Source organism: Phormidesmis priestleyi ULC007 (assembly GCF_003003695.1).
Taxonomy (GTDB): Bacteria; Cyanobacteriota; Cyanobacteriia; order Leptolyngbyales; family Leptolyngbyaceae; genus Phormidesmis_A; species Phormidesmis_A priestleyi_A.
On the sequence record NZ_PVWG01000015.1, the window covers coordinates 1 to 105,212 of the forward strand.

The 105,212-nt window shown below is 48.0% G+C and carries 114 protein-coding genes and 2 tRNA genes; 58 read left to right on the forward strand and 58 right to left on the reverse strand.

Annotation, left to right across the window (positions count from 1 at the left end; all coding sequences use genetic code 11):
- The 4 genes from C7B65_RS14065 to ligA form a co-directional block, all read right to left on the reverse strand.
- A partial coding sequence (locus C7B65_RS14065; RefSeq protein WP_181314397.1) for an FG-GAP-like repeat-containing protein occupies positions 1 to 989 on the reverse strand: 989 nt, incomplete at its 3' end.
- 122 nt (positions 990 to 1,111) lie between these two features.
- Positions 1,112 to 2,008, reverse strand: a complete 897-nt coding sequence (gene truB / locus C7B65_RS14070) for a tRNA pseudouridine(55) synthase TruB (RefSeq protein ID WP_244913207.1) — start codon at positions 2,006 to 2,008, stop codon at positions 1,112 to 1,114.
- Positions 2,009 to 2,192: 184 nt separating this feature from the next.
- A complete protein-coding gene (locus tag C7B65_RS14075) occupies positions 2,193 to 3,872 on the reverse strand; it encodes an alpha/beta hydrolase (RefSeq protein ID WP_073069700.1) in 1,680 nt (559 codons plus the stop codon).
- A gap of 223 nt (positions 3,873 to 4,095) precedes the next feature.
- Positions 4,096 to 6,141, reverse strand: a complete 2,046-nt coding sequence (gene ligA, locus C7B65_RS14080) for an NAD-dependent DNA ligase LigA (protein ID WP_073069701.1) — start codon at positions 6,139 to 6,141, stop codon at positions 4,096 to 4,098.
- 174 nt (positions 6,142 to 6,315) lie between these two features.
- On the opposite strand from ligA, the gene C7B65_RS14085 reads away from it, so the two are divergent.
- Complete coding sequence (locus C7B65_RS14085) at positions 6,316 to 6,594, forward strand: hypothetical protein (protein WP_073069702.1); 279 nt, start codon at positions 6,316 to 6,318, stop codon at positions 6,592 to 6,594.
- Between the two features lie 49 nt (positions 6,595 to 6,643).
- On the opposite strand, the gene C7B65_RS14090 is transcribed toward C7B65_RS14085, so the two are convergent.
- From C7B65_RS14090 to C7B65_RS14105, 4 genes are all read right to left on the reverse strand, one after another.
- Positions 6,644 to 7,081 carry a DUF29 domain-containing protein gene (locus C7B65_RS14090; RefSeq protein ID WP_073069815.1) on the reverse strand — a complete coding sequence of 146 codons (438 nt, stop codon included), beginning with the start codon at positions 7,079 to 7,081 and terminating at the stop codon, positions 6,644 to 6,646.
- Positions 7,082 to 7,318: 237 nt separating this feature from the next.
- On the reverse strand, positions 7,319 to 7,693 hold the full coding sequence (locus tag C7B65_RS14095; protein WP_073069703.1) for a clan AA aspartic protease: 375 nt from the start codon (positions 7,691 to 7,693) through the stop codon (positions 7,319 to 7,321).
- Complete coding sequence (locus C7B65_RS14100; protein WP_073069704.1) at positions 7,690 to 7,962, reverse strand: hypothetical protein; 273 nt, start codon at positions 7,960 to 7,962, stop codon at positions 7,690 to 7,692. Before C7B65_RS14100 ends, C7B65_RS14095 begins: the two co-directional genes overlap by 4 nt.
- A 124-nt stretch (positions 7,963 to 8,086) precedes the next feature.
- On the reverse strand, positions 8,087 to 9,073 hold the full coding sequence (locus tag C7B65_RS14105) for a hypothetical protein (RefSeq protein ID WP_143161999.1): 987 nt from the start codon (positions 9,071 to 9,073) through the stop codon (positions 8,087 to 8,089).
- Positions 9,074 to 9,292: 219 nt separating this feature from the next.
- Here C7B65_RS14105 and lysS point away from each other — a divergent pair, with 219 nt between their 5' ends.
- Entirely contained in the window at positions 9,293 to 10,807 is a 1,515-nt protein-coding gene (lysS, locus tag C7B65_RS14110) for a lysine--tRNA ligase (RefSeq protein ID WP_073069706.1), read from the forward strand.
- 102 nt (positions 10,808 to 10,909) lie between these two features.
- On the opposite strand, the gene C7B65_RS29615 is transcribed toward lysS, so the two are convergent.
- Both C7B65_RS29615 and C7B65_RS14120 read right to left on the reverse strand, forming a co-directional pair.
- Positions 10,910 to 11,536 (reverse strand): hypothetical protein, encoded by a 627-nt coding sequence (locus C7B65_RS29615; protein WP_083582694.1) that lies wholly within the window; start codon positions 11,534 to 11,536, stop codon positions 10,910 to 10,912.
- A 203-nt stretch (positions 11,537 to 11,739) separates the two neighbouring features.
- Entirely contained in the window at positions 11,740 to 12,072 is a 333-nt protein-coding gene (locus C7B65_RS14120; protein ID WP_073069707.1) for an arsenosugar biosynthesis-associated peroxidase-like protein, read from the reverse strand.
- A 59-nt stretch (positions 12,073 to 12,131) separates the two neighbouring features.
- Between C7B65_RS14120 and C7B65_RS14125 the strand changes: the two genes are divergently transcribed.
- The 3 genes from C7B65_RS14125 to C7B65_RS14135 all read left to right on the forward strand — a co-directional run bounded on the left by C7B65_RS14125 (position 12,132) and on the right by C7B65_RS14135 (position 13,619).
- Positions 12,132 to 12,662, forward strand: coding sequence for a pentapeptide repeat-containing protein (locus tag C7B65_RS14125; RefSeq protein ID WP_073069708.1), 531 nt, complete (start codon positions 12,132 to 12,134; stop codon positions 12,660 to 12,662).
- A gap of 316 nt (positions 12,663 to 12,978) precedes the next feature.
- The gene (locus tag C7B65_RS14130; RefSeq protein WP_073069709.1) at positions 12,979 to 13,194 is read left to right on the forward strand and encodes a hypothetical protein; all 216 of its coding nucleotides are present in this window, start codon (positions 12,979 to 12,981) and stop codon (positions 13,192 to 13,194) included.
- Positions 13,191 to 13,619: a type II toxin-antitoxin system VapC family toxin gene (locus C7B65_RS14135; protein ID WP_073069710.1), complete on the forward strand. Its 429-nt coding sequence runs from the start codon at positions 13,191 to 13,193 to the stop codon at positions 13,617 to 13,619. Before C7B65_RS14130 ends, C7B65_RS14135 begins: the two co-directional genes overlap by 4 nt.
- Here the strand turns inward: C7B65_RS14135 and C7B65_RS28385 are convergent.
- Positions 13,593 to 13,778, reverse strand: a complete 186-nt coding sequence (locus tag C7B65_RS28385; protein WP_073069711.1) for a hypothetical protein — start codon at positions 13,776 to 13,778, stop codon at positions 13,593 to 13,595. The genes C7B65_RS14135 and C7B65_RS28385 overlap by 27 nt on opposite strands.
- The gene (gene mnmG / locus C7B65_RS14145; protein WP_073069712.1) at positions 13,775 to 15,682 is read right to left on the reverse strand and encodes a tRNA uridine-5-carboxymethylaminomethyl(34) synthesis enzyme MnmG; all 1,908 of its coding nucleotides are present in this window, start codon (positions 15,680 to 15,682) and stop codon (positions 13,775 to 13,777) included. The genes C7B65_RS28385 and mnmG overlap by 4 nt, the downstream gene beginning before the upstream one ends.
- Before the next feature lie 230 nt (positions 15,683 to 15,912).
- Between mnmG and C7B65_RS14150 the strand changes: the two genes are divergently transcribed.
- The 6 genes from C7B65_RS14150 to ddpX all read left to right on the forward strand — a co-directional run bounded on the left by C7B65_RS14150 (position 15,913) and on the right by ddpX (position 19,613).
- Positions 15,913 to 16,095: a hypothetical protein gene (locus C7B65_RS14150; RefSeq protein WP_073069713.1), complete on the forward strand. Its 183-nt coding sequence runs from the start codon at positions 15,913 to 15,915 to the stop codon at positions 16,093 to 16,095.
- A gap of 163 nt (positions 16,096 to 16,258) precedes the next feature.
- Positions 16,259 to 16,573 (forward strand): hypothetical protein, encoded by a 315-nt coding sequence (locus C7B65_RS14155; protein ID WP_073069714.1) that lies wholly within the window; start codon positions 16,259 to 16,261, stop codon positions 16,571 to 16,573.
- Between the two features lie 275 nt (positions 16,574 to 16,848).
- Positions 16,849 to 17,928 (forward strand): type II secretion system protein N, encoded by a 1,080-nt coding sequence (locus tag C7B65_RS14160; protein ID WP_073069715.1) that lies wholly within the window; start codon positions 16,849 to 16,851, stop codon positions 17,926 to 17,928.
- A gap of 64 nt (positions 17,929 to 17,992) precedes the next feature.
- The gene (locus C7B65_RS14165; protein ID WP_073069716.1) at positions 17,993 to 18,571 is read left to right on the forward strand and encodes a TIGR04376 family protein; all 579 of its coding nucleotides are present in this window, start codon (positions 17,993 to 17,995) and stop codon (positions 18,569 to 18,571) included.
- A gap of 188 nt (positions 18,572 to 18,759) precedes the next feature.
- Positions 18,760 to 18,927 carry a hypothetical protein gene (locus C7B65_RS27830; RefSeq protein ID WP_181314398.1) on the forward strand — a complete coding sequence of 56 codons (168 nt, stop codon included), beginning with the start codon at positions 18,760 to 18,762 and terminating at the stop codon, positions 18,925 to 18,927.
- 11 nt (positions 18,928 to 18,938) lie between these two features.
- Positions 18,939 to 19,613 (forward strand): D-alanyl-D-alanine dipeptidase, encoded by a 675-nt coding sequence (gene ddpX / locus C7B65_RS14170; RefSeq protein ID WP_073069717.1) that lies wholly within the window; start codon positions 18,939 to 18,941, stop codon positions 19,611 to 19,613.
- 139 nt (positions 19,614 to 19,752) lie between these two features.
- Here ddpX and C7B65_RS14175 read toward each other — a convergent pair whose 3' ends face one another.
- A complete protein-coding gene (locus tag C7B65_RS14175; RefSeq protein ID WP_073069718.1) occupies positions 19,753 to 21,210 on the reverse strand; it encodes an aminotransferase-like domain-containing protein in 1,458 nt (485 codons plus the stop codon).
- A gap of 245 nt (positions 21,211 to 21,455) precedes the next feature.
- On the opposite strand from C7B65_RS14175, the gene C7B65_RS14180 reads away from it, so the two are divergent.
- Genes C7B65_RS14180 through C7B65_RS14195 form a run of 5 tightly spaced genes read left to right on the forward strand, consistent with a single transcriptional unit; the run spans position 21,456 to position 23,507 of the window.
- Positions 21,456 to 21,641 carry a hypothetical protein gene (locus tag C7B65_RS14180; protein ID WP_143162002.1) on the forward strand — a complete coding sequence of 62 codons (186 nt, stop codon included), beginning with the start codon at positions 21,456 to 21,458 and terminating at the stop codon, positions 21,639 to 21,641.
- Positions 21,642 to 22,514 carry a DMT family transporter gene (locus C7B65_RS14185; protein ID WP_073069720.1) on the forward strand — a complete coding sequence of 291 codons (873 nt, stop codon included), beginning with the start codon at positions 21,642 to 21,644 and terminating at the stop codon, positions 22,512 to 22,514.
- 17 nt (positions 22,515 to 22,531) lie between these two features.
- Positions 22,532 to 23,035 carry a DinB family protein gene (locus C7B65_RS14190; RefSeq protein WP_073069721.1) on the forward strand — a complete coding sequence of 168 codons (504 nt, stop codon included), beginning with the start codon at positions 22,532 to 22,534 and terminating at the stop codon, positions 23,033 to 23,035.
- Positions 23,032 to 23,208: a YbaK/EbsC family protein gene (locus C7B65_RS28790; RefSeq protein ID WP_223257288.1), complete on the forward strand. Its 177-nt coding sequence runs from the start codon at positions 23,032 to 23,034 to the stop codon at positions 23,206 to 23,208. Before C7B65_RS14190 ends, C7B65_RS28790 begins: the two co-directional genes overlap by 4 nt.
- Complete coding sequence (locus C7B65_RS14195; protein ID WP_244913208.1) at positions 23,160 to 23,507, forward strand: YbaK/EbsC family protein; 348 nt, start codon at positions 23,160 to 23,162, stop codon at positions 23,505 to 23,507. Before C7B65_RS28790 ends, C7B65_RS14195 begins: the two co-directional genes overlap by 49 nt.
- Here the strand turns inward: C7B65_RS14195 and rdgB are convergent.
- Both rdgB and C7B65_RS14205 read right to left on the reverse strand, forming a co-directional pair.
- Positions 23,504 to 24,079: an RdgB/HAM1 family non-canonical purine NTP pyrophosphatase gene (rdgB, locus tag C7B65_RS14200; RefSeq protein ID WP_073069722.1), complete on the reverse strand. Its 576-nt coding sequence runs from the start codon at positions 24,077 to 24,079 to the stop codon at positions 23,504 to 23,506. The genes C7B65_RS14195 and rdgB overlap by 4 nt on opposite strands.
- Positions 24,072 to 24,764, reverse strand: coding sequence for a GDSL-type esterase/lipase family protein (locus C7B65_RS14205; RefSeq protein WP_317615797.1), 693 nt, complete (start codon positions 24,762 to 24,764; stop codon positions 24,072 to 24,074). The genes rdgB and C7B65_RS14205 overlap by 8 nt, the downstream gene beginning before the upstream one ends.
- A gap of 210 nt (positions 24,765 to 24,974) precedes the next feature.
- On the opposite strand from C7B65_RS14205, the gene C7B65_RS14210 reads away from it, so the two are divergent.
- On the forward strand, positions 24,975 to 25,220 hold the full coding sequence (locus C7B65_RS14210; RefSeq protein ID WP_073069724.1) for a DNA-directed RNA polymerase subunit omega: 246 nt from the start codon (positions 24,975 to 24,977) through the stop codon (positions 25,218 to 25,220).
- A gap of 417 nt (positions 25,221 to 25,637) precedes the next feature.
- Here the strand turns inward: C7B65_RS14210 and C7B65_RS14215 are convergent, their stop codons facing one another.
- The 13 genes from C7B65_RS14215 to C7B65_RS27435 form a co-directional block, all read right to left on the reverse strand.
- Positions 25,638 to 26,141, reverse strand: coding sequence for a PIN domain-containing protein (locus C7B65_RS14215; RefSeq protein WP_073069725.1), 504 nt, complete (start codon positions 26,139 to 26,141; stop codon positions 25,638 to 25,640).
- The gene (locus tag C7B65_RS14220) at positions 26,138 to 26,383 is read right to left on the reverse strand and encodes a UPF0175 family protein (RefSeq protein ID WP_073069726.1); all 246 of its coding nucleotides are present in this window, start codon (positions 26,381 to 26,383) and stop codon (positions 26,138 to 26,140) included. Before C7B65_RS14220 ends, C7B65_RS14215 begins: the two co-directional genes overlap by 4 nt.
- A gap of 249 nt (positions 26,384 to 26,632) precedes the next feature.
- The gene (locus C7B65_RS14225) at positions 26,633 to 26,830 is read right to left on the reverse strand and encodes a DUF2283 domain-containing protein (RefSeq protein WP_073069727.1); all 198 of its coding nucleotides are present in this window, start codon (positions 26,828 to 26,830) and stop codon (positions 26,633 to 26,635) included.
- A gap of 14 nt (positions 26,831 to 26,844) precedes the next feature.
- Positions 26,845 to 26,982, reverse strand: coding sequence for a hypothetical protein (locus tag C7B65_RS14230; protein WP_223257289.1), 138 nt, complete (start codon positions 26,980 to 26,982; stop codon positions 26,845 to 26,847).
- 223 nt (positions 26,983 to 27,205) lie between these two features.
- On the reverse strand, positions 27,206 to 27,622 hold the full coding sequence (locus C7B65_RS14240; RefSeq protein ID WP_073069729.1) for a type II toxin-antitoxin system VapC family toxin: 417 nt from the start codon (positions 27,620 to 27,622) through the stop codon (positions 27,206 to 27,208).
- Positions 27,622 to 27,867, reverse strand: a complete 246-nt coding sequence (locus C7B65_RS14245; RefSeq protein WP_073069730.1) for a hypothetical protein — start codon at positions 27,865 to 27,867, stop codon at positions 27,622 to 27,624. The genes C7B65_RS14240 and C7B65_RS14245 overlap by 1 nt, the downstream gene beginning before the upstream one ends.
- A gap of 30 nt (positions 27,868 to 27,897) precedes the next feature.
- A complete protein-coding gene (locus C7B65_RS14250) occupies positions 27,898 to 31,722 on the reverse strand; it encodes an Eco57I restriction-modification methylase domain-containing protein (RefSeq protein ID WP_073069731.1) in 3,825 nt (1,274 codons plus the stop codon).
- A gap of 11 nt (positions 31,723 to 31,733) precedes the next feature.
- The gene (locus C7B65_RS14255) at positions 31,734 to 32,387 is read right to left on the reverse strand and encodes a Uma2 family endonuclease (RefSeq protein ID WP_073069732.1); all 654 of its coding nucleotides are present in this window, start codon (positions 32,385 to 32,387) and stop codon (positions 31,734 to 31,736) included.
- Positions 32,388 to 32,404: 17 nt separating this feature from the next.
- On the reverse strand, positions 32,405 to 35,722 hold the full coding sequence (locus C7B65_RS14260; protein WP_073069733.1) for a helicase-related protein: 3,318 nt from the start codon (positions 35,720 to 35,722) through the stop codon (positions 32,405 to 32,407).
- Between the two features lie 188 nt (positions 35,723 to 35,910).
- Positions 35,911 to 35,984: transfer RNA gene (locus tag C7B65_RS14265), tRNA-Pro, on the reverse strand.
- 51 nt (positions 35,985 to 36,035) lie between these two features.
- Positions 36,036 to 36,401, reverse strand: a complete 366-nt coding sequence (locus tag C7B65_RS14270; RefSeq protein WP_073069734.1) for a DUF1818 family protein — start codon at positions 36,399 to 36,401, stop codon at positions 36,036 to 36,038.
- Positions 36,402 to 36,406: 5 nt separating this feature from the next.
- Complete coding sequence (locus C7B65_RS14275) at positions 36,407 to 36,985, reverse strand: hypothetical protein (RefSeq protein WP_073069735.1); 579 nt, start codon at positions 36,983 to 36,985, stop codon at positions 36,407 to 36,409.
- Positions 36,986 to 37,273: 288 nt separating this feature from the next.
- Positions 37,274 to 37,468 carry a hypothetical protein gene (locus C7B65_RS27435; RefSeq protein WP_143162003.1) on the reverse strand — a complete coding sequence of 65 codons (195 nt, stop codon included), beginning with the start codon at positions 37,466 to 37,468 and terminating at the stop codon, positions 37,274 to 37,276.
- A 21-nt stretch (positions 37,469 to 37,489) separates the two neighbouring features.
- Between C7B65_RS27435 and C7B65_RS14280 the strand changes: the two genes are divergently transcribed.
- The 3 genes from C7B65_RS14280 to C7B65_RS14290 all read left to right on the forward strand — a co-directional run bounded on the left by C7B65_RS14280 (position 37,490) and on the right by C7B65_RS14290 (position 40,098).
- Positions 37,490 to 38,158, forward strand: coding sequence for a serine/threonine protein kinase (locus tag C7B65_RS14280; RefSeq protein ID WP_083582698.1), 669 nt, complete (start codon positions 37,490 to 37,492; stop codon positions 38,156 to 38,158).
- A gap of 58 nt (positions 38,159 to 38,216) precedes the next feature.
- Positions 38,217 to 38,537 (forward strand): hypothetical protein, encoded by a 321-nt coding sequence (locus tag C7B65_RS14285; protein WP_073069736.1) that lies wholly within the window; start codon positions 38,217 to 38,219, stop codon positions 38,535 to 38,537.
- A gap of 178 nt (positions 38,538 to 38,715) precedes the next feature.
- On the forward strand, positions 38,716 to 40,098 hold the full coding sequence (locus tag C7B65_RS14290; protein ID WP_073069737.1) for a glycoside hydrolase family 76 protein: 1,383 nt from the start codon (positions 38,716 to 38,718) through the stop codon (positions 40,096 to 40,098).
- A gap of 210 nt (positions 40,099 to 40,308) precedes the next feature.
- On the opposite strand, the gene C7B65_RS14295 is transcribed toward C7B65_RS14290, so the two are convergent.
- The 5 genes from C7B65_RS14295 to C7B65_RS29285 form a co-directional block, all read right to left on the reverse strand.
- A complete protein-coding gene (locus C7B65_RS14295) occupies positions 40,309 to 41,292 on the reverse strand; it encodes a hypothetical protein (protein WP_106254041.1) in 984 nt (327 codons plus the stop codon).
- Between the two features lie 23 nt (positions 41,293 to 41,315).
- Positions 41,316 to 41,573 (reverse strand): DUF1816 domain-containing protein, encoded by a 258-nt coding sequence (locus C7B65_RS14300; RefSeq protein WP_073069738.1) that lies wholly within the window; start codon positions 41,571 to 41,573, stop codon positions 41,316 to 41,318.
- 330 nt (positions 41,574 to 41,903) lie between these two features.
- Positions 41,904 to 41,988, reverse strand: a tRNA-Ser gene (locus C7B65_RS14305).
- Positions 41,989 to 42,000: 12 nt separating this feature from the next.
- Positions 42,001 to 42,507, reverse strand: coding sequence for an SDR family NAD(P)-dependent oxidoreductase (locus C7B65_RS29280; protein WP_219898554.1), 507 nt, complete (start codon positions 42,505 to 42,507; stop codon positions 42,001 to 42,003).
- A gap of 8 nt (positions 42,508 to 42,515) precedes the next feature.
- Entirely contained in the window at positions 42,516 to 42,809 is a 294-nt protein-coding gene (locus tag C7B65_RS29285) for an SDR family NAD(P)-dependent oxidoreductase (RefSeq protein ID WP_073069740.1), read from the reverse strand.
- 310 nt (positions 42,810 to 43,119) lie between these two features.
- Between C7B65_RS29285 and C7B65_RS14315 the strand changes: the two genes are divergently transcribed.
- From C7B65_RS14315 to C7B65_RS14325, 3 genes are all read left to right on the forward strand, one after another.
- A complete protein-coding gene (locus C7B65_RS14315) occupies positions 43,120 to 43,470 on the forward strand; it encodes a CU044_2847 family protein (protein WP_073069741.1) in 351 nt (116 codons plus the stop codon).
- 19 nt (positions 43,471 to 43,489) lie between these two features.
- A complete protein-coding gene (locus C7B65_RS14320; RefSeq protein ID WP_073069742.1) occupies positions 43,490 to 46,612 on the forward strand; it encodes a S1 family peptidase in 3,123 nt (1,040 codons plus the stop codon).
- 115 nt (positions 46,613 to 46,727) lie between these two features.
- Complete coding sequence (locus C7B65_RS14325) at positions 46,728 to 46,916, forward strand: addiction module protein (RefSeq protein WP_073069743.1); 189 nt, start codon at positions 46,728 to 46,730, stop codon at positions 46,914 to 46,916.
- Positions 46,917 to 46,980: 64 nt separating this feature from the next.
- On the opposite strand, the gene C7B65_RS14330 is transcribed toward C7B65_RS14325, so the two are convergent.
- A complete protein-coding gene (locus C7B65_RS14330; protein ID WP_073069744.1) occupies positions 46,981 to 47,550 on the reverse strand; it encodes a DUF3172 domain-containing protein in 570 nt (189 codons plus the stop codon).
- A 166-nt stretch (positions 47,551 to 47,716) separates the two neighbouring features.
- On the opposite strand from C7B65_RS14330, the gene C7B65_RS14335 reads away from it, so the two are divergent.
- Together C7B65_RS14335 and C7B65_RS14340 are read left to right on the forward strand one after the other, a co-directional pair.
- Entirely contained in the window at positions 47,717 to 48,346 is a 630-nt protein-coding gene (locus C7B65_RS14335) for a vWA domain-containing protein (RefSeq protein ID WP_073069745.1), read from the forward strand.
- A gap of 71 nt (positions 48,347 to 48,417) precedes the next feature.
- Positions 48,418 to 49,047 (forward strand): precorrin-8X methylmutase, encoded by a 630-nt coding sequence (locus C7B65_RS14340; RefSeq protein ID WP_073069746.1) that lies wholly within the window; start codon positions 48,418 to 48,420, stop codon positions 49,045 to 49,047.
- A gap of 6 nt (positions 49,048 to 49,053) precedes the next feature.
- Here the strand turns inward: C7B65_RS14340 and C7B65_RS14345 are convergent, their stop codons facing one another.
- Together C7B65_RS14345 and dapB are read right to left on the reverse strand one after the other, a co-directional pair.
- Positions 49,054 to 49,872, reverse strand: a complete 819-nt coding sequence (locus C7B65_RS14345; RefSeq protein WP_073069747.1) for a zinc metalloprotease — start codon at positions 49,870 to 49,872, stop codon at positions 49,054 to 49,056.
- A gap of 372 nt (positions 49,873 to 50,244) precedes the next feature.
- Positions 50,245 to 51,066, reverse strand: a complete 822-nt coding sequence (gene dapB, locus C7B65_RS14350; protein WP_073069748.1) for a 4-hydroxy-tetrahydrodipicolinate reductase — start codon at positions 51,064 to 51,066, stop codon at positions 50,245 to 50,247.
- 182 nt (positions 51,067 to 51,248) lie between these two features.
- Here dapB and bchI point away from each other — a divergent pair, with 182 nt between their 5' ends.
- Positions 51,249 to 52,349, forward strand: a complete 1,101-nt coding sequence (bchI, locus tag C7B65_RS14355; RefSeq protein ID WP_073069749.1) for a magnesium chelatase ATPase subunit I — start codon at positions 51,249 to 51,251, stop codon at positions 52,347 to 52,349.
- A gap of 49 nt (positions 52,350 to 52,398) precedes the next feature.
- Here bchI and C7B65_RS14360 read toward each other — a convergent pair whose 3' ends face one another.
- Positions 52,399 to 53,340 (reverse strand): ParA family protein, encoded by a 942-nt coding sequence (locus tag C7B65_RS14360; protein ID WP_073069750.1) that lies wholly within the window; start codon positions 53,338 to 53,340, stop codon positions 52,399 to 52,401.
- 222 nt (positions 53,341 to 53,562) lie between these two features.
- On the opposite strand from C7B65_RS14360, the gene C7B65_RS14365 reads away from it, so the two are divergent.
- Positions 53,563 to 55,215 carry a B12-binding domain-containing radical SAM protein gene (locus tag C7B65_RS14365; RefSeq protein ID WP_073069751.1) on the forward strand — a complete coding sequence of 551 codons (1,653 nt, stop codon included), beginning with the start codon at positions 53,563 to 53,565 and terminating at the stop codon, positions 55,213 to 55,215.
- Here the strand turns inward: C7B65_RS14365 and C7B65_RS14370 are convergent.
- Positions 55,169 to 56,299: an SGNH/GDSL hydrolase family protein gene (locus C7B65_RS14370; RefSeq protein WP_219898547.1), complete on the reverse strand. Its 1,131-nt coding sequence runs from the start codon at positions 56,297 to 56,299 to the stop codon at positions 55,169 to 55,171. The two genes, C7B65_RS14365 and C7B65_RS14370, sit on opposite strands and share 47 nt — an antisense overlap.
- Before the next feature lie 275 nt (positions 56,300 to 56,574).
- Here C7B65_RS14370 and C7B65_RS14375 point away from each other — a divergent pair, with 275 nt between their 5' ends.
- The 3 genes from C7B65_RS14375 (at position 56,575) to C7B65_RS14385 (ending at position 59,506) form a co-directional block, all read left to right on the forward strand.
- The gene (locus C7B65_RS14375; RefSeq protein ID WP_223257290.1) at positions 56,575 to 57,288 is read left to right on the forward strand and encodes a diacylglycerol/polyprenol kinase family protein; all 714 of its coding nucleotides are present in this window, start codon (positions 56,575 to 56,577) and stop codon (positions 57,286 to 57,288) included.
- Positions 57,289 to 57,448: 160 nt separating this feature from the next.
- A complete protein-coding gene (locus tag C7B65_RS14380) occupies positions 57,449 to 58,069 on the forward strand; it encodes a DUF3038 domain-containing protein (RefSeq protein ID WP_073069754.1) in 621 nt (206 codons plus the stop codon).
- Positions 58,070 to 58,099: 30 nt separating this feature from the next.
- Entirely contained in the window at positions 58,100 to 59,506 is a 1,407-nt protein-coding gene (locus tag C7B65_RS14385) for a DUF4335 domain-containing protein (RefSeq protein ID WP_073069755.1), read from the forward strand.
- Between the two features lie 62 nt (positions 59,507 to 59,568).
- Here the strand turns inward: C7B65_RS14385 and C7B65_RS14390 are convergent, their stop codons facing one another.
- Positions 59,569 to 61,416, reverse strand: coding sequence for a serine/threonine protein kinase (locus tag C7B65_RS14390; RefSeq protein WP_181314399.1), 1,848 nt, complete (start codon positions 61,414 to 61,416; stop codon positions 59,569 to 59,571).
- Positions 61,417 to 62,077: 661 nt separating this feature from the next.
- Between C7B65_RS14390 and C7B65_RS14395 the strand changes: the two genes are divergently transcribed.
- Genes C7B65_RS14395 through C7B65_RS14405 form a run of 3 tightly spaced genes read left to right on the forward strand, consistent with a single transcriptional unit; the run spans position 62,078 to position 63,180 of the window.
- Entirely contained in the window at positions 62,078 to 62,287 is a 210-nt protein-coding gene (locus tag C7B65_RS14395; RefSeq protein ID WP_073069757.1) for a DUF2997 domain-containing protein, read from the forward strand.
- Positions 62,288 to 62,329: 42 nt separating this feature from the next.
- Positions 62,330 to 62,716 carry a DUF1257 domain-containing protein gene (locus C7B65_RS14400; protein WP_073069758.1) on the forward strand — a complete coding sequence of 129 codons (387 nt, stop codon included), beginning with the start codon at positions 62,330 to 62,332 and terminating at the stop codon, positions 62,714 to 62,716.
- Positions 62,716 to 63,180 (forward strand): ferredoxin, encoded by a 465-nt coding sequence (locus C7B65_RS14405; protein WP_073069759.1) that lies wholly within the window; start codon positions 62,716 to 62,718, stop codon positions 63,178 to 63,180. The genes C7B65_RS14400 and C7B65_RS14405 overlap by 1 nt, the downstream gene beginning before the upstream one ends.
- 61 nt (positions 63,181 to 63,241) lie before the next feature.
- Here the strand turns inward: C7B65_RS14405 and C7B65_RS14410 are convergent, their stop codons facing one another.
- The 4 genes from C7B65_RS14410 to C7B65_RS14425 form a co-directional block, all read right to left on the reverse strand.
- Positions 63,242 to 63,826: a hypothetical protein gene (locus C7B65_RS14410; RefSeq protein ID WP_073069760.1), complete on the reverse strand. Its 585-nt coding sequence runs from the start codon at positions 63,824 to 63,826 to the stop codon at positions 63,242 to 63,244.
- An 89-nt stretch (positions 63,827 to 63,915) separates the two neighbouring features.
- On the reverse strand, positions 63,916 to 65,145 hold the full coding sequence (locus tag C7B65_RS14415) for a type II secretion system F family protein (protein WP_073069761.1): 1,230 nt from the start codon (positions 65,143 to 65,145) through the stop codon (positions 63,916 to 63,918).
- Between the two features lie 87 nt (positions 65,146 to 65,232).
- On the reverse strand, positions 65,233 to 66,339 hold the full coding sequence (locus C7B65_RS14420; protein ID WP_073069762.1) for a type IV pilus twitching motility protein PilT: 1,107 nt from the start codon (positions 66,337 to 66,339) through the stop codon (positions 65,233 to 65,235).
- Between the two features lie 116 nt (positions 66,340 to 66,455).
- On the reverse strand, positions 66,456 to 68,453 hold the full coding sequence (locus C7B65_RS14425; protein WP_073069763.1) for a GspE/PulE family protein: 1,998 nt from the start codon (positions 68,451 to 68,453) through the stop codon (positions 66,456 to 66,458).
- 464 nt (positions 68,454 to 68,917) lie between these two features.
- On the opposite strand from C7B65_RS14425, the gene grpE reads away from it, so the two are divergent.
- From grpE to rsgA, 5 genes are all read left to right on the forward strand, one after another.
- On the forward strand, positions 68,918 to 69,643 hold the full coding sequence (gene grpE, locus C7B65_RS14430) for a nucleotide exchange factor GrpE (RefSeq protein ID WP_073069764.1): 726 nt from the start codon (positions 68,918 to 68,920) through the stop codon (positions 69,641 to 69,643).
- 257 nt (positions 69,644 to 69,900) lie between these two features.
- Positions 69,901 to 71,868, forward strand: coding sequence for a molecular chaperone DnaK (gene dnaK / locus C7B65_RS14435; protein ID WP_073069765.1), 1,968 nt, complete (start codon positions 69,901 to 69,903; stop codon positions 71,866 to 71,868).
- Positions 71,869 to 72,057: 189 nt separating this feature from the next.
- Entirely contained in the window at positions 72,058 to 73,194 is a 1,137-nt protein-coding gene (gene dnaJ, locus C7B65_RS14440) for a molecular chaperone DnaJ (protein WP_073069766.1), read from the forward strand.
- Positions 73,191 to 73,439, forward strand: a complete 249-nt coding sequence (locus C7B65_RS14445) for a sulfurtransferase TusA family protein (protein ID WP_073069767.1) — start codon at positions 73,191 to 73,193, stop codon at positions 73,437 to 73,439. Before dnaJ ends, C7B65_RS14445 begins: the two co-directional genes overlap by 4 nt.
- Before the next feature lie 19 nt (positions 73,440 to 73,458).
- A complete protein-coding gene (rsgA, locus tag C7B65_RS14450) occupies positions 73,459 to 74,583 on the forward strand; it encodes a small ribosomal subunit biogenesis GTPase RsgA (RefSeq protein WP_083582702.1) in 1,125 nt (374 codons plus the stop codon).
- Between the two features lie 5 nt (positions 74,584 to 74,588).
- On the opposite strand, the gene C7B65_RS14455 is transcribed toward rsgA, so the two are convergent.
- The 3 genes from C7B65_RS14455 to C7B65_RS14465 all read right to left on the reverse strand — a co-directional run bounded on the left by C7B65_RS14455 (position 74,589) and on the right by C7B65_RS14465 (position 77,640).
- On the reverse strand, positions 74,589 to 75,818 hold the full coding sequence (locus C7B65_RS14455) for a DUF445 domain-containing protein (protein WP_073069768.1): 1,230 nt from the start codon (positions 75,816 to 75,818) through the stop codon (positions 74,589 to 74,591).
- 65 nt (positions 75,819 to 75,883) lie between these two features.
- Positions 75,884 to 76,576, reverse strand: coding sequence for a bifunctional demethylmenaquinone methyltransferase/2-methoxy-6-polyprenyl-1,4-benzoquinol methylase UbiE (ubiE, locus tag C7B65_RS14460; protein ID WP_073069769.1), 693 nt, complete (start codon positions 76,574 to 76,576; stop codon positions 75,884 to 75,886).
- Positions 76,577 to 76,677: 101 nt separating this feature from the next.
- On the reverse strand, positions 76,678 to 77,640 hold the full coding sequence (locus C7B65_RS14465; RefSeq protein WP_073069770.1) for a response regulator: 963 nt from the start codon (positions 77,638 to 77,640) through the stop codon (positions 76,678 to 76,680).
- Positions 77,641 to 77,856: 216 nt separating this feature from the next.
- On the opposite strand from C7B65_RS14465, the gene C7B65_RS14470 reads away from it, so the two are divergent.
- Positions 77,857 to 78,681, forward strand: a complete 825-nt coding sequence (locus C7B65_RS14470; protein ID WP_073069771.1) for an NYN domain-containing protein — start codon at positions 77,857 to 77,859, stop codon at positions 78,679 to 78,681.
- An 84-nt stretch (positions 78,682 to 78,765) separates the two neighbouring features.
- On the opposite strand, the gene C7B65_RS14475 is transcribed toward C7B65_RS14470, so the two are convergent.
- From C7B65_RS14475 to C7B65_RS14485, 3 genes are all read right to left on the reverse strand, one after another.
- On the reverse strand, positions 78,766 to 79,125 hold the full coding sequence (locus C7B65_RS14475; protein WP_073069772.1) for a ribulose bisphosphate carboxylase small subunit: 360 nt from the start codon (positions 79,123 to 79,125) through the stop codon (positions 78,766 to 78,768).
- Positions 79,126 to 79,160: 35 nt separating this feature from the next.
- Positions 79,161 to 79,574 (reverse strand): RuBisCO chaperone RbcX, encoded by a 414-nt coding sequence (rcbX, locus tag C7B65_RS14480; RefSeq protein ID WP_073069773.1) that lies wholly within the window; start codon positions 79,572 to 79,574, stop codon positions 79,161 to 79,163.
- Positions 79,575 to 79,658: 84 nt separating this feature from the next.
- Positions 79,659 to 81,089, reverse strand: a complete 1,431-nt coding sequence (locus C7B65_RS14485; protein WP_073069774.1) for a form I ribulose bisphosphate carboxylase large subunit — start codon at positions 81,087 to 81,089, stop codon at positions 79,659 to 79,661.
- Between the two features lie 464 nt (positions 81,090 to 81,553).
- Here C7B65_RS14485 and C7B65_RS14490 point away from each other — a divergent pair, with 464 nt between their 5' ends.
- From C7B65_RS14490 to C7B65_RS14540, 11 genes are all read left to right on the forward strand, one after another.
- A complete protein-coding gene (locus tag C7B65_RS14490) occupies positions 81,554 to 82,810 on the forward strand; it encodes an AmpG family muropeptide MFS transporter (RefSeq protein ID WP_073069775.1) in 1,257 nt (418 codons plus the stop codon).
- Positions 82,811 to 82,916: 106 nt separating this feature from the next.
- Complete coding sequence (locus C7B65_RS14495; RefSeq protein ID WP_073069776.1) at positions 82,917 to 83,165, forward strand: hypothetical protein; 249 nt, start codon at positions 82,917 to 82,919, stop codon at positions 83,163 to 83,165.
- Positions 83,166 to 83,175: 10 nt separating this feature from the next.
- Positions 83,176 to 83,676 (forward strand): GNAT family N-acetyltransferase, encoded by a 501-nt coding sequence (locus C7B65_RS14500; RefSeq protein ID WP_073069777.1) that lies wholly within the window; start codon positions 83,176 to 83,178, stop codon positions 83,674 to 83,676.
- Between the two features lie 52 nt (positions 83,677 to 83,728).
- A complete protein-coding gene (locus C7B65_RS14505; RefSeq protein WP_073069778.1) occupies positions 83,729 to 84,490 on the forward strand; it encodes a HEAT repeat domain-containing protein in 762 nt (253 codons plus the stop codon).
- Positions 84,491 to 84,508: 18 nt separating this feature from the next.
- The gene (leuD, locus tag C7B65_RS14510) at positions 84,509 to 85,114 is read left to right on the forward strand and encodes a 3-isopropylmalate dehydratase small subunit (protein WP_073069779.1); all 606 of its coding nucleotides are present in this window, start codon (positions 84,509 to 84,511) and stop codon (positions 85,112 to 85,114) included.
- A 97-nt stretch (positions 85,115 to 85,211) separates the two neighbouring features.
- Positions 85,212 to 85,415 (forward strand): type II toxin-antitoxin system HicB family antitoxin, encoded by a 204-nt coding sequence (locus C7B65_RS14515; protein WP_219898549.1) that lies wholly within the window; start codon positions 85,212 to 85,214, stop codon positions 85,413 to 85,415.
- Between the two features lie 237 nt (positions 85,416 to 85,652).
- Positions 85,653 to 86,123, forward strand: coding sequence for a hypothetical protein (locus C7B65_RS14520; RefSeq protein WP_073069780.1), 471 nt, complete (start codon positions 85,653 to 85,655; stop codon positions 86,121 to 86,123).
- Positions 86,120 to 86,728 carry a PIN domain-containing protein gene (locus C7B65_RS14525; RefSeq protein ID WP_073069781.1) on the forward strand — a complete coding sequence of 203 codons (609 nt, stop codon included), beginning with the start codon at positions 86,120 to 86,122 and terminating at the stop codon, positions 86,726 to 86,728. The genes C7B65_RS14520 and C7B65_RS14525 overlap by 4 nt, the downstream gene beginning before the upstream one ends.
- A 244-nt stretch (positions 86,729 to 86,972) precedes the next feature.
- Positions 86,973 to 87,245 carry a hypothetical protein gene (locus C7B65_RS14530; protein ID WP_073069782.1) on the forward strand — a complete coding sequence of 91 codons (273 nt, stop codon included), beginning with the start codon at positions 86,973 to 86,975 and terminating at the stop codon, positions 87,243 to 87,245.
- 37 nt (positions 87,246 to 87,282) lie between these two features.
- On the forward strand, positions 87,283 to 87,585 hold the full coding sequence (locus C7B65_RS14535) for a ribbon-helix-helix domain-containing protein (protein WP_223257291.1): 303 nt from the start codon (positions 87,283 to 87,285) through the stop codon (positions 87,583 to 87,585).
- A complete protein-coding gene (locus C7B65_RS14540; protein WP_073069784.1) occupies positions 87,582 to 87,998 on the forward strand; it encodes a putative toxin-antitoxin system toxin component, PIN family in 417 nt (138 codons plus the stop codon). The genes C7B65_RS14535 and C7B65_RS14540 overlap by 4 nt, the downstream gene beginning before the upstream one ends.
- Before the next feature lie 81 nt (positions 87,999 to 88,079).
- Here the strand turns inward: C7B65_RS14540 and C7B65_RS14545 are convergent, their stop codons facing one another.
- The 4 genes from C7B65_RS14545 to pdxH form a co-directional block, all read right to left on the reverse strand.
- The gene (locus tag C7B65_RS14545) at positions 88,080 to 88,544 is read right to left on the reverse strand and encodes a CYTH domain-containing protein (protein WP_073069785.1); all 465 of its coding nucleotides are present in this window, start codon (positions 88,542 to 88,544) and stop codon (positions 88,080 to 88,082) included.
- A gap of 2 nt (positions 88,545 to 88,546) precedes the next feature.
- Positions 88,547 to 89,533: a carbohydrate kinase family protein gene (locus C7B65_RS14550; RefSeq protein WP_073069786.1), complete on the reverse strand. Its 987-nt coding sequence runs from the start codon at positions 89,531 to 89,533 to the stop codon at positions 88,547 to 88,549.
- 63 nt (positions 89,534 to 89,596) lie between these two features.
- Positions 89,597 to 89,977 carry a hypothetical protein gene (locus C7B65_RS14555; RefSeq protein ID WP_073069787.1) on the reverse strand — a complete coding sequence of 127 codons (381 nt, stop codon included), beginning with the start codon at positions 89,975 to 89,977 and terminating at the stop codon, positions 89,597 to 89,599.
- A gap of 311 nt (positions 89,978 to 90,288) precedes the next feature.
- A complete protein-coding gene (gene pdxH, locus C7B65_RS14560) occupies positions 90,289 to 90,930 on the reverse strand; it encodes a pyridoxamine 5'-phosphate oxidase (RefSeq protein ID WP_073069788.1) in 642 nt (213 codons plus the stop codon).
- 100 nt (positions 90,931 to 91,030) lie between these two features.
- Between pdxH and C7B65_RS14565 the strand changes: the two genes are divergently transcribed.
- The gene (locus C7B65_RS14565) at positions 91,031 to 92,062 is read left to right on the forward strand and encodes a glucokinase (protein ID WP_073069789.1); all 1,032 of its coding nucleotides are present in this window, start codon (positions 91,031 to 91,033) and stop codon (positions 92,060 to 92,062) included.
- 24 nt (positions 92,063 to 92,086) lie between these two features.
- Here C7B65_RS14565 and C7B65_RS14570 read toward each other — a convergent pair whose 3' ends face one another.
- Positions 92,087 to 93,406 carry an ABC transporter substrate-binding protein gene (locus C7B65_RS14570; RefSeq protein WP_073069790.1) on the reverse strand — a complete coding sequence of 440 codons (1,320 nt, stop codon included), beginning with the start codon at positions 93,404 to 93,406 and terminating at the stop codon, positions 92,087 to 92,089.
- Between the two features lie 147 nt (positions 93,407 to 93,553).
- Between C7B65_RS14570 and C7B65_RS14575 the strand changes: the two genes are divergently transcribed.
- From C7B65_RS14575 to C7B65_RS14590, 4 genes are all read left to right on the forward strand, one after another.
- Entirely contained in the window at positions 93,554 to 94,804 is a 1,251-nt protein-coding gene (locus C7B65_RS14575; RefSeq protein ID WP_073069791.1) for an ABC transporter substrate-binding protein, read from the forward strand.
- Positions 94,805 to 94,809: 5 nt separating this feature from the next.
- Complete coding sequence (locus tag C7B65_RS14580; protein WP_073069792.1) at positions 94,810 to 95,712, forward strand: carbohydrate ABC transporter permease; 903 nt, start codon at positions 94,810 to 94,812, stop codon at positions 95,710 to 95,712.
- A gap of 9 nt (positions 95,713 to 95,721) precedes the next feature.
- A complete protein-coding gene (locus C7B65_RS14585; protein WP_073069793.1) occupies positions 95,722 to 96,555 on the forward strand; it encodes a carbohydrate ABC transporter permease in 834 nt (277 codons plus the stop codon).
- Between the two features lie 216 nt (positions 96,556 to 96,771).
- Entirely contained in the window at positions 96,772 to 97,578 is an 807-nt protein-coding gene (locus C7B65_RS14590; RefSeq protein ID WP_073069794.1) for a YebC/PmpR family DNA-binding transcriptional regulator, read from the forward strand.
- 3 nt (positions 97,579 to 97,581) lie between these two features.
- Here C7B65_RS14590 and C7B65_RS14595 read toward each other — a convergent pair whose 3' ends face one another.
- Positions 97,582 to 98,157, reverse strand: coding sequence for a hypothetical protein (locus C7B65_RS14595; protein ID WP_073069795.1), 576 nt, complete (start codon positions 98,155 to 98,157; stop codon positions 97,582 to 97,584).
- 172 nt (positions 98,158 to 98,329) lie between these two features.
- Positions 98,330 to 99,265, reverse strand: a complete 936-nt coding sequence (locus C7B65_RS14600; RefSeq protein WP_073069796.1) for an alpha/beta fold hydrolase — start codon at positions 99,263 to 99,265, stop codon at positions 98,330 to 98,332.
- A 320-nt stretch (positions 99,266 to 99,585) separates the two neighbouring features.
- Here C7B65_RS14600 and infC point away from each other — a divergent pair, with 320 nt between their 5' ends.
- Positions 99,586 to 100,122 (forward strand): translation initiation factor IF-3, encoded by a 537-nt coding sequence (gene infC, locus C7B65_RS14605; RefSeq protein ID WP_073069797.1) that lies wholly within the window; start codon positions 99,586 to 99,588, stop codon positions 100,120 to 100,122.
- 112 nt (positions 100,123 to 100,234) lie between these two features.
- Here the strand turns inward: infC and C7B65_RS14610 are convergent, their stop codons facing one another.
- A complete protein-coding gene (locus C7B65_RS14610; protein WP_073069798.1) occupies positions 100,235 to 100,654 on the reverse strand; it encodes a hypothetical protein in 420 nt (139 codons plus the stop codon).
- A gap of 334 nt (positions 100,655 to 100,988) precedes the next feature.
- On the opposite strand from C7B65_RS14610, the gene C7B65_RS14615 reads away from it, so the two are divergent.
- Positions 100,989 to 104,033, forward strand: a complete 3,045-nt coding sequence (locus C7B65_RS14615) for an MFS transporter (protein WP_073069799.1) — start codon at positions 100,989 to 100,991, stop codon at positions 104,031 to 104,033.
- A gap of 95 nt (positions 104,034 to 104,128) precedes the next feature.
- Positions 104,129 to 104,629 (forward strand): cyclic nucleotide-binding domain-containing protein, encoded by a 501-nt coding sequence (locus C7B65_RS14620; RefSeq protein WP_073069800.1) that lies wholly within the window; start codon positions 104,129 to 104,131, stop codon positions 104,627 to 104,629.
- A 58-nt stretch (positions 104,630 to 104,687) separates the two neighbouring features.
- Here C7B65_RS14620 and C7B65_RS14625 read toward each other — a convergent pair whose 3' ends face one another.
- Complete coding sequence (locus tag C7B65_RS14625; protein WP_073069801.1) at positions 104,688 to 105,059, reverse strand: hypothetical protein; 372 nt, start codon at positions 105,057 to 105,059, stop codon at positions 104,688 to 104,690.
- Between the last annotated feature and the right edge of the window lie 153 nt (positions 105,060 to 105,212).

Consider the following 105,212-nt stretch of genomic DNA (forward strand, 5'->3'; position numbering starts at 1 on the left):
GTGACATAATTTCGCCAAATGACATCAGTCTGCCCATCCTGATTGAAGTCAGCAACTCCTTCTATATTCCAATCTGTGCCAGCAACTTTGGTAAGAAAAACCGCCGACTCAATGACGTTATTGTTTATCAGCCAAACTGCGTTTTCACCAGTGACATAATTTCGCCAAATGACATCAGTCTGCCCATCCTGATTGAAGTCAGCAACTCCTTCTATATTCCAATCTGTGCCAGCAACTTTGGTAAGAAAAACCGCCGACTCAATGACGTTATTGTTCATCAGCCAAACTGCGTTTTCACCAGTGACATAATTTCGCCAAATGACATCAGCCTGCCCATCGTGATTGAAGTCGGCAACTCCTTCTATATTCCAATCTGTACCAGGAACTTTGGTGAGAAAAACCGCCGACTCAATGGCGTTATTGTTCATCAGCCAAACTGCATTCTCGCCAGTGGCATAATTTCGCCAAATGACATCAGTCTGCCCATCGTGATTGAAGTCGGCAACTCCTTCTATATTCCAATCTGTGCCAGGAACTTTGGTGAGAAAAACCGCCGATTCAATGGCGCTATTGTTCATCAGCCAAACTGCATTCTCGCCAGTGGCATAATTTCGCCAAGTCAGCTCGGTTTTGAGATCAAAAACAGCAGACAGATTCAGACTATAGCGAGTGCTGTCTTGACTCGTAGAAACCCGGAGATAATAAGTTCCTGGATTGAGAACTGCACTGACCAGTTCACTGATCGCGCCCTGGTTGTTCGATATCGCCAGAATTTCGCTGCTGCTGACGGTGCCGTTGCGATCGCGATCTTGAATTAGCTCCAGGTTGGCATCTCCACTCAAGCGATCGAGCACTGTACTGAGACTGCCGTAACTTTTTAGCTGAAACCGATAATAGTCGGTTAAATTAGCGCTCACTGAGTCAGTTAACGTTTGCGCGCTAGAAGACAGGCTGATCTCTTTAGCCGTCTCTAAAGTATTATTTGACACAAGGTTTCCTCTGCAAGAATCTGAGTTTTCTTTAGAGTTCCTTGCAGAAGATTAAGATCTATGTACTTATAAAAACTTTACATATAAAAGCACTTGCGCCTACGAGATTTCACTTAGGCTGGTTAAGAGATCGGCTCAAAAACCATTTGAGGAATTAGGAGCCGCCCTTCCTCCGATTCGACTAGTTGAGCAATGCCCAAAAACCGATTGTCCTCATGACGAACTCGGACGATCGCAGCATTGATTACCTCATCTGTTACCACTTTTTGTCCCCATCGCCAACGCTTGGCAGGTTCTTCAGGCAGGGTGAAGATCGGCAAGTGAGCCAGAGCAATATCGGGATCGATCGGCGAGAAAGCCTGATCTTGCACTTGAGTAGCAAATTCGTCTAATGTCAAGCTGTCACTGAGCGTAAACCCACTGCTATCAGTGCGAATCAGTTTGGCTAACGTGCCTCCTACGTCTAACATCGCGCCCAAATCACGGGCGATCGAGCGAATATATGTCCCCGACCCGCAGGCGATCGCCAAGTCTAATTCTGGAAACTCGCCCGATCTCCAATCCAAAATTTCTAGCTGATAGATGTCTACAGACCGGGCAGGGACTTCAATTAATTCGCCCGATCGGGCCAGATCATACAGCCGCTTTCCCTGAACTTGAATCGCACTATAGTTGGGCGGCACCTGCTGAATCGTGCCTTGAAAGAGCGGCAATTTTGATTTCACCGCCTCTAAGGTCAGTCCTGATGCAGGCTGCTTCGCAAGCACCTCGCCCTCTAAATCATCAGTCGCAGTCGTCAACCCAAAGCAAATCGTTGCGTGATAGGCCTTATCTGAAGGCAAATATTGCAGCAGTCGAGTGGCCCGACCTAGCGCGATCGGCAACACGCCCGTCGCAGCCGGATCGAGCGTTCCGGCGTGACCTACCCGCTTTAGCTTTAAAATTCGCCGCACTTTCGCGACACAATCATGAGACGTAAACCCCAAAGGTTTGTTGAGGTTGAGAAACCCGTTAATCACAATTCACCTTTATTTAACGCTCGATAGAAGTGGTTCACTCCGATGATGAATTCGGGAGAGCTACCTAAATCCCCAAGATTGGGGGACTTTGAACCGGAAATTTTGGCTTGAAGTCCCCCCAATTGGGGGATTTAGGGGGCAGAAGCCGCTGAGAACGAAGCGAAAAAACTCGTCGAACTCACCTTTATTTAGTCAATTGGTCTACATTTAGCGATCGCACTAGACTCAACGGCAAAGGGTCTTGACTAATAAATTGGGCATAACTAGCCGACAAATAGGGTCGATAGTTGGGCTGATTGGCGATGTAGGTTTCAAAGAATGCCAGACTGAGGGCATTCATATAGCGACGGGCAACTTCTGGAGCAGGGCCCACCACTTCAGGCGGCAACGGGATCGAATCATTAGTCGTGGTTTCTTCTAACGTAGAGAAATGAGTGCCGCGATCGAGCAGCGCCAGATAACGATCGGGAGACTGCAACCAGGTAAAAGGCTGCACCTGCTCTGGCAGCGCTGGGGCAACCGTATCGGCATTGCCAGACACAATCATCGTGGGAATTGAAATTTGGTTGAACCCAGCTTGACCGATCACCGCACTATCGATCGGGTTAATGGCAAAAATCGCTTTCACGCGTGAATCTTGCAAGCCATAGTTGAGGGGCGGTAAGGCATTTGCTCGACATTGCAAAAGCACCGATAAGTTGAGGGTGTTGTCAAGCGCTTGAGTGCCACAGTCTTTTTGCAGTTGCTCAAAGTTGATCGGCGCACCTGCCAGCGCTAAAACAGTGTAGCCTCCAAATGATTGCCCTAAAACGCCAACCTGCTCTAGATTAAGACGACCATAGCGGGGGTCAGACTTGGCACGGCGCGTCAGGTCATCTAGCAGATATTTAATATCAAGCGGACGATCGACAAACTCACTCGGTGCGGCAGCTTCACCAACCGTTCCGGCAACCAAGGCTTGAAGCTGTGCGGCATTGCTGCCAGGATGTTCGGGCACTGCCACCGCAAACCCATGAGAGGCGAGATGCTCGGCTAAATAGCGAAACGTCGTGCGATCGGAACCTAAGCCGTGAGAAATGATCACTACCGGAATTTTAGGGGCTTGGCGCTCCGTTCTGATCTGCGGAAGATAGACATCGACCGGAAACACGCGATCTCTGCCCAATGCCGTCACAAAGCTGCGCGTTCGATCGACTAATCGGATCGTTTGTTTTTGCCAACTAAATGCGCCTCGACTTGCCAAATCGGGCAGCGGAGTCGTAGTGGCGATCGGCGAAGCGAGGGCTTCTAGTTGTGCTAGTTGGTTGATCGTGGCGGTGGCTTGGTTAGTGCGGCTGACTGCCTGTTCTAATTCTCCGGCAATTTGGAGGCTGCGCTGCAAGTCGATTCGCAGTCCGCGCGTCGGAAATTTGCGAAACACATTCAGAGGAGTCAGCCCTTCGGGATCGCTGGATGCTAAAATCAACGCCGCTCGAATTGCATAAAAGCCCGTGTCTCGCGATTCGGGCTGAATCACCTGACCCAAACGCCGCAGCAAAATTTCTCCTTGAGGCGTGTAGAGAAACTGAGAAACCGCGATCGGGGTTAAGTCTGCCCGCACTACTAATGCCTGCCGCAAATCTGCCAATCGTTTGGCATCTGCATATTGAGAATAGACGAACAGGTCGCTATCTAATTCACCTTTGCGGACAAAGGCTTCAAGGGCAGCCACCGAAATCGATCGTTCCAGCGCACCATAAGATACATAAAGTCGCTCGGCACTGACAGCAGGACGAGCCAGCAGGGCGACAGGAATCAGACTCCAACTCAAAAGTTTGAAGCTTTGCCGAATCCAATTAAGTCGGGGTTGAGAACGATCGTACATAAAAAACACTGCTCCAATCGAGGGCAAGTGCAGAAATTACTCTAGGTTCAGCATAATTGATTTTAGGCGTTGCAGGAGGGGATGAAATGGCTGTAGGGGTAGCGCCCCCGTGCCTATCCCTGACGGAGGGCAACCACGGGGGGATTGCCCCTACCCAATCATCCTATTCCGCAATGCCCAATTTTATTGGGACGCAATGGGACGATCGCTCACAACTTACCTCCTATGACTCGGCGGTTAACAATTGCAGGAGTTCTGCTTCTGAAAGTAATGAAATTTCTAACGATCTAGCTTTTTCTAATTTAGAACCTGCATCGTCTCCTACGACAACATAGTCGGTTTTTTTGCTCACCGAATCTGTGACTTTGCCGCCCGCTTTTTGAATCAACGCTTTCGCCTCGTCGCGCTTGAGGGTGGGCAGCGTTCCCGTGACTACAAAGGTTTTACCTGTAATAGCAGTTTGAGCTTTGGGCGCAGTTTCCTCGTCTCCGACTAGTTGCAGACCCGCCGATCGCAGCCGTTCAATTAAAATCTGATTAGCGTGATTTTGAAACCATTGATGCACCGATTGGGCAATTTCAGAGCCAATGCCATAAACCTGCGCGATCGTGGCTGAAGTCGCCTGTGCAAGCTGCTCAACGCTAGGAAATGATTGCGTTAACACCTGAGCATTCACACTGCCGACATGACGAATTCCTAACCCATAAAGGACTCGCGACCAGGGTTGTTTTTTCGATTCTTGAATGGCCTGAAGGATTTTCTCAGCCGATTTCTTTCCCATTCGCTCTAGCGTTAAAAGTTGCTCGATCGTCAACTCATACAAATCACCCACTGAATGTACTAATCCCTGATCCACGAGTTGCAATACGAGCTTTTCACCCACGCCGTTGATATCCATTGCATCTCGGCTGGCCCAGTGGGTCAATGCGCCCCGCAGAATAGCAGGACAGGACGTATTAATGCAGCGAGTCACAGCTTCGTCATCGGGTTTGACGAGCGCTTCGCCGCACTCTGGGCAGTGAGTCGGCATTGGGTAAGGCACGGCACCCGCAGGACGTAATTCTGGCAACACGCGCACGACTTCGGGAATGATTTCTCCAGCTTTGCGAACGATCGCCGTATCGCCAATCCGAATATCTAATTCGGCAATGCGATCGCGGTTGTGCAACGTGGCCCGCGAAACAGTCGTTCCCGCTAACTGGACGGGGCGGAGTTCTGCGACTGGCGTAATCGCTCCGGTGCGTCCCACATTGACGCTGATATTTTCAACGATCGTCGGCGCTTCTTCGGCAGGATATTTGAGCGCGATCGCCCAGCGTGGAAACTTTTGCGTAAAGCCCAATCGCTCTTGCAGATCAAACGAGTTGAGTTTGACGACCACGCCATCGGTGAGATAGCGAAGTTGGGTGCGGGCGATCGACCAGTGATCACAATAGGCGTGAACGTCCTGGATTGTCGGACAAAGCTGACGCTCTGGGTTCACCCGAAACCCCACTTTCTGCAAAAACTCCAGCGCTTCCCATTGAGATGAGAGACGGATTTTTTTTGACTCGTCGTTTTGAATGTGCAGCGTGTAAGCGTAGAAATCTAATTTGCGTTGGGCGACGATTCGCGCATCCAGTTGGCGAAGTGTCCCGGCGGCAGCGTTACGCGGATTGGCAAAGAGGGCTTCTCCGGCTTGTTCACGTTCTCGATTAATTTGCTCAAAGGAATCTAACGGCAGAAATGCCTCGCCGCGAACCTCGACGACAGCAGGTGGATTGTCGAGAGTGAGGCGCAGGGGAATCGATCGGATCGCCCGGACATTTTGAGTGATTTCTTCCCCAGTCACGCCATCGCCGCGCGTTGCCCCTCTGACCAGCAGTCCATTTTGGTAAGTCAGTGCCAGCGCCGAGCCGTCAATCTTGAGTTCACACACATATTTAGACCGAGTGATATCTGGCTCTACTTTTCGCCAGCGCTGTTCCCACGCCGTTAAATCATCGTTGCCAAAAGCATTCTCTAAACTATAGAGCGGAACGTTATGCTTAACTGAGGTAAACTGACTCGCGGGGCGCTCTCCGACTCGTTGAGTGGGGCTATCGGGCGAAATTAATTCCGGGTAACGAGTTTCTAAATCTTGCAGTTCATGATAGAAACGATCGTAGACGGCATCTGCGATCGTCGGCGCATCCAACACGTAATATTGATAGCTTGCTTTTTGCAGAATCTGAGTCAATTCCTGCACACGCTGTTTGATCTCTAGCGTTGCTTGCTCTACTGAGTCCATGCCGAATCTATCCACACAACTTAGTTTATTTGTACCACTAATTCACGCGACTTGCCGTTAGTGGAAGCGTTATTATAAACTTCGTTGTCTGCCTCAGTTCAGATTTTGCTGAGGGGTTACAAAACGAACACGATCGAGTATCCTAACTAGTAATTCCGTACTTTGGGGTAAACCATGCGGGTTTGGCTGGCTTGTTTTCTAGTTTTGTTTGGGCTATCAGAACTGTTTCAGTGGATGAAGCAGCTTTCGTTGCCGTTGCCTGTATTTATTTTGGGTGGGGCATTTTTGGCGATCGTGTCTAACTACGATCGTCGTGCCGGATTTCCCTTCAACATGATCAGTAGCCCAACTCGTGATTCTCAAGCGATGCCTCCCGCACCCGCTCAGACGGTCATTCCCCGATCGTCGTCACCTCAAAAGCCGATCTCATTTACGATCCGCAAGTCAGACTAAGGATCGTGAATTAAATAACTCCGACTGTTGCAGTTCATAAACATCGGGGTTAACCGCTCTCAGGCAACCAATCTTCCGCCAACACTAGCTCTAGAGAATAGGGACACGCATCTGGAAACATCGCAATTTCCAGACTGGTTTGTTTAGCAGCTTGGCGACGTGCCCGTTGATAACTCTCTTCAAGTTGCTCTGCGGGATAACTTTTTAGACTGGGACTATCTTCAAGAGCCAATTCAATCTGAGTCCGCGCATCCGTGATGGAATCTAACCAACTATCCGATCGGCGCTGAGATTGATATTGCCACTTGAGCAGATGCAGTAAAAGACGAGTTAGCTGACTAGCAATTCCTCGCCGTTCACTCTTACCCAAGTCTTCAACCTCTTCAATCAGATGCAGCACGTCAATTTCGTGCCAGCGGCGCTCCCGCAACAACTGAGTTGTTTGAGCAATCCACGAATTAAAATCTGCCAAGTATGTCTCACTCACGATTTGATGCCTACCACTAATCATTACGGAGCGCGGTTGCAACACATTCATCATAACGCTTGATACGCATGGCGCTTTTCACATATTAGAGATTGTGGGCAACATCCCAACTGCGCCCAACCAAAAAATAGGAGGGCTAACGTTCCGATTGAGCGGCTGCAAATGACATCGACACCTTACGTTGTTGACTGCACTCAATTTCTGATGCGATCGTAAATGAGAACAGAGCGATCGCATCTAAAACGTAACTTTGTTGAGTTCGACACGACCGCCCTCAAATACTTGCACCATTAGCTGATAGCCCTCCATCAGGGACATGCCGACAAGTGGTTCTGAATCAGCCTCATCGACCGGGATTTTCAGAAGATTCCCATCCCAGACTAAAACTGCTTCATAAACATTGAAAACGCATTCACTCCCATCGCCAAGAATGGCTCGTCCTCGCCTTTTCCATGTCAGATTTAACTGAGCGATTAAATCTGAAGACAGTGAAAGCCAACCATTAAAGCCTGTGTCCACGATCGCGTCTTGTGTGTAAACCTTTCCATCGGAGCCACAAACTGAAAGTGGAATCATCGGCTCAAAATCTGCGTTGACGATCCCGATGATCATACGGCTCTCTTCGTGCGTCCGCCAAATCGACGAACATGGCGGGAACCAATGCGGACAATCCAGATTTGAGCGTTAGGGTGACGGGCTTCGAGGCGATCGCAGGCAGCAATTTCACGCGCATCAACTTCAAAGTCTCCGGTTTCGAGGTCGATCGCCACAATTTTACCATGATTGCCTTCCTCAACTTGGGCGCGAACCTGAGATTCATATATCTCATCGCCACGTCGAGCAAATTCTTCTTTGCTGTAGCGGGGTTGTCGAACTGTCATCGGCTTGACCTCGTTTCAACGTTAATCCCCCACATCTTAACTTGGGAGACTAATTGTTTTCCTCAAGGACTATGTTAGGCAGAACAATTGCACCTTTTTAATCAAGTTTTTACTAATCTTACGGCTAAGGCAGCGGAATTCCCAATGAACGAATGGCAAGCTTGACAATTCCTTTAACAACATCACTGACTGCTGCATCACCCAAGGATTGACTCCACTTAACCAATTTGTCCTGCATTGTTCGATTGTTCTGAGCTTGAGTTGCTAAATCTTCTGCTACCCGCTTTTGAGCAACTTCAACTGTTACACCTCGATTTTGCAACTGCTCAATTAAATCTTCGATAGGTGCCGCTGCCAAGCTTAAATCCTGACTGAGATGAAGGTAATTGACCTCATCTTCGTAAATACTCGGAGCACTTTCATTCAGATATTCTCTGCCTCTAAAATCGTCTCTATCAGGTAGAGTGAGTATAGTAGGCTGACTTAATATTAGACTAAGTAAATTAGCAAGTTTTGATGTGACATAGGAAGGGATTAATTTATGATTTTTCGTTCCCGAATAGATCACGAACCTAATTAAGCTGTGATAGAAATCAACTGCTGCACGTTGGGCGGGCTTAGTAAACTCGTGATGTTTAAGAATATCCCCTAGCGCATAGTAGATTGCGTGAGACACGAGAAAAGCGTGGTCAGTATCAGCATCGTAAAGGTCATAGTCTTCTACTTTGACTTTGAGAGGATAACCGACTTCTTTTGCTATCCCGTAAATAGCTTTTGCCGCACCGTATACCTTTTCGCGTCCGTAATTTGTACTAATTACGGAACAAATAGACTGATTAAATTCAGGTTCACCATAATTTTCTAACTGACACAAAATCCTGCAATAATATCCGATTGCGCGAATACAATTATCCACCCCAACATCTACAAGAAATTCATCGGGTGCATGAACTTCAAACATTTCTTGTAAATGCCTAAAAAACGCTCCTGATCTGCTGGCTGGAATCGATTCGTAGAAAACTGATGAAAGCTTCCACACTCCGCCATACCACTCCATCATGCTGTACAAGGGCATTGAGGAGTACTTTTGTAATTCTTCGGCAGATAACATAGGTACAAAGAGAGAAAGGTCTAATGAGGATCTACACTAGCTAATTTGACTGTTCCTTAAACTTTAGCCCTAATCTTGCAGATTACTGACCTCGAAAATCCTTTCAAACACTAAAGGTTTACTCCACGTTCCCGCAGACTTCACCCTTATAATAGAAAGCTGCTATTAGCCTTCAGTTGCATCCTGCTTCTTGGCTGCGTATCCAGGAATTTTTAAGCCATGTCAGACGATCTTCGCGCTACTCGCCTCGAAAAAGTTGAGCAACTCAAGCAACTAGGCGTAAACCCCTACGCTTATCGGTGGCAGTCAACCCACCACGCTGCCGAATTGCAGGAAAAATATGCTGACTTAGCCAGCGGTGAAGAAGTCAAAATCGAAGTCGCGATCGCAGGCAGAATCATGGCGCGGCGCGTCTTCGGCAAACTGGCATTTTTCACGCTGCAAGACGAGACGGGCACGATTCAGCTTTATCTCGACAAAACGCGCATTCAAGAAAACATGGGTGAGGCAGACCCTCAAGCCTTTGACCATCTCAAGCAACTCACCGACGCGGGTGACATCATTGGCGCAAAAGGCACCGTCAAGCGCACCGAAAAAGGCGAACTCTCGGTCTACGTCAATGAATATGTGATGTTGACCAAATCGCTGCTGCCCCTGCCCGACAAATGGCACGGCTTAACCGATGTCGCAAAACGCTATCGTCAACGCTATGTTGATTTAATCGTCAACCCCGAAGTGCGGCAAACCTTTCGTCGTCGTGCCCTGATTACTGCGGGAATTCGTCGCTATTTGGATCAGCAAGGCTTTATCGAAATCGAAACGCCCGTTCTTTTGTCAGAAGCGGGAGGAGCCGATGCGCGTCCGTTTGTCACCTATCACAACACGATGGATATGGAGCTTTATCTCCGCATTGCCACCGAGTTGCACCTGAAGCGCTTAATCGTGGGTGGTTTTGAGAAAGTGTTTGAACTGGGGCGCATCTTTAGAAACGAAGGCGTTTCGACCCGACATAATCCAGAATTTACGTCGATCGAGGTCTATCAGGCATACGCTGACTATCACGATATGATGGCGCTGACCGAAGCGATCATTACCACCGTTGCTCAAGAAGTCTTGGAGACTTTAAAGATTACTTACCAAGGCGAAGACATCGATCTGACTCCTCCCTGGCGTAGGGTCACGATGCACGACGTTGTTCAAGAAAAAACCGGACTAGATTTCACGCAGTTCCAAACTTTAGACGAGGCAAAAGTCGCGGCAAAAACGGCTGGACTGCATGACATTGAGAAGTGTGGCTCGATCGAAAGACTTCTCAACGAAGCCTTTGAACAAAAGGTAGAAGACACCCTAATCCAACCGACGTTTGTTTTAGATTATCCCGTCGAGATTTCGCCACTCGCAAAACCGCATCGCTCAAAGCCTGGGCTGGTCGAGCGATTTGAGCTATTCATCGTCGGACGGGAAACTGCAAATAGTTTTTCGGAGTTAACCGATCCTTTAGATCAACGATCGCGACTAGAGGCACAAGCCGATCGTAAAGCCGCCGGAGATCTCGAAGCCCAAGGCGTTGACGAAGACTTTCTCACTGCGCTGGAATATGGAATGCCGCCAACTGGAGGGTTGGGAATCGGCATCGATCGACTAGTCATGGTGCTGACTGATGCCCCTAGCATTCGCGACGTGATCGCCTTCCCATTACTAAAACCTGAGAAATCTGATTCCGAGGAGTCTTAGAAAGATCTGTGCGGGAAGTCAATTTTTATCGAACATAGACTGATGATTGCCCTGTTGAAGAATGTTTAGATTCTTTATCAGGCAACAATGGTTCGGACAAAATTAGGCAGCAATCACGCCGTAAGAGCCTAGGGTTTGGTAGTTAGGGTGGGATTTAATCTCCGGTGGGGAGAGGTCTAACGTTGAGATCAAGGTGTCCAGCAAATGGTCATTGAGTGCCCGTCGCTTGACACTTGCCATCGAGAAGACAAAGGAGCTTCCAGCTTGGCAAGATTGAGAGCGGTGAAACTGGCATTGAAATGGAAATCCAGCTTTTTGACCGACCGCGCTTGGCAGGCACACAGTCCGGTGAATTGTTTCGCGTCTCGGAAGAGAAATTCGATTTGAAAGCGCAGTTTGTAGAACTGCATAATCTGAGTCGGGTCTTGTTCGACATCCGACATCAGTGCTGAACAGCAGGCAAGTGCGAACTCGGTGAAGGCGATGGTCTACCAGGTAGGTGACTCGAATCGCCCGTTTCAACGAGACGTGCCAGACTCGTTGGGTGTAGAGGTCAAACTGGGGTTGCACGGTTTCCACAAAGGTGAAGCGGGTGAGGTCTTGGAGGTCAACTTTGCTGTCGTACTGACGGGGGTGCCCCGCTGCTTCTGCACCCCGGTATGCTAAATATTGCACCGTTGAGGGGAGTTGAGGGCGTATCAGGGTGAGATGCCCCAGATCTTGATCCATCCGGTGCGCTTTGTTTCTAATCTGCACCCTATCTGATGGACAGAAAAGCTATCCATCAGATAGGGTGCAAAAACTGTCTGGACTATTGCAAAACCGAACCCTCATTCAATTGGGAATGAAGGCTGCTTAACTATCATAGCGATCGCGCTAAAATTGTCCGTGCTTTGATTGCTGCACTCAATTTTTGATGAGATCGCTCTACATTACATTGCCAGTTTATTGACGTGATCTAACATTTGCAACCCATGAATCAGAGACGAGCCGCCCCGAATTGCCGTTGCGACATGCACGGCTTCGGTCATTTGCTCTAGGTCTGAGCCTTGCTGCAAGGACTCTTTGCTATAAGCCTCAATGCAATAAGGACACTGAACGGTGTGAGCAACCGCCAGCGCAATCAACGCTTTTTCTCGCTTTGACAATGCTCCTTCTGCAAACACAGCTCCATAGTAAGCAAAGAACTTCTCCGCCAACTCAGGGTTGCCCTCGCCGATTTGACCAAAATGGGGCAAGTGTTCGGGCTTGTAATAGTTATCCATAGGGGTTCTCCTCCGATATGCTTAACTTGAGTGAGTTCTCACGCATTTGCAAACTAACTATGAAACGTTCTCTTCCGATCGCGTTCTTTCTGAGCTTAACGTTAGGGGCGGCTGTGATGGCTGCCAATCCAACTCAGGTGCAAAAATTGCTCAATTCTGGAGAATGCATTAACTGTGATTTATCAGAGGCGAGTCTCTATAGCTATGTTTTGGATGGCGTTAATTTGACGGGTGCCAATTTGAGTGCGGCAGCGCTGCAAGGTTCTAAACTCAACTCAGCAAATTTGAGCAATGTGAAGGGCGATCGCGTAAATTTAGCGCTTGTGCAATTAAAAGATGCCAACTTGCAGAACGCAAACTTAACTAAAGCCAATTTGTTTGGAGCCGATTTAAGAAACGCCGATCTTTCGGGTGCAAATTTACAAGAAGCGATCTTAGAAGGAGCCGATCTCAGAGGCGCAAATCTTAATCAAGCCAATCTTCAAAAGGCTAATTTTGTGAAAGCAAAAATGGCAGGCGCAACGCTAGAAGGTGCAAAACTTGGAGGAGCCAGAATGCCAGACGGCAGCGAGTATAAACAGCAGAAATAACGCTAATCAAATCACCAAATCGCATTCAAACTGAGAACAAACCCAGGTAAAATCTCTTAGCTGCAAAAGTTATCGCGTCCGGTGAGCGCGAATGTTATGCCACTCACATTCCAGTTGTGGCAGTAGAGGACAAAGGTGAAATTTGTCGCATGGTCTCAACAAGGGAGAATTCTAAATTTCCTACTCCTTCGGTTATTTCGTGTAGAGTCTCAGTAATTCAGCATAATACAGAAGTATTAGTGATGATGGAGAAGCGGTGACGATCGCAAACTAGTTCTGTTAAGCTTTTAAAGGGGATTAATTAGGGGGAACTCAAATGGCGACCAATACTTCTTTAGAGGAACGGCTGGCAGCAGTAGAAGCAGCGATTGCTGAGTTGCAGAAGCAAGTTGCGACTCCTCAGCCGAACAACTGGCTGCAACAAATTACAGGGTCTTTTAAGGATGAACCTGCTTTTGAAGGGGTGCTTGCTTATGGTCGAGCGATTCGTCAAGGCGATGAGTCTCTCCTCGAAGCGCAAGACGAGTCGTGAAATATTTGTTAGATACGGATCATCTGAGCATTCTTCAGCGGCAAGCAGGGCAGGACTACACCAACCTTTCGAGTCGCATGGCTCACTACCCACTATCAGATTTCGCTGTCTCAATTGTGACATTTCACGAGCAGATGCTTGGCAGCCATACTTATATCAATCGCGCTCGCAGTCTGGATGACCTGGTGAATGGGTATGAACTGATGACGCGACTTGTCCGCGATTTCAAGGTGTTGCCGCTTGTCTCATTTGATCCAGGTGCAGCTATGGCACTGAATCAATTACAGTTGCAACGAATTCAACTGGGAAAAATGGATGCTCGGATTGCAGCTATTGGGCTATCCCGTGAATTGGTTGTGTTAACTCGTAATCATCGAGATTTTGTTAAAGTGGCGGGGTTAATACTCGAAGATTGGACAGTTTGAAGCATCAACAGAGATAGTCGCGTTGATCGCGGCATAATGGGAACGCTCTCCTTGGGCATTGGGTTCAAATTTCACCTCTGGATTTGCTCGACAAAGCTGATAAAACTGCTCGTCGGTCATCTCGATCACAGGGTTGAAATTGATGGTGTAGGCTGTCATCTCAGCACTTCCGCAGCTTGGCGAGATTGGATTTCTAAATAAACGAGCAGGGCGTTAATGTCAGCAGGATTGACCCCGCCGATACGAGTTGCTTGTCCGATCGTCATTGGTTTGACTTTCGCTAACTTTTCTCTCGACTCTTTTGAGAGGGTGGCGATCGTAGCATAGTCTAAATCATCTGGCAGCTTGCGATGTTCTTGACGAGCGGTTTGATCAATCTGCTGCTGCTGACGTTGAATATAGCCAGAATATTTGATGTCAATTTCTGCGCCTTCTTTTTCAGCCCGATCGAGCGAAGTGTTTGCTAATCCATGCCGTTCTAAATCCACGTAGTGGAACCCAGAGCGACGTAAAAGTTCTGCTAATGTGATTGAACCTTTAATCGCTTGTTGTGTGTTTTCAGCAATTACTTTGCCAATCTCGTCGCGTTCTTTGATGCGTGTCTCGTGCAATCGCTCTTTTTCAGCCGTGATTTTTTCTTGCTTGGCGGTGTAGAGTTGCCAGCGCCGATCGTCGATCAGTCCAATTTCTCGACCCAGTGACGTGAGACGCTGGTCAGCATTGTCCGATCGCAGGAGTAAGCGATATTCCGATCGCGAGGTCAACACCCGATAAGGTTCGCGCAAATCTTTAGTACACAAATCATCGATCAGCGTGCCGATATAGCTCTGCTCACGCGGGAAGACAATCATCTCCTGATGGTGACAAAATCGAGCCGCATTTACGCCCGCGACTAATCCTTGAGCCGCCGCTTCTTCATAGCCTGTGGTGCCGTTGATCTGACCTGCACAAAACAGTCCATCTACTTTTTTAGTCATCAAAGTGGGATAGCACTGCGTCGCTGGCAGATAGTCATAATCGACCGCATAGGCAGGACGCAGCATCGCACAATTTTCTAAACCGGGGAGCGATCGCAGCATTTGCAATTGAATCGTTTCGGGCAACCCGGTCGAAAACCCTTGAATATAAAGCTCTGGAATGTCGCGTCCTTCTGGTTCGATAAAGATCTGATGGCTCTCTTTATCGGCAAAACGGACAATTTTGTCTTCGATGCTGGGGCAATAGCGCGGCCCTTTAGAATCAACCCAGCCTCCATACACCGGGGAGAGATGGAGATTTTCGCGAATGATCCGGTGAGTCTCTGCGGTGGTGCGCGTCAGATGACAAGGAATCTGTTCGCGCTCAATCCACACGTCTGGATCAAAACTGAACCAGCGAACATCGGTATCGCCAGGTTGTGGTTCTAAGTTTGAGAAGTTTACAGAGCGGCGATCGACTCTTGCAGGTGTTCCAGTTTTTAAGCGCCCCGTCTCAAATCCCAATCGATTTAGCGTCTCGGTCAATCCTACCGCCGCAAACTCTCCGGCTCGTCCTGCCGCCATTGACTTGTTGCCAACCCAAATCATCCCACCCAAAAACGTCCCGGTGGTCAGCACGACCGCTTTGCATTCAAACGCCACCCCAAAGTAGGTTTGCACTCCAACGATTTCGTCATTTGCACCTAAGACAAGATCCGTCGCCATGCCTTCGCGAATGGTCAAATTCTCTTGATTTTCGACCACGCCCTTCATTACCGCCGCGTATTCGCGCTTGTCGGTTTGCGCCCGCAGTGCCCACACCGCCGGGCCTCTTGACGCATTGAGAATGCGCTTTTGTAAGTAGGTACGATCGCTGACCTTGCCAATCTCGCCGCCCAGCGCATCGACTTCATGCACCAATTGTGACTTTGCCGGGCCGCCGACCGCCGGGTTACACGGCTGCCACGCGATTTTATCGAGGTTTAGCGTCAGCAGCAGCGTGCGACAGCCCAGTCGAGCGCTGGCCAGTGCCGCTTCACAGCCAGAATGTCCGGCTCCGACGACCACCACATCAAAGGCATCAATAAAATCTATAGGGGCGTTCATGGCGACGGGGTGCGGCAAGAGGTCAGGCTCTATTTTAACGGGTAGCGCTGGCATTCAACTTTTCAAGCAAACGAAACATTGCCCATCGTCTTAAACGATCGTCATACGACATAATGATTCTGTCTCCCCCATTGAGTTTGGAGCAAAAGCCAGTGCAGAACTTTCCACGGGACGCACTGGCTTCTACTTTTGATCGTCTTTGAACCAAAATAGCACTTGATTGAGTAAAAATGAACCAAGATGAACCACAAAAAACAAAGGAATCTTCTCGGCGTTTGAATGTCCCTTTGACGGAGGACGAGAGCGAAAAGCTTAAAAAACTGGCAAAAGTAGAAGAGCGATCGGAAGGCAAAACAGCCCAAAGGTTAATTCGAGATGGTTTGAAGAAAGCGGAAGAAGAAGGAAAAATTTGAAGCGATCGCGAACCGCAAACCTCCAAAAAGTAGAACTTCTTTACTAACCCTTCAGAAATAGATCCAATTCGGCAAACTCCTTGAGAGATTTTACGGAATTTGCCAGAGAATCGGGTAAATCGCGCTATGGTAAACAGCAAATCTGAGCTTCTCGAAGAGACGAATGAAGTATTTTTTCCTCTCCGATGGTTGGTTGATCGGTCGCATTTGGGAACTCGGTGGCTTGTGGAACGAAATCGCCTGGAGGCGTAAACCAGAAATCGAGCAAACGACACTCTGCATCTGGGAAAACGACGAAAAGCTCTGGCTCTATCGCGTCGAAGATGCCATTCTCATGGTTGAAGTCAAGCCAAGTTTAGAGATCGCCGCGACGATGACTAACCCTGCGATCGGACAAGTGGTTTTAAAGCGACTGATCACCGCCGACCAAGCGATCGTGATTCTCTGTAATAGTACAGATTTAAATTCAGATTCATGAGTGTGCCGTTTCCACCAGACTCAACTAAAATTCTTCATTGAATGTCATCACCGCTCACTTGAGTGAGTACAATTTCTAGGCGGATATTAAAATTCGTACAGGATTTAGCTCTAACTTTGCATTTGAGCTATCCTCGCTTAATGTCGTCGTTGGGGATCATCTATGTCAAACGCCGATAACACCTGTGATCAAAATCAGCCTAAACTTTCGCTAGTTATTCTAAAAGGTGCATTTGTAGTCAATCGTCTGTTTTGATCGACATCAGCAAGAAAGCTATGACTCAACCCGTCACAAACTCCAAACCTCTCCTCGATCCCATACAAAATGACTCCTGGAACTCGGAGGCTAACACTCTGCCTGAGCCATTTCTGGTCGAGTCTTATGCCGATCGCTTGATGGATGATCTGTTTGGTGATGTCGATCGCTTACTCGATGGGGCGGTTCCTCCCTCGGAGCCAGTGCGGGTTGAAGCGCCCGCTCCTAAACCTAAGCTCAATCTCGCTCCACCTCCCTTATCGTCTGGGCTGCTGGCTCATCCTCAATGGCAATCTCACCCTGAAAGCGCTCACCACAGTCTGCCAGACCTGGGTGAATTGGCTAACACCCAACCACCTGCCCCTCGTAGCAGTGGGTTCACCCGCTTTTTGATGATCACAGGATGCACATCTGCGGTGGCAGCTTTAGCCGTCTGGTTAGTGACCAGTGGCATGGCGAGTCGATTTGTGACAGCCTTGACTCAACCGCCTGAGACAGTCGCTCCAACCACGATCGCGCAAACTCCCCCCATAGACACCAACGCGCAGTTTTCTGACTATGTGCAGCGATCGCTCGAAGCCATCGATCGCAGAGCCACGACTGGAAAATCAGAAGGATTGCCCACGGCACCTTATAACAGTGGGTTGCCAACGGTTCCGGTTCCGGCTAATCAACCGCCGCTACGATCGTCGGTGACTCTGCCAAAAGCGTCTCCGCTCGTGATCACGGTGCCCCAAGCCCCGACCCCCATTGACCCTTCGCGCCGGGAGTTAAATCAGATCTTGGTTCGGCTTGCCAGTGTTTTAGAACGCCTCTCTCCGACTGCCAATCGCCCTGCTGCTTTGCAACCTCCAGCGACATCGATTCCTCAAGTCAGCCCTGCACCCATCGGGCCTCAACGTACCTTAGTCGGAGTGCTTGAGAGTTCTGATCCTTCGCGATCGGCGGCTTTATTTGAGATCAACGGAATTACTCAGCGCTATTATGTCGGCGAAAGTATTGGGTCAAGTGGCTGGAGCCTGGTAGAAGTTTCTAAACAATATGTCACCGTGCGGCGAAACGGAGAAGTTAGAACGATCTCCGCAGGTCAGAAACTCTAAAATAGCGATTAGGAGATAGCGCTGCGATCGCTATTCATCATTCACTATTGCAGGAGTTGCGGTCATGGGTCTGTTTGATGATTTCAGTCGGTTTCTCGAAGCTCGACTTGATGAGTTTCTGCGAAATAACCCTCATTTAGAGTTGCAGGCGCTCGAAGAAAAGCTGCGGGAACAGGAGCAAGAAACGCGGCGGCTGATGGCAGACCTGCGGCTAAACGAAAAGCAACTTCAAGACGAGATTTTGGCAACGGCTCAAGAAATTCAGCGCTGGCACATTCGGATTGAGAAAGCAAGAGCGGCTGGTAGACTTGACCTGGCCGAGCCTGCCCAAGCACATGAGGCGGGGTTGCTGCGAGAAGGAAACCAGAAATGGGGACAGATGGAGATGCTCAAACAGCGCCTCAAGCAAACTGAGGAGTTGCAGCAGCAGATTCAAACCCGTCGCCAAGAGGTGCAAACTAAGCTCACCGAAGCTCAAGCGGCTCGTGCGACTCAGACCGAAACCCGTTGGGCAGTTAACGGCTGGAATCAGGATCAAAACGCGAGCTATATCCACAGTTCGGCTGACCCGCTTGAGCAAGAGTTTAAGCGCTGGGAAGCACAAGAAGAGCTTGAGCAGATGAAGCGGCAAATGGGGAGATAGAGAGGCTAATTTAGCACAGTTCCCTATCTAACTTTAGATAGGGACGTTTTTGGACGTTTAAATGCTGCGAATCTAGATCAGAGTTAGCTACATTAAATAGAATTTCTTCGGGAACTCTACAGATAGAAATATCTTTCTCACGATCGCTTCTACCAAACCCAATAGAAGTCTGGAACTATAAAACTTCTATGACATCTGATTATTTATTCATACCGATTTCAAAAACAATTACGACGGCTGGAACGGTTGCGAGAGGGCACGGCATGCCGTGCCCCTACACACCCCGCGTTTATGTACGGGAATGGTGCCGTGCCCTGATGCGGATCTGTCGCGTGAATCAAATCGGAATCACTTAGATTTAATAGAAATGCACAGCACTCTCAGGATTAAAAACAAGAAGATTAGAAATTGGCTTAACTTTTTGCTGGCGATGCTGATGTCGATCGCGCTTGTCTATCAGACGCAGCCCTCTACGCTGGCGATCGCGCCTCCAGCAAAGTTAGTGGACATCCGATCGATTAGCCCAAACATTAAATTGGACATTCGATATGCTACTAAAAATAATTTCACAAAACAGCAGCTTTATCGGCAAGCTCGTTGTTTGCTAAAGCCAAAAGTTGCCGATGATTTATCAAAAGTGCAAGCAGATTTAGAAACGCGAGGGTTGAAGTTAAAGGTATATGACTGCTATCGCCCTTTATCGGTGCAAAAGCTGATGTGGAAGATTGTGAATGACGATCGCTATGTTGCAAACCCTGCCAACGGGTCGAGACACAATCGTGGATCTGCGGTAGATGTCACATTGGTAGACAAGTCTGGCAAAGAATTAGAAATGCCAACAGGATTTGATGATTTTAGCGATCGTGCTCATCGTGATTACAACAATGTCAGCAAGGCAGCAAAAGAAAATCGCCAGGCTCTAGAAGCAGCAATGATCAAACGCGGGTTTATCCCTTTGCAAGCTGAGTGGTGGCACTTTGATGCAAAAGATTGGAAACAGTCGCCCTTGATGGATATATCGTTTGAGGCGATTCCTGAGTAGATTCATAGACACCTCGAAGATCACTCATCAAGGATCTTGGATCAAATGACCTGACTATAGGGTGATCATCTAACGCAAATTTTTAACTATTAATTCGGCGATTCATACTTCGATTCAGCAACGCATTCAATAAGTTGGATTATTCGTTCAGCATTTTTCTGGCTAACTGGCGTTTTGTTAAATAGCCCAAGGTTTGCATCGCTCGATCGATTTCTGGTGTCCAAGGCAACCCGCAGTTAAGGCGCAGACAATTGGCGTAGTTGCCAGAAGGTGAAAACATCACGCCCGGAGCAACGCTGATTTGATGGTCTAATGCCTCTTCGTAGAGTGCCATTGCTTCAAATTCGTTGGATAACTCTAGCCATAGAACATATCCTCCACTGGGTCGTGTGACTTTGGTTTCGGCGGGGAAGTAGTCACAGACGGCTTGGGTCATGCGAATGATTTGAGACTGGTAAGCGCGGCGGAGTTGTCGCAGGTGACGATCGTAGCCTCCGTTTCCGAGAAAGGCGGCGACGGTGAGCTGAGACGCGATCGAGGTCATCCAATTCATGGCCATTTTAAGTTGCTCGATTTTGAGCTGATAGCGTCCGGGCACTGACCAACCGACGCGCAATCCGGGTGAGAGGGTTTTGCTGGCAGACGCACAGTAGAGAACGCGCCCTTCTGTATCGAAGGCTTTGACGGCTTTGGGGCGGGTGCCTTCAAAGTGCAAATCGCCGTAGATGTCGTCTTCGATCAGGGGAATGTCGTATTGGTTTAATAAGGTGACTAAATGCTGTTTATTGACATCACTCATACAGCTTCCTAATGGGTTGCTGAAGTTTGGGACTAGCGCACAGGCGGCGATTTGGCGATGCTCAAGGGCGGCTTCTAAGTGGTCAAGAGAAATGCCTTCTTGGGGATGAGTAGGCAATTCTAAGGCTTTGAGATGAAGAGATTCTAGTGCTTCGAGGATGCCATAGTAGCAGGGAGACTCGATCGCGACAGTATCGCCTGGTTTCGTGACGGCTCGTAGAGACAAATAGACCGCTTCTGTGGTGCCGTTGGTGATTACAATCTCGTTGGGATTGATGGAGCAACCTGCATCAATTAAGCGTTTAGCTACTTCGTGATGCAGCGATTCACATCCCTTGGCGATCGAGTAAGAGTGAACGGCTTCGGAGTGGGTGCGAATTATCTGACTCATTAGGCGATTGAGGGTCGCGATCGGCAACAGTTCTAAACCGGGGACGGCTGCGCCAAGTTTGACTTTATTGGGGTCGCGCATGGTGACTCCGACCCGATAAGCGAGGGAGACTTCAACGGGGAAGTTGTGTTTGGGCAAAGCGGATTGTTTTGGCTCGTCAGGAGTGAATAAATGGGATTGTTTGACGAAATATCCTGACTGGGGACGGGCCCCGATTAAACCTTGATCTTCTAATAATCGGTATGCCTCTAAAACGGTGGAGATGCTCACCGAAAATTGTTCGTGCAGTTTGCGAACGGAGGGCAGACGATCGCCGGGTTGCAGTGTTTTTTCGGTGATTAAAGTGCGAATCCGATCGGCAACGTGTTCATAAAGGTGTTGAGACGGAGCGAGTGATTGGAGGGTCATCGCGATTCCTCAATGGCTCAAATGCCTGTTTTTGGTTGCGAGAGATACAGTTTAGAGCGATCGCAACCATAACAGTTGCAGAAACTAAAACTGTAACCATAACAATTTAACTCAACTGCATCTGTTTTGCTCGTGAGAGATCCGGCAATATTACATGAAGACGATTAGTTCTGAATTAACGAGGTGTGAATCTCTTTTATCAACTGGAACAGAATCATATAATCAGCAATGAAGGAGAATTTCAAATGAATCTGAGGCATTTATGGAATGATTTATCGAACGTGTTGGTTAATCGTTTAGAACCGAGAATAATAGAGAAGCACGATCGCTGTGGTCAGTCTTATTATGAGGTTTATGATCCGACGAGTCAGAAGTTTAGTTCGTTGAATTCTGAAAAAGAAGTGCGGGCTTGGCTCGATCAAAGATATTAAATGAATAACGAAGTCAAGGCTTACATTTGGGGCGCTCTTGGAATCATCGGATTTGGCTTGACGTTGCCTGCTACAAAAGTGGCGATTCCTTTGTTTGGAGTCGTTGCTGTTGGTGTTGGTCGTGCTGTTATTTCCGGTGTTTTAGGGCTATTGTTGCTTTGGATTACGAAAAGCAAGATCCCTACTATTAAGCAAATCCAAAGACTGAGAGTTGTAGCATTGGGTGTTGTTTTCGGATTTCCACTTTTTAGCGCTTATGCAATGAATGATGTTCCGGCCTTTCATGGCGCGATCGTAATAGGTCTTCTACCATTATTCACAGCGTTGTTTGCTGTAATTTTGGCAAAAGAAAAGCCGTCCGTTAGATTTTGGATAGCTGCTGTTGTGGGAAGTGCCACGATCGTAATCTATTCTATCTACGTGGGTGGTGGAAGTCTTCACACTGCTGATGTCGCGTTGCTATTTGCTGTGATTAGCGCAGCATTGGGCTATGCAGAAGGAACGAAATTAGCCAAAGAACTCGGAAGCTGGCGAGTTATCTGCTATGCTTTGGTGCTGTCGTTGCCGATTTCAATTCCACTATTTTGTTTTTCAGTGCAGATAAACTCTCAATACAACGTAATTTCTGCGTGGGTTGGATTTGTCTACGTGAGTGTTGTTAGTATGCTTCTCGCTTTCTTTGCCTGGTATCGCGGATTAGAGCTAGGCGGGATTGCAAAAATTGGACAATTACAATTATTTCAACCTTTTATTACAATTTTTGCTTCTGCTGTTTTGTTTTCAGAGCAGCTTTCATCTGATATGTTTTTAGTGTTGGCAATCGTGTTAGCGTCCGTATATCTTGATAAAAGATCAAGAGTTCTAAAAACTTAACTTTTCTAAGAGGTGTGATGGATAATCTAAGCTATCGCAAAACGATGGCGGAGTATAACCATTGGATGAATCAAAAACTTTATAAGATCTGTGCTGAAATCCCGGATGTCAAACGCAGAGAGGATTTAGGCGCATTTTTTAAGTCGATTCACGGGACGTTAAATCATATTTTAGTAGGCGATCGGATCTGGCTAGGACGTTTCATGGAACAGCCCTTTCTCGCAAAGTTAGATCAGGAAATCTATACAGACTTTGATGAACTTCGTCGAGAACGAGAAGCCACCGATCTGCAAATAATCGGCTGGTCGGAGCAGCTAACGTCTGAGCGGTTAAACCAACCATTTAGCTTTACGAGTTCGTCTGACGGTAAGACACGAGTTCGTCCGACTTGGCTTTTAGTCACTCAACTGTTTAATCATCAAACTCATCATCGTGGTCAGATAGCAACGCTTTTGAGCCAGTTAGGGTACGATTTAGGGGTGACTGATTTGCCTTATCTGCCCAGTTTAGAGACGCAATGAAGACCAACGCTGTGCGCGTTTTAGATAATCTGGGTATTGCCTATGAGTTGCGTGACTATGACGTTAACCCGGATGATTTAGCGGCTGAAACGGTCGCGGCTAAAATGGACTGCCGCCAGAACAAGTGTTTAAAACGCTGGTGGTTCGAGGCGATCGTACAGGCATTTTGTTAGCGGTGATTCCGGGAAATAGTCAGCTAGATCTGAAAGCGCTTGCACAGGTGTCGGGCGATCGTAAAGTAGAAACGGTTCCTCTTAAAGAGGTTCAGTCATTAACGGGCTATATTCGCGGTGGGATGACGGCTCTGGCTTGCAAAAAAGATTACCCAGTTTTCGTCGATGAGTTAATCGAAGTTTTTGATGTGATTGCGATTTCTGCGGGTGTGCGAGGAACGCAAATTTTACTGGCTCCTGCGGATTATCTTCGAGCCGTCAAAGGAACTGTAGGTATGATCTCACAAGACAAATCTTAGAACTCAAGTGTTTTTAATTGTGGCAGCAGTTTTGCAAAAGCTCTGCCCCGATGACTAATCTTGTGCTTAATGTCTGGGGACATTTCGGCATAGGTCATCCCTTGCTCTGGGACATAAAAAATCGGATCGTAGCCAAACCCTCCTGAGCCGCTAGGAGCGGTAAGAATTTCACCCGGACAGATGCCTTGGGTTTGCAGGACGATCGTGCCATCAGGTCGAGCCAGGGCGATCGCACACACAAACTGAGCGCTGCGATTTGGGTTGTCGCCTAATTCGCGAAGTAAACGGGCAATGCGATCGTGATCGGTTGCACCATATCGAGCCGAAAATAACCCTGGTGCGCCATTAAGAGCTGTCACCTCTAAACCGGAGTCATCCGCGATCGACCAATGGCCCAATGCTTTGGCAACCTGTGACGCTTTTAGTTCAGCATTTTCAATAAAGGTTGTCCCGGTTTCCTCAATGTCTAACGCTTCTGGCTTGAGGGTCAACTCCCAAGCAGGATCGGTTAAATAGGCCTGCATTTCATGCAATTTGCCAGGATTTCCGGTGGCGACAATGAGTTTAGGCATGGGTGATGACTACTTCGGTTTCCCCGATCCACTGCTGGAGTGCTTCCCAGTTTAAAATGTCTTGCAGTAGAGTCTGATAGCCCGACACGTTGGGGTGCAGTCCGTCTTCGGTGAGTTGAGCTTGACACCAGTTAGTGCCTCGCGACATCCACAAATCAAAGAGGTCTAGATAAGGAATTTGGCGATCGTGACAGGCAAGACGCGTCGCTTCTTTATAGCGGTGCTGGTCGGCGTGATTGTAATAGAGACAGTCGAGAAAGGGCATTTTTGTTTCGTCTACGGGCACTGCACCGACAAACAAAACGGGACAGAGACGACTCGCCCGATCGAGCAAATCTGCGATGCCAATCTGAAAGCCCTCAAACTCTGTAAAGTTTTTGCCGTCTGGTCGGGCAAGTCTAGGAGAGTCGTTCGTTCCCACTGAGAGAATGATCAAATCGGGGACTCGGTTTCGCAACTCACCCCGATGCCGAAATTCATTTTCTAGCCGTTTGGCAACCTGCCGCACTCCATCTCCGCGCACTCCTAAGTTATAGAGGGCATGGTTGGGGCTGCCAGGGGTCATCCACTGCCGCCGCAGTCGCTCAACCCAGCCGCCCCCGATCGGGTCGCCAAAGCCATAAATTAAGCTGTCTCCAAGAGCGAGCAGTCTTAATGAAGGCTGATTTGCTTGAGATCCATTCAATTGAGGGGAGGGGGAGGCAATTATTTGCATAAATGCGTGCTATCGGGGGCAGGTCTACGCTATTAATAGATTAGACTTATTGGAAATCTACCATTGCAGGGAAAGATTTGAAAATCTTTACAACTCCCTAGATAGACTATATCGTCTGATTGGCATATAGAAGCTGTGTCGCTCTTGTTTTCTACGAACTATTCACCCAAGGCAGTCTCTATGGCAAAATCTGGCTCTCTTCACAAGCGTCCTACGTTTGACACGACTCAGTTAATGCGGCGATCGGATGAACTGATCGCGGCAGCTTCTAACCGTTATCGGATTACGGTGCAGGTGGCAAATCGCGCTAAACGGCGGCGTTTTGAGGATTTTGATAGTGGAGATGATCCGATGATGAAGCCTGTAATGCGGGCGATCGTTGAGATGTCTGATGAGCTAACTCAGCCAGAAATTATCGGCGAGTAGCTTGATTTGTTAATTTTGATGAGATGGGGTTGAGACGTTTGATCGTTTCTGCCCCATTTATTTTGTTAAATAAGCTGTCTCACAGTTCTTATATTGGACTCTTTATAAGTCTATCTGCTAGTCTCATTTAAGATTTGTGAATGTGTCTAGACCTGTCTCGCTGTTCTCAGATTGGACTTTTGGCGAGTCTAAAGAATAGTCTTACCTAAGATTTAAGGCATTGCTGAATTGCGGTATGAAATGCTAAATTCGCCCTCACCCTAGCCCTCTCCCAGAAGGAGAGGGAACAAGACTTCTGGCTCCCTTCTCCCTGGGGAGAAGGGTTGGGAAGGGCCTCGCCCCACTTCGTGAGGAGGGCAATTCATACATTCATTCAGCAACGCCAGATTTAAGATCTGCTGATTCTGGAAGAACCACTCAGGTTTGTGTGGTTTCTCCTGCCAGTTGCAACACTTCGCTGTATAACCGAGGGCTAATCCGAAAGTTTGCCCGTTGAATCAAAGCATCCATCATTGGGTGAACTTTTGGAATTAGAGCTTGGCTCTTGGCAGCGAGTAAAACGCCTAATATTCCGGTAATTCGCAAGCCTTGGCGTTTCGCTTCGAGTCGTCCGAGGCGTTCGTCAATGAGTAATTGGGTTGCCTGGAGTTCTAATGCTAAAACGATCGCATTGGCTTCTCCAGGATCGAGGTTACGATCGCGCTCTAGGGTTCCGACCTGCTGCTGATCTGTGACGGAACGAACTTCTAACCAGTTAACGGTTTGTACGATTTGGGTGGCGGGGTGATTAATCCCGTTGGCTAGCAGTTCTTGGTAAACTGCATCGGGAATGATGACGGTGCCGAAAAGTTGGGGGAGCAGGTGAATGTAGCCTACTACGATTAGATTGGCGATCGGGGATGTATCACTGACGATGATCACAGTAAGCCTAGCTCTTGCAAGCCCCTGACATCTTCGTGGAGGTCTTCGACATCGTAGTGGATGTAGAGGTCACGGCTGGCGAGGAGTGCCTGGAATTCGAGTTGGGTCATGCCAAGAATGCGGCTGGCTTTGCCGAGGGTGAGTTTCTCGCGCTGAAATAGCAGCAGCACCACTTCTTGCAGCAGTTCGGCTTCGGAAAGTCCAGAGGCTTTGACTAATTCATCGGAGAGAAGCAAGCTCATAATGGTTGTGCTGAGGGTTCTGATTTGAGTATAGCGATCGCAGACTCATCTAACCGCAAGTACAGCGCGTCATCGTCTTTGTGTACTACTAATTTCACTGGGTTCTCCTACCAGAAATTTACCCTCGGTCAAATAGAAATGGCGATCGCTTTGCCCGTTGTTTCTGGTTCTGGAATGGATTGACCGTCTTCTTTGAGCGTGTCAATGTAAAGCTCGATCGCCTCTTAATTTCATTTTTCTCACAGTTCACTAAGTTGTTTCCAACAAAATTCTTTGTAAAGAATCGGGGCTTCTTTGGCTGAGATATGACACTTCAATGCCAACGACTTTTCCATTTGCGTTGTAATCTAGAATGATGCCATCGCTGACTTCTTCAGACTCGACGATCGCAGTTTCATCCAAACGCAGGTACAGCGCGTCATCTTGTTTGTGTACCACTAATTTCATTCGACTCTTCAGATCTACTCCTTTTGGGTTGAGTCACTAGATCTCTCCATAGTAAACTGTCGCAATTCTTCAAGGGTAGGCTCACTCGATTGATATCGTTCCTGAGTGTAGTCGCCGTTGCCAATCTCTAGCTGCTGAAGAAAGCGCAGCATTCCCACGACTCCTAAAGAGTCAATCAGTGCTTTGTACCCAGTTTTTCTGATTTCAGCTTGCTTTATGACTTTGATCTCTCTCTTGTAATACGTTCATTAACCAAATAACTGGATTTTCAACGAGGATGCCAATTATTTCAGGATATTGCTTGGCTTTTTTAAGGAGTCGATCGTCAGTGATCAGAAAGATATCTGCTGATGCCGATCGAGCAAAATCAAAAAGCTACTTCAGCAGACGAATGAAGCCTGCCTGTTCAAAGTGATGATCGGTTGTGAGGGCTTCTGTCAGGTTGAGATGTTGCATGATGGCAAAACTTGAGCAGTCAACTAGACTCCATTCTTTATCCATCCGAGTTGATAGAAGTTGCCATGCTGCTTCATCAAGTTCAGGACTAATATGCAGGATTTCAACATGAGGTGAAGTTTTTAAGCTGTGGATAAATGAAACTGTTGTCTTTCGGGGAAGCCGCAGTGGGCTAGTTAACAAAGCAACCAGTTCAGCGATCACGTAGTTGGTTGTAATGAGCTTCTGATTTTGTTGGCGTGCGAGCCGATATAGTGTGGCAGTCAGACTATGAGAGGGCTGAGACACATCAACTAGGTTTCCCCAACCGGATGTATCGGCAAAAATATTAGGCATTAGCGGGCTTCGTTAGAGTCGATTAGGGCTTGTCCTAGATATTGGTCATGATGTTCACTCCAGTCTGGAATGCTGCTGTTGACTGCACCAATAAATTGTTCTAGGGGATCATCTACGAACTGTTGAATTGAAGCAGCTAACCACTGAATTGTGAACTCTTCAGGGGACTGACCGCGTTGTTGGGCGATTTTGACCAATGGTTGATAGAGTTCTTCGGGAATTTGTAGCGTTAATACTTGAGTCATGTTGCTCTCCTGATTTGGGTTGGTTGATTTTCATGGTTTGCCCTCGATCGTGCGAATGACAGGCAGGGTATCAAGGGCAATGAGGTTTTGACGAATGGGATGGTCTTGGGCGTAGAGGCGTTGAAAGATGGCGCGGAGGGCTTCGAGTTTGTCGCCTTTGATGTCGTTGAGAGTGGGTAAGTTTTCGGCTTGGAGCGGGTCGGCAAAGGTGAAGCCGTGGGCGTAGAGATCTTCGGGTAAGTAGAGTTCGTAGACTAGCCCGTTGATGATTTGCTCGAAGTATTCCAGCATCAGTTTGTCTTGAACTGGAATTACATGACTTTTGTTAACGAAATCACTATTCATTTGGTAGCAGTAAAGTATGTAATCAACAAATATCCCAATGAATTGAGGTGTATCTGAGTGGGCTATTGGCAATTTGGCTAAATGACCTCGTTTTACCTGTGCCAATGCCTCCCCTTTTTCTGGATTTATAACCTTTTGATAAAACCACTTCAATAATGCTGAGTTTATTAATCCAAGAATAAAACGAAGATCTGTACTGTTTTTTTGAGGAACGATAGTGTATAAATTATCTCGAACGATAAACTGACGATTATCAAGAGTTGCCACCAAAGAATCACCTGTTTGTCGAACAATAATCTTCTCTAGAGCATCATGGCTTGCAGAATATCTAGGTTCTGCAAGCCATTCGCCAAAGCTTATCCAATAGTTTTCATTCCAAAGAATTTGAAACTTTTGAATTAGACTTCCCCGTAAAAGGGGGCGAGAAGTTTTGTCTTTCTTGTGTTCAGACACGTAAGGTTTAGCATCTACAATCGCTCTAGTTTGTGGCGGTTTTCCTTTTCCAACTTGAAAAGGCTTCGTACCCTGTGTAATCTTACAAAACTGATCAAGTGTCTTGTGATGCTTTAACTTATCAGCGACAGCAGATACTTCCGAGTTTCCAAATATATTTATTGAATCTCCATTTTTTTGTTTCCATATTTTTTGTTCTATGTAGTATGCTTCTTGAAATATGAATTCATCAAAAATAACGATACCTATTCTATTCTCTTCAGATTGGCAATAGTTGGATATAATTAAAACCTCTGTATCAACAACAGCAGCAAAGACAGATGTCAAAAGATGCACTATTTGATTAATTTGTTTTTCTGAAAACAACCACTTCCTTATCTTCTTCGTCTTCAAGTTAGACAGCAATGTATTAGGAATAATTAAAGTAATACATCCGTAAGATTTTGCCAGAAAAGTAGCCTTCTCTAAAAATAGGCGGTAAGTATCAAGCGGATAATCTTGATACAAATAGTGCTTCTTAAAGTATTCTTTTTGCTTAACAGTTATTTCCGATCCATAAGGCGGGTTGCCAATCACCACATCAAACCCATCTTTTACGCCATACATCCACTCTGGGTCAAAGAAGGTTGCAGAAGCATTTTGGTCATAAGGATTCCATTGGGCAATCTGTCGCGCCGTTTGGTCAGACCAGCCTTCTGTTTTTAGCAATTCACTAATTTCAGCGCGGAGTTCTCGATCGCGCTCCCGATATTTCTGCTTGGTTCGCTGCGATCGTGCCTTAAAAATCTCATGCCGAACCCTTTTCAGTTCATTCTCTTTTGCTTCGACTTGTGGATCTCGCAAAAGTAACTGTTGAGGACGATCGATACTCATCAATGTATTTGCTGCAATAAACTTCGTCTCTAAGTTTGGCAACGGCAAAATGCCTCGATTGAGTTTAGACTCATCGACTCGTTGTTCTACAATCAGCGAGATAAAAAATCTGAGCTTGGCAATTTGCACCGCGATCGGTTGAATATCTACCCCATAAATGCAGTTCTCAATCAAAAACAGCTTGCGCGGATAGTCCATCTCGTTGTCGCCAAAATCTGCCTCAATCTGCTGCAACCGCTCCTGAAGCTGCCCCACTGCTGCATCCCGCGCCGCTTCATAAGAAATCTGCTGCGCCTGTCGAATATCTTCTAACAGAGGCAAAATTTCCCGTTCCTTCTGCTGATGCTTCCACTGCTCATTGTTGGGGTCAAGCTTGCCCAAAATAAACACCAGCTTCTGCAACAACCCCATCGGAAACGCACCCGATCCGACTGCCGGATCAAGCGATTTTAGTTGGTCGATCGCCTGGATCAAAATCACCACTTCTTGCGGCTCAAACGGTTGGCGATCGCTCTTGTAATCCAACAGTTGTCTCAGGCGTTGCTCAGTCCTCACCCTAAATCCCTCTCCCAGGGCGGGAGAGGGACTTTGAATCTGGCTCCCTTCTCCTAATTTGGAAGAAGGGTTGGGGATGAAGGCATTCTGCAAGTACACCAGCAGCGACTCATCGACCATGTAGTCCACCACTTCACGCGGCGTATAAAACGAGCCAGTCTGCTTTCGTGCCGTCACCCGCGTTTCAGAGTTATAGGCTGCCAGCAAGTTTTCAAACACCTTGCCCAACAGTTCCGGGTCTAAGGCGATTTCTTCCTCGATCGGTGTATTTTCTGTGATGGTGAACTTGTAGCTGTTGAAAATGTCAATCAGCCCCCGCACCTTAAACCGCTTATTCTTCGTCCCATAAATCTTATTCAGGTCTACATCCTGTTCCTCAGAAAAAAACAGGTAATTAGGCACAGATAGCGGGTTGTCAGCCCGATCAGAAAACCCATCCACTCGAATCGTTTGTCTAGGCTGATCAGGGTCAGCATGATCCAAACACTCAAACAAGCCACCATTGAGAAACGGCACTTGCTCAAATAACTTCAATGCCTCCTCTAGCTGTTTGAATAATGACTCATAGCGATAGACGTTATGCACCATATAGTGCTGATCGCGTGTTTTGCCTGTATGTCGAAACTTCCGGTTTTCTGGCTTGTCTAGCGTATTCATCTCCTGATTGAGCGTGGCAAAAAACAAGTTTTGCAGAATTGCCTGATAGTAAGTACTAGAGTTGGGATCGTCAAAGTGGATCAGTTGAGCGAGGCGCGATCGCTGAAACAACTCCTCTGGAACCAGCGGCTGATCTCCCAGTGATTTCTCCTTGAGAAACCAGACAAAAATCACCCGTGTAATCATCCGAATCACGCTGGTCGCATTACGAACTTCCTCATCCGTTTCTGTCCCCGCTGGAAACACCACATGCTGAGTCGCCCAAAAATACCAGTTCGACACCTCGCGAAAAAACCGCTTGTTTAGTTCCGAGCTATCTAGCGTTTTCTGCCACGCCTGATGTAGCTCAACAAAATTGGTAAACTTGTGTGCCTTGTAGAGTTGCTCTAACGACAAATCAAACAAGATCTCTAGGTGGGCACGATGGGGACTTGCAAGGGCAATATCCTTAATCAGCGTCACTTTCTCCAGCACATCTTTCGACTGATCTCGCTTATGCAAGCGCCGATTGATCATCGATAGCGTGAGTGTCTGCCCATATAAAAACACCAACATCACAGGCATAGGAAACAGTTTGTTGATCTCGCGGGTAATGCCAGCGAGTTGAGTGCGCGTGTAGGTATTGCTTTTGAGGGCGATCGCAAAAAACAAATAAGACTCAATGATCGTGTTATCTACTCTGGAACTATCGCCAAAAGAAATCCGAAGCTGATTACTGCCCGTAATTTCATCCTTTGTCAATTGGAATAGCAGGTCTACAAACCGCCAGTCTTTCAGCAACGCCGTTTCACGATTGAACGATCGCCCCTCAGCAAAGCTATTCAGAAAGCTCTGAGCCGTTGGAGTCTCTAAGCGGGTACTTTTATCAACCCGATAACCCAACGTTTCAAACAGCGATCGGGCATTGTCTGCCAGATTGCCAGTGGCAAATTTTTGCAATCTTAGTGCTATCGCTCGTTTTGCGTCAGACATCGATCGCCTCGTTATAACTGTTTTCTGAGTTCTTTCACCCGTGCCCGAAAGTCGATCTCAGCTTGAACTTCATCCTGTTGCGCTTGCTCTAAAAAACAGTACAACTCTGTTTTCTCTACCCAGGTGAATGTCGGGCTGCGATCGACTTCTGTATAAGATTCCCCTTGAAGCTGATAGATAAGCCATTCTCGCCCGTTGTAGCGCCAAAACTCAGGCACACCCATCGCTGCATACAATCGATTCTTATCAATATCAGTGTGAGTAATGTCTACTTCCACCAGTAAATCGGGAGGAGGATCTTGAGCCAGGTCAACGTTTCGCCCTGCCACTTTCGGTTGGTTCTGAATGTAATAGGCACAATCTGGTTCAGACCCTCGATTCAGATCTTCACGATCGAGAGTCGTCGATCCCATTGTTTTGATCTTCATGCCAGATTCAACAACTAGAATCCGTACAAAAAGCTCAATCAGGTGCAAGAAAAATTCGTGATTTTCTGAGGGCATGGTGATCTCTAGCGTTCCGCGATCGTAAGTCAGGCGAGCCGCACGGGTTTGGGGCAGGGCATGAAGAATTTGCTGGTAGGCTTGCCAATTTAAACCATGCAGCGTCACCCGCTTTTCACCAGAGAGAGTTCTTTGCGTTTCTAAGGGAGCAGTGCTGACCATGAAAGACCTCTAACGACCTATGCTTCATTTTGAATCACTAACCACGTAATCAACTCAAAATCAGTGGTTTTCTCAACCTGGCTCTGCACCTCTATCAGCACGGCACTGCGGCTCGATTGCAAGTTTGACAGCGATCGCTTCCGAAACGTAGTGACGATCGAGGCGATCGCCGCCTGAAGCAACTCGCTATAAACGCTCATATCGTTGCCCTGGCAAGTCTGCTGATCGAATAAGTTGCAAAGTTGTTCATAAGGCGTGGTCTTTTCGGCGCACAGCAATCGATAAATTTCCAGAATTTGCTTGGGTTGGGCAAAGGTGAATCGCACGACTCGATCGTCTCGCACATAAACCAGAAAATGAGGCTGTAACGGATTCACGGCTTCACTTCCAGAATCACCCTTCTGCCTCAAACAGAAGATGACTCCAGGTGCGATGAAGTTATAGTCAGGATGGGGCGGAACCACTGCATAGAGTCCCAATGGTGCATCTTGTAAGAGTTGGCGATTGCTCTCAATGTACTTGCTAAGTTCGAGCCGAAAATCATCCAGCGTGAACTCAGTCAACGATACCGTCTCGGTAAAATCTTCGAGATCGAGTACCTCATCTTTAAGCCGCAGCAGTTGCTTATCCCGATACTTCAGGTCATCCTGAATGATGTCTTCAACGGTTGCCAGCAGGTTATCTTCCTGAGTTGCCGCAATATCGACCAGTGCCATCCGCGCTTCCACTCGGTTCTTGAGATTGATGTATTTGTTCAGGTCTTCGGTGGGCCAGAAGTTGACCATCTGCACTGTAGAACTGAGACTGCCAATGCGATCGATGCGCCCAAATCGCTGAATGATTCGGACTGGGTTCCAGTGAATGTCGTAATTTACGAGATAGTCGCAATCTTGCAGGTTTTGTCCTTCTGAAATACAGTCTGTCGCAATTAGTAGATCAATCTCACCATCTTGTGGCATCGTCAGTATTTTGGAGCGCTTCTTGGCGATCGGAGAAAAGTTAGTCAAGATCTGATTGAACTCTGATTTGCCAAAGGTCGTTTTGTTGCGAGAGGTGTCTCCTGTCACCAAAGCAGCCTGGATATTGAGTTCACTTCTTGCCCAGCTACTTAACGACTCATAGAGGTAAACGGCAGTATCAGCAAATGCTGTGAAGATTAATACCTTCCGGTTTGGCTGATCCTGTTTATTGATCGTTGGGCTTTGCACCTTCTGGGCAATTAGCTTTTTCAACTCAGCAAGTTTGGCATCGCGATCGACCGAAATCGCTGAAGCTGAGTTGTACAGTCCGACCAACTGATCTTTGTCTCGATCGAGATCTTCTAACCATGCCTCGACATCTAGGTGTGCCATCTGGTAGATCAGCTTTTGCCCCACCTGCATGGCATCTCGCAGTTCTTCATCGTCTAGTTCGGCGATCGTCATTGGTATCGCTTCCACTTCTACACTCTGACTATGAAGGGTTTGAAACCTTGTAATCCGTTCCTGAAGTTCTTCAATTTTTTGAATGGTGTTGTCCATTGTGATGGCGAAGGCAGAAACGGAACTTTCCAACCGCTTCAAAAAGTTGACCTTCATCATGCCGATCAGAAAATGTTCGCGATCGCCCTGGCTAAACACGGCTCTGTCTCTGTCATACAGCATTTGATACTGTGGCAAAACGTATTTTGCTGGGTTAAACAGCGACAGTTGATAGTCTGAAATCTCGTCGTTGATTTTGTCGTAGGACGGAAATCGACCTCTCAAGTCAATTTTGGGATAAATCGAAAGGGGTCGAAGCCGCTCTGGAAAGCCGCCTAATTCAGCAATGCTGTCTTTGTAATATCGCTGAATGTGTTGGCGCGATCGAGCGATCGTCAGTTCATCGAGCAGTTTGAAAAAGCCAGAACTCAACTTTTCTAATAGGTCGATCGTTCTTCGTTCACCCTGCTGTTTTGCCCAATTGGTAAAGGTGCGTTGGGCAGTTGCCAGAGTTTCTTTGAGGCTAGTGATGCCAAATGACTCACGGAATGCCTCATCCCGTCCTTCTGTCAGAAAATAAAGCTGGTTCCGCAGGTCTTTTAGATCATTGTTGACCGGAGTTGCTGAGAGCAGCAGCACTTTCGTTTTAATGCCAGTCTTGAGAACATCATCCATTAACCGCTCGTAGCGACTCTTGCGAATGATCGTGCCTTCTTCATCTCGCCTACTGCTGGTATTGTTGCGAAAGTTATGAGACTCATCAATCACAACTAAGTCATAGTTTCCCCAATTGATGGTTTCTAGATTGATATCACCCGAAAGCCCTGAATCTCGACTCAAATCAGTGTGAGAGAGAACGGTGTAGCTAAATCGGTCTTTAACAAACGGGTTCAGTTCACTGTTGTTCTGAGCTTGGTAAATTGTCCAGTTCTCTCTTAGTTTCTTGGGGCAGAGTACCAAAACTCTGTAATTCAGCAGCTCAAAATATTTGATGATTGCCAGAGCTTCAAACGTTTTCCCCAGACCCACACTATCGGCAATGATGCAGCCGTTGTGGGCACGAATTTTATTGATTGCCCCTTTGGCCCCATCTTTCTGAAACTCGAACAGCGTCTGCCAAATTTCGGTATCCACGAGCTGGCTCTTTTCGCTTAGTAGTCCACTTGCATCCTGGTCTGCCAGAAACTTCTCAAAGATGTGGAATAGGGTCTTGTAGTAGATAAATTGGGGACAATGATTTTGATAAAGCTGCTCTAGATAGTGCAGAACCTCGTCTTTAACCTCCTCAACTAGGGCCTCATCGTTCCACAACTCGTCGAACCAGGTTTTTAAGTCTTGGCGATCGCGCTTGCTGTCAACTTCTAGGTTAAGTTCAAGATTGTTGCCTGCACTGCCCAAGCCCAAACCCCGCACTGTGAAGTTAGAGCTACCCATGATGGCATCCTCTACCCCATGATGATCCATGTGATACATCTTGCCGTGTAGGAGATTGACTTGCGTGACTGACCGGATTTGCACCTTCTCCTTGATCCAATCCGCACACTCTCTGGCAACTCGTTTTTGTTCCAAACGGTTTTGGAGTTGCAAGTCTTCATCTTCTATCTTGAATGATTTTTTATCCGTTCTGTCTGGGTCAAGCGATCGCACAAAACGGGGTTCACCAAATAAAAACCTCAAATCTGCGATCGCCGTTAATTCTTGCTTGAGCGCTTCAAATGCGTAGATTGTAAAATAGGCAGAAACGATCGACAAGGTAGAGTCAGACTGAATTTTAGTTTTTAGAAAATCTCCAACGGTTCCTCGACGGTGATTATCGCGAATCCCAGAAGTTGAGATGGGACTGCTTGCATTGGCTCGATTCTTTGCAATTGCCATCTAATTCGCTCCTTACACCAAAGTGGTGCATGAGGTTTTAGCCAGTCTAGCGATAAAATTCACGCGCCAGTTTTCTGGGTTATTTCAAATTTCTTCGAGTTATTTCGCGCTCTTATTGAGAATGAAGAGGTTTCTGAAAGCTGTGCCTAGAAACGACAAAAGCCAGTCAATGACTGGCTTTCATGCTATCGGAGCGACAGGATTTGAACCTGCGACCCCTACTACCCCAAAGTAGTGCGCTACCAAGCTGCGCTACGCCCCGATGTCGCTTAACAAATATAGCATAGGGGATTGCATCCATCCAACCAAGCTGTCAAAAAACTTGAAGCGTCTGAAGGGCTTGTAGGAGTTGAGCGGCGGCGGGGGCAGCCCAAAATCCTTCGCCTCGGCGACCTGTGAGAAGGATTAACCGAAGGCTGTAGGCATGAGGGTAGCCTTCAACTTCTAGCCAGAGACGATCGCTTTGGGCTTCGCAGGTGATCGTTTCTTCGTCCATCAGTTCGGTGGTCATTTGCTGCATCGTGCGGCTAAGTTGTTCGAGCAGTCGTGCGAAGTCTTGCAGTTCGGGTGCGGTAAGTTCGATCGCCCAGTGATCTGCGCCAACGAGTCCTTTAAACTCTGGGGCTTCGGCATCCCAACCGATGCGCCAATCGGTGCCGCTTTTGAGTAACCGTCCCATATTAGTTAGGGTTTGAGGAGTTGGGCCCCACTGGGTTGAGTTGGGCGATCGGGCATCACCATCGAAGGAGGTTGTGGGCTGGCGATCGGGTTTGGAATGGGTTGGCGAGCGGTGGGGCTGAAGACGTTTACTAATGCTTGAACGAGAGCATCGCGCTGTTTGCGGGTGAGACGGTTGATGATGCCACGATCGCCCTCTAAGGGATTTTTTCTTAGGGTGTTTGAGCCGGGATAGCCTGTGTCGATGATTGGCTCGTTGACTCCTAGATAGTCGCCTAGAGTCATTTTCCAATCGAGGCGATAGTTGATGGGGCGACCTTTGACATACTGGTGATAGCGGATCAGCCGACTGACGAGGGTGTTGTTGGGGTCAACTTTTTGGGTTGTGCGGTTGATGTATTGGTTTTCTAAGGGCAGGTCTGGAATTTGCTTGTAAACTTGCTGCCAGGCATCTTGAGGTCGAATGGATTGGGCGATCGCGGGAAGGGGAGTGAGATGGCCGAAGGGTGCGCTAAGGGTGAGTGAGACGATCGTAAGTGTTGCAATAACACTTTGTTGAATGGGGCGCTTGGTTAAATGACGCATAAGGCTGACTCAACTCTCTAATCTCATCACTAGTACTTTATCGCATTGAATAAGAGGAATTGAGGTTACAGTTCGTTTATCTTAAATAAGACTCGGACTGGGACTCATTATGAGTCTTATTTAAGACATTTAAGACATTTAAGACATTAAAGACAACAAAGGAGCGCTATTCGTTTTATGGGTGCTGAAGTACAATGCTGCTAGTTGGCGATGAAATGGATCGGGACTGCCAAAACGCGCTAAAAAGAGGTTCATAATTTAGTCCATTTTTAGTCCAGTCCAGTTTTTCTATTTTCGAGATAGCTCTGAAACTGGCATCTGATAAAGCTTTTGAGTAGCATCATACAGTTGGAACTTCTGTGGACTCCACAGAAGTTCCAAGCCAAGGAGAAGACTTCGAGTCTTGCGATTGACAGGCTCGACCACAATCCGCACTTGGGCGATCGCATCCTTTAATAAGTAGCACAGGGTGAATCGAGTCAACGGAGCGATTGAGATTGTGCCATCAAACTACTGAGAAACCCATTTCCTAGCTTTAGTGAACTGGTGCAGTTCCGCAATCAGTATACGATCGCCAAAAATCTTGACCTGCCCAGCATTGTCAAACCGCTAACGCTCGAACCTTACGAAAATGCTTATGCGCTAGTGATGGAAGACTTTGGTGGCATTTCGCTCAAGGAAGTGCTGAAACGGGAGGGAAACCTGGGGCACGGTTTGACTGCATTCCTTCAGATTGCAATTCAAATTGCGTCAGCTTTGGATGGACTTTATCGATATCGAGTCATTCACAAAGACCTCAAGCCCGCCAACATTGTGATTCATCCCGACAGCAAGCAAGTCAAGCTGATTGCCTTCAGCATTGCCTCGCTGCTGCCCCGCGAAACTCAAGAGATTCAGAATGCCAACGCGCTAGAAGGAACACTGGCATATCTCTCACCAGAACAAACGGGACGGATGAATCGCGGCATCGACTACCGCAGATTATCCCAACAACAGAAATCTATAAGTTCTTTACGCAATCGGATACGGTGTCAGTTTCTGATGCAGCAGCGAATCCGATTTATCGCTTTTTGCACGATCGCGTTCAACAAGCCGCCTACCTCTAATCGCAGAAGAACAGAAACAAGCCGCTCACTTGCAGATTGGACAACTCCTCCTAAGTCACACCCCTAGAGCCACAAAAGAGAAGCTGTTTAATATTGTCAATCATCTGAATCAGGGAGCCGAGTTAATGACTCAGTTGCAGGAACGCGATCAACTGATTCAACTCAATCTGCGGGCAGGACAGAAAGCGAAACTGGCGACCGCTGATGCTGCCGCGATCGAGTATCTCAACGCTGGAATTACACTGCTGCCAATCGAGGGGTGGCACAACCAGTATGCCCATGATTCTCAAGCATCGCCTCAAAGCCAACGAATCTCGCCCAGAGATCACATCACCACAGACGATGGTAATTTGCCGAAAGTAGAATGCTTTGCTGGACAATTAAATCAGGTGTTTATGAACCTACTGGCAAACGCGATCGATGCATGCAAAATACTACTGGTGTAACTTTTTAGACTTTAAAGAGGCAGACTTGTGCTGCTGAGAAAACCGATTCACCGCTTAGTATTCGCAATTTTTAATGGGTATAACACCCTTCTTTTGGAAGTCTTATTCGTTTAATCAGATACCTATCCTGAAAGATGAACGATCGGCTACTTTAAAAGCAGGGTCACTGGAGATCACCATGAGTCTTAATCAAACAAGTCGCGAACAGACAGAAGCAGGCATCAAGGCACTACAAAGCTTCTACAACGCCAGCACTGGGCTTTGGAACACGACAGGCTGGTGGAACTCAGCAAACGCGCTCGAAACGACGATCGACTATTGTCGATTAACCAATTCGCTCACTTATCGAAGCAATCTCTCCAACACTTTCGAGAAAAATAAGCGCGGTAACTTTCTCAATGAATTTTACGACGATGAGGGCTGGTGGGCACTCACCTGGATCAAAGCCTATGATCTGACGGGCGAACAGCGCTATCTAACAATGGCAAAGACGATTTTCAACGACATGAAAGGCGGTTGGGACTCGACCTGCGGGGGTGGAATCTGGTGGAGCAAACAGCGCAAATATAAAAACGCGATCGCGAACGAATTGTTTTTAGCGATCGCAGCAAAACTGCATTTGCGAACTTCAGGAGATGCGGGTGCAGGCAGCTATTTAGACTGGGCCCAACGAGAATGGAACTGGTTTAAAAACACTGGAATGATCAATCGTGACAACCTGATTAATGATGGGTTAGACAGCACTTGTAAAAATAATGGGCAACTCACCTGGACTTACAATCAGGGCGTAATTCTAGGCGGATTAGTAGACTTGTATCGCAGCACTAACGATGGATCACTAATTAGACAAGCACAAGCGATCGCCGATGCCACCCTTCGAGCCTTAGCACCTAACGGCATTCTAAGAGAACCTTGTGAGCCAGACTGTGGCAAAGATGGTGCCCAGTTTAAGGGCATCTTTATTCGCTATTTAGGCGATCTTTATCAAGTCACCCAGCAGTCAGCCTATAAAGACTTTATTTTGAGAAATGCCAACTCGATCTGGTCGAACGGCCGCAATAGTGCCAATCAGTTTGGACTCTCTTGGGCAGGTGCGTTTGACAGCGCTGATGCTGCCCGTCAGTGCGCGGCGATCGATGCCCTAAACGCCTCGCTGGTTGTGACCACCGAAGCCATCACCTATCAAGCCGAAGATGGCATCTTGCATCAGCTTGTGATTGAGGCAGCCTACACGGGCTATCACGGCTCAGGCTATATTGCCGGATGGAATCGTGAGGGTCAGTGGGTTGACTTTAAAGTAAATGCTGCGTCTACGGGTTTCTATACGCTAACGTTTCGCTATGCGGCGGCTGGAGGAAACGCTTCTCGCTACATCTATGTGAATGGAAAAAGCATCGCTGATAATCAGATTTTTCCAGGGACTGAAAATTGGAGCCGTTGGAACAGCATCACGATCCCCAACATCTCGTTGAATGCGGGGAGTAATACTATTTCTGTGATTTTTAATCGCGATAAGGGCAGCCGTAATTGGTTAAATTTAGACGAGTTAACTATTCGCTAAGAAATCTGTGTAAGGGCATGGCACTGCTGTGCCCATTGAGATTGAAAATAACCGATCGTATTTAATCCACGATCGTAAAAACTTCGGCATTGCAGAACGATGGGATGAAATGGCTGTAGGGGTAGCGCCCCCGTGCCTACCCCTGACGGAGGGCAACCACAGGGGGATTGCCCCTACCCAATCATCCCTATTCAGCAACGCCAAAACTTCTTAATCGAGAGAACGCAGCAGTTGCCGCAAAGCTGCCTCATCTCGAAGATCCACCGCTTCACTAACCCGTTGCCATAACCCTACATCGGCTCGATAAATGCTCAGGGCTGACAGGGCAATTTTGGCAGTCTGAATTCGACCCTCTGCAATCAGAGACAGCAAAAACTCGATCGCGTCATCGTGTCTGAGCATCGCGATCGCCATCAGCCCAGTTTGTTGAAGCTCTGGCGATCGGATCTGTTTCCACCAAGTTTGCAAAATCTCAACCGCCTCTGGCAATCGCGTTTCTCCCAAGGCTAGAGCGGCGACTTCTGCGAGTTCGGCATCTTCTGCGATCGCGTCTTTTCGAGCATAGAGGCAGCGAGACACGAGCGGCAGCGATCGCTTTGGATCAAGCTGAAGCAGCGCCATCAGACATTCAGAGATCACAGACGGCTGATCCCCAACTAGAACGCGCATTCTCAATAAAGGAATTCCCTGATCGCTGCCGTTATAAGCGATCGCTCTTGCTGCCGCGATCCGAGCTTCTGAAGCAGGATCAGCCAGCAGATCCGCAAGCTCACTTAGGACGTGAAAATAATTCATCCTCACCAGAGCCAAGGCACAGGCTCCTCTCAAAGCGGCGGCTGTGTCTTCTTTGCCGCCTCTAGCGGCTTCCATCTGCCGATGTCGAATCCCTTGTAAGAAAAGGGTTTCGTTGCTGTGATCGAGTCGATAGAGTGCTTCGGCAATTCGCATTTTTGCCAGACATCCGGGATCGGAGTCAGATCCACTTGTCATGAAGCGATCGAAGGCTGCAACCAATTCAGGGATCAGCGAATGTAACTCAGATTCACCAATTAGCTTCGCGGCTTGCGAGACGGCAACCGAATATTTGCTGTTCAGCACTTGACTGAGTGTTGTGATCCCCACGTCTGAGCTGGGGTCGGCTCGAATCTCGGCCAGCAGCGCGATCGTGTCTTCAAGCTTGCGCGATTTTGCCATGTCGTCAGTCTCCGCAGAACGCCTTATTCCACTCCTGACGCGCAGCTTGTGAGTTCTACAGGCTTACAGCGCTTGATCTCGACGTTGATTCCCTGTGCGCCTTCTCCTGTCAGGTCTTCGACATAGCCTGAATGAGCGGATTTTGCCTCCGCCGGGTCATCAAACGGGCCAAAATAGTAGGTGCAGTTAGGTTCTGCCGTCTTGATCTCTACCCACCAAGGAGTAGACATCGCTTGCATAAATCCCGATGTAATTTCCTTGAAGACGTTCAGTAATTTCATAGAAAGCAATTAAGACTGAGGTAAAGGTTTTTAGGCTGATTGTAGAATCTCACTGTCTATCATGCCCTCTGTCAAATCTGCGAAAACAGGAAAGAGCATGCGATCGTAGACATTAGATCTTAAAACTGTCCAGTATCTAGCTAACATTCTTAGCTGAATTTAGGCAAGTATCTTTAGACATTAAATTAATGAGTCGTTATTTGACCGACCCAAATGACATTAGTACTTTTTCGGTCATCAGTCTGTGCTGTCGGAAACGTTTTAAGCCTGGCTTTAGAAGACTAAACACGACTCTGGGAGTGATCAGCGACTTTATTTATTTCAATTCAACGGAGAGGGAGGGATTTGAACCCTCGGAACCTTTCGGTTCATCCGATTTCAAGTCGGACGCGATCGACCACTCTGCCACCTCTCCAGCAGTCAGATATTATATTAACCTAGTCGAGAGCATTGAGGGAGGCGCGTGAAAAATTAGCGGCGATCGAGCCTGTTCATCTAGCAGTTCACAAGTTGCGGTCACGATCGCGGCTGGGCTGACTTGACGCAAACAGTTGTGATGTCCTTCGGGGCAAATGCTTTTATAGCAATCTTTGCAGGGCACATCTTGAAAAAGCAACCGATGAGGCACCTGCCAGGGCGAACGATCGAGAATGAATGGCGGTTGCATTCCTCCAGCAATCACAGCCGTGACTTTCACTTTATGGGGACGGGCTTCGACGTGCAGAGCATAGCTGAATCCTAGCAATCCCCATTTGCTGGCGTGATAAGCAGAGGCGTTTGCCCAAGCGCGTTTTGCAGCAGTCGAAGCAATGTTAACGATGTGACCACTTTCGCGTTGCTTCATGTGTGAAATTACCGCTTTTGATAACACAAACGGCGCGCGAAGATTGACTGCTAAAATTCGATCCCAATCCTGAATCGCAAGGTCTTCGATCGCAACCGTTAAATCCGTCCCTGACCATGTTGACTAATAATCTTTTCAACCGCAGATAGAATCTGATGTTCATCAGTAATGTCTAATCGCATGGCGATCGCTTTGCCGCCCTCTGCCCCGATTTCTGCCGCCACTCTTTCAGCCTGGTCTTCGCGAATATCTGCCACGATCGTGATCACGCCTGACGCGGCTAATGTTCGACAAATCGCTTCCCCCAATCCCTGTGCGCCTAATAATTCGGCAACTTGCCGCGTCACGGCTTTTGCAATTTGCTTAAACTGACTTGACCCGTCTTGCGTCATGTTATCGCCGGGATGAGTCGAGTTTTTTGAGTTCGATGGCTTCGTGATTCACCACGATCGCGGTTGAAGAATGGCTTGAAACTGCACCGATTCGCTTTGTTGGATTTGAGGAGGTTGGCTTACTCAAAAACAGTAGCGACCGTTTGGTGTGGCAGGTGGCTCAAACCCATATTCCTTAGCTCTATTTCCCTCATTGGGTGGTCAGCTTCGCGATCGCAGTTGAGAAACATTTCGTTGGCTTCGTTTTGGTATTTTAGAAGAAAAGCACTTATAATTTTCTTGGGATATAATCAGCAGATCGCTCAATGCAATGGATAATTCCAAAGAATCTCGAATTGAAAATATACCAGTGCAGTTAGAGAACGGGTCTCTCATCAGAGTTGAAGCAACTGTTATTGGCTCTAGTATTCAAATTGGCGTTGAAGGTGAAGAGATTGAGTCAGATGTGGGAGCAAGGATTCAATCACTTAAAGAGGTCACTGATGCGATCGAGGGAATCGCTGGTTCAGTCGTTGAAAGCCTCAAAAAGTTCAAAACCAGCAAATCCAGCATCGAGTTTGGTGTTGAGTTCGGCTATGAGTCTGGGCAGCTAACAGCTTTGATAGTCAAAGGCACTGGCAAAGCAAATCTCAAGATCACAATGGAGTGGACTAAAGAATAGATAAAAAAGGAGTGTGTACGTGGCTGACCAGTCAATTTATGAGTTGTTTCAAGATTGCACCGTCCGGATAAAAACATCTAGGGAGAAAGGAACTGGTTTCTTCGTTGCTCCAGGAAAAATTTTAACTTGTAATCATGTACTAGAAGTAGCTAAAGACAATGAAATAGAAATTTATTGGAAAGATAAGAAATTTACAGCAGAGGATATAGAGAAGATTGATCGTGTAGAGAGTAAAGAAAGAGATCTTGCACTTCTCACAATCTCTCACATGGAACATCCATGTGCATATCTAGATAGAGAAGCTGATCCTCATGACCAACTCTACAGTTATGGTTTTCCTGATGAAGGTGGTTTCTCAATCAGTCCTACTTGCGAAGGAAAAAGTAAGCACGGGCAGTTTCTTACTATAAAACATGAAAGCATTAGACATGGATTGAGCGGTGCTCCACTACTGAATCGACGCACTTGGAAAGTGTGCGGAATTATTAAAAGCAGGCGGAAAGCAGATTTAATTTTGAATGTTTTAGAAGTGGTGGGTGGTCAAGCCATTCCAACAAAAGTGATCTTTGATCAATGGATTGGTTTAGAAAGTGAACACGATGGGTTTCACTACCGCGATACTCGTTGGCGCTCTCTAATTCCCAGGGCGATCGGAGAAATTATTTTTGGCAGACGACTGTTTACTTTTTTGTCACGAGTGGGGGTTAGGGTTGATCCCCTACCCTTCAATAAGGACATTCCTCAACCAATTGCCCTACAGAGTCCACTAAGCCTACCGCCTCTACGTCCCGATTTGCTGGGTCGCAGAGTAGAACTTGAAGATCTAGCATTTGCACTGAAACGCGAAGGCAAAGAAAAAGTAGCAGGTTTTTGGGGCAAGCCCGGAGTTGGGAAATCTATGCTACTCAAGGATTTTGCTCATCATAAGATTGCATCAGAATTTCCTGACGGTGTAGTGTATGTGCCAGCAAAGCGATTTTATATGGAAGCAGATTTACTTGAAGAAATTTTCTACCATTTTAACGAAAAGATTCGTGGTATCAAGTTTGACCTCAAGAAAATTGAAAGTACGTTACAGCTTAAGAAGATATTGATTCTGTTAGATGATGTTAGGCTGCCGCTGGATCAAATTCTTAACTTACGCGAGGCGATACCGAAATCAGCTTTCGTGTTCACACGGGAAGATGATCCCTCCAAACAAGGTGAACGTGCATTTGAACTTAAAGGCTTCTCCGAAGAAGAAGTGTTTGATTTAGTTGCCCAAGAGCAAGCGATTGGACGACCATTAACTGAAGAAGAACGTGAGGCTTTTCTAGGCAAAAAACCGTGGGGCGAATTTCTAATAGGTGAAGAAGATCGTCAAGCAGCTAAGAGCCTTTTAGATAAGTACGAGGGGCATCCCTGGAAAATTCGTCAAGCAGTCAAACTTGCAAGAGACCAAAATAAACCATTGAAAGATATTGCTGAGACAATCAAAAAAGACCCATCTGCAATATCAATCACTCAGCGAAGAATTCAATCTTTACCAGAACCCGCCCGTCGAATCTTAAAACAACTATCTGTTTTAGGTGTAGCAGGAGCAGCACTTCTAATTTCCATCTCCCGTTCTGATGCTGCTGACATTCCCAATATCGAACAGCATTTGAGTTCATTAATTCAACAGGATCTCATTCAAGTTTCTGATTCTCAGTACAGACTGACCTCCAATATCAGCGAAATTTTGAGTCAAGAGTCAGACCTAAACGAGTTGAAAGAAAAGGCTCTGGACTATTTCAAAGGATTTGTCGAGCAGAATCAGGTAGAGCCTGATTTGGTCTTTCAAGATGTTGATGCCATCTCAAACATTTTGGAATGGGCTTTTGAGTCTGGTCGATATACTGATGTGATTAAACTTGGTCAAGGTTTAGAAGCAGCACTCGTATTCAACGGATTGTGGGGAATGTGGGAACGAGTTCTGCAATGGGAACTTCAAGCCTCACAAGCACTCAACGATGGACAATCTATATCTTGGGCATTACATCAGCTTGGCACACGCGCCCTGTCTCTGGGCGACAGTAGCGCTGCTCGTTCTCGTCTCACACAAGCACTGACTCTTCGAGAATCACTAGGGGATACAGACGGTGCTGCTGTTACCCGTCACAATTTGGGATTATTGGCACCACTGCCGATCGTTTCCCATCTCATGCCTCCAATTACTGTTGGCACTGTAGCTGCTCTACTACTGCTCGGCTTTTGGTTGATTCCTGACCCCTGTTCTCGTGGCTCAACAATCTGGCGGTTGCCTATATTGAATTGGCTGAGTTCTTATTTTTTTCCTGAGAATTGTCTCCTAAACGAAGCTACGCTGAAAATTCCCGCCAAACCCAAAACTCTTGAGCCAACACCTTGTGTGATACAAGGAACTGAAGTATTCACCATTACACAAACCAAGGATAGTTTTAAGGGAGAAATCTCCTATCTTTTAAGGGGAAACCAAAAAAGAACTTTAGTAGAAGGAAATCGAACGAAAAGTGGCTGGTTCTCAATGAAATCTGTTGAACCTCAGCTTGACGAATGTTTCATCACTTTTGATGGAGAACAGATTCAAGGTCTTCCTTTCTCCAGAAAACAAGGAGAAATAGTTGGAGGTGTAAGTGCTGATGAAGTCTTAATTGATGAGAAGACAAAGAAGATTAAAACTGACAAATCTCAAGGAGCATCAGGGGCATTTCGGATGCTTGAAACTTCACCCAACATCTGGGCGCTTGAGATTCCTGAAGGAAAAGAGTTTAGGCTAAGACCATCTACCCAACCTAGCTCAGTTTCTAGCCCTGTCCCCTCACGGAGAAGTTCCCCAACACCCCAAAGTCCTTCAGTACCCGAAGCTGGACAAGAGCCGGAAGGTAATTCTGGCTCAAATCGAGTCCCAACAGTACCACCTGCACCAGATCCACCCATTGAATCAATCCCCGACCAGGAGCTTCGAGATGCTCTAAATGTTGCAGTGAATAACAAAAATTGGAGCAGAGCGATCGCACTCGTAGACAGGTTGCTTAAAAATGCGTCCCCAAAAGAAGCCAAAGATTTGCAGGAATACCGAGTAGTGCTAGAGAAGCGACTGGTTGAATCCTTTAATAATCCAGTGCAGACACCGAAGAACTAATCTTTGTCAAGTCATGTGTCGAAACTTTTATTAAATGCAGGAAGTACTATATTTCCTTTCCTCTCGCACAGCGGCTATAACTTTTATCATAATTCAGTTCCTTCCCATAGTAACAATGACCATTTCTCAACCGCTATCTCCTCCGCCAGGATTTGAGCAACTCACTGAAATACAACAAATTGATTACGTTCAACAGCTCTGGAATTTGATAGTTACCGCAGATGATGAGCTACCTATTCCTCAGTGGCATCTAGAAATCGTAAATGAACGTGTTGCCTCGCAGAGCAATTTATTAGATGGCTAAACGAAAACGATCGAGGGGACGTTACACAACAGTCCCTTCAAATCACAGCCCCATAACAGACTGATCAGAATTTCTCGTTTTCTGGTGGAGCCGCACCCGATCCTGGCGCAGCGAGGAAGAGATTTTTCGCGCTATCGCTCTGATAGACACAATCGATTTTAGGATTGCTTTCTAGAGCGCCGACATAGCTGAAGGTGTTCATGCGTTGACGGCAGGCGCGAACTTGCTCAGGCGTAATCAAATTGCGCTGCTCAAGCACCTGCCAGCTAGCACTCCGCAACACGCATCCCGGTTGAGTGTTCGCCTGAGCCACGTAAACCTTAAACGGGTTGAGCGTCACAAAAAAGCGGGTTTCTAACGCGATCGCACTCGCCCCATTTTGAATGCAGATTTCTGCGTTGGGTGCCCTCGCATCAATTTGCACGTTGCTAACCACGCTGGTGTCACTGGTCGAAGCCGTCGAGCTAAACCCGATGCCCACACCAATGCCGAGAATAAAAATGCCCGCAATGATAAAGAGAGAGGTGTAGTTAAACGGCGTTTTCGGCTTACTCTGCTTGCCTTTATCGGGCGGAGTGTAAGCCTCATCATCTCTTTCGTAATCGTAGGAACTATTTTTGGGTCTACGTTTCATGGTGGCTTGGCAAATTGAGAAACTATGCGAGAGTGGTTAGCACTCTTTTGTCTAACAGTATGACAAATCTCGATGCCGATTGACCGAGATTCTCGTCTCATCAGATTGGCAGAAATCGCGTATCCTAGACTCACCCTTGGGTTATTCTACGCCGACTCTCTATTCTATGTCTGAAGCGCTCTTACAAAACCGCGACTATACGATCGTTGTTGCCAAAACTGCCGCCAATCTGCTTAAAACGCCACCTGGATATGAGCAGCGTTGGTTAGCCGCCCACGATGCGATCGTGTCGCTGGCTCAACAATGCGAAGCTTTTGATCCTGACGGCATCACCGTTTATATCTCTTGCCGAGATGAAGCAGCCCTGTTTAAACGATATAAGCAAGTGTTGCCCAATCAAGTCACCGCGATTTTTGACGCTCACTATCCGCCAGATACGCTTGATTTGCTCAACGTGCTGCAATCTGCCCTGGATGACTATTTCACCCGCAAGGCGGCTCACCAGACAAAGCCCAACGGCGAGATGATTCTCGTGTTGATCGATGGAGAACCGCCCGATCGCATGGCGATCGCAAAACTGATTATCCATACGACTGAAAAACTCGACCAAGACCACGAACTCGGCATCGGCTTTCTTCAGCTTGGAGATGACTTTATTGCCAAAGGGTTTCTCAACGCTTTAGATGAAAACCTCAAGTCAGCAGGTGCCAAATTTGACATTGTTCACACTCAGGCTTTTGCAGAAGTCAAGCCTGACACACTCACGGGATTTCTGCTCGATGTGCTGAATGACTGAGCGCTGAAACTGTCACAACCTGGTAAGCTGAAGGCGGAACTGGATACTTGCAACTACCGAGTTAAAACCCTATGGAGTGGCACGCATCAGATGCCCAAAGTCTCGCGATTATCGATCGTGAAATTGGCGACCACATTTTCTCACCCGCAGAATATGAGATTGTTCGTCGGGTAATTTATTCGACCGCAGATTTTGAGTATCAATCTCTGATTCGATTCTCAGAATTGGCGTTGCAATCGGGTGCAGCCGCTCTTGCTGCCCGAACGACGATCGTGGTCGATGTGCCGATGGTGCAAGTGGGCATTACGACCAATATTCAAAATACGTTTGCAAATCCTATTTATTGCAGCATGGAGGCAATTACGCGCCCCCAAAAAGAAAAGACTCGTGCGGCGTGGGGCATCGAAACGTTAGCAAGACGCTACCCTGAAGGAATTTTTGTGGTTGGCGAGTCTCAAACCGCCCTCTCTGCCCTCGTAGAACTGATTGAATCTGAAGAAATTAAGCCTGCGCTGGTGATCGGCACCCCGTCTGGCTTTGTGGATGTCGAGGTAACTAAGGCTCGTCTCAACGATTCTCTCATTCCCCACATCCGCACTGAGGGGCGCAAAGGCAGTGCAGTCGTGGCAGCCGCGATCGTCAATAGTTTAGTCGATCTGGCGTGGCAAGCTTATGGGCGTGAAGGTAACGGCGTGGGCTGATGGGACTTAATAATCAACGCTGCGACGGCTGCTCGATCGTCGCCCCGTTTTGCGCGGACGGCGATTTTTAGAGGCACTATTTTGCGTGCGCCCCGATTTTTTGCGAGGGGGCTTGGGTTCGTCATACTCACCTCGTCTGCGGGGCTGATCGTCATCGTCAAGAAGATCGTTAAACTCAGGGTTTGTGTCTAATTTACGGCTCACTGACTCAAATTCATCGCGCCGGAGATAGGGATAGTCACTCACCCAGACTCCACATCGGGGCACAAAGATATCGGTGACTTTAGCAATTCGACTCAGATCAGGGCGATTGGAAAGCACCACCATTTCTGCGGTGTCGCCAATCGCGATCGCTTGATGTTCTCGCTTGATCGGCACCTGTAGCTCTTCTATAAACCCAGATTCGTCTTCGACAATCAGATTCAGCTTGCGTTCTCGGTTTTCGACCACGACTAACTCGCCGCGATCGTTCACCGTTTCTTCTTTACCAACCACTTCGTCTGATATGTAGACATCGGTTACCTCACCGCGCAAAAAGCCTGCATATTTATAGCGGCGATATTCACGATTCTTCAAACCTGCTTGCAGAACAGGTCGCCAGAGCCAATAGACCAGGGCAAAGAGTCCTAAAAAGAAGCGAAGCCCGCGCAATGCTCCGATCGGCAGCAGCCAACTCACCAGCAAAATCACCGCCAGCGCCGAAATTGAAATCAGCACCCGCAGCAAAAAATCGGAGAAGTTGCCCCAAAAGTAGGCATATTGGGCACCTGTCCCTACAGCAGGGATTAACTGTTCTAACTTTTTGCGACTGAGAGGAATTAGCATCGGGTGAAATCAAAAAATCAGTCTGGGTAATATTAGCCTAATACCATTTTGGGTTGGGAAAGGCTGATGATTGTCGTCATTCTAGCGATTTCAGCCTGTTTGCGGATTGGTTGAATGCGATCGATCACCCGTGATCAGAGAGATACTACGGATTCTTTGAGCCAGCCCAGAATTCTTGTCCTAAAAATCAAGTACTTTTCGTGAGGGATAATCGGAATCTATATTCCACAATGAGATCAAATCAGAGGAACGCAGGTCGGAAAAACTAAGCAATTAGGGGGCAACTGAACTTGTTTAGTAATTTTCGGTTTAACCTGTTCTTCAGATGAACTGCCTGACTCCGGGGGCTTTAGGAGTCAGGCAATTTTTTGTTTAAAGTAATTTTTCTAACCCATAGACCAAGGTTTTGAGCGCGAGAACTTTGCGAATCGAGAGCAGCACACCGGGCATATAGCAAGCGCGATCGCTCGTGTCGTGCCGCAGCGTATAAATCTGACCAGGGGCACCAAAAATCACTTCTTGGTGAGCAATTAATCCCGGTAAACGAATACTGTGAATGCGAATGCCTTCATCGGACTGGCCGCCTCTCGATCCCGGAATTTTTTCCGTCTCCTCGACGATCGGCACATTAAAGGTTTTGCCCAACTCCGCCAACATCTGAGCCGTTTGCACTGCTGTCCCGCTCGGAGCGTCAGCTTTTTGATTGTGATGTAGCTCAATAATTTCGACGTGATCGAAGTATTGAGAGGCTTTGATCGCTGCTTGTTGAAGTAGCACCATCCCGATCGAGAAGTTTGGGATCAGCAAACATCCGGTACTTGCCTTGTCTGCAAACACCGCTAACTCGTGAATTTGTTCAGCGCTCAACCCAGTCGTGCCGACCACGGGGCGAACTCCGTAAGCGATCGCCGATCGCACATTGCCATAAACCGCATCGGGATGTGTCACATCGACCACAACGCCCAATTCTTTCTCTTGAGACAGCATTGCCATCATCGACTCATAATCATTGGTGATCGGCACTTCTAGCGCCCCGCAGCCAATTACCTCGCCAATGTCTTGCCCATTCACGTCTGGGTTTCGCGCTACGGCTCCGATCAAAGTCATATCCCTCGCTTGAGACACCGCCTTGACAATTTCGCGTCCCATTTTGCCTGTGGCACCATTCACAACAACCGGAATCTGACTCGCCATAATGTTAGAACCGTTTTGAATAACCTACGGGCATTTTAGAATTAAGCGATCGGATTTCGCTCTGTTTAAATCTGTTTTGTAAACCACGCTTGTGAGCGACTCAACGCCTCTACATTCGGTGCGCGGTGTAGTCTACAATTGAGTACGCTGATTAAAACTTCTTTGATTTTGCAGGTAATCTCGTGACTTTTACGACAGAAGCTACTTCCCAGAATGGACGCTCTACCGTGTCGCCCGCCCCTCGTCGCCGTGCGGTCTTTCCCTTTACTGCGATCGTCGGTCAAGAAGAAATGAAGCTGGCGCTACTGCTCAATGTCATCGACCCCAAAATCGGCGGGGTGATGATTATGGGCGATCGGGGTACTGGCAAATCGACGACCATTCGGGCATTAGCAGATCTGCTGCCAGAAATCGAAGTCGTCGCCGATGATCCCTTTAACAGCCATCCCAGCGACCCTGAAATCATGGGCGATGCGGTGCGGCAACTTGTCGAGAAGGGCAGCGAAGTCTTGGTGACGAAGAAAAAAGTGATGATGGTCGATCTGCCACTGGGAGCCACCGAAGATCGGGTTTGCGGGACGATCGACATCGAAAAAGCGCTCTCTGAAGGAGTCAAAGCTTTTGAACCTGGCTTATTGGCGAAAGCAAATCGCGGCATTCTCTACGTTGATGAAGTCAACCTCTTAGACGATCACTTAGTCGATGTCTTGCTAGACTCCGCTGCGTCAGGCTGGAACACCGTTGAGCGAGAAGGCATCTCCATTCGCCACCCGGCTCGGTTTGTGCTGGTCGGTTCTGGCAACCCCGAAGAAGGAGAACTGCGCCCGCAACTGCTCGATCGCTTTGGTATGCACGCCGAAATTCGCACCGTTAAAGAGCCTGTGCTGCGAGTCCAAATCGTCGAACAACGGACGGAGTTTGACCAAAATCCTCAAGAGTTTTTAGAGAATTATCAACCTCAGCAAATTGACCTTCAGGAACAGTTGGTGAATGCTCAAGAACGGTTGAAAGCGATCGAGATTGATTACGATCTGCGAGTCAAGATTTCTCAAGTCTGCTCAGAGTTAGATGTTGATGGACTGCGCGGGGATATTGTCACTAACCGAGCTGCTAAAGCGATCGCTGCTTTTGAAGGTCGCACCGAAGTCACAGTTAGTGATATTCGTCGAGTCGTTACCCTTTGTCTACGTCACCGTTTGCGAAAAGACCCGATGGAGTCGATCGATTCTGGCTACAAAGTTGAGAAGGTGTTTAATCAAGTGTTTGGGCTTGAAGCCGCATAAAGCGTAAAGGGACGGGGGATAAAATAAACTTTATCCCTCACATCCACAATTAGTCATCTAGCGAAGAAAGCGCAAACTTTGAAGGGGGCTGATCAACTTTTGCGGCGGTGGACAGCTTTTGCAAAAATTCCTGTGCCATCGTTGCAAAGGCTTTTGCCCCGGCAGTACCTGGGTTTGCTAACACAACAGGCGTAAACGTATCCACGGCTTTCGACACATTCACATCAGGCGGGATTCGCGTTTTAAATAATTTTGCTTCACTAAAATCTTCGTTCAACCGTCGCATCACCTGCCCATAATAGCGACTCGAAAACACGTTTCCCGAAAGTGAGAAGGCAATTCCTAATAAATTGGGACTGATGGGTGTGTCTGCCTTATGCGTTTCTTTCAGCTTGGCGATTCGTCTCTCTAATAGCTGAATTCCGATCAGTGATAGTGGCTCTGGCTTGGCGGGAATGAGGTAGAAGTCACTGGCCAGTAAAGCACTGCGGGTAATCAGGTTATATCCGGGCGCACAGTCTAAAATAATCAGATCATAATCTTTGCGGATTGGCTGCAAAATGCTCTGAATCAAGGTTTTCTCGAAGTTATTCCAAACCTGCTCAAAGTTTGTTTGACCCTGACGAGTTGCCGTTTGGTGCAGCATTTCTGACACCATAAACTCATCGTAGAGATCGATATCGCCGGGTAGTAGGTCTAACCCTTTGACGTTGCAAACATAAGAACGAATCGCCTCCGGGACAGTTGTTGCAAGCTGCTTATCTGACAGAATCGATCGCTTAATTAAATGCCGTAGGGTGCGCTTGTCAGCTCTAATTTTGGCAAAATCTGCGGGGGTCATCAAACTGAGAGTGGCGCTAATTTGCGTGTCTAGATCCACAATCAAGACTTTCTTACCGTGATTTTTGGCGAGGCACGTTGCAATGTTCACAGTGAGGGTAGTTTTGCCGACTCCCCCCTTCATGTTTGCGGTTGCAATGATAAATGCCATGCGCGATATCCTCTCGGTGGTGATGACTGTGAGCCGCAGACTGAATAAGCACTTCATGATACTACTTTGCACTCTCAGTCATAAACTTTATCTAAGCGAAATTCTCTTAGCCAGATCAGTCGGATGATGGCTAAAAGCAGGTGTTAGGCTGAAGGGAGAGTGAAGCCGTTTCAAATCAAGGCTTCATTCCCTGATTATTTTTAGCAAGAAGACTGCCAACCTGTGACTGCATCTGTTTTTGCGGCTGAACGCCGATTATTTACGCCTGCAACTTCTCAAGCTGACGCAATTCCGCTCATATTTGCTTTCCCTAATGAATATAGTGTGGGAATTACGAGTCTGGGTTACCAGGTGGTTTGGGCAACGTTAGCCGCACGGAGTGATCTGGAGGTTAGTCGCTTGTTTACTGACGTTCATGAATCGTTGCCTTCACAGCCAGAGATTCTAGGCTTTTCGATGTCTTGGGAACTCGATTACGTCAATATTCTCGGCTTGCTGGAGTCGTTGGAGATTCCGATTCGATCGTGCGATCGCACCTCTAATCACCCGATCGTCTTTGGCGGCGGCCCCGTTCTCACCGCCAACCCCGAACCCTTTGCAGATTTCTTTGACGTGATATTGCTGGGTGATGGAGAAATTTTGCTGGGTGCGTTTATTGACGCTTATCAAGAAGTTCGACACGCCGATCGTCAAACTCAACTGCGGCACTTAGCGCAAGTCCCCGGCATCTACGTGCCCAGTTTGTACACGGTGACTTACAAAAGTCCTGATGGGGCGATCGTGCGAATTGAGCCGATCGACTCCACAACTCCCGCCCGCATCGAAAAGCAAACCTATCGCGGCAATACGCTTTCAGCCTCGACGGTTGTCACCGAGAAAGCCGCCTGGGAAAATATTTATATGGTGGAGGTGGTGCGGAGTTGCCCAGAGATGTGCCGCTTTTGCCTCGCCAGTTATTTAACGCTGCCATTTCGGATCGCTGATGTTGAAGAGTCGCTGATTCCCGCGATCAAGCGGGGTCTGCAAGTTACCGATCGGCTGGGCTTATTGGGCGCATCCGTCACGCAACATCCAGAGTTTGAGAGCCTGCTCGATTATCTCAACAAACCACAGAACGATTCTGTAAGAGTCACTATTGCCTCAGTTCGGACGAACACGGTGACTGAGAAACTGGCGCAGATGTTGACGAAGCATGACACCAAATCAATCACGATCGCCGTTGAAAGTGGCTCCGATCGGCTGCGTCAAATCATCAACAAAAAGCTGACCAATGACGAGATTATTCAAGCCGCCATCAACGCTAAAGCGGGTGGACTGAGTGCTATCAAACTTTACGGAATGGCAGGCGTTCCTGGCGAAGAACCGGAGGATTTAGAACAAACTGTCGCGATGATGCGCGAAGTCAAAAAGGCGGCTCCGGGGCTGCGGCTCACTTTGGGATGCAGCACATTTGTTCCCAAAGCCCACACGCCTTTTCAGTGGTTTGGGGTCAATACTCAAGCCGAAAAGCGACTTCAGTTTCTGCAAAAGCAGTTGCGGCCCCAAGGCATTGATTTTCGTCCTGAAAGCTACAACTGGTCTGTGATTCAGGCGTTATTATCGCGGGGCGATCGTCGCCTCTCTCACCTGTTAGAACTCACCCGACATTACGGCGATTCACTGGGTAGCTATCGCCGCGCCTTTAAAGAACTGCGGGGACAGCTTCCTGAGATGAGCTTCTACGTCTACGATACGTGGTCACTGGATCAGGTTTTACCCTGGAGCCACCTGCAAGGGCCGTTACCCCAAGCCACCTTGCAAAAACATTTGATGACCGCGATCGAGCAATTCACTCAACCCCCACAGCAACTTCTTCAGACTGCATCCTGTTTGTGACAGGTTGCTTGAGAATCTTCTTACGCCTTAAAGCTGCTCCTGTTCCCAAGAACGTCCCTAGCGCCAAAAGCCCGACAACTGGAGATGATTCTGGGATCGATTTAGACTTCAGCACCGAGTAAGCATATTCTCCAAGGACTTCGTGCCCTTTGGTAGTGGGGTGAAGCGGATCCCAAAACAAAAAGTTAGGTGCGTCTTTAACGGGATCGCAAGGCGTAGACGGCGATGGAGCACCGGGAAAGAGCGGTGTCGCAGGTAAACACTGTTCAGTCACGTTGGTGAACCCAAAGCGGCTGGGATTGGCGATCGCGTCGTTAACTAAAGCATTCACATCAAAAGGAATGATATTAACGCCCAAAGTTGAGGGTAAAACGCCCAAGGTTTGAGCCAAAGCAGTATTGTGAGTACTACTTAAAAAACTTAACCCCTGCGATCGCACCGGATCTTCTCGTGTCAAGGGAAGTTTGCCCAGATCAGGCAGGTTCGCGATTAGAAAGTTTTTGGCTCCACCCGCTGCCAGTTTTGTGACCGCCGTGCCGAGATTAAAGATCGCGCTCTGAACCGTTCCTTGAGGGTCAGTGAGGTTGGGATTTAGATAATCGTTGGCACCTGCCCACAGAATGTAGAGAGCATCCTGATCAGGAGTCGGATTCTGTCCTTGAAAAGTCGCGATCTGCTGCTGCAACCCCGGTAGCGTACTCGGAAATCCAAACTGATTTAGCAGTGGGTTTAACCCGTTCTCTGTCCCTGTTGTGGCTCCACCATAGGCAAAGTCATTGCGGGTATCTAAACTAAGACCTAAATCTTTTGCCAGATATTCAACCCAGACTGGGCCGTTTGAGAAGCGCCCATTGGCATAACCAGCCGACAAACCGCCACCAGAGGCAGGCAAAGCAGGTGGCGGAATCAACCCGTTTGTGTCTCGGAAAACGTTTCCGACATCAGAGAGGCTGTCACCAAACACATATAAATTCTGAAAGCTGGCTGCCTTGGCTGCGTTGGGCAGTGACACGATCGCCGCGATCGGCAATGCAGTCAACGACAGAATGAGCGATCGCTCAAAGGAAGTTCTGAATAGAGACACGTAATTCTCTCCAATGTGAAAAAAGTTTATGTAAACGAGAAATCTAACTCGTAGCTCTAACTAAGTTCTCTACTTATTACGCCAACATTTCTTCCACTACGGATCGTCCTTTATGAAATCTTTACTGAGAGTAAAGAAATCTACTGAGTCGAGCAATCTATAAACGTTTCACAAACTCTCTTCTACCCGAATGATAGAGAAGAAAGCAACAGTCCTTACAATAAAGAAGCCACATATCCGCGTTTCTTGTGATTCCCTGCTTAGTCCATCCTGTATTGACTTCATCCTTGCTTCCCGACTTTAGAGGCAGTTCGCTCCAAACGTTGGGATATCAGATTGGGATCGCTTTAACCTGGCTAGCGATCGTCGGCTTACTCGCAGAAGCAGCCAAACGCTTTGGCAAAGCAGAAAACGAAGTGATTCGCAAAGTGGTTCACATTGGCACCGGAAACGTCATTTTGATCGCATGGTGGCTGAAGATTCCGCTATGGGTTGGGGTTTCAGCATCGATTTTGTTTAGCGCGATCGCCCTCCTGTCCTATTACATGCCGATTCTTCCCAACATCAACGGCATCGGTCGCAAAAGCTTTGGCACTTTTTTCTACGCAGTTAGCATCGGTGTGCTGGTGGCTTGGTTTTGGTCAATCAATTTACCGCAATACGCCGCTTTGGGAATCTTGGTAATGACCTGGGGTGATGGTTTGGCGGCGCTGATTGGTAAACGCTTCGGTCGCCACGTCTATAAACTGTGGGATATGCAAAAAAGCTGGGAAGGTTCTCTAACAATGGCGCTGGTTAGCTATGCAGTGAGCTTGCTCATTCTGATTGGGACGATCGGGAATATCTGGCAAGTCTGGCTAATTTCGCTCGTCGTTGCCCTCGTCGCAACCGGGCTAGAAGCCTTCTCAAAGTTTGGGATTGATAACCTGACCGTGCCGATCGGCAGCGCTGCGATCAGCTTCTTTTTAAGCCAGTTACTGTTGCCCTAAATTCGATCCGCCAAAGGGGTGAGAGACTGGAAACGCCACTACCGCTAGACTGAGGATAGTAAACTCTCAGTAAGGAAACTTTTCTCGATCTCGAAAAGTCGATTGTTTCAGAACTTGAAACCATTTCTCCCAAGCTCAGATTGTCTCCTACCTTGTAACTATGACCTCCATCGTGAAGCCGCCCAGCCCAGCCCCTAATTGGGAAGAACTTTCTTTAACCTCTCAGCCCGACCCTGAGCAATTGGACAACATTAAAGCCCAATTGGATCTGATCTTGCTGGCACTTGAAGCGATCGCGGGCATCAGTTCTGAGGCAATGCTGCAAGCGGCAGCCGATCTGGGCTTAGAGTCGGTGGTTGCCGATCGGGTGTCTCTCTGGCGGTTACGTCAATCTAGCCCGTTAAGAAAAGGTCAAGGCGGCCGCAAGAAACTCGATGTCGAAGAAGCACGAGCGCTCTCGCTGATTATCTGCCACCTCGCAAAACAGCATAATGAATTGGTGCGTCGAGCCGTCGCTTTGTTAGAACAGCTTGCCGAACAAAACCGAGAACCCCACCAAGCCTCTCTATTAGGAAATTACTTAGATGCGTTTCACAACACTTACCAAGAGCGAATGGAAGACGGGGAAACGGTGCCAACCGAGATCCTGACTCATCTGGCACTCAAGCTGTTAATTGACTTACTGTTTTACGGCAGTTCAAACGGAGTCCGGCGGCTCTGGCTGATCTTGTTGGAGCGATCGATTCAATCTCCCCAGTCTTCTCTAACTTCTCACGCCTAACTCTCTCTGACGTATTTCACTTTTGAACCCATGTCCTTCTCTAACTCAGTGACCCGACGGTATACGCCGCCCACTTGTACGCTGGCAATCTCTGCGAAAGACTCGCCCCTCTCTCGTTGGATGGGTCGCTCTATGTTGAAACATCTGCGTTTTAAGCTCAGTTTTGACGACCCCAGAGTTAGCGATGACCACTGGGTGACGGTGCAGGGCGATCGGACTCAGCTAGAATCACTCTCTCAAGTGGTCACTGCTTATGTTCAGCAGTTTCTTAACCAATCCATCACCCTTCTAAACGCCGCTCATCGTGCAGAGAATGAGGTCAACCCAAGCCTTAATTCCGCGATCGCTTCAACTTTGAGCGTGATGTCTCGTCCTACTCTCAGTGATGCCAACTTAGGGTCTGAAACCAACCCCGCTAAAATTTCAATTCAGCCCAGCGGTATCCTCTCCCATGAACTATTTTTAGGAACCCTGGCAACTCCAGAATCTGGGGCCTCGATTCGATTGAGTGCGGTGCAGCTTGCAGATCTCGCCAGCGCTTTAGATGACTATGCCGCAGATGTTACGGCACTCCCTAATCTCAACCGTCCCGCTTGGGCAAAAACGTCTCCTCAGTGGACGAGTCTTGCCGCAACTGCGCTGATCGCCTTTGGGCTGACTGCCTCTGTCCTACGGTTGCTTGATCGTCCCGCTCCCAATCAAACCGTTGCCACGGGCAGTCAGGGAGCCAGCAGCAGCGATCAGCGTCTTGCCGTTCAACCGTTACCGAGTAGCCCCAGTCCTAGCCCATTAGCCACTTTGCCCACCGCTCCCCCACTCACCTCAATTCCTAATCCACCTGCTCCATCGATCAATCAAACCACTCCTTCAACGGGCACTCTGCCTAAGATCACCGTTCCGCCTGCTCCTGCCAATTCCGTTCCGGTAGAACCGCCTCCCGGAGCCATTACCATTCAACCTGCACCGTCGGGCGATCGTCCAGATGTCTATCCCGTGTCTCCTATACCAGGAAGCCGTTCAGAGGGTAACGCCAAGATTCGTAGCGCTCCAAACCCGTCTGCGGCAAGTCAAAGTGCCGGGGAGCGAACCGCGATCGCGCCCAGCAGCACCAGCCGTGCCCTCAGCAAAGACAGCACTGCTTTTGACACCATTCCTCAGGTCGCCGAAGTTAGACAATTCTTTCAGAAGCGTTGGAAAGTTCGCCCAGAGCTAACTGAGAAGCTGGAATATAGTGTGACTTTAAATGCTGATGGTTCTATTCTGAACGTGGAACCCCTCAGCCAAGTGGCAGGCGACTATATTGATCGCACAGGAATGCCCCCCTGGAATGAACCGTTTGTGTCACCCATTAAAGGCGGAGGTAGCGCCGTGATTAGAGTGGTTCTCAGCCCAAATGGAAGCGTTCAAACCTTCTTACAGTCAGCCAATGGTCAATAAAAAAGGTGGGAGTGTTCTATAAACGCTCCCACCTTCACTGAATCAATCACCTACCGCTAACTTCAATAAACTTCTACCGAAAGCGCAAAATTCTCGGCTTTAGTCGACGACACTTCGAGGGTATATTCACCATCCGTCCGCAGTCGCCCTTGCCAGTCACGAGACTTGCTACTACCGCCGATGCGCTGACCGTTAGGTGCGATCGCGCTAAAGTTTACCTCTCCTGCCACCACTTTCACCGCCATAATCTGCCGACTTTTTGCTTTCAACAAATATTGGCGTTTGTGATTAGCCTCAACTTTGCCAGTCACAGTTGTTGCAGATTTGCCGCGATCGAACTTGATCACTTGCGTGTCTGAATAGTCAGAACGACTCAATGGTGTGATCGAAATATCTAGCGAGTAAACGCCATTTCCGCTCACCTGAATCGTATACTGCTCGGTTGCAGGAAGTCGCCCTGTCCAATTGCGAGTTTGATGAGCAGCCGTGTCAACGCCTTGTTGATTTGCTCGCAGCACACTCATAATCACGCCGGACGACCCATCTAAAGTAGCCGTCATCAGTTGCCCCTGAGTCGCCTCTAAAACATAAAGCTTTGGGTCATCTTGCAGATTTCCCGGTATCACCATTGAGGTTTCACCAGAGAGAAACTCGATTCGCTGCGGTTGGCTGTTGCTAGACGACACAGTGTTGCTTGCAACCTCTTTAGCAGGGAGACTAATCGTTTGCTGAGTCGAACCCAAAGGCAGTGTGACCTTAAACAGGTGCGTCCCAATTCCCAGGGTCGCTAGAAGACTTGCCGCGATCGCTGCCCCAATTCCTTGATTTCGGGGTTGTTTAAGTTGACTCGACGAAACCTTCTTTAGCGGTTGCGAAGATGCACTGTCCTGATTGTGAGCCGTCATATAAAGTTGAGTTTTGATGGTGGTTACCTGTGGACTAGCGCGATCGCGTGACGCAGGCGCAATGTCCCGATTATCCAGTTGCGGAGGAGACAGCATCGGGTTGAGAAGTGTTCTTTGCATCGCTTCCATCAAGGGCTGTAAATCTGCCCACGTCTCTCGTGCCGATTGATAGCGATCGCCCGGCTGCAATGCCAGCATTTTCTGCAAAACCAGCGCTAACAACCCGCTAATTTTGGCATAGGGTTGCCACTGCCAAGCCAATGTCTGACTGTCTAATAACCCTTGAGGTTCACGACCTGTGAGCAACACAAGAGAAGTAGCACCTAGCGCATAAAGGTCACTATGGGGAGAGACATTTCCGGTTTGCAACTGTTCAGGAGGCGCATAACCCACTTTGCCGACGCGGGTAATACTTGAGACGATCGGCCAGTGACTCGCGGCTTCCTTCACGGCTCCAAAATCAATCAAGACAGGCAGTTCTACGGGTAAATTTTCACTTGCAGGTTGACCAAACAGTTGCTCAAAGCCCTGATTGTGGCTCCTGAGAATAATGTTTTCGGGGGAAATATCTCGGTGTACGATGTCACGATCGTGAAGATAGCTCAGAACAGGCAACAAGTAATTGAGAAGGTGTAAGACTTCTGTCTCTGAAAACGCCTGTCCTTTTTGTTTACGCGCTTGCAATAAACTCCGATAAGTTTGCCCCTTCACAAAGTCTTGCACCAAAAATAAGCGTTGCTCGTCTTCAAACGCTGCCCAAAAACGGGGAATCTGAGGATGCTGAATCTGGTAGAGCGTACTGGCTTCACGTTGAAATAGGGTTTTGGCTTTCTCGACCAAAGCATCATCTTGATAAGGAACCGTAAACTCCTTTAAAACACACGGCTCGTTAAACCGCTCTTGATCGATCGCCAAATAGGTTCGACCAAATCCACCTTGACCCAAGACTTGTTTGATCAAATATCGCTGGCGAAGCAACGTTCCTAAAGAGATAGAGGACACCATTTCAGTTTGCATAGCTTTGGAGGACAAGGAGCACCTAGAAGGACTAGTCACTGTAGCGATTATTACTCAATCTCTCTCTAAGTACTCATGGGGCATGACCCCTCATAGGGCTACCCTACCTTCTAGAAGTCTTTTGGCGTAAAGACTTTTTGTTTTATGACTAAGATTGCCCAAAACTAAACGCTCTAAAATGCTCATTCAGGCTTTGTTAGGGTTCGTGAATGAACTAGTCAAATATACGTAACTGCTCTTAACCTGCGCTGCTGAAATGCTGTGGAGAACTGCAAGGTACTTTATTAGCAAAATAACGCACGATCGTAAAAATCTTTAGGCTTCTAATTAGAGTTATCAAGCCTGGATTTGACCAGCAAATCTTCATATCACCCTCAGGACAGAAGAACGTTGAGACCTATTCGAGTATAAATTTTTGTAAAGGTGCTAAATGTGCTGCATTACTTGACTGCAACTGAAAGTTAAGCGAAACTTACACTTACACTCCAAACGCTCTCATAATTCATTAACTTCTGCGACGATTTAATTCGTAGTAAGTTGATTGCTGAAAGTTTAATAGAGTGTAGGAAAAGTTAGAGCAACCGTGTGCATTAACCTGTCTATGCCAGCGATCGAGTCCTTTATATAGACCCTTTGTAGAGCCGAGAGTATGGAAACGCTAGAGTTCGTGATCTACCCAGACGGTCGAGTGCAAGAGAAAGTTACGGGCATCATTGGGGCTTCTTGTGCAGAGGTAACGGCCGCGATCGAGGCGCAACTCGGTCAAGTCTTGACCCAAGAACACACCTCCGAATATTTCGCGCAAACCGTTCAGCAGTCTGCTGCTGTGACGACTCAAGCGACGTTTAGTAACTGGTAAGTCTTCTCAATTTGTAAAGTTTTAGATGCGTTAATAACTGCCATGTCACACTTCAGCCAAATCAAAACTCAAATTCGTAATTTACCTTCCTTGAAGTCTGCTTTAGATGATCTCGATATTGACTGGAAATCTGGCCCTCGCGAAGTTCGTGGCTACAAGGGCCTAACTCACACTGCCGAAGTTGTCATCGAGCAAGACAACGGCTACGACATCGGGTTTGCTTGGAATGGTCAGTCTTATGAACTCGTTTCTGATCTGCAATTTTGGAAGCAAGACAGCCCCGTTGACTATTTCTTAAGCAAAGTGACTCAGCGTTATGCTTATCACACGATCGTCAACGAAAGCGCTCAGAAAGGATTTCAAGTTTCTGAACAGAAGCGCAATCAAGATGGCTCAATTCGGCTAGTTTTGCAACGCTGGAGCGCATGATGTCTTCCTCCCAATTGCCACATTCAGGTGACGACTTTCCGACTACGGACAGGACAGGATTTGAACCAGAGTTAGGTGGTTTTTTGCGAGATGCAGAAGCCCGATCGGGGTTTGAACCAGAATTGGGAGGTGCCTTTAGACAGAAGGGCGTTTACGTCGATGAACTCGTCTGCATCGGCTGCAAACATTGCGCTCACGTGGCTCGTAATACTTTCTACATCGAGCCTGACTATGGGCGTTCTCGTGCAATCCGTCAAGACGGAGACTCAGAGGATCTGGTTCAGGAAGCGATCGACACCTGCCCCGTTGACTGCATTCATTGGGTTGATTACACAAACTTGAAAAAGCTAGAGGAAGAACGCAAATATCAGGTGATTCCGGTAGTTGGGTTCCCGATTGATCATGCGATGGTGGCAACCAGTCGGCGCAAACAAAGGATGAAGGCTAAAAAACAGGGACAATAATGTTCGAGTCCTGTTTAGGGCTAAGGCTCCAGTAGCTAGTTACTGGAGCCTTTTTGATTTTCTAATCCTCAATTTTTGCGACTTCAGAAGCCATTTCTTCAGTTTCTTCTTGATCGACTACTAACATTTGGGTCACAAAAGGTAGGCCAGCGCCTTTCAGCCCTTTTTTAATTCGCTCAGGAGTCTCTTCAAAGACGACAAAAAGCGGATAAATCTTGGCAGCGCCCTCACTGAGAATATGTTGATAGCGAGGCGGCATAACCCATTCGTAATCTTTGTCTAACAGAACCTGAGTGCGCCGCCAACGACTCAAAAAGTCAGAAAAATCTTCTTCGGGTTGGTGAATAAAAATAAAAATTTCCCGCCCTGTTTTGATTTTCCATTCTGGGTCGCACATGACGATCGCAATATCACAAGGCAACATCAGCGACTCAACCGTTGTAATGGTCATGTGACCACTCGCTGACGGAGACGAATGACGAAGCTTGACGATCGGAAGCGGAATCGTAATCACGCTTTCTTCAGGTCTTCGCATACTGGGCAACATTTCTAGATAAGCCCGATAGCGTTTGAGCAGCGCGATCGCTTCAGCAGGTTGACTATAGGCTGCCAACAGTTCTTCGTAGTGAGTTTTTTGAATTGACATAAAAGACATCTCTCATAAAAAAAGTCAGAAGCTAGAATTCAATCTTGTCTAACTTCTGACCTCGCTGTGTTTAAAGGTTCTAAGTGTAGTTAACCAAGTTTCTCAAACACTTTGAACATCGGTAAATACATTGCTAACAAGATGCTTCCGACCATGCCGCCTAAGAACAGAATCATAATCGGTTCCATAATGCTGGTCAGAGCTTTAACGGCTTGCTCGACTTCATCTTCATAAAAGTCAGCCACTTTCATCAGCATTTTGTCAAGTTCTCCCGTTTCTTCCCCGATGCTCATCATCTGAATGGCCATCGGCGGAAACACCTGTTCTTTTTGCAACGCAATGCTGATCATGCCGCCCGTCTGAATTTCTTTTCTGGCTTCGTCGATCGCGTTAGAAATCACCTGATTTCCGGCAGTGTCTCGCACAATCTCTAAGCACGTCAAAATCGGGACACCAGAGCGAGTCAGCGCACCAAAAGTTCGGCAAAATCGAGCCGTTGCCGTTTTTTGAATCAAATCTCCAAACAACGGCATTTTCAGAAAGAACCGATCCATCGTTTCCCGTCCTACCCGTGTTTTGTAGTATTGCCTATAAGCAAAAACGACTAGGGGAACCAAAATGATCAGAATGATCACATTAGGACTGCGAAGAAAAAGGCTAATGTTTAACATTGCCTGAGTAAAAGCAGGCAAATCGGTGCCAATCTGCTCAAAGATTCCGGCAAAGATCGGAATCAAAAAGATGGTCATCGCCAGAAAAATGATGGTTGCAAGAAACCCCACCACAACGGGGTAAGTCATCGCTGACTTAATCTGGTTCTGCAATCGTGAAACATCTTCTAGTAATTTAGCTAGGCGATCCAAGACTTCATCTAGTACGCCGCCGACCTCTCCAGCCTGAACCATGCTGGTATAAAGTCCGTCAAAACATTGAGGATGTTTACGCATGGCATCAGAGAGGTTAGTGCCTTGCTGGACATCGGCACTGATTTCCATCAAAGCTTTCTTGAGTTTTGGGTTGGTGCACTGATCAGCCAAAACTCCTAGACCGCGAACCATTGCCACACCCGCATTGACCAAAGCTGCGAACTGACGCGAGAAAACCGCCTTGTCCTTGATCGACACCTGAGCCGTCGCAGCTTGAAACTTTTTAAAGTCAAAGATGTTGTTAGGGTCAAAGCTCTCACTTTGTTTGAGTTCTTGAACAAAAAGCCCTTGATCTCGAAGCGTCGATCGCGCCTCGCTAAGAGAATCAGCGGTCACTTTTTCTTTCTTGGCATTTCCTTTGGAATCTCGGACGCGGGCAACGTAGGTAGGCATAGCTCAGAATCTAAATGAAGAATGAATCGCTAATTTGAAAACGGTAAGGGCTGAAGAACGTTTAGAGAAACCGATCGATCGATTTACTTAACGTTTGCCTCCTGCGACAGCACCTGCGGGCACCCCACCGATCAGTCTTTGAAGCTCGTCTGGACGAGAAGTTTTAGACATTGCGGCTTCAAACGTAATCTGTCCAGCTTTATATAAATCTGCCAGCACCTTTTCCAAGGTTTGCATCCCCAATTTTCCGCCAGTCTGAATAGCAGAATAAATTTGGGCAGTTTTGCCTTCCCGAATCTGGTTTGAGATCCCAGGCGTAATCACCATGAGTTCTTGTGCCATGATTCGTCCATACTCACCGGGTTTAGGGTTCTTCTTGGGCACTAATGTTTGGCTAAAGACTGCGACTAGAGAGTTAGAAAGCTGCACTCTGATTTGGGTTTGCCGTTCAGCCGGGAACACGTCAATCATCCGATCGACCGTCTGAGACGCTGAACTGGTGTGGAGCGTACCAAAAACCAAGTGCCCTGTTTCAGCCGCAGTGATGGCCAGCGAAATAGTGTCTAGATCTCGCATTTCGCCGACCAGAATGATATCGGGATCTTCTCGTAAAGCTGCTTTTAGCGCGTTTGCAAAGCTCTTCGTATCTTCACCCAGTTGGCGCTGGTGAACCAGACTTTTAACGGGTTCGTAAACGAATTCGATCGGGTCTTCAATGGTTAAAATATGTTCGGCGCGGGTGCGATTGATCAGGTCGATCATCGCTGCAAGAGTCGTCGTCTTGCCAGAACCCGTCGGCCCCGTCACCAAAATCAAACCTCTAGGCTTTTCCGACATTTCCCGCACGACATCAGGAAGTCCGAGTTTTTCAAAGTTAGGAATTTTAGAACTGAGCGCTCGCAAGCACGCCGCATAGGTGCCTCGGTCTTTGTAGACGTTGACCCGGAAGCGCGCCAAACCCCGAACCCCATAGGAGCAATCTAACTCCCAATTTTGCTCTAGATTCTTACGCTGGGTGTTGTTCAACATACTGAAAATGAGGCGCTGACATTCTTCAGCGCTCAAAACCTGGTCGCCGATCGGCTGAAGGTGCCCACTAATGCGAAAGTAGGGAGGCAACCCTGCGGTTAGGTGCAGGTCAGAGCCACCCATCTCGATCAGTTGCTCCATCAGGTCTTCAATCATCAACTCCATGCGGTTTGCTCCTTTGGTATGTGGGGATGGATTTCTAAATCAGTTTTTGGAATTTAGTCTACCCAGCGATCGCGTCCGTGCTATCACGGGATCTGTGAGTTGTTAGGAGATCGCCACTATTCTTGAAATCGCGAGGTCGTGCAGTAGGGGCAATCTAGCCATTCTTGCTGCATCTCGGCACCGCAGCCTCGGCAAGTTAGCGAACTCTTGCGTTTAGCCCGCAGTTCTGCCTCTAAGCCAGTGTCGGTGAAGGTGACACGCTCGATTTCCTCAAAAGTAGTCAGACCTGTACGCACTAGATTTAGGCTATAGGAAAGTAGTGTTTGCATGCCTTCTTCGACCGCCGTTTCTTTGATTCGCTCGGTCGGTGCCCCTTCTGTAATCAAGGCTTGAATTCGTTCGGTTACCTTCATCACTTCATAGACTCCCAAGCGTCCTTTGTAACCGCCTCCATTGCACTTCTGGCACAAGGTTCCATTGGCTCTTGCTTGTTGAATCTCGTGAGTTTGCAGCGTATTAGCTCTAAACAACGTTAATTGAGTATCACCAGAACTCGATAAGCCAAATCGCGCCAGTTCTTCGATCGTCGGCATATAAGGTTGTCTACACTCATCGCACACTCGACGCACGAGACGTTGAGCCACAACTCCTAAGAGGGCACCTGAGATCATGAAGGGTTCAACGCCCATCTCATCGAGTCGGGCGATCGCGCCAGCCGCGTCATTGGTGTGCAACGTGGTTAAAACCAAGTGTCCAGTGAGGGCAGCTTCGATCGCCGTCTTTGCCGTTTCGCGGTCACGAGTTTCACCCACCAAAATCACATCGGGGTCTTGCCGCAAAAAGGCTCGTAGCACTGCCGCAAAGTCCATTCCTTTTTCACGTAGAACTTGGACTTGAGTCAGACCAGGCAGCGAATACTCGATCGGGTCTTCTACAGTACTGATATTTACGCCGGGGTCATTGCGTTCAGCCAAGGCAGAGTAAAGTGTGGTCGTTTTACCAGACCCAGTTGGGCCTGTGACTAAAAGCAACCCAAAGGGACGGCTGACCATCTCTTGAACGGTTTCTAGCGAAACTGGATCGGTGATCAGCTTGTGCAAACCCAACTGCGTGACTGCGTTATCCAGAATCCGCAAGACCACCTTCTCGCCGTAACGACTCGGAAGCGTGCTGACTCGAAAGTCTACTTTGCGACCGTCATAAACGCGTCGGATGCGTCCATCTTGAGGCACTCGTCGCTCTGCAATATCGAGCAGCGCAATGATCTTAAAGCGAGCGGTGACGGCAGGAATAATCTTTTTGGGGAAGGGTTCAAATGCTTCTTGCAAGACGCCATCTTTCCGAAAGCGGACTCGCAAAACCTCTTCCTGTGGCTCAATGTGAATATCTGACACGCCCATTTGCAGCGCTTTGATCAAGATTTTGTTGACTAAAGCAATGATCGGTGCGGCTTCGGCATCAGAGGCATCTAAATCTACTTCAGAAGCGTCATCGTCAAGATCTTCACCCAGCGATTCCAAGCCTTCCAGGTCAGATTTGACATCGACTTTTGACTCTTGCTCTATTTGCTTTTGGACTTCTAACGCAGTGTCACGGTGTTGTGACATCAAGCGCTGGTAATCTTCTAACGTGATCACTAATCGCTGGAGGCTTAACCCTTTTGAGCGCAGAATTCGATTTAAGTCGTCTTGAGCAGCCAGGTTATCGGGATCAACCATCGCGACCAACACAAAAGGCGGTTGAGCGTCACTCTGGGCAAGGGGCAATAATTTATAGCGACTGCAAATCTCGATCGGAATCAAGGTATCAATCAACTGACTCATCTGATTAGCCGAAATTTGACTAATTTCTGGATCGAGTGACTCTACGCCATAGAGAATCTTCAGTTCAAATAGTTGTTGCTTCTTGTATTGACGGAGTAAGTCTGGTGGAAGCGGCTGTCCCTTAATTTTCTCTAAAGCGGTAGCAAGCGATTCACCCGATCTACGACTCTCAGCGAGGGCTTGGTTTAACTGCTCACTGTTGACAAAACCAGACTGAATCAGCTTGTTTCCAAACGGGGAGGAATTATTTTGGACGATCAGAGCACGACGCTGAGAAGAGGAGTTAGTCATAATGGCTGAACGAAGATCTCCTTGTAAAACATTCCCAAAAAACTTTAGAAAGACTCGTCAAATGTTCCACGAACTTGCTGAGAGGAGTGAAGTGGATGCAAACGCTCCTTCAGCCCTGCCAAGCTCTATCGACATTTGCTAAGTGAGATCATGGTAATGGCAAATTTGATAGGGGGACGATCGAAATATAGAAGTTGGTACAGATAATAACGGTTGTAGATAGCTCTCGTCGGAGTTTTTTACGACTATTTTTAGAAGATCTTTTTCTAGTATCTATATTTTTCAGATCCAGCAGTCACTTAACCCCTCATTTTTTAGGTGAAATTCAGTCAGAATGCCTTTGTCAGGATATGATGCTTTACGTTTGGCAGGTCGCAGAAACCTAGCATCCTGTAAACGATTAGGTAGGATGAAGAGAAGCCTTAGCTAAGGTAAGCGATCTTTAATGAGGGGATAAGCGCACGATGATTGACGAAGAAAATCAGCTACAAGAGACTCAAGCTTCAACAACTACTTCAGAAGGGGTGCCGACTCTAAATCCGCAACCGGGGGAAAGCGAGGTGCCTCAGACCGATGTTCAAGCTTCTGACGGGCTGCTAGGAGCCGAGAAAGCCCTACCTAAGAACGCGGTGGAGGATGACACCGACTATGAAGCAGCCTTTATGGATCTCCGCTCAACCTTTGCGACAAAAGAGCGAGAGTTAGAGGCTCTAAAAGCGCAGCTAGAAGACCGCAACAATCAATATTTACGAATTGTGGCGGATTTTGAAAACTTCCGCAGACGAACTCAGAAAGAGAAAGAAGACTTAGAGCAGCAGATCAAATGCTCTACCCTCAATGAGTTGCTGCCTGTGGTCGATAACTTTGAGCGCGCCCGATCGCACATCAAACCCCAAACCGACGGGGAGATGAATATTCACAAAAGCTATCAAAGTGTTTATAAGCAACTCGTCGATTGTCTCAAACGAGTCGGAGTGGCTCCGATGCGATCGGACGGGAAAGAGTTTGACCCCAATCTTCATGAAGCCGTCATGAGAGAGCCAACTAGCGAACATCCAGAAGGCACGGTTATTGAAGAACTAGTGCGAGGATATATGCTGGGCGATCGAGTCTTACGGCATGCCATGGTTAAAGTTGCAGCGCCACCAGAAGACGGAGAAATTCCAGCAACCGCAGGGGCAACTGAGTAAACCTTGCATCAAGAGTTTGTAGTTTCATTGCTGTCAGACGAAAGCCCGTGCTACGCTCGAAGCTAAGTAATCTAAGGCTTACTGTGGGTTTGATTTGCAGCTAGGACGTTACAACTATTTGAAGATAGGGAATAATTCGGATTAAGCGACTGAGCTTGTGAATAACTTTCGTGAATGGCTACGGAAAACTCAGGGTATCAGTTGCATCAATCTCTCAGTTCTGCATTCATCTCGCATAATCTTCACCGACGCTAGCTATGGGAAAAGTCATTGGTATCGACTTAGGCACGACCAACAGTTGCGTTGCTGTCTTAGAAGGCGGTCAGCCCGTTGTCATCTCCAACTCTGAGGGCGGAAGAACCACCCCCAGTATGGTTGGCTTTGGCAAGGCTGGCGATCGTTTAGTCGGTCAATTAGCCAAACGTCAAGCTGTCACTAATGCTGAAAACACAATTTTCAGCATCAAACGCTTTATTGGTCGCCGTTGGGACGATACCCAGACAGAGCGTTCTCGCGTTCCCTATAACTGTGTCAAGGGCAAAGATGACACAGTAGACGTGCAAATTCGGGGACGGAACTATACGCCTCAAGAAATCTCAGCCATGATTCTGCAAAAGCTTAAGCAGGATGCTGAGAATTACTTAGGAGAGGCAGTTACGCAGGCCGTGATTACCGTCCCCGCTTATTTTAGTGATGCTCAACGTCAAGCGACGAAAGATGCAGGAACGATCGCTGGGCTAGAAGTGCTGCGAATTATTAATGAGCCTACGGCTGCCGCCCTTGCTTATGGCTTGGATAAGCAGGATCAGGAACAATGCGTACTGGTGTTTGACTTGGGTGGCGGCACCTTTGACGTGTCCATTCTTCAGCTAGGAGACGGCGTTTTTGAGGTCAAAGCAACCTCTGGTAATAATCACTTGGGCGGCGATGACTTTGATGGCTGCGTTGTGCAGTGGATGATTGAGGCATTTCGGCAGCAGGAAACCATCGATCTGTCGGTGGACAAGATGGCACTGCAACGTCTGCGAGAAGCAGCAGAAAAAGCCAAGATTGAGCTTTCTGGAACGTTGAGTACTTCTATCAACTTACCGTTCATTACGGCTGATGAGACGGGCCCTAAGCATCTAGAGACGGAGTTGACCCGCTCCAAATTTGAAGAACTGACCAGCACCTTGATCCAAAATACGATCGAGCCAATGAAACAGGCGCTCAAGGATGCCGAACTCACGATCGAGGAGATCGATCGAATTATTCTAGTCGGCGGCTCTACTCGCATCCCATCGGTTCAAGATGCTCTGCGAAAATTCTTTAATGGCAAAGCGCCCGATCGTTCTGTCAACCCCGATGAAGCCGTTGCCCTGGGCGCAGCAATCCAAGCAGGTGTGCTAGGTGGGGAAGTCAAAGACCTGCTGCTGCTCGATGTCACCCCCCTCTCATTAGGAATCGAAACCTTGGGAGAAGTCTTCACTAGAGTGATTGAGCGTAACACCACCGTTCCAACCAGCAAAACTCAAGTCTTCTCCACGGCAACTGACGGGCAAACCTCTGTTGAAATCCACGTCCTTCAAGGTGAACGGGCGATGGCGAAAGATAATAAGAGTTTAGGCAAGTTTCAACTGACGGGCATTCCACCAGCGCCGCGAGGAGTTCCTCAAATTGAAGTTGCGTTTGATATTGATGCTAATGGCATTCTCAAGGTTTCTGCCCGTGATAAAGGCACTAACCGTGAACAGAGCGTCGAAATCTCTAACACTGGCGGCTTAAGCGGCAGCGAGATTGAGCGCATGAAGCAAGAGGCAGAAGTCTTTGCTGAAGAAGACACTCGTCGAAAATATCGCGTTGAGCTACGAAACAAGGCAGACAACTTGTTTTCTAGCTACGAGTCTACGATGCGAGACAATGGTGAGTTTATCAGCGACAGCCTCAAGGCTCAGGCAAACGAAAAAGTTGCCGAACTGAAAACTGCGATCGCCGATCCCAAAATCAGCATTGAGGATCTGACTCAAAAAGTAGATGCGCTGCAACAGATTTTGTTTGCGATCGGCGCTGCCGTCTATGGAAGTCTAAACCAAGACCACGAAGACTTTGGCAAGTCATCGAATAATGACGCTCCGAAAACACCTGCTGCATCAAACAGTGATTTTGATTTTGACAACGACGAAACCGTTCCGGCAGATTTTGAGAATGATGCTACGATCACGGCTGACTATGAAGCGGTCGATTGATCAAAAATACTCAGATGTTCGATCGGAGGCTTCGATTTGCCAAAGTTTGTGACCTCATCCTCATCCGTCCGCTAGATTTATTGCATAAATGCTAGATTTAGGTCTGAAGCGTTGATTTTGACTCAACCAAAATCGCGACTTGTGAGAAGTTTGAGAACCTAGCCCCCTCTACCCCTGACACAGCGTTCTATGGCTCGTGACTATTATGAAATTCTGGGTGTCGCTCGCGAAGCAGACAAGGAAGAAATTAAGCAAGCCTACCGCCGTTTAGCTCGCAAATATCATCCCGATGTCAACAAAGAGACGGGAGGCGAGGAGCGGTTTAAAGAAATTAACCTGGCTTATGAGGTGCTTTCAGAACCTGAAACTCGCGCCCGCTACGATCGCTTTGGCGAGGCAGGGGTTGGGTCTGCAGCAGGTACAGGTGGATTTGATGTCGGCGACATGGGAGGCTTTGCAGACATCTTTGAAAGCTTTTTCAACGGCTTTTCGGGAGGCGCTCCGGGTGGTCAGCAAACTGCTCGTCGGCGAGGCGGTCCAGTTAGAGGCGATGATCTGCGGCTCGACCTCAAGCTCGATTTCCGGGAAGCTGTTTTTGGTGGCGAAAAAGAAATTCGCATTAGCCATTTAGAAACTTGTACGAACTGTAGTGGTTCAGGCGCAAAACCTGGGACTCGTCCTCGCACCTGTTCGACCTGTTCTGGGGCGGGACAAGTTCGTCGAGCGACGCGCACCCCTTTTGGTAGCTTTACTCAAGTCTCAGTCTGTCCAACCTGTAATGGAACGGGGCAGGTCGTTGAGGAAAAATGTGAAGTTTGCAGCGGCGATGGACAGCGACAAGAGACTAAGAAGCTCAAAATCACGATCCCGGCGGGGGTAGATAATGGAACTCGTTTGCGGGTTTCAGAGGCGGGAGACGCAGGACAACGAAATGGTCCTCCCGGAGATCTCTACGTTTATCTGTTCATCAACGAGGATGCTGAGTTTCAGCGAGAGGGCATCAACATCCTGTCTGAGATCAAGGTGAGCTACTTGCAGGCAATTTTAGGAAGTCGCATAGAAATCAACACGGTAGACGGCACCGAAGAGCTGACCATTCCTCCAGGAACCCAGCCTGACACGGTTCTAACGCTAGAAAGCCGAGGAGTGCCCAAGTTGGGAAACCCTGTGAGTCGTGGGGATCACCTGATCACGATTTCAGTAGATATCCCAAATCGCATTAGTGTTGAGGAGCGAGAGTTGCTGGAAAAATTGGCAAAAATTCGGGGCGATCGCGTGGGAAAGGGCGGAATTGAAGGTTTTTTCGGTAAGGTGTTTGGCGGATGAGTGCTTCTGATGTCACTTCTGATTCTTCTAATGTGCAGATGGATCTGCGCGGAACCCCTTGCCCAATTAATTTTGTTCGTACCAAACTGCGTTTAGAGCAAATGCAGCCCGGTTCTTTGCTAGAAGTTTGGCTTGATCCAGGTGAGCCGATCGAGCAAGTTCCTGACAGTTTGACGATGGAAGGATATCGCATTGAAGCGATCGAAGATCGATCTGGCTTCTTCGCCGTGAAAGTCCGTTGCTAGTCTCAAAAGGCTCCTGGTTATGAGTTCTGAGTCAGAAAACTTAACCCGTGTGTCTGATGAAGTGACCCTATCACAAAGCCCAGAGTCTCTCTTGGGCAAGGTTCTGGCGGTTCAAGCAAATTATTATTGGGTGCGGGTAGAAGGGGAGCATCTCAAGTCGATGCTGTTGTGTACTCGGCGATCGCTCTTGAAAAAGATTGGTCAACGGGTGATGGTGGGCGATCAGGTGCGAGTCGAAGAGCCGGATTGGATTCAAGGAAGCGGCGCGATCGCAGAGATTTTCCCGCGTCGTTCTGAGTTGGATCGTCCGCCGATCGCCAATGCTGATCAAATTCTTTTAGTATTTGCGCTGGCAGAACCGACGATTGAGCCTTATCAACTCAGCAGATTTTTGATCAAAGCTGAATCGACAGGCTCAGAGGTCTGTCTTTGCTTAAGTAAGAGCGATCTCGCCATCCTAGAGGAAAAACAACATTGGTCGCAGCGATTAGCAGCATGGGGTTACAACCCGCTTTTTATTAGTGTGCGTCAGAGCATTGGGCTATCAGAGATTCACGATCGCCTCAGTCAGAAAATTACAGTGGTTGCAGGCCCTTCTGGGGTTGGCAAGTCGAGTTTGATTAATCAACTGATTCCCGCCGCAAATTTGCGAACGGGAACCGTGTCGGGCAAGTTGGCAAAGGGTCGCCACACGACGCGCCACACAGAGTTATTTGAGTTGCCACTGGGCGGACTTTTAGCCGATACTCCTGGATTTAATCAGCCTGATTTAGACCGCTCTCCAGAGGATTTAGCGAGCTACTTCCCAGAAATTCGGCAGAGATTAGCAGTAGCGAGATGCCAGTTTAATGATTGCACGCACCGCGACGAGCCGGGGTGTGTAGTGCGGGGAGAGTGGGAGCGCTACGAACACTACTTGATTTTTTTGGAAGAGGCGATCGTCTTTCAAGCTCATCTCAATCAGCAGTCTGACCCCGATGCGGTGATGAAGCTAAAAAGCAAGAAGGGTGAGGCGCAATATGAACCCAGACTCGACACGAAAAAGTATCGGCAAGAGTCGCGGCGGACTCGGCAGCAATCACTTAAGCATGACATCGATCGTTGGATGAAAAGTGATGAAGATGAGAGCGACTCAGTGGATTAATGAATCTAGCGAATCAGCAACACCGCAGACTGAAGCAGACCAATCACAAAACCTAGAATGCCGCCCAAATTAACGATCGCTTGCAGCTCACTTTTCACAATGCCATTAATCGCGTTTTCTAAGTCTGCGGGAGACGTGGCTTTGACTCGATCGACAATTACCTGATCAATATTTAAAATCGGAATCGCTTGAGCCACAATATTTTCGAGATCTCGCTCAAGATATCGCTCTAAAATCAACGCTAACTCCTGACTGATCACTTCTAACGAGCCAGTCACCGCATCCGACGTTTGCAGCCGAGTCAGAATTACCGATGCCACGTTTTCCCAATCAACCGACTCACTTAAGCCCTGCAACACTTCAGCCCCTCGGTCTTGCAGATAGTGACGGACGCTTTCACGCATAGTTTTGCGGAGTTGTCTGACGGTCGAAACGGGGAGGTTTTGCAGCGATAGGTTTCGCAACCATTCCTTTAAACGCGACTTAACGCCCAGCGAGAAGACTAACTCTGCGAGAAGGGTGTTGCAGGCTTCTTTCTCGTCTAAACAGAAGGCTCGTAAACGAACCAGCGAGTTACGAACGCCAAAGAGATTAGCGACGACCCAATAAGTGCCACTAGTTTTTTCGCGAAAGCCCTCGTCAATGACCTGGATGTTGCGATCGGTCAAAAAATCAATCAGCACTTGACGAATGCGATCGGGCGGTGCCACTACTTGAGTCACCCAATCAGCCAGTTTCCCCGATTGGTCATCATTGAGCTGAAACTCTAGAATCACTCTATCGAAAATCTGATTAAGCTGCTCTTCTAGAAATTCTTCGCGCCGTGCCAGCACTTTCAGGAGTCGCGGCAACGACTGTCCAAATAGATCTCGCAGAATGTTTGCCAAGATTTTGGCAGTTTTCTGCTCTTTATCTGATTCAAGTTGCTCAAGTGCCAGTTTTAACAACCACAGCAAAGCACTCTGCACTCGCTCAGTTTGCAGCAACCGACGTGCCAGCTTTTGCAACTCATCGGGAGTCAGCAACGACCCCATAATCGTGTCAGAAATCCGCTTGGCGAGGCGTTCTTGGTTGCGAGGAATCAGACCGGGCGTAAATGGAATGCGCTGTTTGCCGAGGTAGAGTGCCCGATAGGGGCGAAACAGCATTTTGATCGCGACATCGTTGGTGAAATAACCAATAATTCCACCAACAACCGGAGGAGCAACAAAGAGCCAGAGTGTAGAGAGATCCAAGGCAGCGTTTTGAGTTTTGAATATTGAAGGTTGAATGTTGAGGTCAAAACTGAGAACTCAACACTCTATTTCTGTATCACTAATACTCCCATCGTACCCCCGGCAGTGGGATAGTGTGTGGCTGACACAAATCCGGCTTGGTTAGCGAGGCTAACTTGCTTCGCTCCGGTCGGAAATTTATCGAGACTGGGTGCGATGTAGGCATATTCTTCGGTGAAGCCCAGTCGATGAGCTGCCGGAACCACCACTTCATCGAGATACCACTTCTGGAACGATCGCACCCACACATTGTTAGGACGGTGCATGTCGAGAATGGCAGCTTTTGCTCCCGGCTTAAGGACTCGATAGATTTCTTTGAGACTGAGCAAAATATCGGTGACGTTTCGTAGACCGTAACCCATTGTGGCGCAATCAAACTGGTTTTCATCGAAGGGGAGCGTCAAAACATCCGATTCGACCCAGTGAATAGGAGGTTTGAGACAGCGGCGATCGGCTCGATCGCGGGCGACTGCCAACTGAACCGAAGAAAAATCAACGCCATAAACCTGCCCCGTTTTGCCCACTTTTTCGGCTAACATTTGGGCAATGTCCCCGCTACCGCAGCAGAGATCGAGGCACACATCTCCGGGTTTAGCACCGCTCCACTTGACCGCCATCTGTTTCCAGATGCGGTGTTGACCGAAACTGAGAACCGTATTTAGCTCGTCGTAGACAGGAGCGATGCGATCGAACAAGGCTTGGATTTGGTCAGAATTCATCAATTTTGGAGTCAAGACTTAATGAAAGAAGCAAGTCTTTAGAATTCTAGATTTTAAAGACCTCCTTTTTGGCTTTAGGCTGCTAAATCGTAAGAATCAGTTCAAAATTGCGATGCCATCCCTGGGGAATAACGGCTACACGTTAGCGCTAGCGCGATCTGTTGGGCAGACAGATGCAACAGCATTAATTCATCGTCTCTGAGAGTGCAAGGCTGTCTCCATTGCAGTGATAACACCGCCAGCACTTCGCCCCGCAGCGTCACCGGAACAATCAGATGTGCTTGAACGCCAGAATTAGCGTAGTGAGCAACTTCTGACAAGCTTGCATCGGCAGGGACATTCACAGAAACCTGGATTTTTTGAGCGACGATCGCTGCTTGCACCATCGGGTCTTTCTCTAACCAATTTTCTAAAGACTCGGCTGAACTGTAGCTTCCTTGAGCCGTGAGCGTTCCTTGCTCAACGAGTTGCAAAATGCAGCCATCTGCCAGAAAATTCTTGCCAAATGCGGCGGCGATCGGTTCCAGTGTGCTTTCTAAGCTAGAAGCATCTTGAGCGACGTAGACAATCGTCGAGAGCAGAGCGGTTTGAGCTTGCGATCGTCGCAGTTCTTCAGTCCGTTGTTTTAGCAACTCGTAAGTTTCGGCGGCTCGCTGCACCACCGCTTTCAGCTCGCTAGGGTCCCAAGGCTTGGTGATGTATTTGTAGACTTGTCCTGAGTTAATCGCTTCAACCAGATCCTCAACGTCGGTAAATCCGGTGAGAATAATCCGCATCGTGTCGGGAAACTGGGGCACGGTACGGCTCAAAAATTCCGTTCCTTTCATTTCGGGCATCCGTTGATCGGAGATAATCACCGCGACTTCTCCTTCAGCAGACAGCACTTCTAAGGCTTGAATTCCGCTTTCGGCTTTGAGAACTTGAAAATCTCGCCGAAAGGTGCGGTAAAGCAAATCAAGATTATCTGGCTCATCGTCAACCACCAGCATTTTGGTCTTTTTAGGACGCTCTAAACTCATCGACTGGCGGCTAACGGGATCAAGCTCTGGAACTGTATATTCCATCAATCACTAACTCCTTCGCAAAGATGGGGAACAACCGATCGCCGACAGTATCCTGTTTTGGGCGTTCAGCAAGGCATTAGGCAAATGACACCTTCTTAGTCTTGCCATTTTGCCCCGATTTTTAACAGGTAGGTATAAAAAGAAATCTGACCGTAATCAGAAGTGATCTGTGGGTATTTATAGAGTGAGGAATTATTTTGACGATCAACAACCCGTATGGATAGTGAGATGTCGGCTAAAGGCAAGAGGCTTGCAGTACTGATTGATGCAGAAAACGCGAGTGCTGACTCGATCGAGGCACTTTTAAAAGAAGCGACCCAGTTCGGAACCGCCCACGTCAAGCGAATCTATGGGGATTGGACAAACGGACAACTCACAAATTGGAAAGCCAAGTTAAACAAACTTGCTATTCAACCGATTCAGCAATTTAGATATACGACGGGCAAAAATGCCACAGACAGCGCTCTGATTATTGACGCGATGGATTTGCTGTATACCCGCAACTTTGACGGATTTTGCATCGTTTCTAGTGACAGTGACTTCACTCGTCTAGCCAGTCGCATTCGAGAATCGGGGCTAGAAGTTTATGGATTCGGTGAGCAAAAAACGCCAGAAGCTTTTGTAAGTGCTTGCGACAAATTCATTTACACCGAAGGATTGAAGTTCTTAGAAAGCTGTGCCGAAAAGCAACAAAAAGAGCCTAAAAGCAGCATCTCTGATCCGATAAACACTAATAAACAACCTGCGAAAGAACTCCAAACTACGACTGAGCAGAGCTTGAAGATTGACAAAAAATTATTGAAGCTTTTGAAGAATGCTTACGAAGCGATCGTCGGAAAAGACGGGTGGGCAAGCTTAGGAACCCTGGGAGCGCAAATCAAAAAGCTTTGTCCAAGTTTCAACCATAAAAGCTACGGCTATAGCCAGCTTGGGAAACTATTGCAGGCAACCCAAGCTTTTGACTTCAAAGAAAATCCAAACCATAAGAATCCGAAAGTTAAGGATTTCCACGTCAGACACCGTACCGCAACTTCTGATTAGTTGAAGCCGATAGAAATTGTTTGAAGACATAAAAAGCGGGGTAGATGAGAACCTACCCCGCTTAAACCAATTAGCTAATCGAAATTAGTAACGGTAGCCACCGCTACCGCTGCTGTTATTGGCACTAGGCTTGTGAACGATAAAGCTCATCACCTGGCACTGCTTGATGTTGTCAAACGCAACGACGCGAATATAGCAACTAGAGTACTCAGAGCGACACTGTTGCACTTCGTTGAGGACTTCTTGAGGGCTGGTTGCATTAAACAGAGGCAACTTCCACATCGTCCAGTAGTAGGTTTCGGGTTCAGACGTTTCGTTGAACTCGATGCAAGGGAAATAACCTTGATCGATCGTGTACTGAATCTGACGCGCAATTTGAGCATCGGTCAGCGCAGGAAGAAACGAAAAAGTCTCGTAACGGCGCTCTTTTGGCAGAGTTTTCATGGATTTCCTCGATCGAAAGTTTTGCGTTTTTAAGGTTAGGGCGACTCGTCGTGAGCCTCTTCAGAATCGGAGGTTTCTAACGAGTCGATAGAAGAACTGGGAGCCGTTAGCTCTAATTGCGTGATCCGTTCTAACTGCTGCCGGCGTTGATCCATGTTGGCTTGCTGAATCGTCGATCGCAGCATTTCTGGCAGAGCCTCAGCGATCTCATTCGCAAGATGCTCTCTCACAGTCAAAATGCGGAATGCAAGATCCTGCCTTTCTCGAAAGAGTGCTTGCAAATAAGCTTCACCATCTTGAATTTTTTCTCGTGCAGAGAATTGATGCAGCCAGTAGGCGCGCTTTGGTTCAGTTTCATCCAACTGGGAAATCACCACCCGTACTGCCTGATAAGTCAGGTAGCTGGTCAGCGTCTTGGTCGTATCTTTCGCAATTCGCTTGAGATCCATGAGCGAAGTATTTTGGGTTCTAGATTTTAGATTTTAGATTAAACTTTAACGCTAAAATCTAAAACCCAAAGTTCAAACAGGTGATCAAACGGTATCGACAGCCTCGAACTCGAACTTGATTTCCTTCCACAGCTCACAAGCAGCGGCCAACTCAGGAGACCAACGGCACGCTTCACGAATGATGTCGCCGCCTTCACGCATCAGGTCACGACCTTCGTTCCGCGCTTGCACACACGCTTCGAGCGCGACGCGGTTTGCGGTTGCGCCAGGTGCATTACCCCAAGGGTGTCCTAGAGTTCCGCCACCAAATTGCAGGACAGAATCATCGCCGAAGATGTCAACCAACGCAGGCATGTGCCATACGTGGATACCACCCGAAGCGACTGCCATCACACCCGGCATTGAAGCCCAGTCTTGGGTGAAGTAGATACCGCGAGAAGGATCGCGCTCAATGTAGTTCTCACGCAGCAGATCGATGAAACCCAAGGTGATCGCTTTGTCGCCTTCGAGCTTACCGACGACAGTTCCGGTGTGAATGTGGTCGCCACCAGACATCCGCAAGCACTTCGCCAGAACGCGGAAGTGGATACCATGATTTTTCTGACGGTCAATCACAGCGTGCATCGCACGGTGAATGTGCAGCAAGACTCCGTTGTCGCGGCACCAGTGCGCCAAGGTTGTGTTGGCGGTGAAGCCAGCCGTCAAGAAGTCGTGCATGATGATGGGCATTTCGAGTTCTTTGGCATACTCGGCCCGCTTCAGCATTTCTTCGCACGTCGCGGCGGTACAGTTCAGGTAGTGACCTTTGATTTCTCCGGTTTCTGCCTGAGACTTGTGAATCGCGTCTGCCACAAACAGGAAGCGATCGCGCCAGCGTTGAAAGGGCTGAGAGTTAATGTTTTCGTCGTCTTTGGTGAAGTCCAAGCCACCGCGCAGACATTCGTAAACCGCACGTCCGTAGTTTTTAGCCGACAAACCAAGCTTCGGCTTGATGGTGCAACCCAGCATGGGGCGACCATATTTGTTGATTTTGTCGCGCTCAACCTGAATGCCGTGAGGAGGACCTTGGAAGGTCTTCAAGTAAGCAACGGGGATGCGAAGATCTTCTAGACGCAGCGCTTTCAGAGCTTTGAAACCAAACACGTTGCCGACGAGTGAGGTCAGCAGGTTGGTGACAGAGCCTTCTTCAAACAAATCTAGCGGATACGCGATGTAGGCAATAAACTGACTATCTTCACCTTTGACGGGTTCGATGTCGTAGCAACGTCCTTTGTAGCGATCGAGGTCGGTCAGCAGGTCTGTCCACACGGTCGTCCAGGTTCCCGTGGAGGATTCTGCGGCAACTGCGGCTGCGGCTTCTTCGGGGGGAACGCCAGGCTGAGGAGTCACCCGGAACGCTGCCAAAATATCCGTATCTTTAGGCGTGTAGTCTGGGGTGTAATAGGTTAGACGGTAATCTTGAACCCCAGCTTTATACCCAGCTTTCGCCTGGGTTTTCGTTTGAGCGTACGACATATCTCCCTTCCTGTTTAAATCGTCAAAATCTCAGCAAGCAGCACCAACAGCGCTCAGACAATCTGCCTGACCTACGTTTGGTAGTCCAACTTATGTACCTTACACCGATGGGGGATCGACTTTTCACATTTGATTCCAAAGTTTGAAATCAAGTTTTCAGCGTTGCCTCAATCGAATGTCTGATGGACATCTTCTTAAGGATGATATCAGGATTTTGATAAGCAATACTTGAGGAATTCTGTAGCACTAGATAAACGATCGTTATAGATTAAGTCTTTAATTATCGTTTTGTAACAGGGCCTTAAGCGAAGGGTTTCTAGAGGGCGATCGCCGAATCTCATCCTCGGCAGATTCAATTCTCATCAGAAACTCAACCCTTGTCGTGATGCAGTTGTGATCAGACAGGGCTGTGAGATGATGGCTAGAACGCATTTTGCGTCTGCTCGTCTCAAGAGGAGTTTCTTGTGAAACCGTCTTCATCTCCGCTGCAAGTCTTTCAGAGCCGCAAGATGGTGGCTCTTTTACTGTTGGGCTTCTCATCTGGGTTGCCGCTATATTTGACGAGCAAAACTTTGCAAGCGTGGATGACCGTCGAAGGCATCAAACTGAGCGCGATCGGGCTATTTAGCCTAGTTGGGTTGCCCTACTCACTTAAATTTCTCTGGTCCCCTTTTGTCGATCGCTTTGTGCCGCCTTTTTTAGGTCGCCGCCGAGGATGGATCGTCATCATGCAAGTCGGGTTGCTGGTGGCGATCGCGGCCATGTCGCTGCAAAATCCCAAACAATCGCTGCAACTGTTAGCGATCAATTCGCTGTTGATTGCTTTTCTCAGTGCCAGTCAAGACATTGCCTTTGATGCTTATCGCACCGATGTGTTAGATCCGCTTGAAATGGGCGCAGGGGCAGCCGTTGCGGTTTTAGGCTATCGAATTGCCCTGCTGGTTACGGGGTCACTGGCGCTGATTCTGGCAGATAAAACTTCTTGGCAAGGGGTTTATCTGTTGCTGTCTCTATTAATGGGAATTGGGATTCTCGCATCTTTCTGGGCACCCGAACCGAAACTGCAAACCCAGCCACCCGATTCCTTGCGCGAAGCAGTCACGCTGCCATTTATCGAATTTTTTCAGCGCTTGGGAAAGTTTCGAGGCAGTGCTGTCTTGGTGTTCATCGTGCTTTATAAACTGGGGGATGCTCTCGTCAACAACATGGCGCTGCCGTTCTTATTGCAGACGGGATTTACCCAAACCGATGTGGGTGCCATTCAGGGAGGCATGGGCTTATTGGCGACGATCGTCGGCGTTTTAGCTGGAGGAGCCGCTCTTAGCAAAATTGGGATCGCACGATCGCTCTGGGTGTTTGGCGGTTTGCAAGCAATTAGCAACCTGACCTACTTAATTTTGGCGCAGCTTGGCAAAAATTATCCGTTCATGGTGATTGCCATTAATATTGAGAACTTTTGTGCAGGATTAGGCACGGCTGCTTTTGTTGCCTTTTTGATGAGTCTTTGCAATCAACGCTTTTCGGCAACCCAATTTGCCCTACTCTCTAGTTTGATGGCGGTGAGTCGAGATATTTTGGTTGCTCCGGCTGGTCGCATCGTAGAAGTGACGGGCTGGACGTGGTTTTTTGTGATCACGATGATCGCTGCGTTGCCAGGGTTAATGCTTTTACCCATCTTTGCGCCTTGGAATGCTGACTCTACGCCTTTAGACGAGGTTTAAATTTTTCCATTTTAGAGGGATCAGGAGCGGTAGGATAAGATTAGAGATTTTTACAAATCTTGAGCTAATTTTTTAGAAAAATCCCTTCGTTGCGATCGCCCGTCCTATGGCTTTTCTTCGTCAGTATGTTGCCCCGCTGCTGGTGGTGCTGGTTTTCTTAGTTGCGTTGGTGGCAGTGAGTGCCCGAATCTTTCTTCCTTCAGATATGGCGGCACCTGCGCCGATCGAAGAAGTCAATCCGACCCGTGACAAGGCTCAGGCTCCCGTCTCAAACACAGTAGCTGGGTTGCCTCCCGCGCTGTCTGCCCTAATTAAAGGGTTGCCTGACGATCTCGCCCCATCTGAAAAGCTCTAATTACTCACTCGTGTCTAATCAGCTATCCCCTGATTATCGGTTGCAAGTGGGTTCGACGCTAGACAGGGCGCTGCTGGTGAAGTTTATGCAGCGCACTTATCAGGAGCTTTATCCAACCAGTGACTCTGCTCATTTGGCAGTGACGATCGAGCAATATTTCTCTAACCAAACGCCGATCTGGTGGGTTGAATCTAGTCACGGTATTGCTGCGGGAGGTCTGCCCTCTTCGCGCTCTGTGCAGCCGATCGCAGGTTTGTGGTTGGGTAATGCGATCGATCAGGCAAGTGGCGATCGCCATGCTCACATTTTTCTGCTTTATGTGATGCCACACCATCGACGCAGAGGCATCGGAGCAGCACTAGTGCGTCATGCTGAAGATTGGGCAAGAGAACGAGGCGATCGGCAGATTGGCTTACAGGTTTTTACCTCCAATCAGCCTGCTCTTCAGCTATACCAAGCATTAGGCTACCAAACTCAATCGTTGTGGATGGTCAAACAGTTAGAACCATGAGAAATTTTGAATTCAAAATTCTCTGGTCGCCTGGTGCGGTAAAGTTACAGATATGTATAGTGATGATGATTTGACCGTCTTGGATATCGACGCTGATTTAGCCGATCCGCTAGATCAGCTTCCTGCGATCGATGAAGATGAGTCAGAGGCACACAAGCCCAACCCCGATTTAATGCTGGCGATCCTTGACTCGCAGGATGTGCAGCAACGAATGCTGGCGACTAGGGCTTTTTGTGAACTGCAAGACGATCGCGCGATTCCTTATTTAATTCGCCTGCTGAATGATCCGTGCCCATTGGTGCGGGTGAGTGCAGCTTATGCTTTAGGGCGCAACCCTAGCGCCGATGCGGTCGAGCCACTCGTCAAGCAGTATGACGAAGATTGGAACGGTTACGTGCGTAAAGGCGTAGTCTGGGCATTGGGAAACTGCCACGATCGCCGTGCCCTGCATACGCTAATCACAGCAGTTAGAACAGACATTCCAGCCGTCAGACTGTGGGCAGCCAGTGCGCTGGCTCAGATGGCATCAGTGGGCTATGAAGCGGTAGTGGCAGCGGTGCCACCGCTGATTGAGTCTCTGAGACAAGATCCGGTGGCAGCAATTCGCAGTAATGCAGCTTGGGCACTGGGGCAACTTTGTCGAGAGCTACCCTCAAACGTAATTTATGCAACGGCGATCGATGCCCTGATTGAGTCATTTGCTGAAGATTCAGATGTGGGCGTGCGTGAAGATGCAAAATCTGCAATGCTCAAAGTGGGAGACACGCGCGGACTGCAAGTGATCGAAGAGTTAGAGCAAGAAGGGTTTCTATAAAGAGCGAACTAGTTAACTATGGTTAGTGAAGTTAAAACAGTCTCAGGACGCGGCATTCCCTTAGTGGGCAATGACATCGACACCGATCGGATCATTCCCGCTCGATTTTTGCGCTGCGTCACCTTTGATGGGCTAGGAGCCGACGTGTTTGCGGACGATCGCGCCCAATCCAATGGTCAACACGCCTTTGATCAACCGCAATATCAGGGTGCTAAAGTTCTCGTCGTCAATGGCAACTTTGGCTGCGGCTCCAGTCGCGAACATGCACCCCAAGCGATCGCTAAATGGGGAATTGGTGCGATCGTCGGTGAAAGCTTTGCTGAAATCTTTTTTGGCAACTGCGTCGTCATGGGCATTCCCTGTGTGACGGCTGACTCTGCCACAACCAAGCAATTGCAGGAAATGGTGACTGCCGATCCTCAAGTTGAGATCACGGTGGATCTGGAAGCAATGCAAGTGCGGTGCGGTGACTTTAGTGCCCCAATTTCGATGGGCCAAGGCTCTCGCATGATGCTGATGGCAGGTACTTGGGACGCGTGTGGTCAACTGGTTGCTCAGGGCGATCGGACTCGTGCCACTGCCGCAAATCTGCCCTATCTATCTTGGAGTAAACTCGCTTCTTAGGGCTTTTGGGAAGTTTATTTAGCGGGGCGATCTCATCAAAAATTGATTGTGCAGAAACTTTTTGATGAAAGGACGAGGACTCATGAGTTAATACAGCATGATTGTTCAATGGTCTGACGAAGATCAGCTTTTCCTGGTTACGATTCCAGAGTTTGCAGAGTATGTGGTGATGCCTTGCACTCATGACAAAACTCGTGAGGAAGCCATTCATAACGGCGAAGAAGTGATCGAAATGTACTTGGAGGCTTGGCAAGCAGAGGGTAAATCTATCCCTGAACCAAGGACGCTTCAGATTGCTTGATGATGGATGCGATCGCGGCAGCACAACATCTGGAAATCGCCGAAAAGCTTTCTGTTTGGTAGTTTTGGCTTACCTACAGGTTGTGACGCATATTGAAAAGCTATCTATCAATATTCAAGATTGATTTATTTTGCAGTACTAGCAGGTTACAGTTCGGCTGTTCTTATAGAGTCACTAAAAAGGCGGCATTTTGCGTCAGAATATTAGGTAGTGGGTTTTATAAACTGGGTTTTACTCATGACTGTCAAACTAAACCCTTCTGGTTGGGATCTTTCAGTCCATAGTCGTAACGGTCAACTCGTTCTTGTTGTTGAAGTTAAAAGTAAACTCAATACATCACCAGAATGGGCAGCAAGGCTTCGGCGAAACATTCTCGCACACGGAACTTTTCCAAAAGCTCCATATTTTCTGATGACTTTTCCTGACCGATTTTATTTATGGACTGATGCTCATCTTCAACTAGATCAGGTTCCACCCACTTACACAATTGATGCCTCCCCCATCCTTCAACCCTACTTTGAGCAGGTAGGGATAACGCCTGAACAAATTAGTGGACAAAGTTTTGAGTTAATCATCTCATCCTGGTTGCGAGAGATCATCTATGGTGAGAAACCTACTGAGACTATAGAACAATCTCAGGGATGGCTCATCGATTCAGGTTTATATGATGCTTTAACTGGAGGCAAGGTTAATGGGGCTGTTGCGTGAATATCTACGTTGAAACCAATTTTGTTTTAGAACTCGCTTTTCAGCAAGAACAATGTGCGAGTTGTGAGCAGATTTTAGAGCTTTGCAACGTAGGACTGGCGAAACTTATCATTCCGGCTTATAGTCTTGCAGAACCCCACGAAAAATTAAGTCGTCAGGCAAAGGGTCGTCGAGAGATACAACAGTTGCTAGATGGTGAGTTACGGCAGCTTTCACGTACAGCGTCCTACCAAAGCCGCATTAGAAGTGTCCAAGATATTGCGAGTTTGCTGGTGCAGAGTAATGAAGAAGAACGACAGCGATTCATTACTTACCGAGAACGGCTCTTGAACATTGGAGAAATTATTCCACTCACTGTTGAGATTCTATCTGAGGCAGCATTGTATGAAGCGCCCTATGACTTGAGGTCACAAGACGCTCTGATTTATGCTTCAGTAATTAGTCATTTACGCCAATATCAACCTCAATCGGCATGTTTTCTAAATCGAAACTCAAAAGACTTTGATAGTCCTGATATTGTGGATGAATTGCAAAGATTTAGTTGCAGAATGATTCCACGCTTTGATCACGGCTATAACTTTCTAAAATCTAACCTGCTAGCGTAGGAAACAGCAGCACAACAACACAGTGGAGCCGACGGTTAAGAGTCTTTTCGTCTATTGTTTCAGTCCACTCGCTGCCGCGCACTTCTATCGTTAATCTGCTTGAGTGGTAGATTGTGGCAGTGGTTGAAAAGTGGTTTGTTGGTATCAAGAATTTTGGTGATGTTAGTCAGCCAAGCAAGAAAATCGCGTAGAGTGAGATCGGTGTTAGCCTGAAAAGCAGCCCAGTTTTCTCAAATTTTTTCCTATGTCGTCCCCCGCGATTCATACCGTCGTCAAAATGCTGGGGTCTCTCCCCGCTGAGATTCAAGAGCGAGTTGCAGAGCATATTCGTGAGTATGTTAGCGATTTGCAAGACGAAGCACGTTGGGACGAATCCTTTCGGAAAACACAGGATAATTTTGTCGCTGCTGCCCGTCACGCAAAACAGGAAATTGCTGAGGGACAGGCAAGCGCGATGGATTATGAGCAGCGGTTCTGGATTGGAAGTCATGATAAGTACGAAAAGTTTTCTTCGTGAGTTGTTGATAGCCTAATCATTCCATTGCACCGATCGGATGGAGTTACAAATAAGATGCGATCGCCCTGAGGATGTCTCTGTCTTTGACGAGATATATTTGGGATATAGAGTAATCGGGCATGACTATATGGAAGACACTCTGACCATCACGCTGACTCCAGAACTCAAGGCAACTCTTGACAATCTCACCCATACTGAGGGCATTTCCCCAGAGACACTTGTTCAAAAAGCCGTTGAAGACTATCTGTTCATTCGTCAATTTCGAGCATTGCGTTCCCAACTGATGCAAAAGGCGCAGACTAACTATACAGATGACGATATTTTCGAGATGGTTTCATGAATTTGGTGCTGGATACCAATGTCCCCATCGCTGCTTTCCTCGCCAAAGGGTTTTGCCACACTCTGGTGGAACAATGTCTGCGTGTGCATTTTGTGATCACTTCAGAGTTTATTCTTAACGAATTGAGAGAAAAACTAATAGAGAAATTCAAGTTCTCTAATGAAGATGCTGCTGCCGTTGAAGCTCTCTTACGATCTAGGATGCAGATTGTTGACCCTACGACGTTAAAAAGTAACGTGTGTCGAGATCCTGACGATGACATGATTCTGGCGACAGCCCTTACAGGCGAAGCTGTTTGTATTATTACAGGCGATAAAGATTTGCTGACTCTGAAAAAGTTTGGCGCGATCGATATTCTGTCCCCTTCAGAATTTGAGGCTTATGAAGAGTTGTCTGGTGCTGACTTGGAGTGATCATTTCTCGTTAGCTCGTGAGATTCGATCGCCAAAGTCAACTTTAAGATGTGGATGCTGGATCTGTCGAATCGAAACCAATCACCATCGGTTAAAGGGATGGGTGACTAGATTGGAATTGTAGTATCGCGAATCGTGAGAAACGTCTTCCCCGATCCAGTCAGGTAGCTCGATCGCTTGGTCAGCATTCTCTAGCTCAACTTCTGCGATCACTAGCCCCTGATTTTCGCCTAAAAATTCGTCAACTTCCCAGGTCAGCCCGTTTAACTCAATCTTGTGGCGATATTTCTCAATCAAAGGCGACACGCAGAGAACGTTTAAGATCTCGTTCGCATCCTCTAGCGGAATTGGGTATTCAAACTCCGATCGGGCAGTTCCCTGAGTGGCTCCTTTGAGGGTAATAAAGGCTCGATCTCCTGCAACTCTGACGCGCACCGTTCGTTCTGGCTGAGTGGAAATGTAGCCCTGACGATAGAGCACTCCGGGGGCAAGATCGTGCCAAGAATCGTGGGTAACTAAAAACTTGCGTTCGATTTCAACGCCCATGTTTAGCCTCCTTGCTGCTGCAAATACAGAAAAGCATCCACTTCGGCGGCGGTGGGTTGGGCATCGATCGCGCCGAGTCTCGTCGTCGTCAACGCTCCCGCAGCACTGGCATAGCTGGCAACCTTTTTAGCCAGGTTAGGGTTCGCCAATTCTTGAATGCCATGCTGACAGAGTTGATGGACAAATCCTGCTACAAAGCTGTCTCCAGCCCCGGTCGTGTCTTCAACCTCGACGTTAAAGGCAGGCACTTTCCCTTCGTTTTCTCCTAAACAGTAAGCGCAACCCTTTTCACCTGCCGTCACTAAGACTCCTTCTAAGGTGCCAAGGCGATGAGCGATCGCGCCGGGGTCAGTGGTGCCAAACAGCCAATCGGCTTCTTCTTCTGCCAGTTTAAGAAAATCGACTCGTTTGATCAGGTCATGAATCATGGGCGAAGCCGCTTGAGAATCTGCCCAAAACACAGGTCGCCAGTTGACATCGAGTACGATTTTGACGAAAAACTGTTCACACAGTTCGAGGGCACGAGCGATCGCGGCTCGACTGTCCAAGTAGGCAAGTTCGAGCGTGCCCAATACCAAAAAATCGGCTGACTCAAACAGCGCTGGAGTTAGCTGCGCTGCTTGTAGATGCGTATCGGCAAACTCCGATGAGGGGCGCTTGCCGCCAAATGCCACAAAGCTCCGATCGCCCGACTCTGATCGCAACACCATCACTGTGCGCGTCGGAGCCGTCGGATGAGATTGAATGCCTGTCGTGTCAACCCCGATCGTTTGCAGCAACTCGACGAGCGATCGTCCAGGGTCGTCTTGCCCGACGCAGCCCACAAATGCTGACGGGGTGCCAAGCTTTGTCAAAGCACACGCCACATTTGCGGGGGCACCACCAGGGTAGGATGTCCACGACTCGACCGTTTCGAGCGATCGACCCGGCTGATCGGCGATGCAGTCAAATAAGATTTCGCCCAGACAAATAACACGAGGATGAGTCACAGTAAATTTCCTTGACTTGCCACTGTTAGTTTATGAGAACCTGCGCCGCGTAAAGTTTAAGATTCAAATCTGCCCGTCTCGACGACCTAATTCATAAATTCCGCAGCCTATACAGGCAAGAATGCCGACGCTGATTGCCCAACTTTTACCCAGGCTCACCTCGACTCCATAGCTGCACAAAGCGCCCACTGCCAGAAATGGAATGATGCTGAAAACAGACGCATAGAAAGCGTTTTGGGCTTCTCTCGCGGGGCGAGTCTTCTCAAATTCTTCCTCTGAGATGTAGAGCGATCGCTCTGCAAAGTTAAACCAGCGGTTGAGTTGCTCGATCACCCAGTCTCCGATCGGTGAAAACCCCAAATAGAGTGCCAGCGACCACAAGCCAACCCCCGCAATCACAGTGGCATCAATCGGAAATCTGAAGGGCCCAAGTTCGATCGACATGAAGGATAAACGTAAAGATACAAACGTAGGGATAGGGCACTGTCGTGTCCGTCAAGATTATTGTCTAGTTATCTTAACCAAAAGCAACGCCTCACGAAAGCCTAAAGCCGTTCAGAAATGGTCACTCTTTGTTAAGGTGACAACCGATCGAGCTTTTCGCTGCGGTTGCAAATCCGAGCTGCCCCCTAAATCCCCCAAAATTGGGGGACTTTGAACCTAAATTCTGGGCTTGAAGTCCCCCAGAATTGGGGGATTTAGGGGGCTGAAGCGCTGAAGAACGCAGCGAAAAAACTCGTCGAACTCACGTTTTGTTAAGGTGACAACCGATCGAGCATCCATTCCCCATTTTGCAACCGATAGCGGAGTCGATCGTGCAAGCGACTCGATCGCCCCTGCCAAAACTCGATCGCGATCGGCTTGACTCGAAACCCTCCCCAGTGTGGCGGACGGGGGATGTCTTGATTTTCGTACTGTGCCTTTAATTCTTCTAAGCGTTGTTCTAAAACATCGCGATTTGGAATCACCTGACTTTGCTCGGATGTCCAGGCACCGAGACGACTTGCGATCGGGCGACTATAAAAATAAGCATCGGATTCTTCGGCAGAAATTTTCTCGACACTGCCCACAATGCGGATTTGTCGCTCTAACTCTGTCCACAAAAACACGAGGGCAGCGTGAGGATTATCGAGCAGTTCTTGAGCTTTGTGGCTGTTGTAATTGGTGTAAAAAACAAACCCACGATCGTCAAAGCCTTTCAATAAGACAATCCTGGCAGACGGAATCCCTTCTTTGGTAGCAGTGGCAACGGTCATAGCATTAGGTTCGGGAAGCTCTGCCTCGACTGCCTGATCAAACCAGCGCTGAAACTGCACAAACGGATTTGGGTCAACCTCCGTTTCGTTGAGTTCTTCTAGGGTGTAGTCTTTTCTTAAGTCAGCGATCGGTGAATTCATGTCATCTTTGCTCAATCTCTTCTTGATTGTATTGGGGTCTGAAGCGCGTTGCAGTCATGTCTGAGGTTCGCTAAATTTCAGTTATTAGAGGAGTCGATTTATGACCATATTGCTGGCGGGAGACATTGGCGGAACGAAGACGATTTTGCGATTGGTCAAATCAGAAGACTCGTTGCATTCACTCTATGAAGTGCGATATCCCAGTCATGATTTTCCTGATTTGGTGCCGATGGTGCAGACCTTTCTGGCGGCTGCCAAGCAGGAATTGGGGCAAACCTTCTCGCCCGAAAAAGCGTGCTTTGCGATCGCTGGGCCTGTGGTTAACAACACCTCAAAGGTGACTAACGTTGGTTGGACTTTAGAAGCCGATCGGATGTCGCAAGTGTTGGCGATTCCTAAAATCTCTTTGATTAATGACTTTGAAGCGGTCGGCTATGGCGTGTTGGGCTTAAGCGAGTCAGATTTGCATGTGCTGCAAGTTGGACATCCTCAAGAAAAAGCCCCGATCGCCGTCTTGGGCGCAGGAACGGGATTAGGACAAGGATATCTCATCCATACGGGTGCTGACTATCAGGTGTTTGGCTCTGAAGGCGGACACGCGGATTTTGCACCGAGATCGGAGCTAGAGTTTCAGCTCTCTCGCTATTTGCTTGACAAACACAATATCGATCGCATTTCAGCCGAGCGAGTGGTATCGGGTCAGGGAGTGGTGGCGATTTATCAGTTTTTGCGCGATCGCCAATTTGCCACTGAGTCTCCTGAAGTGGGTGAAGTCGTCAGAGCGTGGGAATCTCAGGCAGGACGCGAGAAAACTGTTGATCCGGCGGCGGCGATCGCGAAGGCAGCCTTAGAAAATCGCGATCTCTTATCTGAAAAAACGATGCAAATGTTTGTCGAAGCCTACGGCGCTGAAGCGGGAAATTTAGCGCTAAAACTTCTCCCTTATGCAGGTTTATATATTGCAGGTGGCATCGCGGCGAAGATTCTGCCACTCATTCAAGAGGGCGGTTTTCTCAGCGCTTTTATTCACAAAGGTCGGATGGGTTCGATTCTAGAACGCATTCCGGTTCAGATTGTTCTCAATCCCCACGTTGGGCTAATTGGGGCAGGGCTGTGCGCGGCAAAGCTATAGCAGAGTTTGTTAGGCGGAGCCACTCTATTTGAAAATCAAATCTAGCCGTCGCTGTGAGGCGTTAAGCGCTTCTGCTGGAGAGTTTCGACCTAATAGAGTGGCTTCGATCGCGCGTCCCAAATTGTCTGAGATGCGATTATAGCCGGGAAAAATGGGGCGCGATCGTCCATATTTTGCCTGTTGCAAAAACACATCAACGGCAGGCTGTTGAGCTTTGAACTTCAGATAGTCTGGATTTTCACGAGATTTGAGATTGATGGGTAAATAGCCCGTTCCGATCGCCCATTCGGTTTGGAATTCGTCACTTATCACATATTCTGCAAACGTAAATGCAGCTCGTTCTCGCGCTGGAGTCGATTTAAACAAAAACAGATTTTCGCCGCCGATCGCCGTTGCGGGTCGTGCCCCGATCGGAATCGGCAACACTCCAAAATCAACGTTCGTCGATTGCAATTGTCCTAACGTCCACGGGCCGGAGATCTGCATTGCCACCTTTCCGGCAATAAAGCCGTCTAATTCATACCCGCGTTCTGGCTGCGAGAGAATTGCCGAACCATCTTGAATTAAATTTTGCCAGAGTTGAAGAGCGGCGATCGCGCCCTCGTTAACAATGTTTAACGCCTCGGTTCCCGCATTGGGTTGTCCAATCAATTCGCCGCCCCCGCTCCACATAAACGGCAGCCACGTAAACACACTCCATTCTCCTTTGCCGAGCGGAAGCACAATTCCGTGAGTGTCCACACGCCCGTCTCCGTCCGTGTCACGAGTCAGGCGCTTTGCCACTTGCCGAAAGTCTTCCCAGGTTTTAGGTAGTTCAGTGATTCCAGCCGCTTTAAACAGACTGGGACGATAGAAAATTCCGACATTATTGGTGCTGAAGGGAATTGACCAGACGTGTCCCTCAAAAGTCATTGTGTCAAAAAGGGCGCGATCGAGTTGAGGTTTCAACGGCGAAGCGGATAGAAAATCGTCTAGCGATCGGAGAGCATCCAATTCGACGAGTTGCCCGGTCAACATGGGCGCAAACCACAGCATATCAGGGGCGGCGTTGCCCACCACGGCTGAGAGAATTTTAGGCATCTGCTGATCGCCCTGCCCCACATAAAGCGACTCAACCTGAATGTCTGGGTGCTGCTGGTTAAATTTATCGACCAGTTTTTGCAGAACGTCTCGGTTAGGTGGCGGGTTGACTCCTTGCCAGAGCGTTAACTGAGTCACATTGGACGATCGGGCTTGTGGTTGACACCCAATCAGCAAAAGGCTGAGACACAGCGCGATCAACCCAGACAGGCGTTGCCGAAAATTTTGCTTCCTTAAAAACCCTTCTAATCGTTGCAAAATCATTTAGCGTTGCTCCGTCGTCTTTGCGATTCTGGAAGTCATTATCTCAACTTGAAACACTTTTGTTCTAAAGTCTGTCTTATGGGAGTCAGGTTCAGATCTATCAGCCTTGATAATGCTCATTAGACACAATTTTTTAAAGATTTCTATATGAAAAAGCTGCTTTCCAGTTTGGCATTTTCAGCTTTACTTTTGTTAACAACTGCGTGTCGTTCTCGTGATCAAAATGAGGGAACGATCGAGATTACGCTCAGTGGTTGGCAGAGTAACCCGATCGAGTCTCAACTTCTAGAAAAAGTGATTGACCAATTTGAAGCTAAATATCCAAATATTAAGGTTAAGCATGAAGTGATTAACAGCCAATATATGGATGTGATCAAAACTCGCTTAATCGGAGATGTTGCCCCTGATGTGTTTTATTTAGATGCATTTGAGGCTCCTTTATTGATGAAATTTGAAGTACTGGAACCTCTCAATTCATATATTAAGCCTGAGTTTAATATATCTGATTTTGAGCCAACATTAATCAATGCCTTTAAGCGTAATGAAAAAATCTATGGCATTCCAAAAGATTTCTCTACGCTGGCTCTTTTCTATGACCAAACAGCATTCGCCAAAGCAGATATTAAGCAGCCTCCTAAAACCTGGAATGAGTTAATTCAATATTCAAAAAAACTGACGCGATCTGAGCCTGACGGAAAACCAAACCGATATGGATTTGGAATTACCCCAGAGTTGCCTCGGCAGCAGTTTATCATTCAGGCATTTGGCGGAAAATTGGTCGATCGCAATAATTATGCAGCCTTCGCCACGCCAGAAAGTTTAAAGGGTTTACAACTCGTGATTGAGCAATATCGGCGCGATCGCTCATCGGCTCAACCGTCAGATGTGGGGGCAAGCTCAGGTGACGATATGCTGGGGCAAGGCAGAGTGGCGATGCTACTTTCAGGGGCGTGGAGCATTCCTTACTTCAAAGAAACGTTCCCAAATCTGAAGTTTGCCACCGCAGAAGTGCCGACGATTAATGGGCGAAAAGGCACGATGGCTTATACCGTTGCTTATGTGATGAATCGTAAATCAACCCATAAAGAAGCTGCCTGGAAACTGATCGAATATTTAACCAGTGAAGCGGTGATGAAAACATCAGGAAATCAAGGATTTGCTTTACCGTCTCGGCGATCGGTTTTAGCAGAATTGCAGTCCGATCGCACCTCTCTTTATGCTCCATTAATTGCCGGAGCAAAGTATGCAACTACCTGGCAAGCCGGAGAGACACTCCCCACAATTTTGACAAACTTTGATAATCAATTTGTGAGCGCTTTAATCGGTCAGCAATCGCTTAAAGATGCAATGCAAAAAGCTCAAGACACTGCAAATCGAGAAATTTATTTATCCAATTAGTCGATATGCTGAATAAAACGCTTTGGAATAAACGAAGTACACGAGAAACGCTGTCGGGTTATCTATTTATGACTCCGGCGATCGTCGTTCTAGGAATCTTTTTGATTATTCCTGTTATTTTTACGATCGTGCTTGCTTTCTACCGAGTTCAGCTTTTGGGTGAAATCAGCTTTCGATTCGCGGGGTTCAAAAACTTTGTGCGGATGGGATCTGATGAACGAGTTTGGATTGCGCTGCAAAACACCGTTGAATATGTCGCGATCGTAGTCCCCATTCAAACGATTTTAGCGATTGTTTTAGCACTCATTCTTAACACTCAAATCAAAGGAAAAAGCTGGTTTCGAGTCGCGTTTTTTCTCCCTACCGTCACATCATCAGCCGTTCTGACATTGATCTTTATGTGGATCTACAATACAAACGGTTTGCTCAATAGTTTCCTGAGTTTTTTAAGACTTCCTACTTACAATTGGTTGGGCGATCCAGATGTTGCGCTCAAAGGCATCATGCTAATGAATATTTGGGCAACCGCTCCGCTTTTTATGGTGATTTATTTAGCAGCCTTGCAGGATATTCCAGAGAGTTTATATGAGGCAGCCTCGATCGATGGAGCAACCCCGTGGGAGAAATTTTGGTGTATTACGCTCCCATTTCTTAAACCCGTGACATTCTTTGTGATCGTGATGGGAATCATTGGTACTTTTCAGTTATTTGATCAGTCCTATATTTTCTCAGGCGGATCAGGAGGCCCTAATAACGCAACCCTGACAATCGTGCTTCTGATCTATCAATATGCCTTCAAAAATCTTGATATGGGATACGCTCTAGCCTTAACTCTAATGTTGGCACTCGTGATTATGACCGTGACGCTAATTCAACGCAGTTTGTTTAAAGAAGAATCATTTGATTAAAGGTGAAACATGATTGCAAAATCGGCTCGATCGTGGGTATGGCTTCTTTACATAGCGCTTGCTGTCTATGCTTTTATTACGTTTATTCCGTTTGCTTGGGCACTGTCTGCCTCATTCAAATCATTGCCAGAGATTTCATCAGGAGGGACAAATTTTATTCCCAAAGCCTTCACGTTAGATAATTACAAAACCATCTTTTTACAAGAACCTTTATTTGGAAGATGGTTAATCAATAGCATCATCATCGCCGTAACAGTCACCCTTTTTAACTTGCTATTTAACTCAATGGCAGGCTACGCGCTCGCTAGAATCACATTTCCTGGCAAGCAGTTTTTGTTTTTTCTAGTTTTGGCTGTCTTAGTCGTGCCCGGACAAATCACTCTCTTGCCCAAATTCTTAATTCTTAAGTCTTTAGGTTGGCTGAATTCTTATCAAGGTCTAATTGCACCTGCGATCGTAAATGCCACTTTCATCTTTATGATGCGACAATTTTTTCTCAACTTTCCCAAAGAGTTAGAAGAAGCCGCCGCACTGGATGGATTAAATCGATTTGAAACCTTTTTTCAGGTCGTGATGCCGCTAGCAAAACCTGCACTGGCAGCTCAAACAATTTTTATTTTTATGGGTTCTTGGAATGAATTTTTATTGCCCTTAGTGGTTATGTCTAATCCAGAAATGTTTACCCTTCCTTTGGGGCTAAATGCGTTTAAAGGGCAATATGTCACCTACTGGAATTACATCATGGCAGCTTCAATGATTTTTACGCTTCCGGCTTTGGCAATCTACGCCTTTTTTAACCGTTACTTTATTCAAGGAGTCACCTTCACAGGCGGCAAAGGTTGAAAAAACTCTGCGATCGCTTAGATTAAATATTGACGTTGCTGAATGCAAATATGAATTGCCCCCCTAGCCCCCCAAGTTTGAGGGGAACCAGAATCTTAAAGTCCCCCCAATTTTGGGGGATTTAGGGGGCGAAAGGATTCAGCCTTGATAGACAGATTCATACTTCAATTCAGCAACGCCTAAATATCTACAGTTAGCATCTATTCTCATTCCAATATGGCAGGACATAGTAAGTGGGCGAATATTAAGCGCCAAAAAGCACGAGTTGATGCCGTCAAAGGCAAAGTCTTCACCAAAATCTCGCGAGAAATCATCGTTGCGGCTCGAAGTGGCGTTCCCGACCCGGCAGCAAATTTTCAGCTTCGCACCGCGATCGAGAAAGCCAAAGCCGCTAGCATTCCCGCCGACAACATCGATCGAGCGATCGCCAAAGGTGCAGGCAGAGGCGCAGACAACGTTGAGCTAGAAGCCATTCGCTATGAGGGTTATGGCTCTGGCGGAGTGGCGGTCTTAATCGAAGCGCTCACCGACAATCGCAACCGCACCGCCGCCACACTCAGAGAAGCGTTTAGCAAAAACGGCGGCAACTTAGGCGAATCTGGGTGCGTCGGCTGGATGTTTGAGCAAAAGGGCTTGGTTGAAGTGGTGATGACAACTTCACAAGTCAAACGGGGACGCAACCGCACACTGGACGACGCGGTAAACGAAGAAGAATTTCTAGACGTTTGTCTTGAAGGCGGTGCCGAAACCTACGAGCTAATCGACACCGAAGACGGAACAGTTGCCGAAGTTTTGACCGAAGTAGAAAACCTGGAAGCGTTGAGCCAAACGCTCAAAAACAAATATACCGTCAGCTTGGTTGACTTGCGCTGGATTCCGACTACCACGATCGAGGTCGATCACCCCGATCGCGCCCGCTCTATCCTCAAACTCATGGATGCTCTAGAAGATCTCGACGACGTGCAAACCGTCACCGCTAACTTTGAGATGACGGCTGATCTGATGGCTTCCACCTTCGCTTAAAAATTATTGGGTCAGGGTGGTTGCTGTCCAAATCGTCCAGATGTCGATCGTCAAGAGCAACAGCGTCAAGCCCAACAGAATGATATACATCCAAGGTTGAGCCAGCGGTTTCACGTCTCTCATGTCGAGTCCGGTTTCTGCCTCGACTCGTCGGACTAGCCGCGCAAATCCAGCGACGCGCATCGGCAATAGATAGCCCTGCCCTGACTGGCTGAGAAAATAGTAGACCAGTCCGCCCTGACCTGTCGATCGTGGCTTCAGCGCTTTAACTTCTGCCCAAGGCAACTGCCACCCCTTACGAAAAAATTTCGGCACCCATCGCGGATAAGTCACCTGAATTCCTTGCTCATTCACAATGACCCGTTCACACAACACGGCATAGAGTCCGATCGCTCCCAAGGCAATGCCCACCCACAGCAAATTAGGCGGAACTGGAGATTTCGTCACCTCCGAGAGAAACGGCAGCGGAGTCGTTAGCGCTCCATAAAGACTCAGCAACGTGATGCGAATCAGGGGAGAAATCCGAAAGATGTCTTCTTTAATTGCAGCTTCTGAATCAGTTACAGGGTCTAGTGTCATCTAAATTCTCACAAGTGCGGTGGGCAAAAGTCAGGTTGGCAATCCTACATTATTGGGCAACAGAAAAGATTTTAGGCGTTGCAGAATGCGGAAATGAAATAGCTATAGGGGTAGCGCCCCCGTGCCTGACGGAGGGCAACCACGGGGGGATGCCCCTACCCAAATCATCCCGCTATCCAGCAATGCCAATTTTTTCAGACCTGTTTTCAGACCACGATGCAATCCAGTTTAAGATTTCTGGGTTAACTTGCTCAGGCGCTTCATCGTGCAAGCAGTGCCCTGCATTCTCAATTTCTACGACCTTCAAATTAGGATTATAACGACCAAACTGAGCCGCCAGACTGAGCGGGATCATGCGATCGTTCTTTCCCCACAACAGCAACATTGGCACTTGCAGATGAGGCAGCGTCTGCTTGACACTCGGCCCAAATTTAGGCGCGACGATCGCTCTAAAGATCGCACAAAACGCCCGTGCCGATCCCCGATCTTCAGCCGCTCCTAGCAAAATCTCGACTAACTCATCCGTCACTGCGTCAGAATTCGCGTAGGCGATCGAGGCCCAACGTTTCACGCCTCCCGGCTTTCGCACAAACTGAAACAGCAGATTTAGCACCAGCGGCGAAGCCACCCAACTTTTAATCGTCGCCACCACCGGGCGCAACGGCTTAGGGATCATTTCTTCTTCGATCGACGGGTCGGGCAGATTGAGCATTACCAAACCCCGCACCATATCAGGATGGGTTGCCGCCGCCGCCATGCAGACCAAAGAGCCGATCGAGTTGCCAATCAACACGATCGGCTCTCTCACAAACGTTTTCCAAAAATCATAAACCTGCTCAACCCAGAGCGCGACATTGTAAGGCGCGATCGCTTTTTCAGATGCCCCAAAACCAAGCATATCGAGAGCATAAACCGTGTGATGCTCACCTAAGACCGATAGGTTTTGTCGCCAGTGCCCGATCGAGGCCCCAAATCCGTGCAGCAACATTAGCGGCGGGGTTTCCTCAGCGTGTTCCGATCGGATATAGGTATAGCGAGTTTGCCACCCTCTCCAAACCCAGTCTCGCTGGCTGCCCACTCGCTGCCGCCAATGTAAAGAGGTCGTCACAATTTCCTCAGCATTTTCAGTTTCCAGTCTCTGACCTTATTCTATGGGTTTTAACAGGCACTCAGAGCCGATCGCCTGCTGTCTTCTGGTCTTGATAGGTTTGCCCGTCCCCACTCCTGCCTTCCATCGGTTAGAATTTAAGTTAAGAACTAGAGAGAAATTAGACCAGAGTGAGTAGAATGGCAGATACAGTCGTTCTGCGATTGACCTTAGTTCTTGCACCGACAGCTAAACCCGGTCCGCTTCGATCCAACTTCATCTAATTTTATCGATCGACCGCTTCTCTTCGTTGTCAACCTTACCCTCCACAATAATAATTAATGGCTCCACTGATTGAGAAAAGACCTAACCGAGACATTCCCGTCATCAATGAACGCATTCGTTTCCCAACTGTCAGAGTGATTGGCTCAGATGGTGCCCAGCTAGGAATCATGTCTTCTCGTGAAGCGATGCAACTTGCCGACGAGAAGGAACTCGACCTGGTTCTGGTCAGTGACAAAGCCGACCCGCCCGTGTGCAAAATCGTAGATTACGGTAAGCACAAGTTTGAGCAAGAGAAAAAGGCGAAAGAAGCCAAGAAAAAGCAGCACAACGTTGATGTCAAAGAAGTTAAGATGCGCTACAAGATTGAGGAACACGACTATAACGTGCGGATCAGTCAGGCAGAGCGTTTCTTAAAAGCAGGCGACAAAGTAAAAGCAACGATTATGTTCCGGGGTCGCGAGATCCAGCACAGCGATTTGGCAGAAGTGTTGCTCAAACGCATGGCAACTGATCTGCAAGACCTCGCCGAAGTGCAGCAAGCGCCCAAGAAAGAAGGGCGCAACATGATGATGCTGATGGCTCCTAAGAAGTAAGCCAATTTCGCTAATCTTTAGAGCATAAACAGGGTATTGGAGAGGTGAAAAACTCCGATACCTTTTTTGTGGGAGCGATCGTTCCCACAAAAACCCTATCAGCTTACGAAAACTACTGAAAAGCATCAATCCGTTTGCCTTTCACGTCGCCTAGCCACCTGCCACCAAAAACGCACTTGCCCCAAGAACCTGTATCGCAACAGGTAGCGTAGGTTCGCATCTGAATAGATTTGCTTTTGGTAAATTTTTTACAGGGATCGGAAGCGCTAGAGGTGTACATCCAGGTCAGACCTGCCGTGTCGGTCACCAATGCACCTGTGTAAGCTGCTTTGTAGTTCCAGTAAGGGCGGCTCGTGAACTTGTTGAAATCACCGCTTTTGAGAACTTTCGGATGCTTTGCTCCGTCGATCGCCTGACAGCTTTTAACTTTGATTGGCGCGATCGTGCCATCTGCAAAATTCACGCAATTTGCCATTGCAGACCCCGGCACGAAAATTGCAAACAAAGCTAACAGAACGCTTCTAGACAACATTTTTTCAAGATTATTTCCTCACCGAGACGAACGCAATAAATCTGAGTTCCTCAGATGCTTGAATCAGACAAAATAGAGCTTTAACCAACGGGAATCGATCGTGTAGGATTCGTGAACTTTTAAAGACTGCCTGCGAGTTTGGGGCAAGAATTTGGCTCGATTTGGGAATCTTATTAGGGAATGAGGGGCGATCGCCTCGTAAAATTGCGGTGCTATCTCTAAAAGACCTCCAGAATTCTCCCAAAATTCTCACACTGGGTTCGCCGCATACTGAGGTTGTCTGTAAAGTCTTAACAGGGACGCGTCGAAAACACGGTACGGGACACAACGCTTCATGGAATTGATCGACCAGTCAGCAGCCAAAAATGGGATCGGACGGAAACTTCTGCGGGGGATCAATCTCCGACCCGAAGAAAGTAAACGAACGCTACTCATGTTTACCTTTTACACGATCACCTCGATCGGGCTGCTGTGGCTAGAAGTCAGCGCAGTTGGGTTGTTTCTTGAGCAATATGGTGCTGATGCTCTGCCTAAAATTTATATTGCCAGTTCGGCGATCAGCGTCGGCTTAGGATTTCTCTACTCCTGGATGCAGCGTTTTTTGCCTTTGCGACGAGTGATCGTGCTGATCGCGCTGCTGATGGCGCTGCCGCTGCTCCTGTTTTATTACGGACTCGGCTTTTCAGAAGTCGCGGTGATCGGTGGGGTTGCCGTTTTTAAAACGACTGTGCTGCTGCTGCGGCTGTGGTTGGAGGCGATTTATGTCCTCAATGACATCAACACTTCGATCACGGCAAACCAGTTATTTAATATCCGCGAAATTAAGCGCACCTATCCATTAATTAGTAGCGGTGTGCTGCTGGCAGATATCATCAGTGGCTTCTCGCTGCCGATCGTACTCGCGTTCTTGCCGCGATCGCAGGGTTTGCCAATGGTGATTCTATTCTCGTTTGGCATGATGGTGTTAGGTGCAGGGGTTCTAGCTTATTTGAGCCAAACTTATCAGCAGTCGTTTCCCGATCGTCGTCGTCAAGATCGACAGTCAGATGCCAGTTTGAGCCGAGTTCGGGGAGAAATGAAGAGCTATGTGAGACTGCTGATTATCTTCTTTGGAATGGCGCAGGTGCTGCTGCTATTAGTTGATTTTCAGTTTCTCAGCCTGCTAGAACAACAGCCTGGATTTGCCGCTCAGGGAGATAAAATCGCGAGTTTCCTCGCAGTGCTGAATGGCACGTTGGGCATCTGTGAACTTGCCGGACAATGGATGTTTTCAAGCCGAGTCATTGAGCGGGTTGGAGTCTTCAACACGCTGATGGCGCTGCCTGTGGTGCTTATTTTGTTGACGATCGCGATCGTCATTGGCAGCATTGTCACCCAAGGATGGGTTTTGCTCTTCTGGGGCTTGGTCATCCGTAAGTTTTTATACGAATTGCTGCACTACACTCTATTCGCGAGTGTGAGTCCGGTTCTATTTCAGCCGATACCCGAAATGCTGAGAGGCAGTCTGCAAGCAAAAGTGCGCGGCGTTGCAGAGCCGCTAGCGACCGGAGGCACAGGGGTGGCGCTGCTGTTAATGGTCTACGCTCAACCGGGCACTGGCACTCAAGCACAAAACCTCACCATCTTTGCGGTCGTGATTGTGCTGTCGCTATTTTGGCTATGGACGATTCGACGATTGAAGAAAGATTACTTAAATCTGCTCGTGTTTGATGCGGGGCGCGGAAAACTTAGTGGCTCTGATGTCGATCTGCGTGAGCTAAAACGAGCCGTGATTGAGTCATTAGAGAAGCCTGGAGCCGAAGCTGATAAGCGATCGTGCATTGAGCTACTCAGCCAAATTGACCCTCGAAACGTCGGCGAAGTGCTGTCTCCGCTGCTCGATATGCTTTCGCCTAGCTTGCAGCAAAAAAGTTTGGAGGTGATGCTCAACTATCCCAACGCAGCTTATTTAGGTGACGTGCGATCGTTGATTGATCAGAAGCCGACTCCCGAAGTGATGGCGGTTGCCTTGCGCTATGTCTGGCTGACAGACGCAAACCCCGATATGCGGCAACTGCGATCGTATCTGCCTCCAACCGTCGATCCGATCATTCGCGGCACGGCAGCTTCGTTGATGCTGCGTCGCGGAACGCCTACCCAAAAGGCAGAGGCGACGAATTCTCTCAGATTAATGCTGACTCACAAACGGCGACAAGAACGGGTGATGGGCTGTCGAGCGCTGGGTGAAGCCCTCTATCTGCAAGCGCTGCGGCTTTATATTCCCAATCTTTTGCAAGACAAATCGCTGCAAGTCAGATGTGCAGTGTTGGAAGCGATCGGAGCGACCCGACTCGAAGAATACTATCCTGCGCTGCTGCGGGGGTTGGGCTATAAATCGACGCGAGACGCGGCTCAAAAAGCGTTAGTAAAATTAGAGAATGAAGCCTTGCCGATGTTGGTCAGACTGGCAGAAGATGTTCACCAGTCAGATTTGGTGCGCGGCTATGCTTGGGGCGCGATCGGGCAAATTGGCACCTTAGAAGCCATTGATTTGCTGATTTCTCGCTTAAGAACCTCTTGGGGAGAAACTCGCCGCAACATTCTGCGAATTTTGCTCAAAATCCCTCAAGAGCGCGGCATCGATATCGCTTTGGATCGGCTAGGGCGGCGAGGAGTCGAGCAGCTCATTGACCAAGAGATTATGTTGATTGCTCAAGTCTATGCAGCGCTGGTCGATCTTGCTCCAGGGAGAATTCAAGGACAGGAGGCAGACTTGCTGCGACGAGCCTTGCGCGATATGCCTACCGATGCGATCGAGCGCTTATTTCTGCTGATGAAGTTCCTTTACGATCCAGGAACGATTCAGGTCGCCTCGTTTAACTTGCAGTCAGGATCGCTCTCTAATCAAGCGCAAGGGTTAGAAATTTTAGACAACACGCTCGATATTCCGTCTAAACAAGCCCTGCTGGCGTTGCTCGATCGCAATCTTGATCGCGAAAAACTGCAAAATTTGTCTAGCCTGGTTGCCTATGAGCCGATGAACTCTGACGATCGGGTGCGTCACCTTTTAGATCTGCGTCACTTCTTGTCAGATTGGGCACTGGCGTGTTGTTTTCACGTGGCGCGGCATTCTCGCTGTCGGCTGACCAGTGATCAAATTTTGTCTAGCCTCAGCCATCCGAGGGGGTTTGTCAGAGAAGCGGTGTTATCTTACCTACAGCTTGCTTCGCCCAGTACACTAGCTAGAATTTTGCCCACGCTGCAAAATGATCCTGATCGGCTCGTTTTGGTGCAAGTTAAGCAAATGCTCGAAACCTTGGGTCTTGAGCAGATTCCTTTTGCCCACACTGCGCTCGAAGAAGACGATATGCCCAACACTGGAGAACTAAGATCCCTGTAGCGATCGCAGCAACAGCCCGTAAAATTTGGGAGTGACCTCTAACCTATCCAGTCCTTAACCAGTTTCTCACCTGAGAAGTCCGCCCATAAGCCACCATGTTAAACAGTTTTGATCGATTATTGCTGGTTCGAGGAGTCCCGATTTTTCAGGAACTTCGGGATGACTTTTTGGTGAGACTGGCTTCGATCATGGAGGAACATACTTTTAACCCTAAAGAAGTCGTTTTCACACAAGGGCAAGAAGGACGATCGCTTTACGTGGTGGCAGCAGGACAGGTGCGGGTGCATATTGGCGATCAAGATTTAGTTCTCCTCAAAAAGGGCGAGTTTTTTGGAGAAATGTCGTTGTTTGATGCGGAGCCACGATCAGCAACCGTGACCGCTTTAGAAGCCTGTGATTGTCTGGTCTTAACTCAGCAACAACTCTATGAAGCGATCGACGAAACGCCTGAAATCGCGCTCAACATCATCCGCATTCTCTCTCGTCGCATTCGAGAACTCAACGTCAAACTCAATGTCAAAGACAACGAACTGATCAATCTCAAGGTCAAGCTAGAGCAAGAAAGACAGGTGTTGCCACGATCGCAGAGAAACTAAATATACAGGGATCATTAGGGGAGCCGCTACCCAAATCTAGCGACGGCTCCCTAATGTCCTACAGTTGGATCGTGGTTTTGTTGTGTAACTCCTCCACTTGAACGAGTGAACCATTGCCGATCGCAATGTTGAACTTCACTAAAGAACGCTCAACTTGATATCCCGGCAACACTCGAACAATTTGATATTCAGTCATCAAATCACTGGTGCCATCCCACTTGAACAATGCCAGTTGATTGGATGCAATCTCACTCAGTTGTGAAACAAACTCTTCAATGCGATCGCTGACATTCACGAGAATGCCAGACGAAAGGAAGATGTAACGCTCTTGCAAATCCAAAGTCACACTGACTCGATACCGTTTTTCGGTTGAGCAACGCAACTCAACGGTAAACGAAATCGAGCCAGGAACGATCGTCCTAACTCCCATAATATTTTGTCCTCTCGGTTACTTCAAAGAGGACAAGAATGCCGATTTCTCAGAGATTCTAAAGGGATGAAAAACATATGCAGGATCTTGATTCCAGCCTTTCAAGATCCCATAGCAAAGCTGACGGTGTACAATCATGAACGCCTCCTGAGT

Coding starts and splice junctions, on each gene's coding strand:
- ligA (WP_073069701.1), bottom strand. CDS start 6,141: ATGGACTCAGTAGAGCAAGCAACGCTAGAGATCAAACAGCGTGTGCAG.
- C7B65_RS14120 (WP_073069707.1), bottom strand. CDS start 12,072: ATGGATAACTATTACAAGCCCGAACACTTGCCCCATTTTGGTCAAATC.
- C7B65_RS14250 (WP_073069731.1), bottom strand. CDS start 31,722: ATGTCTGACGCAAAACGAGCGATAGCACTAAGATTGCAAAAATTTGCC.
- C7B65_RS14615 (WP_073069799.1), top strand. CDS start 100,989: ATGGAATTGATCGACCAGTCAGCAGCCAAAAATGGGATCGGACGGAAA.
- rdgB (WP_073069722.1), bottom strand. CDS start 24,079: ATGCCTAAACTCATTGTCGCCACCGGAAATCCTGGCAAATTGCATGAA.
- C7B65_RS14570 (WP_073069790.1), bottom strand. CDS start 93,406: ATGATTTTGCAACGATTAGAAGGGTTTTTAAGGAAGCAAAATTTTCGG.
- C7B65_RS14150 (WP_073069713.1), top strand. CDS start 15,913: ATGAACCAAGATGAACCACAAAAAACAAAGGAATCTTCTCGGCGTTTG.
- leuD (WP_073069779.1), top strand. CDS start 84,509: ATGGTTAGTGAAGTTAAAACAGTCTCAGGACGCGGCATTCCCTTAGTG.
- C7B65_RS14470 (WP_073069771.1), top strand. CDS start 77,857: ATGGATAGTGAGATGTCGGCTAAAGGCAAGAGGCTTGCAGTACTGATT.
- C7B65_RS27830 (WP_181314398.1), top strand. CDS start 18,760: ATGACATCTGATTATTTATTCATACCGATTTCAAAAACAATTACGACG.
- C7B65_RS14535 (WP_223257291.1), top strand. CDS start 87,283: ATGGAGTTACAAATAAGATGCGATCGCCCTGAGGATGTCTCTGTCTTT.
- dnaK (WP_073069765.1), top strand. CDS start 69,901: ATGGGAAAAGTCATTGGTATCGACTTAGGCACGACCAACAGTTGCGTT.
- C7B65_RS14300 (WP_073069738.1), bottom strand. CDS start 41,573: ATGAAATTACTGAACGTCTTCAAGGAAATTACATCGGGATTTATGCAA.
- dnaJ (WP_073069766.1), top strand. CDS start 72,058: ATGGCTCGTGACTATTATGAAATTCTGGGTGTCGCTCGCGAAGCAGAC.
- C7B65_RS14105 (WP_143161999.1), bottom strand. CDS start 9,073: ATGTTATCTGCCGAAGAATTACAAAAGTACTCCTCAATGCCCTTGTAC.
- C7B65_RS14255 (WP_073069732.1), bottom strand. CDS start 32,387: ATGGTCAGCACTGCTCCCTTAGAAACGCAAAGAACTCTCTCTGGTGAA.
- C7B65_RS14295 (WP_106254041.1), bottom strand. CDS start 41,292: ATGGCAAAATCGCGCAAGCTTGAAGACACGATCGCGCTGCTGGCCGAG.
- C7B65_RS14555 (WP_073069787.1), bottom strand. CDS start 89,977: ATGTCGATCGAACTTGGGCCCTTCAGATTTCCGATTGATGCCACTGTG.
- C7B65_RS14585 (WP_073069793.1), top strand. CDS start 95,722: ATGATTGCAAAATCGGCTCGATCGTGGGTATGGCTTCTTTACATAGCG.
- C7B65_RS14155 (WP_073069714.1), top strand. CDS start 16,259: ATGAAGTATTTTTTCCTCTCCGATGGTTGGTTGATCGGTCGCATTTGG.
- C7B65_RS14075 (WP_073069700.1), bottom strand. CDS start 3,872: ATGTACGATCGTTCTCAACCCCGACTTAATTGGATTCGGCAAAGCTTC.
- C7B65_RS14625 (WP_073069801.1), bottom strand. CDS start 105,059: ATGGGAGTTAGGACGATCGTTCCTGGCTCGATTTCGTTTACCGTTGAG.
- C7B65_RS14190 (WP_073069721.1), top strand. CDS start 22,532: ATGGATAATCTAAGCTATCGCAAAACGATGGCGGAGTATAACCATTGG.
- C7B65_RS14620 (WP_073069800.1), top strand. CDS start 104,129: ATGTTAAACAGTTTTGATCGATTATTGCTGGTTCGAGGAGTCCCGATT.
- C7B65_RS14245 (WP_073069730.1), bottom strand. CDS start 27,867: ATGACTCAAGTATTAACGCTACAAATTCCCGAAGAACTCTATCAACCA.
- C7B65_RS14165 (WP_073069716.1), top strand. CDS start 17,993: ATGGGTCTGTTTGATGATTTCAGTCGGTTTCTCGAAGCTCGACTTGAT.
- C7B65_RS29285 (WP_073069740.1), bottom strand. CDS start 42,809: ATGACGCAAGACGGGTCAAGTCAGTTTAAGCAAATTGCAAAAGCCGTG.
- C7B65_RS14220 (WP_073069726.1), bottom strand. CDS start 26,383: ATGAGCTTGCTTCTCTCCGATGAATTAGTCAAAGCCTCTGGACTTTCC.
- dapB (WP_073069748.1), bottom strand. CDS start 51,066: ATGGCGAGTCAGATTCCGGTTGTTGTGAATGGTGCCACAGGCAAAATG.
- pdxH (WP_073069788.1), bottom strand. CDS start 90,930: ATGAATTCACCGATCGCTGACTTAAGAAAAGACTACACCCTAGAAGAA.
- C7B65_RS14515 (WP_219898549.1), top strand. CDS start 85,212: ATGATTGTTCAATGGTCTGACGAAGATCAGCTTTTCCTGGTTACGATT.
- C7B65_RS14180 (WP_143162002.1), top strand. CDS start 21,456: ATGAATCTGAGGCATTTATGGAATGATTTATCGAACGTGTTGGTTAAT.
- C7B65_RS14100 (WP_073069704.1), bottom strand. CDS start 7,962: ATGACAGTTCGACAACCCCGCTACAGCAAAGAAGAATTTGCTCGACGT.
- C7B65_RS14330 (WP_073069744.1), bottom strand. CDS start 47,550: ATGAAACGTAGACCCAAAAATAGTTCCTACGATTACGAAAGAGATGAT.
- C7B65_RS14530 (WP_073069782.1), top strand. CDS start 86,973: ATGTCGTCCCCCGCGATTCATACCGTCGTCAAAATGCTGGGGTCTCTC.
- C7B65_RS28385 (WP_073069711.1), bottom strand. CDS start 13,778: ATGACAGCCTACACCATCAATTTCAACCCTGTGATCGAGATGACCGAC.
- C7B65_RS14240 (WP_073069729.1), bottom strand. CDS start 27,622: ATGCCTAATATTTTTGCCGATACATCCGGTTGGGGAAACCTAGTTGAT.
- C7B65_RS14445 (WP_073069767.1), top strand. CDS start 73,191: ATGAGTGCTTCTGATGTCACTTCTGATTCTTCTAATGTGCAGATGGAT.
- rcbX (WP_073069773.1), bottom strand. CDS start 79,574: ATGGATCTCAAGCGAATTGCGAAAGATACGACCAAGACGCTGACCAGC.
- C7B65_RS14210 (WP_073069724.1), top strand. CDS start 24,975: ATGGCAAAATCTGGCTCTCTTCACAAGCGTCCTACGTTTGACACGACT.
- C7B65_RS14130 (WP_073069709.1), top strand. CDS start 12,979: ATGGCGACCAATACTTCTTTAGAGGAACGGCTGGCAGCAGTAGAAGCA.
- infC (WP_073069797.1), top strand. CDS start 99,586: ATGGCTCCACTGATTGAGAAAAGACCTAACCGAGACATTCCCGTCATC.
- C7B65_RS14545 (WP_073069785.1), bottom strand. CDS start 88,544: ATGGGCGTTGAAATCGAACGCAAGTTTTTAGTTACCCACGATTCTTGG.
- C7B65_RS14185 (WP_073069720.1), top strand. CDS start 21,642: ATGAATAACGAAGTCAAGGCTTACATTTGGGGCGCTCTTGGAATCATC.
- C7B65_RS14225 (WP_073069727.1), bottom strand. CDS start 26,830: ATGAAATTAGTGGTACACAAACAAGATGACGCGCTGTACCTGCGTTTG.
- C7B65_RS14520 (WP_073069780.1), top strand. CDS start 85,653: ATGACTGTCAAACTAAACCCTTCTGGTTGGGATCTTTCAGTCCATAGT.
- C7B65_RS14270 (WP_073069734.1), bottom strand. CDS start 36,401: ATGGGACGGTTACTCAAAAGCGGCACCGATTGGCGCATCGGTTGGGAT.
- C7B65_RS14230 (WP_223257289.1), bottom strand. CDS start 26,982: ATGCTGCGCTTTCTTCAGCAGCTAGAGATTGGCAACGGCGACTACACT.
- C7B65_RS14580 (WP_073069792.1), top strand. CDS start 94,810: ATGCTGAATAAAACGCTTTGGAATAAACGAAGTACACGAGAAACGCTG.
- C7B65_RS14260 (WP_073069733.1), bottom strand. CDS start 35,722: ATGGCAATTGCAAAGAATCGAGCCAATGCAAGCAGTCCCATCTCAACT.
- mnmG (WP_073069712.1), bottom strand. CDS start 15,682: ATGAACGCCCCTATAGATTTTATTGATGCCTTTGATGTGGTGGTCGTC.
- C7B65_RS14400 (WP_073069758.1), top strand. CDS start 62,330: ATGTCACACTTCAGCCAAATCAAAACTCAAATTCGTAATTTACCTTCC.
- C7B65_RS14390 (WP_181314399.1), bottom strand. CDS start 61,416: ATGGTGTCCTCTATCTCTTTAGGAACGTTGCTTCGCCAGCGATATTTG.
- C7B65_RS14345 (WP_073069747.1), bottom strand. CDS start 49,872: ATGCTAATTCCTCTCAGTCGCAAAAAGTTAGAACAGTTAATCCCTGCT.
- C7B65_RS14315 (WP_073069741.1), top strand. CDS start 43,120: ATGGATAATTCCAAAGAATCTCGAATTGAAAATATACCAGTGCAGTTA.
- C7B65_RS14360 (WP_073069750.1), bottom strand. CDS start 53,340: ATGGCATTTATCATTGCAACCGCAAACATGAAGGGGGGAGTCGGCAAA.
- C7B65_RS14175 (WP_073069718.1), bottom strand. CDS start 21,210: ATGACCCTCCAATCACTCGCTCCGTCTCAACACCTTTATGAACACGTT.
- C7B65_RS14275 (WP_073069735.1), bottom strand. CDS start 36,985: ATGCGTCATTTAACCAAGCGCCCCATTCAACAAAGTGTTATTGCAACA.
- C7B65_RS14485 (WP_073069774.1), bottom strand. CDS start 81,089: ATGTCGTACGCTCAAACGAAAACCCAGGCGAAAGCTGGGTATAAAGCT.
- C7B65_RS14395 (WP_073069757.1), top strand. CDS start 62,078: ATGGAAACGCTAGAGTTCGTGATCTACCCAGACGGTCGAGTGCAAGAG.
- C7B65_RS14410 (WP_073069760.1), bottom strand. CDS start 63,826: ATGTCAATTCAAAAAACTCACTACGAAGAACTGTTGGCAGCCTATAGT.
- C7B65_RS28790 (WP_223257288.1), top strand. CDS start 23,032: ATGAAGACCAACGCTGTGCGCGTTTTAGATAATCTGGGTATTGCCTAT.
- C7B65_RS14505 (WP_073069778.1), top strand. CDS start 83,729: ATGTATAGTGATGATGATTTGACCGTCTTGGATATCGACGCTGATTTA.
- C7B65_RS14095 (WP_073069703.1), bottom strand. CDS start 7,693: ATGATCATCGGGATCGTCAACGCAGATTTTGAGCCGATGATTCCACTT.
- C7B65_RS14285 (WP_073069736.1), top strand. CDS start 38,217: ATGACTCAGTTGCAGGAACGCGATCAACTGATTCAACTCAATCTGCGG.
- C7B65_RS14415 (WP_073069761.1), bottom strand. CDS start 65,145: ATGCCTACCTACGTTGCCCGCGTCCGAGATTCCAAAGGAAATGCCAAG.
- C7B65_RS14565 (WP_073069789.1), top strand. CDS start 91,031: ATGACCATATTGCTGGCGGGAGACATTGGCGGAACGAAGACGATTTTG.
- ubiE (WP_073069769.1), bottom strand. CDS start 76,576: ATGAATTCTGACCAAATCCAAGCCTTGTTCGATCGCATCGCTCCTGTC.
- C7B65_RS14420 (WP_073069762.1), bottom strand. CDS start 66,339: ATGGAGTTGATGATTGAAGACCTGATGGAGCAACTGATCGAGATGGGT.
- C7B65_RS14405 (WP_073069759.1), top strand. CDS start 62,716: ATGTCTTCCTCCCAATTGCCACATTCAGGTGACGACTTTCCGACTACG.
- C7B65_RS14610 (WP_073069798.1), bottom strand. CDS start 100,654: ATGTTGTCTAGAAGCGTTCTGTTAGCTTTGTTTGCAATTTTCGTGCCG.
- rsgA (WP_083582702.1), top strand. CDS start 73,459: ATGAGTTCTGAGTCAGAAAACTTAACCCGTGTGTCTGATGAAGTGACC.
- ddpX (WP_073069717.1), top strand. CDS start 18,939: ATGCACAGCACTCTCAGGATTAAAAACAAGAAGATTAGAAATTGGCTT.
- C7B65_RS14495 (WP_073069776.1), top strand. CDS start 82,917: ATGGCTTTTCTTCGTCAGTATGTTGCCCCGCTGCTGGTGGTGCTGGTT.
- C7B65_RS14160 (WP_073069715.1), top strand. CDS start 16,849: ATGACTCAACCCGTCACAAACTCCAAACCTCTCCTCGATCCCATACAA.
- C7B65_RS14385 (WP_073069755.1), top strand. CDS start 58,100: ATGTCCTTCTCTAACTCAGTGACCCGACGGTATACGCCGCCCACTTGT.
- C7B65_RS14125 (WP_073069708.1), top strand. CDS start 12,132: ATGAAACGTTCTCTTCCGATCGCGTTCTTTCTGAGCTTAACGTTAGGG.
- C7B65_RS14425 (WP_073069763.1), bottom strand. CDS start 68,453: ATGACTAACTCCTCTTCTCAGCGTCGTGCTCTGATCGTCCAAAATAAT.
- grpE (WP_073069764.1), top strand. CDS start 68,918: ATGATTGACGAAGAAAATCAGCTACAAGAGACTCAAGCTTCAACAACT.
- C7B65_RS14325 (WP_073069743.1), top strand. CDS start 46,728: ATGACCATTTCTCAACCGCTATCTCCTCCGCCAGGATTTGAGCAACTC.
- C7B65_RS14575 (WP_073069791.1), top strand. CDS start 93,554: ATGAAAAAGCTGCTTTCCAGTTTGGCATTTTCAGCTTTACTTTTGTTA.
- C7B65_RS14085 (WP_073069702.1), top strand. CDS start 6,316: ATGCGGGTTTGGCTGGCTTGTTTTCTAGTTTTGTTTGGGCTATCAGAA.
- C7B65_RS14340 (WP_073069746.1), top strand. CDS start 48,418: ATGGAGTGGCACGCATCAGATGCCCAAAGTCTCGCGATTATCGATCGT.
- C7B65_RS14540 (WP_073069784.1), top strand. CDS start 87,582: ATGAATTTGGTGCTGGATACCAATGTCCCCATCGCTGCTTTCCTCGCC.
- C7B65_RS14290 (WP_073069737.1), top strand. CDS start 38,716: ATGAGTCTTAATCAAACAAGTCGCGAACAGACAGAAGCAGGCATCAAG.
- C7B65_RS14475 (WP_073069772.1), bottom strand. CDS start 79,125: ATGAAAACTCTGCCAAAAGAGCGCCGTTACGAGACTTTTTCGTTTCTT.
- C7B65_RS14335 (WP_073069745.1), top strand. CDS start 47,717: ATGTCTGAAGCGCTCTTACAAAACCGCGACTATACGATCGTTGTTGCC.
- C7B65_RS14380 (WP_073069754.1), top strand. CDS start 57,449: ATGACCTCCATCGTGAAGCCGCCCAGCCCAGCCCCTAATTGGGAAGAA.
- C7B65_RS29615 (WP_083582694.1), bottom strand. CDS start 11,536: ATGGATCAAGATCTGGGGCATCTCACCCTGATACGCCCTCAACTCCCC.
- C7B65_RS14590 (WP_073069794.1), top strand. CDS start 96,772: ATGGCAGGACATAGTAAGTGGGCGAATATTAAGCGCCAAAAAGCACGA.
- lysS (WP_073069706.1), top strand. CDS start 9,293: ATGTCAGACGATCTTCGCGCTACTCGCCTCGAAAAAGTTGAGCAACTC.
- C7B65_RS14465 (WP_073069770.1), bottom strand. CDS start 77,640: ATGGAATATACAGTTCCAGAGCTTGATCCCGTTAGCCGCCAGTCGATG.
- C7B65_RS14595 (WP_073069795.1), bottom strand. CDS start 98,157: ATGACACTAGACCCTGTAACTGATTCAGAAGCTGCAATTAAAGAAGAC.